Below are 115,343 nucleotides of genomic sequence, written 5' to 3' on the forward strand. Positions count from 1 at the left end.
TTCAGTGTTGATGTCGCCATTGAAGTTATGATGGTGTTCACTCTTCTTGGTGTCATTGGCGTTCACTATTTATTGCCAACACAGCGCAACTTCACCCCGTCATCAAGCAGCTTGCGCCATCAAAATCGTGCGCTTATTGGTCATTTTAAAAACCAACGCGTGTGGTTCGCAATGCTGATAGGAGGACTCAACTTTGCTTTGTTCGTCAACCTTTACTCCGTCATGGGTTTCCGTCTGGTGAGTGAACCTCACAATGTGCCCGTCGGGTTGGCCTCACTGATCTTTATTTGTTACTTGGGAGGGACTTTCTCCTCTCGTTGCGCAGGCCACTGGAGTAAACGTTATTCATCAATCCTCGGTATGTTCTTAGGCGCGATAGTGAGCATGGCGGGGATGTGGATTGCGGCGGTTGAAAGCTTGACTGCAATGCTATTTGGGTTGTTGCTGATAAGTTTTGGTGCCTTCTTTACTCATACCCTCGCCTACGGTTGGGTCGGTCAGAACGCCACTCGCGCCAAAGCCACCGCGACAGCGCTCTACTTAGTACACTACTACGTAGGCGGTAGCTTAGGAGGATTCTTACTTCTTTATTGTTGGCAACATGGTGGTTGGTCGAGTGTTCTTATGGGAGGAAGCGCAGTCTACCTAGCGATGTTTGCTGCAATTGCGTATTTGAAACACATTGCCGAAAGAAAGCATACTGACCAAACACCTGACGCTGCGAGTTTAAAGAGTAGCTAAGGTACGCTCATTTGCGTAATACCTCTCTGGTTACTTGGATAACCAACTCTGCTATGCTTGCGCTACTTTAATAAAAACCAGAAAGTCGTATGTCAACGCGTTCAACACAAAACACAGATATCGAAGCGATCACTCAACAGGTCAACCAATGGCTCAACGATGTGGTAATCGGGCTCAACCTTTGTCCGTTTGCTGCCAAGCCGCAACGTAATAAACAAATCAAAATCTTTGTTAGTGAAGCGACTCAAGAAGAAACGCTTCTTGAAGATATTTTATTGCAACTGATTGAGCTGAGTAACACAGAGCCCGAACAACTTGAGACCACGTTGGTTGTGGTTCCCAACATGCTACAAGATTTCTGGGACTACAACTTTTGCATAGATTGGGTTGAAGGATTAATTAAGCAGCAAAACTGGGAAGGTATTTTCCAAGTAGCGACTTTCCATCCTGATTACTGTTTTGGTGGCGCAAGGCCTGAAGACGACGAAAACCTGACCAATCGTTCTCCTTACCCAATCTTCCATTTGATTCGCGAAGAGAGTATGGAAAAGGTACTAAAACACTATCCTGATCCTGAATCCATTCCCGATACGAACATCGCTCGTGTTTCCGCCCTTTCAGAGGAAGAACGTAAAAAGCTGTTCCCTTACCTATTTCGTTAAGCACCACTATTCCCCAAAGGCAGATTTATCACCAGTTAGATGCAATGCCCTTGGGGTTCAAAGTGCGGTTTGGTATCATTGCCGCTTCAATCGATTCAATGGAAATTAGAATGCAACTGTCAAAGCTAACCCAAGAGATTTTTGATCACTTATACCGTGATATCACCGAGTTCCGTAGTACGTTCGACTTACCAGTCGCAGACGCTGCAAGCCTTGATACGCAAGCAGACACACTACACACCTCTTTGGCGATCGAAGAGCTAACAGAGCTAGCAGAAGCAGATTGTAAAACTGAGCAAGCAGATGCCATCGTAGACAGCGTGTATGTATTAATGGGCCGTCTCGTTCATCTTGGCCACAGCAAAGTAGAAGACAACCTGGCGATCAGCTACTTAATCGATCTTCTATTAAACGTTGCAGTAAACCGTGGTATTGAATTTATTCCTTGCTGGGATGAAGTGCACTCAAGCAACATGAGCAAAGTATGCCGTAACGAGCAAGAGTACTCAGAAACAGAGGCATTCTACGCGGAACAAGGCATCAAGTTGATGGCGGTGCAGAAAGGTGAATACATCATCGCGAAATGCGCCGAAGATTTCGTATCGGAAGGTAAAACCATTCGCAAAGGCAAAGTACTCAAATCTGTTTACTACCGCCCAGCAGATCTAAAACCGTTAACTCAATAAGCGTTGAGTTTGGCTATCTCGATTAAAAAAACGACCTCAAGTAGGTCGTTTTTTATTGTCCCTAAATACTAATCAAAGATTAAATAAGGTTGCTCATCTACAATGACCTTTTTGACTTGAGTATTGAACACTTCCCCGAGAGCTTCTTCCGTTAGCACAGTATCGGCACTTCCTGATGAGTGCAGCACACCGTTGTTAAGCAGCAATACTTTATCTGCGTGCTTTAATGTGCGATTGAGATCGTGATTAGCAACCAATACTCCAATTCCCTGCGCCGCCATAGCGTTAATCAATTGATAGAGCAGACCCTCTTGCGCAATATCTAACGGTGCTGCTGGCTCATCCAAAATTAAAAACTGCGAAAAAGGATTAATGGTACGCCACACCTGCAAACATACACCTGCTAATCGGACACGCTGCCACTCACCACCGGATAATGTTTGAATACTGCGATGAAGCTTATCTTGCAGTTGTACCAGCTCCACCACCATATTGACAGCATCACGCACTTTGATATCCGCAATCTCAGCGCCACTAGGCAGAGATAGTGCTAGATACTGAAACACATCAACATTAAACGCTGGGCGCGATTGCTGACACAAATAACCTCGAACATGAGCTTGCTCTGACAACGGTAAAGTAAGCAAGTTTTTGTTGCCAACGTACACTTCACCACTCATACCGTCTCGGTGACTTAACGTACCAGAAATCGCAGCCAATAAAGTACTCTTACCGGAACCATTAGGCCCAACGATATGTACGATTTCGCCAGCTTTGCATTCAAAAGAAAGAGGCAATAATCGACTACCAACCGACATATGTTTAACGTGCATCATGACTCTTCACCAGCATCCAGATGAAAATAGGTGCGCCAATCGATGTTGTCATGACACCTAAAGGTAACTCTGCGGAGTCCAATAACAGTCTTGCGCCGATGTCAGCAAATACAAGCAACGCAGCACCAGATATTGCAGAAAGTGGCAATAAATAACGGTTTTCAGTACCAAAAGCCAAACGCAACAAGTGCGGCACCACCAAACCAACAAAACTGATGATGCCACCCAAAGCGACTGAGCTACCCACCAAAACAGAAATGGCGAGGATCAATTTCCAACGCATTTGATGCACATCGACACCCAATTGGGTCGCATGAATCTCACCCAGCATCAATTTATCAAGCGACTTGCCTTTACAACATAACCAGATAAGCACCGGTAACATCACCAAAGTAACGGTATGTTGATACCAACTTGCACCGCCAATACTGCCCATTAACCAATACATCAGTTGGCGTAAACTGAGATCATCACTAAAGTAAAATGCCCACGTCACAATCGCGCTCGATAAAATACCCAATGCGACCCCAACCAAAAGCAATCGAGCCGTCGTCAGGTGCATTGCCCTTGCTATCGCCACCAAAACAAACGTGAATACCATCGAGCCAGCAATCGCTGCCAACATAAAAACAATCGGGGTAGGAAGAACAGGTGACGCGAACATGATTAAGACCATTGCTAAGCTTGCGCCACCAGAGATACCAAGCACGCCAGGTTCAGCCAACACGTTCCCAAGCAACACTTGTAACGTCGCGCCAGATACCGCTAACGCAGCACCAATAATTGCCGCAGACACTAACCTCGGTAAACGCAAGTCCACCAATAACTTCTGTTCAAATGCAGATAAGGATTGAAAAGGAGAAAGGAAAATTTCTCCGACCATCAAGTGAATGGCAGAGAGTACAGCGAGCACGATCGACATAACCATCAGGTTACGTTGCCAGCGTCGTTCCTTGTTCAGGATAAGTTGTTGAAAATCCATAGCGGCCGATAAAAACAAACGAGGCTTAACCTTACAGTTAAGCCTCGGTAAATTGCAATTAACTTCTCAAAGCAATGTTGGATTAATCGTAAACCAACTCACCCTCTTCAAAACGGGTTTTCACTTCACAAACCATCAGAGCTGCACGTTGACCTATTGCGACGTGGCGGTTCGGGAAGACAATCGCTTCGTTTTCATTCTTCGCCATTAATGGTTTGTCGCCATCATGACCAAACACTTCGCCGTGAACAAATGAGGTGAAGTTTTCAACATTGTCGTCGAACATAAAGTCAAAGTCTTCGTTCAAACGAACGATTGTGCGACTTACGCGATACTTAATGCATGGTTTTGGTAAGTGTTCTGGCTTCGTTTCCGCAATCAAATTACGTAAAGACAAATCAAACGCGGTCAGTTTATCGAGGTCATTTTCACCGATACGAGCCACACGGCCAAGCTCCATTGTGAGAGCCTGCGCACCAAAGTTCTCGGCACTGTACCAGCTAAACGTGCTCGATGGTGAGTTTGACAGGAGCACTGCTTCAATGTGTGCACTGTCCAAGAAATCGATCAATGCTTTGCTGCGCACAGGATGACGAGTCTTAGGACTTACTGCAAACGTATAGTGCTTCGAGCCTCTAATCGCGCAGTGTAAATCAAGGTGCCAGCGTGTTGTCGGGTCGGTATCCTGATAAAAATCTCGAACAAGCAGCTTAAGCGTATCGGCGATAACAAGCTCTTTTGTCTGTTTGTGTTCTTTTTCGTCAAACAAACGGTTGAGGTTTTCTTCAAGGAATCGCGTGTGCGCCAGAGTGGACTCTGGGTGAGCGATAATGAACAGACAACGGGTATCGACCGTCTGGAACCCAGATTCTATGTCTTGAATAATGGAATCCACCAGCTCCATCGGTGCGGTTTCATCTCCGTGAACCCCACAAGAGATGATGATGTTCTTCGTATCCTGAGTATAATTCGCAGGGATTACTTCTAATACACCACGCTGATAGAGTTTAAGTTTTACACCGTTAGAAAGCACCTGCTCCGCTGGTGCAACATCAATATGAACATCTAACGTGTCAGTTAAAAACGATTGGCGAAAGAGAGACTTCGTCATGCGTTACTCCTTAATAGCACGGCGGATATGTTAATAAATTGTACAAAGGATTTTTGTTGCTACGATCTCACTTATGAGTAGAAATCACTATTTCCCTCGAAAATCCGATGCCTTTTCGCGCCAGGCACTCAAATCAAGCATTGAGGCGTTTAATTTTCAAACAATTACAAAGTGTTAGGGCTGTGAACTTTACCACAGCCCTGATTAAGATCATTATGATTTGATCAAATTTTTGTAGCTATAAAGCAGATTATGCATCAACACTGCGAAAAACTTAGCCGCGCTGTGCGAGCAAACGCTCAAACTCATCGACTTTTTCACGCACTAGCTCAACACTCTGCTGCCAAAACGTTGGCTGGGTTAAATCCATCGACAGGTGCTTTTCGACGACATCTTCCGCCATCATGCAGCCTGTATCGCGCAGCAAATTGATGTAATCGGTGTAAAACGCTTCGCCTTTGTTTTCTCGCTGTGCATAGATACCCTTGCTAAACAAGAAACCAAATAGGTATGGGTAGTTATAAAAGCTCACGCTATCAATAGAAAAGTGCAGCTTGCTTGCCCAGAAGTACGGATCCGGTTCGCTCATTACGTCGCCATACCATTCTTTCCAAGTTTCTGACATCAACTCACAGAATTCATCTGCGGTTAACTCTCCATCCTGGCGGCGTTCATAGAACGATTTTTCAAACTCGTAGCGAACCGGAATGTTGGTCATTAAAGCTAGCGCAGATGACAACTCTTCCCACAACATCTCGAGCTTTTCATCAACGCTCTCCGCTTTCGAAATCAAATGATCACGAACGATGTTTTCTGCAAAGATAGAGGCGGTTTCTGCTAACGTCATTGGGTAGTAAGTTTGGCAAAGTGGCAAATCACGAATAACCCAGTTATGGAACGCATGGCCAAGTTCATGTGCCAGAGTCATAAGGTCTGAACGGCTGCCACTCCAAGTCATAAACACAAGTGGTGTTCGCGTTGCTGGCAGTTTGGTGCAGTATGCGCCAAGACGCTTGTTAGCATTTGGCGCGGCATCAATCCAACCATTTTGTACCATCAAACGGACAAACTCCGACATCTCAGGGTTTACTGTTTCAAATGCTTCACAAATAACATCAATCGCTTCATCAAAATCGTAAACCTTCGCTTCACCGCTCAAAGCAGGCATAGCCGCCAGATGATTCCAAGGTTTCATCTCATCCAGACCATGTACTTGCGCCATCAATAAGCCTGCTTTCTGACCAATAGCTCGACTATCTTTGGCTACGGTCATCATCGCATTTAAAGTTTCAGCTTGGATTCGGCTACCATGCAAACTCGGCTCTAGGAAGTGAACTTCACGCTTCGTAGAACGCTTTTTGTTTTCAGTTAAGCGCCATCCTGCTAACGCATTCAAAATCGCAGCGAATGATTCTTGGTGCGTTTGCATTGCATCTTGTACGCCACGCCACGCGGCTTCTTGACGCTCGAATTCAGAACCATAAAGAATGCTTGCCGCTTGAGAAAACCCAAGCTCTTCACTATTACCATCTGTGTACTCAAGCTTCACTTTCAATGAGCCAGTCAGGTTATCGTATAGGTTACCCCAAGCCGATTTGCCATCCACACTCATCGCAGCCAGTAACTGTTCTTCTGCGTTGCTAAGACGAGTATCCGCCAACTTTCTAGAATTTAAGATAGAAAAAGCTTGCCCACTGATATCAGGATTCTCATGGTCTAACACGCGCAAGATAAACTCTTCGTCGGCATGAGTTAATGTCAAATCAAAGGGACTGAACGCTTGGGAAAGCTCCGAAAAGATGCGGGTCATTTTACCAAGTAACGATTTCGCTTCGGCGTTTGTTGCATCAACAGAAGCATAACAACTCGCAAAATTTGCAACTGTGCCCGCTAAACGACTCGCAGCTTCATTGGTCAAAATCGCATTTTGCATGATCTCTACGTTGCCACAATCTGCTGATTGTTTATTCAAAAGATCAATACATTGTTCTACAAGAGCAATATCGTCTTGAATTCGTGGGTCAGAAAGGTCGTTATAAACGATGGACAAATCCCAACTCGGCGTTGTCATTTCTATATTTCCTTTTTATGTAACTGAGTCAATTTTCGCTTCCTGCACCTAGCAGATGGGCTTCCACTGACATCTTCCGTGACTATGCCCGTAAGCAATATCGTTCTGGGCATTTTAATATTTATAAATTAACGAGTTAAAAGAGGTACGCCAATCGAACGCACCGAGGCGTAAATTTGCTCATCTATGGTAATTGTTATATGCGTGACAGAAGCGTTTCCTATCGACAACGTCGAATACCACTTTGGATTACGCCAATCTAACTCCAATACATGAGCAAGAATCATACGAATGACGCCACCATGCGTGACGATAAGGAGATTGTCATTGATATCGTTGATGATTTGAGACCAAACGCGACATATGCGCTCAGAAAATGTGCTTAAGCTCTCAGCATTCGGCAACGTATGTTGTGCTGGCGATTGCCAAAAAGCATCTAGCTTTTTCCACTGCTCAGTGAGCATATCAAAAGGCATACCATCAAAATCACCAAATGCCATCTCTTGTAAAGATTCATCCGTCATTACTGGTAATAATTGCTGTTCAGCAATGATGTTTGCCAGTTCTTGACAGCGTGAAAGCGGAGAAGAAACTATTCCACCCACACCTCGTCCACTCTCAGCCCAAGCCCGAGCAATACTCTCTTGATCAGCAGGCGTAACTTTTACATCTGTTTGGCCATGGAGTCCTGGTGGAGCGTCTACTTTTCCATGACGCACAAGATAGATATTGAGTGTTTTCATTTTGTTCCATCCTACTCTTTAAGAACCAACGGCAAACCAGCAGCAACAAAGGTAACGCGATGGCAAACACTGGCTAGTTTTTGATTCATCCGTCCTGCATTATCCACAAAATAACGACTAACCGCCCCCAAAGGTACAATGCCCATTCCAACCTCGTTAGAGACGAATATTAACGTCGCATCTGAGCCACGCACCATCTTTATAAGCTTTTCAATTTCTGCTTCTAGCTTCTCATTGGAACATTCATCACCTAACTCAAATATCCAATTGTTGAGCCACAAGGTTAAACAATCGACCAATACAACATCGGTGGTAGCGAAATTTGTCAGTAACTCAGATAAATGAAGGGGGCATTCATGCTCTTGCCACTCGCCCCCGCGTTGCTTTTGATGATGCGCTATTCGCTCTCGCATTTCTTGGTCAAATGGCAGCGCGGTTGCAACATAGTGTAATGATCGATGAGAAGCGACCGATAATTGCTTAGCTGTTTTTTCTGCCAAATGCGACTTCCCAGAGCGCGCGCCACCGAGTATCAATTGCTTCATGAGGAGTGATACAACCCAATCATAGTGAGATAAATAAGCAGTTCCGACAACTGTTGCGCTGCGCCAAGGCAATCCCCCGTAAAGCCGCCAATTCTCTTGGTTAACCAACGTTTGAACATCAAACGAAATACCACGAGAACAAGCGATATCAAGATCGCATACGTGATCCCAAGCACAAGCAATGTTACACCACCAGTAAACAACAAAATGGAGACTTCTAGAGAAGACTGGCGACTTGCTAGCGGTTTACTTTTCGACGTATCACTGTCACTGACATAAGGCATGTCATAAATAAGCGTCGCTGCTAGTGCTCGGCTTGCGGTGTAAGCGACGACAATGACCAACCAAAAGTGCGGCAAGTTAGCCAGTTCACTCCAAAAAACATACTTAGCCAATAACGCCATAATGAGAGTGGCGGCACCATAAGTGCCAATACGACTGTCTTTCATAATAGAGAGGCGTCGCTCTACGGTCATGCCACCACCAATGCCATCCGCCATATCGGTCAAGCCGTCTTCGTGAAATGCCCCGGTTAACAATAAGCTAAACACCATCGTTAATACTATGGCAACCGATTCTGGGAAGAGAATTGAGGTGAGCGAAAATACCAAAGCGCAAAGCGCTCCAAGCACGAGACCAACTAACGCGAAGTAACGGCCTGCCTGATTCATGCGTTCTTCACTGTAAGGCAACGCTTGGGGCACGGGTAAGCGGCTAAAAAAACTGGTAGCTAATAGAAATAACTCCCACTGGTATCTTAACGATGACGGCATGACGTTCTCAGAATTATCAGGGACTGACACTAAACTGTAACTCCTGCACTCTCGAAGCTCGCCATTTTGTTGTAAAACTGGGCGGCAGCTTTTAACAAGGGTAAGGCAAGAGCGGCTCCTGTTCCCTCCCCTAGCCGTAAACCAAGGTCGAGCAGAGGTTCTGCTTTAAGATGTTCCAATACAAATTTATGTCCATTTTCTTCAGAGCGATGGGCAAACAACATGTATTCACGCGTTTCTTCGTCTAACAACGTCGCAATATAAGCCGCTACCGATACGATAAACCCATCCACTAAAACTGGAGTTTTAAGCCGCTTGGCTTCTAAAAAAGCGCCCACCATTTGTACGATTTCAAAGCCCCCAACCTGTGCGAGAATCGCTTTGGTATCAAGACCTCGACATCGGTTTACCCCCTGTGCTACCAGTTTATATTTGCGGCTCAACTGCTGTTGATTGATTCCGGTGCCAACGCCAACACAATAATCAATATCTAATGAGCTCAGCGCCGATAACAGTGCTGAGGCCGAACTGGTATTACCGATGCCCATCTCGCCGAACATCAAGAGGTTTGAACCATGCAAAATGGTATGCTCAGCAATCTTCGCACCATACTCTAAACCTAACGCCACTTGTTCTGGGGACATCGCGGATTGTTTAGAAAAATTAGCCGTGCCGTTACCCAACCGTTGTTCAACCAAGTTGGGATGGGATTTAAATTCTGGAACCAGCACATCAATAGGAGCCAACATGCCGCAATCTATTACTTTGAGTTGAATGCCATTAATGTCGCAAAAACAGTTGATGGCTGCGCCGCCAGCGAGAAAGTTAGCCACCATTTGCTGAGTGACTTCGCTTGGCGCAATGCTCACACCCTCCTCTGCAACGCCGTGATCTCCAGCAAATACCAGCATGCTCGGTTTGCAGATAGCGATGGAATCAACTGGCTGAGGTTTATCCTGACTTTGAATAAGAGCTAACTGCAGTGCCACCTTTTCCAATAAGCCTAAAGAACCGACGGGTTTGGTTTTGTTATCTATGCGTGCTTGTATCTCCGCAGCAAAAGAGTCATCCATTTTTTACGTTCCTTTGATGTTGTCTGGGTGAGAGATGTTCTGTTGTTCAAGAGGTCTTGTTCAGCGACAGTTTTTGCGCGCCCCACTATTGTATACACTTGCATCCAATTGGGGCAGCGCTAATCAAGTTTATCTCAGGATAGTCTGCCGAGTTCGCAGAGCGTCTCACCTTTCTTGCACGAGATTATAAGTAACTCGTTGAAATCCGCTACAATAGCTTAGACTATGTTCCCATATAGGAGAAAAGATATGGATAACAACACCTGCGCAATCATCGCCGGTGCAACTGGCTTAGTAGGCTCAAAAGTCATTGCAAACCTCATAAATCAATCAGGTGTTGGAACATTATATTATCTTTCTCGCCGCCCACTCGATGGCGTCCTAGATGTGGACAACAAGCTTATTCCTCTCATTGATGCAGACCTTTCTATCCACCAATGGGATGAGAACCAACCAACACCAACCATCGGCTTTATCTGTTTAGGTACGACCCTTAAGCAAGCTGGTAGTAAGGATAATTTGCGTAGAGTAGATGTTGATCTGGTGTGCAAAGTCGCCCAACAGATGAAAACAATCGGAGTCAAACGCCTTGCGGTTGTTTCTAGCCTCGGTGCAAATAGTAAATCGCCATCCCATTACCTAGCTTGTAAAGGACAAATGGAACAACGAATCGAAGCTATGGATTTTGAGGAAATCGTATTTGTTCGACCAGGCCCGCTTGTTGGTCAACGTCAAAACCCAAGAATGGACGAGAAGTTAGTACAAACTCTGTTTAAGGTAATTCGCCCACTTATGCTTGGCAAACTGTCCAACTTTTTACCGATTCGAGCAGAAGATGTCGCCAAAGCGATGATTTATCAACTTTTCAGTTATCAAGAAGACTCGGTGGTTTACTTACAAAGGAAAGAAATGCGTGACTTACTGCATCACTACGAATAACCATTTTGTACAATTAATGTGCTAATTCACGCTCTCACGCGACTTAGATCTCGTTTTTATATTCATTTTAGATCTAGCTAATACCCGTTTGTCATTTTTAAAGTTATATCACGAGCGTTATCTTACGCTCCATAAATAAATCCGTATAAAACCCCGTATAAAAAACAACCGCCACTTAGGTTGGTTGATAAGGTCAAATTATGAATTTTGCAGTGATAGCCTCTCTAGCCGTCTTTGTTGGAATATTGTTCTTTCTATTTAATCAACAACAAAAGAAACACACTCTTTCACGTCTCGTTTTGATCGGTCTTGTTACCGGTTCTCTTTTTGGTCTTGCTTTGCAACTCATTCACGGTGAAGGTAACAGCGCAATTGCTCAAACACTTGAATGGGTAGGCATTGTAGGCAGTGGCTACGTTGGTCTACTGAAAATGGTCATCATGCCACTGGTGTTGGTATCGATGATCTCTGCAGTTGTTAAATTGGAGAAAGGTGGATCATTAGGTAAAATTTCTGGCCTGACCATCTCTGTTCTTCTAGTAACGACTGCAATTGCTGCACTTATCGGTATTTTGGTGACAACGACATTTGGCCTGTCAGCAGAAGGGTTAACTGAAGGTGCGCGTGAAACCGCTCGTATCGCCGTTTTAGAAAGCCGTGCCGGTACAGTAAGTGACTTAACTATTCCTCAAATGCTAGTTAGCTTCATTCCAACCAACCCATTTGCTGATCTAACAGGTGCTCGCTCGACATCGATTATCGCTGTTGTGATTTTCGGCGTGTTAACTGGTATCGCCGCTCGTAAAGTGATGATAGAAAAAGCAGAGTTGGAATCACCGATTCGTACTTTCGTAGAAGCTGCTCAATCTATCGTTATGCGATTAGTGAAGATGATCATGGCCCTAACGCCATACGGCATCGCAGCACTGATGGCAAAAGTGGTAGCGACATCAAGCGCAGGCGACATCCTAAACCTACTTGGCTTTATTGTGGCGTCTTATGTTGCTATCGCACTGATGTTTGTTGTTCATGGCGTATTGGTCTCTTTTGTTGGCGTTAGCCCTGCGGAATACTTTAAGAAAATCTGGCCTGTACTGACCTTCGCGTTTACATCTCGTAGCTCAGCAGCAACAATTCCACTAAACGTAGAAGCGCAAATCACCAAGCTTAACGTACCACCAGCGATTGCAAACCTATCAGCATCGTTTGGTGCCACTATCGGCCAAAACGGCTGTGCGGGTATCTATCCTGCAATGCTGGCAGTGATGGTAGCTCCAACAATGGGCATCAACCCACTTGATCTACACTTTATCCTGTCATTGATTGCGATTATCACCATCAGCTCATTTGGTATTGCAGGTGTCGGCGGCGGTGCGACGTTTGCAGCCTTGATTGTTCTTCCTGCAATGGGCTTACCTGTGACCATCGCGGCACTGCTTATCTCTATTGAACCACTGATTGACATGGCACGTACCGCACTAAACGTTTCAGGCTCAATGACTGCGGGTACAATTGCTAGCCGAGTGCTGAAGTCACCAGAAAGTGAAGCAACATTGGAAGAAACACGAGCATAGAACTCAAATTCCTTCCAAAGCGATAAAACGTAAAATATCAAGCCGATGGTTCGCCATCGGCTTTTTTCATTTTCAAAAATTCAACTTGCATCTTTCGTTGCTAGTCAAGGCGTTGAATGGTCTAATACTGTCATCGGTTTTGTAAACGGTAAGCAGAATGCACCAAGATAATCAGCCCACTTTTTTCTTCTTTGATTATGAGACATGGGGAACCAACCCCGCGAAAGATCGCCCAAGCCAGTTTGCTGGTGTTCGTACAGATGAAAACTTTAATATCATCGGCGAGCCTTTAGTCATGTACTGTCAACCACCGGCTGATTATCTTCCGTCTCCTGAAGCTGCACTTATTACTGGTATTACTCCGCAAAAAACGGTTCAAGAAGGCCTTTCTGAGCCAGAGTTTATCGCTAAGATTCACGCTGAACTCGCGAGACCAAATACCACCAGTTTAGGCTACAACAGCATTCGCTTTGATGACGAAGTGACCCGTTATACTTGTTATCGCAACTTTATCGATCCATACGCATGGAGTTGGCAAAACGGTAACTCACGTTGGGATTTACTCGATGTACTACGCGCTTGCCATGCCCTTCGCCCAGAAGGCGTAGAATGGCCAGAAAACGAAGATGGCTTCACTAGCTTTAAATTAGAACATTTGTCCGTGGCTAACGGCATAGAACATAGTAACGCGCACGATGCCATGGCAGATGTGGTTGCGACTATCGAAATAGCAAAGAAAGTAAAAGCAGCGCAACCAAAATTGTTTGATTACTTTTTTTCTATGCGCCAAAAGCGCAAGCTCAATGATTTAGTCGACATCGTCAACATGACACCGTTGATGCACGTTTCAGGCATGCTAGGGCGCGAATGCCAGTACACTAGCTGGATTGTGCCTGTTGCTTGGCATCCAACCAATAATAACGCCGTTATCACCATCGATTTAGCGAAAGACCCTCAACCTATTCTTGAGCTATCCGCAGAAGAGCTGCACGAAAGACTCTACACGAAGCGCGAAGATCTTGGTGAATTGCTACCAGTGCCAGTTAAACTAGTTCATTTGAACAAATGCCCTATTCTCGCCCCTGCAAAAACGTTAACGGCTGAAAATGCAGAGTCTATTGGCATTGATCGCCAACAATGTCTCGCCAATCTCGCTTTGTTGCGCCAACATCCTGAAATTAGAGAAAAGCTGATTAGCCTCTTTTCAGTCGAGCGCAAATTCGATAAAAGTGATGACGTCGATACACAACTTTACGACGGGTTCTTTTCTCCAGCCGATCGCGCAGCTATGGATATCATTCGCGAAACCGATCCGAATAATCTTGCTGCATTAGACATTGAATTTGATGACAAGCGCATTAAACCTCTATTGTTCCGCTATCGTGCGCGTAACTTCCCAGGCACATTAGACGAGCAAGAACAAAGACGCTGGGCACTACACTGTCGAGAAGTGTTTGAAAGCCAAATTGAAGAGTACATGCTGAATTTAGAAAACTTAGTTCACGAACATGAAAGTGACGAAAAGAAGATTGCGATATTAAAATCCGTGTACCGTTATGTAGAGAGCTTAGCTTCCTAACTCCTCCTAATACAAGCGCACCTTATGGTGTGCTTGTTGTTTATATACTGTCAAAATGATTAAAGAACGATTCTTACAACTGATCCAACTGCTCATTTCAATCTTCCTCATCATGGGAGCACTTGGCATCGGAATTACCATTCAAAAGTTCACTGGCGTTTCCGTTCCAGGAAGTGTCATCGGTATGCTCGTACTGTTTTTCTCCATGACTCTTGGGCTTGTAAAAGTCGACTGGGTCAAACCGGGCGCCACGCTATTTATACGCTATATGATCTTATTGTTCGTTCCTATCAGCGTCGGATTAATGCAGCATTTCGATTTACTACTCGCCAATGCGCTCCCTATCATCGCTAGCGCGGTTGGCGGTTCACTCATTGTATTGGTCAGCCTCGCTTGGCTGCTGGATTACTTGCTACAGGAGAAACACTGATATGTGGTTAGTTGTTACCATTGCGGTTTTTCTTATCGCTCGCCAAATCGCAATCAAAGTGAACAATCCTCTAGCAAACCCTTTGCTGATCAGTATCGCAGTGCTCATTCCTTTGCTTACTTACTTAAATGTGCCATTTGAAAAGTATTATGCGGATAACGAAGGGATCAGTTTTTTGCTTCAACCTGCTGTAGTTGCTCTGGCTTATCCACTATATGAACAACTACCACAAATTAAAGCAAACTGGCGAATCATCACTTTCGCTTGCACAGTAGGCAGTGTGATGTCGATGATGACAACCACCTTGATCGCAGTCGCTTTCAAAGCGGATATCAGTTTAATCGCGAGTCTAGTGGGTAAATCCGTCACGACACCAATAGCGATGGAAATATCGAGTCACCTTGGTGGTGAAGCCGCCGTTGCAGCGATCTTGGTTCTGATTGTCGGTTTATTGGGCGCAATTTTGGCATACCCAATTTACAATTTGATTGGAATTAAACACCCGATTGCACGTGGTCTGACAATGGGTACAGTCTCTCATGCCTTAGGCACCGCTACTTGTGCAGAGAAACAGCCCATAGATGCCGCGTTCTCATCACTCGCATTGGTTTTATGTGGGATCATAACTTCTATTTTGGCTCCAAGTTTTTTTGCTTTGGCGGTCTGGCTATATCAATAGTTAAGCGCTCTCGGTCTGCCCTCCTTCCGGCAGGCCGTAGCCTTTCCATTTCTTACTTATCCCTTTCAAAATCCTATCTTATCTAGCAACCTCACCCAGTAATACCGTGAAGGGACTTGATCGAGATATACATTCATAGCATTAGCATTCTAGGTGCTACCACTCGCTCTAGATTACGTGGGTATAAAGTAGCATAGCGGTAAAAGTCGCGTTAGTAACATACTCCTGCTCCTTGGTCATATGAATATATACTGATATGGTTAATTGTGAGACGGAGATAACGCTTCACACCTGTGCAATCGAATACATGTGTGAGCTCACTCTAATTATGTAACAGAATTATCAATTGCATTATTTATCGTGATCTAACGCACGGAACATTTCTATCTTTCACATAGAATAACTGTCCATGCAATAACAAGGATTCAACATGAAAAGTCGCATTGAACAGGCGCTAGCAGGCGCTCCAGAAGCACTTTCCAAACAACTTGCTCCTATCATCCAAGCTGATGATTTTGATGCTACGCTTTCAGTTCAACAATTTGAGCAGTTGCTTTCAGCTACCGGTCTATCAGACAAAGAGCTTCGTGTTGCGCTACTTCCTTTTGCCGCAGCGTACTCCTATGCTCCCCTTTCTGACTTTTATGTCGGCGCTATCGTTCGTGGTCTTTCAGGTCGCCTTTACTTCGGTGCCAACATGGAATTCTTTGGTGTACAGTTGGGTCAAACGGTTCACGCAGAGCAGTCTGCGATTAGCCATGCTTGGATGAAAGGCGAACGTGGTGTTAAGGATATCACTATCAACTTCAGCCCATGTGGTCACTGCCGCCAGTTCATGAATGAGTTATCTACCGCAAACGAGCTTAAAATCCAGCTCCCAGAACGCGAAGAAAAGTCACTTCATGAATACCTGCCTGAAGCCTTTGGACCAAACGATCTCGGTATCGAGTCCGGCTTAATGGCAGAAGTTAAACACCAGTTCTCATGTGATGATGAAGGCGCACTCATCCAAAGTGCAGTTGAAGCGATGAACATGAGCCACTCACCATACACCAACAACTTGAGTGGTTTAGCATTAGAGATGACTAGCGGCCGTGTATTCCAAGGCGCTTATGCAGAAAATGCAGCGTTCAATCCTAGCTTGCCGCCGTTACAAGTTGCGCTAATCCAAGTTTTACTTGCGGGTGAAACCTTTGACAGCATCAAAGCCGCTGCATTGGTAGAGAACTCAGAAGGTAAGATCAGTCATTTAGCCGATACGCAATCAACGTTGGAAGCGTTGAATCCAGATATTCCGCTTAGTTTTGTCAACGTATAAACGACAAATTCAACAAAGAGCTCTACAACATGTAGAGCTTTTTTATTACCTAAAAACCAAAAGCAAACGTTTGCTTTGTCATAAAACTTCAGTATGATCTCCTGCAATTTCTGTCTCATCACTCTATTTTGTAAGGGAACACTATGTTTGGCACTGCAACTAGCGCAAATGCTACCCGTGTATTACTTTTAGGCTCTGGCGAACTCGGTAAAGAAGTCGCCATTGAATGCCAGAGACTTGGTTTAGAAGTGATTGCTTGTGATCGCTATGCCAATGCTCCAGCGATGCAAGTCGCTCACCGTAGTTATGTTATCGACATGTTAGATGGGAACGCCTTAGAAGAAGTTATTACGAAGGAACAACCTACTTACGTCGTACCAGAAATTGAAGCCATCGCAACCGGCAAACTGGTAGAGCTTGAAGAGAAAGGACTGAATGTTGTTCCAACCGCTAAGGCAACCAGGCTAACAATGAATCGTGAAGGTATCCGACGTTTGGCAGCAGAAGAACTGGAATTGACGACTTCACCTTATCGTTTTGCAGATAACTTTGAAGACTTCAAAGCCGCGGTTGAGCATGTGGGTATTCCGTGCGTGGTGAAGCCTGTGATGAGCTCTTCAGGTAAAGGGCAAAGTGTTATCAAGACCGAAGACGACGTTACAAAAGCATGGGATTACGCTCAGGAAGGCGGGCGTACGGGTGCAGGTCGCGTTATCGTGGAAGGTTTTATCGACTTCGATTACGAAATCACTTTATTGACCATCAGAGCCGTTGACGGTGTGCATTTCTGTGCTCCAATTGGTCATCGTCAGGAAGATGGCGACTACCGCGAATCATGGCAACCGCAAACTATGTCAGAAAACGCAGTAAAAGCAGCTGAATACACGGCTGAGAAAGTGGTAAACGCGCTCGGTGGCTACGGCATCTTTGGTGTAGAGCTATTTGTTAAAGGCGATAAAGTCATTTTCAATGAGGTCTCTCCTCGCCCTCACGATACGGGTATGGTTACAATGATTTCACAGGAAATGTCTGAGTTTGCTCTCCACGTGCGCGCGTTTACCGGAATGCCAATTAATAATATTGTGCAATATGGCCCATCTGCGTCTGCTGTTATTCTTGGACAAGGGACTTCCACAAACATTCGCTTTGAAAACCTAAGCAAAGCTTTAGCTCAACCTCAAACACAAGTTCGTCTATTCGGTAAGCCAGAAATCGATGGTCGCCGCCGTTTAGGTGTTGTCCTTACGCGACGAAAAACCACCGAAGAAGCCGTTCAAGATGCTGTTGAAAGTGCTTCAAAAGTGAATATCATTTATTAAATACGAACCACTCATACAAAAATAGCGCAGCTCAAATTGCTGCGCTATTTCGTGTTCCAAACCGAAGAGAGCCTATTCACTCTCGATTAAGTACACTTCTTCAGAGAAGCGACTTAAGCCTTTTTTCGCAATTTTAGGATGATTCTCGTCAGCTTCATCTACGTTCAAACAAGTAACTTTGTAACCTGAAAATAACTGCTCAATCTCTTCGACCGGCACGCTAAATGGAGGCCCCGCCATCTCTTCTTGAGGATAGTTGAGTGTAACAAGCAAAATACGACCGCCTGGGTTCAAAAGTTGCTTGAGACGCTCTACATACTCCTCTCGCATATCTTGCGGTAAAGCAACCAACGCGGCGCGATCATAAATGATATCGGCTTGAGATACTGGTGCAGTGAAAAAGTCCCCAGTATAAATAGAGAGCTCATCAAATTGATAAAGCTCGTGCATGCCATTAAGAGGCGTTACCGTTGGCGTGTAAAAATGTTCAGCAAAAAAGGCACGCACAGCAATATGGCTTAGCTCAACACCTTCAACCGAATCATGCTTCATCGCTAGCCAAATCAAGTCTTCTGACTTTCCACATAAAGGAACTAACACTTTATCTTCACGCTTTGGATTAGTGTGTTTCCAATATACTGGTAATAGCGGGTTTACATCTTCCAAGTGAAATCCGATCTGATTGCTGGCCCATTTGTTATGCCAAAATTCTTGGTCTCTCATTTTACTTTCTACTTGTCGGCTGTTTTCATTTTGAGAGGTAAGACTAACGTTTTTTTTCAATTTGTCTATGCCGTTCATCTTTGGTTAATACTGCGGTGATAGGATGTAATCGGTCTCATAGGAGACGCGCCTTTATCTGATAATCAGAATAAAGAAAAGAGAAATGGTGATCTAACGCACGATTCTACTTCAAGATAAAACTGAAACCTTGGAATCTTTCGTAATGGCCCCATTTATAAGTTAGTACCTGATTTGCCGAACTTAGCGACCTTTATGTTCCCTATTTTCTAAGTACAAGCAAGTTAAGGAGAGTGAATGAGCTTATTTCTTCGTACTACAGCATTGATGCTTTTGGTACTTAGCCGTGCACCGGCATTTGCCGCACTTCCAATTACCCCTGCGCCTAGTGGCGAACAAAATCGTTCAACCAGCCAAAACGAAGTTTGTTCGAAACTTTTTAAACACAGCCTTAGCGGTTTATATGGCATTCAGTCAATCGACACCACACCAACTCAGCCATATTCTGACTTCGACATTCTTTACAGCAAAGCTCACCAAGCACAATTTGAACTTGAAACTATCTGTAAGAGTACCGCACTTCTTAATGACGCTCAGCCATACTTCGCAGGCGTGAAATCCAAACAACGAGCAGAAGAAAAGATAGCTTTAGAGTTAGATGGGAAAGTTGAACGTATTACTGACCTAGCACGTGCAACGATTGTAGCTGAAGACGTCGCGAGCTTAGTCTCCATTTATGAAACGTTAGAGCGTGAAACAACGATTGTGAAAGTAAAAAATCGATTCAAAAAACCTGGCCCTTCAGGATATAGAGACTTGAACTTGCTCGTTCGTTTACCAAAAACAAACCTAGTAGCCGAAGTTCAACTGCACTTGAAAGCAATCGCAGATGTAAAAAGCGGTCCCGAACACGACCTATACGAAAAAATCCAGAAACTAGAACGTCAAGCGATGTTGGAAAAACGTGAGCTAAGCGAAATAGAGCTTGCCTCTATTCGCAACATGCGTACACAGTCTAAGAACTTGTACCAACAAGCATGGCAACCATACTTAACAACGCATCTAGAAGCGGCGTAACCGATATAATTAAGCGTCTCTCATAAACAGAAAAACCACCGCATTGCGGTGGTTTTCATTTGTATGCACACGAATTTTACGCAAAAAAAAGACCACGCCTTAGCGTGATCCATTTATTCGGCTTACTGTACTTTCTTCAGGTTTTCTACACGAACTTTTAACTTCTGACCCGGGCGAAAAGTCACTACACGTCGAGCAGTAATTGGAATATCTTCACCAGTTTTCGGGTTACGACCAGGTCGTTCATTCTTGTCACGAAGATCAAAGTTACCAAAACCTGACAGTTTTACCTGTTCGCCACTTTCCAGTGCCTTACGAATCTCTTCAAAGAACACTTCCACCGTTTCCTTGGCGTCCCGCTTACTAAATCCTAATTTATCAAACAGGTTTTCTGCCAGTTCGGCTTTTGTGAGCGCCATAAAACTTTCCTCAAAGCTATGTTAAACAATGCTACGTTAGTGTAGCGCCAGAGCAGTTTTACCCTACCAATTCAACAACATATCGGGGTTACATCAGGAAGTGTATGACAAGCTTATGATTTTCGCCAACTTTTTTCTTGGCGAACAAAAGGAATAGCACTACGTAAATTATTGTTAAACGCCAGAAATTTGATATTTTTGTTTTTGTTTCATCTTTATCAGGAAAAACATCCAGATTATAAAACTAAAATTAGTTTAAAAATCAACATTAAACACTATTTAATAAAAATATCAGATATTGGTTATTTAACAGACACTTGACATAGAACTTGTCGTAAATTCAGTGATTTGTATGTAACTCGATACGTAACAATTAGATTAAAAGGTATGACCACCTGTACTTTGCAACTGTGCTTAGAAAGCTTGATTAAACCCACGCTTCTCGCTGTTTAACGATGACGCCATATATAAAGATTGATAATGTGGAAGTTCGTGTATTTCCTCATTAGCTTCTTACACTGCTTCTAGGCGACCATGATTAATCAAATCATAAATATTCTTTTCCCTGTTTTTGCTCTTGTCGGAGTTGGCTATTTGGTCGATCGTTACATCAAGCCTGACTTTCGCCCAATAAACCGCATTAATATTGAGGTATTTACGCCAGCACTGGTATTTTCGTCACTCGTTAGCATGCCGCTCGATTCAAATCAGGGGCCGCTTCTTTTGGCGGCAATTGTCGCGGTTTTAATTCCCGCACTACTCATGATCCCGGTATGTCGATGGACGTCACTCTCGTTTAAAACCTGGGCGCCACCACATATGTTTCGCAATAGCGGAAATCTAGCTATTCCTTTGTTTACCTATACGTTTGGAGAAATTGCGCTGTCGTCAGCAGTGCTTTTATTTGTCGTGTCAGCATGCTTGCATATCAGCTTAGGCGTAATGCTGCTTAGTCATGGCAACCCTTTTAAGCAAATAGTCAAGATGCCAATCTTTTTAGCAGCGTCGTTGGCTCTGTTTCTCAACGTGTCAAATGTGGGTGCATGGGCGCCTTTATACGAAGCCACGGCTCTACTTGGGCAAGCGGCCGTACCCGTGATGCTTTTATCTCTGGGGGCACAAATGTGTCATTTAAGGTTGGACGGTTTAAAGATTGGTGTGTTGTGTACCGTGCAGTCACTGGCAACTGGTGCTGTCGCTTTTGCACTTATTTATTGGTTAATTCCCCTTCCAACGATGCAATTGCAAATGATGGTGCTCTTCACAATGCTGCCGCCAGCCGTCATGAATTACCTATTTGCGGAAAGGCTGAATATAGAACCCATGAAAGTGGCGTCAATGGTACTATTTGGCAACTTTTTCAGCATTCTTACGCTACCTCTTCTGCTTAGCTATACCCTCTCACTCGCTGCCTAACCACCAATAAGCTATCGTTAGCGTGTATTAGCTGAAAAACAATATGTTCCTAATCTCGGGTAAGGGCCATCCCTAGTTTGGTCTAGTATTTTAAAGTAATGAGGGGTGGTGCGAGCAGTAAGGAACTTGAACAACGATAAGGTAATCCTAAAAATAAAAAACCCTGCCGAGCTGGCAGGGTTTTCATTTCTTAAGAAGATGCGTTACGCGAGATTAGTCACGTAGAGACGCACCAAACTTCTCAGAAACGTGAGCAACGATAGCGTCAACCGCACCCGCGATATCTGCATCTTCAAGCGTACGCTCAAGTGACTGTAGAGTCAGAGCGATTGCTAGGCTCTTCTTACCATCTTCAACGCCTTTACCTACGTAAACGTCGAACAGTTTCGCATCTTTAAGGAACTCGCCACCTTGCTCTAGACAAGCGTTAACGATGTCGCCAGATGCAACAGCTTCATCCACTACTACCGCGATATCACGACGGTTTGAAGGGAATTTAGAAAGTGCTACCGCTTCTGGGATCACTTTGCTGTTAATTGCAGACCATTCGATTTCGAATACGATAGTACGACCATTTAGACCGAACTTACGCTCAAGCTCAGGGTGAACGGTACCGATCACGCCCACTTCTTTGCCATCTACGATGATTGCCGCAGATTGACCTGGGTGAAGTGCTGGGTTAGCTTTTTTGCTTTCAGGTGACAGTGCAGCGAAAGAGTACGCTTTTTCGTTCGCAGATAGCTCTAGAATCGCTTCTAGATCGCCCTTAAGGTCGAAGAAATCAACCGTGTTAGTTTCGATATCCCAATGTTCTTCACCGCGAGTACCAGCAATAACACCTGCAAGCATAGGCTCTTGGCGCATGCCGTTTTCTGCAGTTTCACATGGGATGAAACGTAGGCCGTATTCGAATAGACGAACGCGTGGCTGTTGACGCTTCTGGTTGTGAACAACCGTGTTCAGCAGACCTTGGATAAGACCAAGACGCATTGCTGACATGTCTGCAGAAATTGGGTTTGGAAGCACTAGAGGCTCAACACCAGGTACAACTAGCTTTTGTTGCTCAGGCTCAACGAAGCTGTATGTAATTGCTTCGTGGTAACCACGGTCAACAAGAAGATCACGAACGCGTTTCAGTGGAAGATCCGCTTCAACGTGGTTGTGCATCTTAAGTGCTGCTGCTGGGTGTTGGTTAGGAATGTTGTCATAACCGTAGATACGGCCAACTTCTTCAATCAGGTCTTGCTCGATAGCGATATCGAAACGCCATGTTGGCGCTACTGCCATCCAACCTTCTTCTGAAGCTTCAACAGTCAAACCTAGACGCTCTAGGATTTCTACTACGTCGCTATCTGCAATGTGGTGACCTAGCAGGTTGTCTAGCTTAGTACGACGTAGAGCAACTTTGTTTGGCTTAGGTAAGTCTGCTTCAGACTCTACTGCAACAACAGGTGCTACTTCACCGCCACAAATTTCAACAAGAAGCTGTGTTGCACGCTCCATTGCGCTTACTTGCAGTGCGTAATCTACACCACGCTCGAAACGCATTGAAGAGTCAGTGTGCAGACCGTAGCTGCGTGCGCGACCACGGATGTGGTCAGGTGCAAAGAATGCACACTCTAGTAGAACGTCTTTAGTCTCAGTTGTTACACCAGACTCTTCACCACCAAAGATACCTGCGATTGCAAGTGCTTTGTTGTGGTCAGCAACTACTAGTGTATCTGCGTTTAGTTCTGCTTCGTTGCCGTCAAGAAGCGTTAGCTTCTCACCTTGCTCTGCCATACGAACTACGATGCCACCTTCGATCTTCGCTAGATCGAATGCGTGCATTGGTTGGCCTTGCTCTAGAAGAACGTAGTTAGTGATGTCTACTACAGGGTCGATAGAGCGAATACCACAACGACGCAGTTTCTCTTGCATCCATAGTGGCGTTTCAGCTTGAACGTTTACGTTCTTAATAACACGACCTAGGTAACGAGGACACGCAGCTGGCGCTTTCACTTCGATAGACACTTTATCGTCGATTGAAGGAGCAACTGCTTCTACTGATGGCTCAGTCACGTCAGCACGGTTTAGTACGCCAACTTCACGAGCTAGACCACGAATGCTGAAACAGTCAGCGCGGTTTGCTGTTAGATCTACGTCTACTGTTACGTCGTCTAGACCTAGGAATTCACGGAAATCAGTACCGATTACTGCGTCTTCTGCTAGTTCCATGATGCCGTCTGACTCAACGTCGATACCTAGTTCGGTGAATGAACAAAGCATGCCGTGAGAAGGCTGGCCGCGTAGTTTCGCTTTTTTGATTTTGAAATCGCCTGGAAGAACAGCACCAACTGTTGCTACTGCTACTTTCAGACCTTGGCGACAGTTAGGTGCGCCACAAACAATGTCTAGAAGCTCTTCTTCACCCACGTCAACTTTAGTTACGCGCAGTTTGTCTGCATCTGGGTGTTGACCACATTCAACAACGTGACCGACTTTAACGCCAGTAAAAGAACCAGCAACAGGAAGAACGTCGTCTACCTCTAGACCGGCCATTGTAATTTGGTGAGTTAGCTCGTCAGTAGTAACCGCAGGGTTTACCCACTCACGAAGCCATGATTCGCTGAATTTCATGTTGATGAACCCTCTGGATTACTTGAACTGTTTTAGGAAACGAAGATCGTTCTCGAAGAACGCACGTAGGTCGTTCACGCCGTAACGAAGCATTGTTAGACGCTCAACACCCATACCGAATGCAAAACCAGAGTATTTTTCAGGATCGATACCTACGCTACGTAGCACGTTCGGGTGAACCATACCGCAGCCTAGTACTTCTAACCATTTACCGTTTTTGCCTTTCACGTCTACTTCAGCTGAAGGCTCAGTGAATGGGAAGTAAGATGGACGGAAACGTACTTCTACTTCTTCTTCGAAGAAGTTACATAGGAAATCGTGCAGGATGCCTTTCAGCTGAGCAAAGTTTACGTTCTCATCAACCAGCATGCCTTCCACTTGGTGGAACATTGGCGTGTGCGTTTGGTCGTAGTCGTTACGGTATACACGGCCTGGTGCGATGAAACGGAATGGTGGTTTACCATTTTCCATCGTACGGATCTGTACGCCTGACGTATGAGTACGAAGCATCAAGTCTGGGTTGAAGAAGAAAGTATCGTGGTCAGTACGCGCTGGGTGATCAGCTGCGATGTTTAGCGCATCGAAGTTGTGGAATGCATCTTCGATCTCTGGGCCAGCCTCGGTGTTAAAACCAAGTTCGCCAAAGAACTTCTCAATACGCTCTACAGTACGAGTTACTGGGTGTAAACCACCGTTTTCAATACGACGACCTGGTAGTGTTACGTCGATTGTTTCTGCTGCTAGTTTCGCTTCAAGCTCAGCACGTTGTAGTGCATCTTTACGAGCTGCGATAGCTTGCTGAACGACGCCTTTCGCTTTGTTGATCTCTTGACCAGCTTCACGGCGTTCTTCTGGTGGTAGTTTGCCTAGGCTTTGAAGTTGAGCAGTTAGCTCACCTTTTTTACCCAGATACTGAACACGCACTTCATCAAGTGCGACTAGCGATTCGGCAGCTTCAATTGCAGTGCTCGCGCTAGCAATGATCTCTTCTAGATGTTGCATCGTTTCCTCATCTACCTGTAGGTAGTGTCCATAAGGGAGTGATTGGTTTTTTGATAGCTGTACATAGTAGCCAAACCGGGCACCAATGCCAAATTGAATTACGAAAAGAAGAGGTTATTGAATAAAAAGAGCACAAAAACGTCAAAAATGTCATCTTTAGTTAATCTGCCGTTTAGTTGTGCCCTTTTGTTTTAGAAATAGTATTGAATAGATAGCTCGATAAAATCGTCATCTCTAGCGAAGTAGAGCAAATCATTTGGTGTTTCATTTTTAAACAACCAAGCATCAATTTGCCACTTAACGTGATTCGATATTCGGCTCGATGCTTCTAACTTAGCATTGTAAACATCATCGTTATCTAAATCCTTCGTAATTCCCGTCAATACTTCCGTTCCGTCCTCATCATTGAGCGCCCAACGAATACCTGCAAACACATCATTTTGACCGATAGTTTGTGCGTTGTTCCCACGACTGTCATAGAGGTACTCACCAATAACTCCCACATCCCAAACCGTGTCAAATGCACCGACGAAGGTATACTCAAAACCCGTCACAAGACCGACATGATTATCAGCGCTATCTCGATAAACACTTTCTAGTTTCCATAACCAATCGCCAACGATTCCTTGCACATCCAGACCGACATGACTCATCAGAGCGTAGTAAGGCTTTAATTCTCCGTACTCAAAACGAAAGTAAGGATCCCGGTTTGTTCCATATAAATAGCTCAGGCCTACGTCCCAATCGCCAAGCATTTTCGAATATCGAAAAGCCACATCTACGTGCTTCTCTTCTCTGCTTGATTCATAGATAGCATCATCAGAGACAACGGGGTCGGTTCTCAAGCGGCCATCTGTACCCGCAAACGTTCGTTCCCTAAAGTAAGGTAACAACATTGCGTGGACGGTGCCCCAGTCTTTGAAAGAGGTAAAATGTAACATCGGCTGACCGAGTTTATCTTCACCATCGACGGCTTCAATGGCATCTGTTTGGTTTACTACATCAACTAAATGGGCTGATTCAGTCACTCCCCAAAAGACCTTACTAATCCCAACTCGAAGCTCATAATCATCCCAATAAGTCAGATAAAGTGCCTCTCGTATGTCGCCATGACTTCGCTCATCGTCTAGACCATCCAGACGATAGAAAGGTGTGAAAGTAAAGTTTGCATCACCATTTTGCATCTCCCAGTAAAATTCTGGCTGCAAAACCAATGACGTTTGCGCTTTGCTCTGACCCTGAGAGCCCGTTTTAAAAAACTGACGATGCTCAATATTGACTTGTCCTGCGAGCTCGACGGCAGTCAGAGGCATCGAGTAAAAAAAGGCTGCTGCACTAAGCAACAACCCAACATTTAATCGCTTCATTTTTCCTCCACTACCTCACTCGCTTCAACACATTCTTATGAAAGTCATTGTCTTGTAATCCAGTGTTAAAACGCATTTCGCTAGTCGTTAGCTCAGTACTTTTTCCTGTTTGATGGTTTGTCATCGCCATAGTGTGCGCTCGCCAATATTGGTTGAGATATTGCTTGTAATCGGAAAAAGAAAGCGTTTTTAACAAAGAGCCTTTGCGGTCGTAAAACTCAACTTTAAGTGGACGATAATGCGCTTTATCTAACCACACCGTTTGCTTGGTATAACCTGAGTTCTTATCGGTCGGAATTTGCTCTACGACGAAAACATCTTGCCCGTTTATGCTGTCATCTTTTAGGTAGTTGAAACGGTATTTTTCAATCTCAAAGGAACTGAGATCCTCATACGCGAATTCACTGCCCATAAAAGGAGCTGATTTGTTACGCGAGGAAATACGTTTCACACGTTTCAGTGCAGGAAGGTAAAGCCATTGGTCATCGGCACCCACCGTATGAGAATGGTTAAGAAACGCCGTGCCTTTTACATCTCTCGGTTCATCAAATATCGTGAGCCCTTTGTCACCATCGCCATCAACTTCGAGTGATTGTAAGCGCATTAAACGTGTGCTGCTTTCTCCTTGCGCGTTTCGCAGAATCATTTGCATCGTAGCAACAGAATCCCCCCACCCTTCATCACGGGCTTTGCGCTCTTGGGCAATTTCTAGTCCTTTGGCTTCATCCGCCAACACCGCATGACTCATAATAAGCGAGACAGAAAGTACTGATACTTTTAAGGCATTTTTTACTAAATTCATGTTCAATCCTTTAATTCGTTATGACTGAGTAACAGTCTTGGTTTGAGAGTCAGTTGATTTAAGCTTATTTCGGCGCTCCACCTCGTCGTAAACGCCTTTGTCAAACAACATCAGTAGAGTCGGTAGGAAGATGAAATCCACAACAAGGGCAATAAAGATGACAATGGCACTCAGCTGTCCCATATCGGCATTTAAACGGAAGCTCGACATCGCCAGAACAGAGAAACCAGCAACAAGCACGACCGTCGTAATCCAAAGCGCGCGCCCCACGGTGCGAAAGGCGTAGCGAACCGCTTGCTCCGCACTGTGGCCATCTTTACGAGCGTGTTGATATTTAGAAAGAAAGTGAACGGCGTCATCGACAACAACACCAAGCGTTAATGTCACAACGACAGACAATCCCAAGTTAATCTCGCCAGAAACCAGCGCCCAAATACCAAAACCAATAAGCGCAGGAGCAATATTCGGGACAAGACTAATTAAGCCAAGCTTGAACGAACGCAAGGCAAAGATCAGTAATGCAGAGATTAAGACAAGAGTAATGGGCAAGGTTGACAGCATGCTGGCCATATTCGTTTCACCAATATGCGCAAACATCAATGAAGGACTAGAAGCAACAACATCATATTGAGGCGCGTTTTCGTTAAACCATTGGTAAATGCGATTTTCCAAATCAACAAGCTCGACGCTGCCCAAGTTCTCCACGGTGAGAACCATCTTGATCGACGACTTATCTACATTGATTTGGTTGTTCAAATCTAAACCATACGGTAGTGACATTTCATAAAGCAGCAGATATTGAGCCGCTAATTCTCTGTCTTGAGGGAGCGAGTAATAAGCCTGATCATCTCCATGCATGTTCTTGTTTAGGCGCTTATAAACATCGCTCAAGGTCGCAACATGGTCCGTTTCTAGCTGCAACCTTAGCCAGTCAGTAAATTTACCCACGGTATTGAGAAAATTAGGATCCGCAATACCCTGCGATTCGTTGGTTTTTATCGCGATACTGATGTTCGCCATGCCACTGATTCGCTCTTCCATAAAATCAGCCGCTCGGCGAAATTCATTGCTATGGCCAAAGTACTCGACGGATTCATCATTGACTTTGTTCAGTGGAATCAAGCTCGCACTCGCGACAATAACAAGCACCGACAACGGCAATAAAGCATGTCGCTTTGACACCACGAAATCTCCTAAATGATCCATAAAGTGCTTTCTTTCATCAGAAGTATCCGACTTCACCGTAACCGGAAGGATATTAAGCAAGGCGGGAAGTAACGTGATGGAAAGGAAACAAGCAACCATGACGCCAAGGGCTGATAGGTTGCCGAAATCTCTCAGGATTGGAGAATCCGACATATTCATCATTAAAAAGCCGATCGCGGTGGTAATGGAGGTAATCAAGATAGGCATGAAATTGAGCGCAATACTTCGCTCAATAGAGTGGGCTTTACTAAAGCCGTTTTGCATAGACTGACGCAGTGTCGCGATGATGTGTACACAGTCTGCGACGGCAAGCGTCATCACCAAGGTAGGCACATTAACGGTCGCCGTGCTTAAGAACATACCAGCCCATCCTGACAAGCCCATTGTAACCATAACCGAGCCGATAATAACGATGAGCGTCGCGATGACGCTAAGCAATGAGCGCAACATGATGGTCAGAAACACCAATATCACTAGTAACATAGTTGGCACTAATGTTGCGCTATCATCTTGGGCTGCGGTCATAAACGCGTAGTTCATTGCAATAATACCAGCCTTGTGGAATTCCGTGTCTGGGTACACTTGCTGATAACGCTCAATCATTCCGTTTATGTAAGCAACCACCTCTTGTACTTCAGCAGTTTTATCTATTTCAGGGAGTTGGACCGTAATGTTTACGACCGTGACATCTCCTTTTTCAGAAATCAGTGAACTTTTCAAAACCGGCTCACTCAACGCAATACTTTTGACTTTCTCTATTCGTTGAGGTGTCAATTCATATTCGCTATACAGTAAATCTTCGACAAGAAGATCATCTTCAAACGCTTCGGTATGCTGGTAGTTAGCGAGGGAATCAACGCGGGTGGAGTATGGAACTTGCCACGCCTCGTCAGTGATCTGCTGAATAAGAGATAATGTGCTAGGAGTAAAAACAGTGCCGCTCTTTGGTGCTATAACCAAAGCAAGACTGTCAGATTTTGCAAAGGTGGTTTGAATTTCATCAAACGCAAGTAACTGCTCATTTGTTCCATCAAAGAAGATGTCGTAATCTCCTCTAAAGTAAAGATTTTTTCCTCCAATAGTTGCTATGACAATCAATAAAACGGTAGCAAGCATCACCAATACACTGCAATTCGTTGGTAGCTTACCACACCCTGAACGGGCGTATTGTTGAACGTTGTGATGTGGCATCACACTCTCCTTTTGTGACGTTTCGTCAAATTTAAAAACTAAAAAAACAGCAAATGCTGTAAATAACCAGACAAACTCGACATGCAAACTTTAGATCGAATGAATTTGGCTACATAAGTTAGTTTTTAGTAACTTCCTATGCTTCTCGTGATCATTGGCTGAACGCCAACCTTCGAGATTTAATGACGATTCGTCACAATAGTGCGATAAAAAAGCCAACCATAACGTCAGATTGGCCTTTCCAGTTTATTAGCGATTCACTGACTCTAAATAAGCAAGCTCTTCACTAAATAACTCCTGCTCCACTCGACGCCAGGTTTTACGGTAGTCCCATTCTGTAGATAAAGGCGACCAACCTAAACCATCAAGTAACATATTCGCGTTGTGCAGTACTGAGAATGGGTCTTGAATTCGCTGAATACATCGACTGTTCGATGCATTTTGCGCCAAAGCGTTTGAACCGAATGCAATAGACCAGTTTGCGAATACAATAGCATCAGAACCAATTGCGGGAGAAAACTTAAGATCACCACATTCTACCGCATTGTTCACCAGCGCATCAGCACCATCTATTACTTGTTCTTCCAAGTTATTCAGTTCATTCACACGTTTAGGCGAAGCCTTCTCTAGAACCCAAGGCGTCTTTGCAACAATCGCACAAGTTGATAGTACTGGCTCCATACGAGCGTAAATACGATAACCTACATGCATCGCAATGATTTTTTCTCTGGTATTGCCATTAAATTTGGCGGTACGTTCGAAAAATATTGCTTCGCTTTTCAGCGAATGAATACAAAGCGCAAGAATCACATCTTCTTTGCTGCAAAAATGATTGTAGATCGTCCCTTTAGAGTAAGGGCTTGACGCTGTAAGCTTGTCCATCGTTAAGTTGGCAAAGCCTTGCTCTTGAACTAAAGACTTAGCCAATTGAATAAGCTCTATCTCACGATCAGCAATCGCCTGTTGCTTTTTTGTTAGCCCTGAAGACACACGACATCCGTCTTGCTTGCTATATTTTTTACAGCGAAAGTTAAACATAATCCTTTGATCCGTATACCAACACACTCCCAATAATTGTAACACGATTCTTTAATACAGGAACGCAACTAAAGTTGACGAACCGTCACAAATGACACTTCGTCATAATAGATCAAAAAACAAACATTTCAAGTATGAATTTATAATTAGAAGATAAATAGCTACCAATTATGCATACCCAAGTAGCTACAGGATGCTTGGTTCAACGAGAATGGTTTCTTTGTAGAGGAAGCGAGAGAGGCTTTGGGAGGAACAACGAAGGAAATCAGCATGTTAAAAATAACGAAAGTAGATGCTGAACAGGTATTTTTCGAAATAAGCCCAAAACACTTTAAGTCTGAATTAAGAGCAAACACCGCTGAATGCCCTACTTACAAAGTATTTGCTGTCTTAGGCTTTTTCTTTTGCAACGCCCTTTCAGAAACTCTCTTCAAAAAAGGCTCAAAATCTATATAGATAGGCTTGGCTTATCACCTGCAGATGCGATGGCATAACGAATATCATCAATAAATCGCCCCTCTGTCTCAATAATGCCGTCAGAGAATGTGACTGGCTGATGTGGCCCAGCAAGTAGAACAATATTAGTAAAATCAGAGACATTAAAGTTCTCTGCTACAACATTTTTGGAATGAAAATCGATGACGGTCTTTGCGACTTGATCTTCCAGTAACAAAAGCTGTTCTTCGGTAATTTTCATACGCGCCAAAGCAACGCGAACACACTTATCGTGGGTAGTCGTCTGCTCTTTTATGATTTCGGTATATTTGTCGTTGAGCTTGGAGTTTTCTGCATAGCTATAATATAAAGGCCCGTGCAGCGTTATATTTTTATCTTCATCAACGTAAACGAGATCCAACAACTCTAATGCTTTTAAGTAATCGGACATGCTCTGCTCAGACAAGTCATACTTTTTCTTTAAAATAGAATAGCCGTCTTTACCTCGTAACATTCTCAATTCACGATAAAAGTCGTAAAGGTGAGGGAATTGAAAGAATACTTCATCCTGTGTGCGACTAAAGTAATCCTCGTCTTCACCTTGCAATTGATTTGCGAGCTTTTGTAGTTCATCTAACGTGCAATCAACCGCTCTACAATATTCCAGCAACTTATCTAAAGCGAGATTCGTGCTTGTAAGATGTCTCTTAAAGGTAGATAGTGGCATACCCATTTTCTCAGATAGCTCTCGATATGTTAGCCCTTTTGTTTTAATCGCTTGGCGTAATGCGGCTAGCAAGTATTCGGGAGTCAGATCTCTCATCTACAATTCCTTTTGGCAATGTTACAGCTGTATAGTATTTGTAACAATTTAGAACCGCTTGGCAAGGTATAAGTTCATATTTTTATAAGAAAAACATGAATTAATATACCGAAAAGAGAATTCACACAACAAATGAAAAATTCAATATGAATTCAATTTCATTATAGATATAAAATAATATGCAAAATAAAAGTGAAGCAATTACTCTAAATCATCGTGATTAATTTTAATAGTAACGTAAAGTTGAGAATATAAACCTATTCTCTCTACAAAAATCTAGAATAATTAACCTAAAAGGAACAGAACGGTAAATGCATAATAATTCACCGCTCTCTATTAGCATTTTTGCAATGCTATTCAAGTAGACTAGTCCGCTAGTTTCACTGCAGTACCAAATGCCAAAATTTCCGAAGAACCATCTACGATTGAGCTTGTGGTAAATCGAATCCCTACTATTGCATCGGCACCTTTAGATTCAGCGTCCGCCACCATGCGCTGTATAGCAATATCACGCGCGTCGGTCATCATTTCCGTGTAACCACGAATTTCGCCGCCAACAATGCTCTTGATACCCGCCATGAGGTCACGGCCAATATGTTTTGATTGAACAACATTACCAGTTACAACCCCTCTGATTTCAGAGATCTGCTTGCCAGGAATGCTTTCGGTCGTTGTGTAGATCATTTTTAATCCCTTATAAACGTAAAAATTTATACCCAAGCTACCTTGTAACTAACATAAGATGCTAACCAATAAATTGAGAAGACTGATAGACAATACTCTAAATAGCCAAGATAAAAGTCATTTGGGTATAAATTTTAGCAATAAAAAAGGAGAGCTAATGCTCTCCTTCTCTTAATCCTAAACTGCTAATTAAAGAGCAGCTTTCGCTTTTTCAACTAGAACTGCAAATGCAGCTTTGTCGAATACTGCGATGTCCGCAAGGATCTTACGGTCGATCTCGATAGATGCTTTCTTAAGACCGTTGATGAAACGGCTGTAAGATAGACCATTTTGACGAGATGCCGCATTGATACGTGCAATCCATAGTTGACGGAATTGACGTTTCTTAGCGCGACGGTCACGGTAAGCGTATTGACCAGCTTTAGTAACTGCTTGGAAAGCTACGCGGTAAACGCGTGAACGCGCACCGTAGTAACCTTTAGCTTGTTTTAGAACTTTCTTATGACGTGCACGAGCTTGTACACCACGTTTTACGCGAGGCATTATGCTTCTCCTAAACTAAACGATTGATAACTACAAAGAATTAAGCGTATGGCAACATACGGATTACTGCAGCCACTTCACATTTTGGAAGGATTGCATTCGGACGTAGTTGACGCTTGTTCTTAGTAGTACGCTTAGTCAGGATGTGACGTTTTGTAGCGTGCTTGTACTTAATACCACCAGCAGTTTTCTTAAAACGCTTAGCAGCACCTTTGTTGGTTTTCATCTTAGGCATGATGAATAACTCCGCATTGAGTAGGTTTAATAAACAACGTAATTAGGGCGAACAAAACCCAGCCATATGCCTTTATATAAAGGAAAGCGGCTAGGTTTTAATTACTTGATGAGCCGTTAATTACTTCTTTTTAGGGGCTAGCACCATGATCATCTGGCGACCTTCAATCTTCTTAGGGAAAGATTCAACTACAGCAATTTCTGCAGTATCTTCCTTAAGACGATTTAGAACGTCAACACCGATGTCTTGGTGTGCCATCTCTCGGCCACGGAAGCGAATTGTTACTTTCACTTTGTTGCCTTCTTCAAGGAAACGCGTCAGGTTGCGTAGTTTTACCTGATAGTCTCCAATATCAGTTCCAGGACGGAATTTTACTTCCTTGATCTGGACCTGCTTTTGCTTCTTCTTCTGCTCTTTAGCAGTTTTGCTCTTCTCGAAGAGGAACTTACCATAGTCCATCACACGACAAACAGGTGGCTCGGCGTTAGGACTGATCTCAACGAGATCCATACCAGCTTCTTCAGCAGCTGCAATGGCTTCTTGAATCGATACAACACCAACTGATTCACCGTCAGCGCCTGTTAGTCGAACTTCACGAATACCACGAATTTCACCGTTGATACGGTGCGGGTTTTGTTTTACCGGCTGTTGGCCACGTCTTCCGCCTTTAATAGCTTATTCCTCCAGATTGAGCTTACGGCTAGAGATCTCGTCTTGGATGTATGCAATAAAATCATCCACTTTAAATTTACCAAGATCTTTACCTTTACGAGTACGCACTGCAATTTCGCCAGCTTCCATTTCTTGGTCACCAACAACAAGCATATACGGTACACGCTTCAAAGTATGTTCGCGGATTTTAAAGCCAATCTTCTCATTTCTCAAGTCCGCTTTAGCTCTAATTCCACTTTTTTGTAGTTTTTGTACTATTTCTTGAACATAACCTGACTGTTTATCAGTAATGTTCATAAGAACTGCTTGTTCTGGCGCCAACCAAGTTGGGAAGAAACCAGCATATTCTTCGATAAGGATACCGATGAAGCGCTCTAGTGAACCTAGAATCGCACGGTGAATCATTACCGGTACAAGACGTTCATTGTTTTCACCTACATAAGTTGCACCTAAGCGACCTGGTAGGTTGAAGTCTAGCTGGACAGTACCACACTGCCACGCACGGTCTAGACAATCGTATAGTGTGAATTCAATCTTAGGACCGTAGAACGCACCCTCGCCTTCTTGAATTTCGTATGGGATATCCATCGATTCAAGAGACTGCTTCAATGCTTCTTCAGATTGATCCCAGATTTCATCTGAACCTACACGTTTCTCTGGACGAGTAGACAGTTTCACTACGATGTTGTCGAAACCAAATGTTTGGTACGTATCGTACACCATCTTGATACAGTTTGTTACTTCTTCTTGAATTTGGCTCTCAGTACAGAAAATGTGAGCGTCATCCTGAGTAAAGCCACGTACACGCATAATACCGTGTAGTGCACCAGATGGTTCGTTACGGTGACATGAGCCAAACTCAGCCATACGTAGCGGTAAGTCGCGGTACGATTTTAGACCTTGGTTGAAGATCTGTACGTGACCTGGACAGTTCATTGGCTTAATCGCGTATTCACGGTTCTCAGAAGAAGTTGTGAACATTGCATCAGCGTATTTGTCCCAGTGCCCAGAGCGTTCCCAAAGAACACGGTCCATCATAAGTGGACCTTTCACTTCTTGGTAACCGTACTCATCTAGCTTAGCGCGGATGAATACTTCTAGATCACGGAAGATAGACCAACCATTGTGATGCCAGAACACCATACCCGGTGCTTCTTGCTGCATGTGGAATAGGTCGAGTTGCTTACCAATCTTACGGTGATCACGCTTCGCCGCTTCTTCTAGGCGAGTTAGGTGCGCTTTCAGTGCTTTCTTGTCGTGGAAAGCCGTACCGTAGATACGTTGAAGCATTTTGTTGTCGCTGTTACCACGCCAGTAAGCACCTGCAACATTCAGCAAAGTGAAGTGTTGACAGAAGCTCATGTTAGGAACGTGAGGACCACGACACATGTCGATGTATTCTTCATGGTGGTAAAGGCCTGGACGATCATCACGAGATACGTTTTCGTCTAGGATTTCCACTTTGTATGGTTCGCCACGTGATTCAAACGTATCACGCGCTTCCTGCCAGCTTACTTTTTTCTTAACCACTTCGTACTTGGTTTTCGCTAGCTCTTTCATACGCTTTTCAATCTTTTCAAGATCTTCTTGCGTTAGAGATTCGTCCAAGTCGATATCGTAGTAGAAGCCATTGTCGATGGTTGGACCGATCGCCATTTTAGCTTGAGGGTAAAGCTGCTTAAGAGCGTGACCAAGAAGGTGAGCACAAGAGTGACGAACGATTTCTAGACCGTCTACTTCATCTTTAACTGTGATGATTTCAAGGCTTGCGTCTTCTTCAATTAGATCACACGCATCAACGCGGTTACCGTTTACACGACCAGCGATAGTTGCTTTTGCAAGACCAGGACCGATCGATTGCGCAACTTCCATAGTAGAAACTGGGTTGTCAAATTGACGCTGACTGCCGTCAGGAAGAGTAATAATAGGCATGCTATGTCCTTTACAGTGGTGTTGCACACCAAGCAACACATGTTATTCAAATTAGAAGCTATTTGTTGAAAATAGTTGAGAGTCAATAAAGGCCTCTCGGTAACACGAATACCGGACCGTTATCGAAAATGGGATTGTACCTAGCTCACATTTAGAATGCAAAGCGCGATTTTGTTTTGTCATAAGAACTTAACCGCAGACCCGTCACGACAATCTGATCATGCTTTTTTAAGAGACCGCATAGCTGATGAATGGAATTGCCCCTCAATGAACTTACACAACAAATTACAATATCCCCTATTACGTGTGAACCGATACAAAGCCTAACACGCTGGGCGAGAGCTCAACGTGCGATTTAGGTATATAGTTGTTTTATAGAGTAGTTTGTATGTAGGTATTCATCATGGTCTATTTCAAATCGCGCTTTATGGTGCTTCTAAGCACCTCGATATGTTCTTTGCAAGCCTTCGCATCAAATGACTTATATGGCCCGCTGCGTTCTTACGCACAATCCCCAATGCAAGTGGTTAGTCACACCAACATACTGCGTTCAGGACATAGTCTGCCCTATGGTTTTGTCGAAGCCTATGGTTCAGGAACCGTGGCAAGTGTTTGGGCTCATACTGATGAATACGCACTGGATTATTACCACAATCAAATCGAATTAGGCAGCAAATGGCAAGTCAGCAACCGTTGGCAGTTGGAGCTCAACTATCGATGGGTCTTTGCCGCTGACAACCATTTAGATGGACTGACGAAAAGCTTCCATAAACTTTTCGGTATCGGACAAAATGGGCGGGATAAAGTAGACAGAGATCGTTTTTACATTTCAATGCCGCAATATGATGTGCTTGAAGATGATTTCGAAGGACAAACACTGGCCAATAACCTATCTACTTACTTACAGTATCAAGTGTTCCAAAATGAACATCACGGCCTATCGATTGGCGGCAGTTTGTATTTTAACGATGTGGCTCACGGCACTTTTCAAGGTAGCAGTTTCGAGCAAGGCTTCCAATTAAACTACAGCTACTTAAGTGATGCTCATGCATTTTATTCGATGATTGGCATGACTTTTCGCTCGGATGACCGTGCCTTGCTCGATCTGCCCTATCGACATAATACGATTGCCATTGCGGGTGGGTACCGTTATGCCTTAGAAGATAACCATCACCTGATGTTGGAATATCATTGGTATCAAGGGTCAACAGAAGGACCCACAGAGTTTGCTGATGCCTCTAATGAACTGGTATTGGGCTATCGATATCTAATGGAAAATTCAGCGCTTGAGTTTTTAGCCGTAGAGAACGCAAGAAACATGGATAACAGTACCGATATCGCTTTCACAATAGGATATCGGTACATATTTTCATCAAGGTGATGAGAGCTATAGATTTAGCGTTGGTGCAACTGCGGCTGCGACTTGAGCATCGGTTGCATTGATCGGCAACGTAAACGAGCGATATTGGTCACCAGCCAAGCTGAGCGAACGGTCAATCTCTGCCAAACAATGCATGACCTGCCCTTCCAGAATAAAAGAGAGCTCAATTTCTTTTGATGAGATAAAGCCGCTGTTACGGAACTCTAGCTCTTGATAAATACCAGAGCGAGAGGCAAACGAGCCACCGCGCAAAAAGCCTTTTTCAACATCGGCTTTAACCATAGTGAAGCCAGCTTGCTCGATCGCTTGAATAACCCGAGATGCTACTGGTAGTGGTTTCACTTCAATATAGTCACGGTCACGCGGATCAATTGCAAAATCAATATCTAACGTCGTCTCGACCCAAACATGACATTGATTCTTAAGTGCGCTAACCGCAGTAATTGGTGTTTCGTCATGCAGTTTTAGCTCAAACGGAACCTGCTTTTCTTCATTAGGTTGAATCACAAAAGGGTCAACTGCTTTCAATTGATCGATAGTGAAGGTTTGATAACTTACGCTATCATCCACTTCGACTTTCATTTCCGTGTTCAATTTAATCGTAATAGCATCAATTTGTTGTTCGACGTCTCCACCTTTGATATGAACCTGCCCTTTCAGCGTCGCTCCTTGAAACACGCTCATTTCGTCCAAAATGGTATCTACTTTTGCAGAGCCGATCCCCAGTGATGCTTTCAATTTTTTAAACATATTTTTCCTTTTTTAGCGACTTTTCTTCTAATAATCGTTTGTTTACACAATTGTTTTCTGCTGTGCAAGCAATAGACCACAAGAAAATGCTTGAATTCAATCATCAAGCCAAATAATGCTCAACAGCAAGAGTCATTCAGCCCTGCAATAGGATTGTTCGGTCACTAAGCGGTACATTCGTCGAGAAATGTTTGCAATTTGTACCTAAATTAAGCAGTATTTGTATAGTCAAATAAAGGAAAATGATTATGTCTGCACCACTCTACATTCAAATTAAACAATTTATCCTGGATAAAATTGAGGCTGGAGAGTGGGTAGTTGGTCATCGCATCGCCACCGAGATTGAGCTTACCGAGCAATTTGGTGTCAGTAGAATGACAGTGAACAAAGCAATTCGGGATTTAGTTAATGAGGGCCGATTACAACGTCGCCCACGCTTAGGCACGTTCGTGTGTGATCCTGGTGAAAAGTCAGAATCTCCCCTGCTAGACATTCGAAACATTGCCGAAGAAGTCAGCGATAGAGGGCGAAAGTATGGCAGTAAAGTGCTCAAACAGATTGCTATAAAAGCAGATGACAACATTGCGACAAAACTCGGCGTTATGTTAGGCACGACAGTGTTTTACAGTGAAATTATTCACTATGAAGACCAAACGCCGATTCAATTGGAGCTCCGCTGGGTGAATAGCCAATATGCCCCGAGTTATTTAAATCAAGACTTCACACAAATCACTCCAAATCAATACCTGTCAGATAATTGCCCACTCAGCGCGATAGAACATACTGTAGAGGCAATTGTGCCTGAAAGCCGTATTAAGCAAGACTTAAAAATGCAAGCCAATGAACCTTGCCTTCTCTTGAATCGCAGAACGTGGAGCCAAGATAAGTTAGTCAGTACCGCCCTACTTTATCACCCTGGTAACAAATATAAGCTGAGCTCAAAAGTGCTCATTTAAGGACAAGATTTGTCCTCTAGATCTACGTTTTGATCACATTTTAGCAACATCAATCTTGTCAGTGTTCTTATTTTGCTCTATTTATTTGTATATACATTTAATGATACAAATAAACACAGGGACACAAACATGGATTTGCTGATTGAAAACGCACGTCTAGTTACCATGCAATCGGGAGAATGCGGATACCTTCCAACGCCTCCAGCGCGCATTGGTATTAAATCTGGAAAAATCGTTGCGATCAGTACTTGTGCCATTGGTGAAGACGCACCGCAAACCGAGTCTCTGCTGTCTGCCCAACATTACGCTCAGAGTATCGACCTTCAAGGCAAGTTAGTTCTGCCAGGTTTGATCGACTGCCACACTCATCTTATTTACGCGGGCAATCGTGCCAACGAATTTGAAATGCGCTTAAACGGCGTGCCATATCAAGAAATTTCCAAACAAGGCGGTGGGATACTTTCAACGGTGCATGCGACGCGTTCAGCAACCGAAGCGCAATTAGTTGAGTTAGCGTTGCCACGTTTAGACGGGCTACTCGCGAGCGGCGTCACTTCTGTCGAAGTGAAATCAGGCTACGGATTGACACTGAATGATGAAGTAAAAATGCTCCGTGCAGCCAAAATGCTTGAACAAGAGCGCAAAGTTAAAATCACCACTACACTTCTCGCCGCTCACGCCATTCCGCCAGAGTTCCAAGGTCGTGCAGATGATTATATTGAGCACATTTGTCAGGACATAATCCCTGTTGTCGCAAAGGAAGAATTAGCTACGAGTGTCGATGTTTTTTGTGAATCGATTGGTTTCAATCTTGAACAAACAGAAAAAGTGTTTGTAGCTGCAAAACGTCACGGCTTAAAGGTTAAAGGGCATACTGAGCAGCTTTCTAATCTCGGTGGTACAGCCCTCACTGCGCAATACAACGGTCTGTCAGCGGATCACATCGAGTTTTTAGATGAGCAAGGTGTTAAAGCACTTGCTCGATCAAACACTGTCGCCACTCTATTGCCTGGCGCTTTTTATTTTCTAAGAGAAACTCAGTTACCACCGATTGAGTTGTTGAGAGAGCATAACGTGCCGATGGCAATTGCTACGGACGTCAACCCAGGTACATCACCATTTTCTGATCTCACACTCATGCTGAATATGGCGTGCACACTATTTCGCCTTACACCGCAAGAAGCAATGCGTGGTGTAACGCAACATGCAGCCAAAGCTCTGGGTTATCAAAACTCACGTGGCGAAATCAAAGTAGGGTTTGATGCGGACTTCTCTATCTGGGATATCGAAAGCCCTGCGGATTTAAGCTATCAAGTCGGAGCAAAACGTCTGGTAGGTCGTATAGTAAATGGTGAATACATTTCACACGGAGGCCAATAATATGTCTCAATTCGACCTACACTCTCCCCTATTTCATTGGCAAGGCCGTCATGATGCCGAGGACGGCAAGCTTGGTCAGCGAATTCATCACGTTGTTCAACGCCAAAAAGCAGATGAGTTGAGTGCCGTTGCGCATGGCGTCTCATTACTCGGTTTTGCTACCGACGCTGGCGTTGCGAGAAACAAAGGACGCATTGGCGCGAAAAAAGCGCCAGACTTAATCCGACGAGCACTCGCTAATTTAGCATGGCACCAAGACGCCCCACTATATGACTTAGGTACTGTGGTGTGTGAAGACGACTTACTGGAAGAGAGCCAAGCTCTATGTGCAGCAACCATTTCAAGCGCACTGCCCCATACGCCAGTCATCGTGCTAGGTGGTGGGCATGAGATTGCGTGGGCCTCGTTTTCCGGCTTAGCGGAATATTTTAAAGCGCACCATCCAGAGAAGAAGCCTAAAATCGGCATTATTAATTTCGATGCTCATTTCGATTTGCGCGCATTTGAGAGCAACCTCACCGACATAAGACCAAGCTCTGGCACCCCCTTCAACCAAATTCATCATTTTTGCCAACGCAACGATTGGGACTTTCATTACGCTTGTATTGGTGTAAGCCGCAGTAGCAACACTAAAGCGCTATTTGAAAAAGCAGATGCGTTAAATGTTTGGTATGTAGAGGACAATCAGCTCTGCTACCTAAACCACAGTTATCACTTAACTCAGCTTCAGCATTTTATTGACGACTGTGACTACCTCTATTTGACCATTGATCTGGATGTATTTCCTGCCGCAACCGCACCTGGAGTCAGCGCACCAGCAGCTCGGGGAGTGAGTTACGACACTATTGCACCCTTTTTAGATCGAATTCTTCATTACAAAAATAAGCTAATGCTGGCTGATATCGCCGAATACAACCCAAATTATGACGTCGATAGTCAAACTGCACGATTAGCTGCCCGTTTGTGTTGGGATATCGCCAACGCGATGGCGGAAAAACAGCACAAACCATAATGCATCCCAGATGCCACTGATTATTACGACCAAGCAAGTACTTGGTCATCACGAGAAACTAAAGGAGTCTGAAATGACACAGCGCCAGGGACAAGATCCACGACTTGATACAAGCAGAACAATTCGTGCACCTCACGGAGATAAACTGCGCGCAAAATCTTGGCTAACCGAAGCCCCTCTTCGTATGCTGATGAACAACCTTGATCCTGATGTTGCAGAACATCCACATTCACTGGTTGTATATGGCGGCATTGGCCGAGCAGCGCGAAACTGGGAATGTTACGACAAGATTGTTGAAGTACTTGAAAGACTCGAAGATGACCAAACGCTTTTAGTTCAATCAGGCAAGCCTGTTGGTGTTTTCCCTACTCATAAAAATGCCCCACGCGTGCTTATCGCAAACTCAAACCTTGTTCCGCATTGGGCAAACTGGGAACACTTCAACGAGCTAGATAAACAAGGCTTGATGATGTACGGCCAAATGACCGCTGGCAGCTGGATATACATTGGCTCGCAAGGTATCGTACAAGGCACATACGAAACGTTCGTATCTGTTGCAAAAAAACACTTTGACGGTGAAGCAAAGGGCCGTTGGATTCTAACAGGTGGTCTTGGTGGCATGGGTGGTGCTCAACCTCTCGCTGGTACAATGGCGGGCTTATCCATGATTGCAGTAGAGTGTGATGAATCACGTATCGATTACCGCCTGCGTACAGGCTATGTCGATAAGAAAGCGACTTCTTTAGATGAAGCGCTAGCTATCATTAAAGAGTCAGACACACCAGTATCGGTTGGTCTACTAGGTAATGCAGCAGACGTTTTCTCTGAGCTGGTAGAACGTAATATCACGCCTGATGTCGTAACAGACCAAACGTCTGCACACGACCCGCTCAATGGCTATTTACCACAAGGCTGGAGCATGTCTCACGCAGCAGAAATGCGTTTGCAAGATGAAGCAATGGTCGTAAAAGCAGCGAAAAAATCCATGGCTGTGCAAGTTCAAGCGATGTTAGAGCTGCAAAATCGCGGCGCCGCAACACTCGACTACGGTAACAACATCCGCCAGATGGCCTTGGAAGAAGGCGTAGAAAACGCATTCGATTTCCCTGGCTTCGTTCCAGCCTACATTCGTCCTCTATTCTGTGAAGGTATCGGTCCTTTCCGTTGGGCTGCTCTCTCTGGCGATCCTGAGGACATTTATAAAACCGACCAAAAAGTAAAAGAGCTAATTCCAGATAATCCGCACTTACATAACTGGCTAGATATGGCTCGCGAACGCATCCAGTTCCAAGGTTTACCTGCGCGTATTTGCTGGGTTGGTCTTAAAGATCGTGAGCGTCTTGGTCAAGCATTCAACGAAATGGTGAAAAATGGCGAACTTAAGGCGCCCGTTGTCATTGGTCGAGACCACTTAGACTCTGGCTCTGTAGCAAGCCCGAACCGTGAAACCGAAGGTATGATGGACGGTTCTGACGCCGTATCAGACTGGCCATTATTAAACGCGCTACTCAACACGGCGGGCGGCGCAACTTGGGTTTCACTGCACCACGGTGGTGGCGTAGGTATGGGTTTCTCGCAACACTCAGGTATGGTTATCTGCTGTGACGGCAGTGAAGATGCCTCACAACGTATTGCCCGCGTGCTGCATAACGACCCAGCAACAGGCGTGATGCGTCATGCTGATGCGGGATACGATATCGCTAAACAATGTGCAGCAGAGCAAGGGCTAGATTTGCCAATGCTCAACGAAGAACTGAAGAAGCTCAAGTAAGGATGAAAGAGATGTTAAATTTAACGCTAAAGCCAGGTCATATTAGCTTAAACGAACTACGCCAAGTGAGCCGTTCACCAGTCAACCTTACTTTGGATCCTGAAGCCATTCCGGCCATTGAAGAAAGCACACAGGTCGTAGACCGAGTCATCGCGGAAGATAGAACGGTTTACGGAATTAACACTGGTTTTGGGCTATTGGCTAACACACGAATAGCACCAGAAGATTTAGAAACACTGCAACGCAGTATCGTTCTTTCTCATGCGGCAGGTATCGGTGAGTTTATGTCAGATGAAACGGTTCGTCTGATGATGGTATTAAAAATCAATAGTCTGTCTCGTGGCTTTTCTGGGATTCGCCTAAAAGTCATTAATATGCTGACCGACCTAGTCAACGCACAAGTTTACCCTTGCGTACCTAAAAAGGGCTCTGTTGGCGCATCAGGTGACTTAGCTCCTCTAGCCCATATGAGCACAGTATTACTGGGAGAAGGACAAGCTCGCCACAACGGTAATATCATTTCCGGGCAAGAAGCATTAGAAATCGCAGGTCTAGAGCCTATCACTCTGGCGCCAAAAGAAGGCTTAGCGCTACTAAATGGGACTCAGGCATCCACAGCGTTCGCATTGGAAGGCCTGTTTATCGCGGAAGACCTTTTCGCGTCAGCAACCGTTTGTGGTGCAATGTCTGTTGAAGCCGCTCTAGGCAGCCGACGTCCATTCGATCCGCGCATTCACCGTGTACGTGGTCATCGCAGCCAAATGGACGCAGCACTCGCATACCGTCATTTGTTAGACACATCGAGTGAAATAGGTGATTCGCACACTAACTGTGAAAAAGTACAAGACCCGTATTCTTTGCGTTGTCAGCCTCAAGTGATGGGTGCGTGTTTACAGCAAATCCGCAATGCGGCGGAAGTATTACAAGTAGAAGCGAACTCCGTATCAGATAATCCGTTGGTGTTTGCTGAAGATGGTGACATCATCTCTGGCGGTAACTTCCACGCGGAGCCTGTTGCAATGGCAGCCGACAACCTAGCACTTGCGATTGCCGAGATCGGCAGCTTGTCTGAACGTCGTATGGCATTACTTATCGATAGCGCGCTATCAAAACTGCCACCGTTCTTAGTCGACAATGGTGGTGTGAACTCTGGTTTCATGATTGCTCAGGTTACCTCTGCTGCGTTAGCAAGTGAAAACAAAACGCTCGCTCACCCAGCGTCAGTAGACAGCTTGCCAACATCAGCAAACCAAGAAGATCACGTTTCAATGGCAACCTTCGCGGCTCGCAGATTGAAAGAAATGGGAGAAAACACTCGCGGCATTCTGGCGGTCGAATACCTCTCAGCAGCACAAGGCCTAGACTTTAGAGCACCAAACAAGTCTTCTGAGCGTATCGAGATTGCCAAACAAATGCTGCGTGACAGAGTATCGTTCTACGATAAAGATCGCTACTTTGCTCCAGACATTGAACAGGCAAACACTCTGCTTAAGCTGGCTATCCACAATACACTCATGCCAGAGAGCTTGTTACCAAGTGTTCGATAATTAAGCATAACTGGCATTTCACCGAATAACCAGATGATGACTTGAAGGCTCTACGTTCTGCGTGGAGCCTTTTTACATACGATTAAACATGTTGATGGCACTATTTATGAACGCCAGTCTACTTTGATGGCTATACTTTAAAAGATAGGCGAGCGAAAAGGTCGTTGTTTATTGTTTTCACAAATAAAAGCGTTGCTAAAGTATGCGTTTTTAACGGTTTATCCGCCGAAATAGTGTCTTATTGTTAGGATACGGTGAAGTTTTCACTGGATGGACCATTGCTACGCAGATATTCGCATATAATCCCACACAGTTTTGGTTACTACGTAAAAATTATGTTTCTAACACCTTATTTTTCAAACACTAATCACCAGTTTCAGTTCACTCGCGAACAAGCAAGCCACTTTGCAAAACGTGTCGCAGGTGACTACAACCCAATTCATGATGAAGACAACAAACGCTTTTGTGTCCCTGGGGATTTACTTTTCGCTGTGCTTCTTAGTAAAGAAGGCGTTAGCCAAAAGATGCGTTTTAACTTCTCTGGCATGGTAAACGATGGTGTAGCACTTCATATTGAAAATAAGTGTGACAAAGAAAGCGCTGTTGTTGACGAGGCAGGTAAAGAATACTTACACATGTCCCGTGAAGGTGAAACTAACCACGATCCGGCATTTATTGAGCATGTAGTGACAAATTACGTGCAATTTTCTGGTATGAACTTCCCTCACATCATGGTTCCTCTTATGGAAGAGAAGCAAATGATGATTAACTGCCAGCGTCCATTAGTTATTTATGAAAGCATGGAAGTCGAATTTTCACGCTTAGACCTTACGCATCCAGAGGTGGATTTCACTGGCGCAACATTCGACGTAGAAGGAAAACGAGGTGTAGTCACCTTAAACTTTGCGTTTAAAGAAGACGGTGAAGTCGTTGGTAAAGGTATTAAGCGCATGGTTGCAAGTGGCTTGAAGCCATATGACCAAGAAGCGGTTGACGACCTTGTACGCCGCTTTAATGAACGTAAGGACGCATTCCTAGCAAAGTTCGTTAAGGCAGCCTAGTCGACTGCCCTATCAGAAGCGCTCAAAAAACGTGTTTACTAAAAGAAAGCCCAACGTCGATCGTTGGGCTTTCTTTTTATGTCTCATCCAAACAAAACTAAACGCAATGCTTAGAGCCAACGACGAACATGATTTTTATAATCCACATACTCCTCACCAAACAATCGCTCTAGAACGCGTTCCTCAGGCTTGATTTGAAACCGATTCATATAACTGACAAATATCACGCCACAAAGCACCACACTCAAGTGCTGCCACCACAAACCAGTTGCTATGATTAGAAGCAATAATGCCGTGTACATAGGGTTGCGTGAAAAGGCAAACACACCAGTTCTTACAACAGAAGATGCCGCTTCAGGTTTTACTGGGTTTACTGTGGTTTTTACTTTGCAAAATTCATACACGCCAGCAATGCCCATGTAGCCAGACAACAAAGTTAATACACCTACTACAAATTCAACAAAGGGTACTCGAATGTTCATGCTCGGCGTCAAAACTTTAAGTCCGTACATCAAAAGTATGACCAACAAAAACACCACAACAGGTGGGACTTTGAGTTCAAGTTTTTTCAAGATTCATATCCTTTGAAAGGGTCTAAATACGGTTTCTAAAAAGCCCAGTAAAACTGGGCTTGATTTAGTCCGATTACAACAAAGTTAACAATGCCTGAACGGGATGCTTGGGCTTCGTTCCTTCAAAGCGTTTAACTTGGCTGCGGCAAGAATAGCCTGTAATCAAACATCTCTCGTTATCCAACTTATCTAAGCTTGGCTTCCAGCTTAAATTGTAAATGTCTTTCGACATCGACAACTTATCAACCTCATGACCAAACGTACCCGCCATACCACAACAACCAACAGGTACCGTATTCAAAACTGCACCAAAGTGAGCAAAAATAGCGCCCCACTCTTTTTCCGCATTTGGCATTTTGGTTTTCTCAGTACAGTGCGCAAACAGATACCAAGGTTCCTGCGCCTTATGCTCTCCGCTTTCAAACGCTTCTAGTCTTGGGTAAAGCCATTCGTGGGCTGTTAGTACATCGAAATTACCTCGCTTACTGCCAAGCACTTCAGCGTATTCATCTCGATAACACAGCACCAAAGCAGGATCGACGCCAACTAATGGGATATCCAAATCCGCTACCATCGCCAAGAACTTCGCTGTGTCGGCTGCTGTGTCCTTAAACTGACGTAAAAACCCTTTAATGTGTTGTGCTTTACCATTCGGCTTAAACGGCAGAAGCACCGGATTCATGCCCAGCTTTTTCAATAACTTAACGAAGTCTTCAACGACATCAGCGTCGTAGTAGCTAGTGAATGGGTCTTGAACAATTAAAACATGCTTGCTCTTTTCAGACGAAGACAAACCACTGAGCGCTTGCAGATCATAAGGCGTTGTCAGCGACTCTACTCGTTGTTTCAAGGTGGGTACTGATAACAACGGCGCATCGACATACCCGACCGTAGATGCCGTTAAACTTTTCACCCACGACTGCTTCAAAACACCATTTACGACACCTGGCGCTTTTGCCATCATCGGCAGCATAGTCTCAATGTTCGCAACCAGATAGTCTTTTGCAGGACGTTGATAACGAGAGTGATAGATGTTTAAAAAACGTGAGCGAAAGCTCGGAACATCGACTTTAATCGGACACTGACTCGCACACGCTTTACACGCCAAACAACCATTCATCGCTTCATACACTTCGTGAGAGAAGTCATACTCGTGACGACGATTGATAGAATGACGTACGCGGTCAATCATGGTTTTGATTGATGTTCTGTTTTCTAGTGTTTGCTTTTCTAAGTCAAGAATATCAATGCCTTGCTCAGTAAGCTGACGCAACCACTCGCGAACCAAACCCGCACGACCTTTCGGTGAATGACGACGATCGGCTGTTACTTTCATCGATGGACACATTGGCGAGCTGGTATCATAGTTAAAACACAAACCGTTACCGTTACATTCCATCGCTTGTTTAAAGCTGTCACGTACTTGAACGTCAATCTGACGGTCATAGTAACCACGTTTGGTATCGGTAACTTTGACAAGCTCTGCATCACTATCCAGCGGTGTACAGATTTTGCCCGGGTTCATTTTGTTGTGTGGATCGAATGCCGCTTTCACACGTCTCAGTTCAGTAAACAACTCGTCGCCGAAAAACTCAGGGCCATATTCTGAACGGAAACCTTTGCCGTGTTCACCCCACATCAAACCGCCGTATTTCGCCACCAGCTTGACCACTTCATCAGAAACTTCGTGCATCAATGCTTCTTGGTGCGGGTCACACAAATCCAACGCAGGACGTACGTGAAGCACCCCGGCATCGACGTGACCAAACATGCCGTAATTCAGAGATTTGCTGTCTAACAGCTCTCGAAACTCTACAATGAAGTCCGCCAGATTTTCTGGTGGCACACAGGTATCTTCAGCAAATGCGACCGGTTTAGCGCGGCCTTTTGCTGCGCCTAACAAACCCACCGCTTTTTTACGCATGTTGTAAATACGCCCGATACTCGCTACATCGTTACAGACTTGGTAACCGATGATGCCCGCTTCTTCTGTTTCCAGCATGGTATCGAGCTTGGCGGTCAGCGATGCAACCTGCGCTGCAACTTCTTCTTCGTCCTGACCTGCATATTCCACCATATTGATGCCAAGCATCTCTTTATTTGGAACATCGGTAAGCAAATCACTCACGGTGTGCCAGACGATATCTTGCTTCGCGAGATTAAGCACTTTCGAGTCAACGGTTTCTACAGACAGCGCTTTCGCTTCGACCATCAACGGTGCATTACGCAGTGCAGAATCAAAGCTGTTGTATTTAACGTTAACCAAAGTACGCGCTTTCGGAATTGGCGTCAGGTTAAGCTTCGCTTCGGTAATGAATGCCAATGAACCTTCAGCGCCGCACAGTACTCGTGTGATATCGAAACGGTCACCTTCTTCATTCAAGGCATTTTTTAAATCGTAGCCCGTTAAAAAGCGGTTAAGAGGAGGAAACTTATCTACGATCTGCTGGCGTTTTTCACGACATACGGATTCCGTTACACGTAGCGCCTTGGCAGCAAACTCGTCTTCTTTTGGGTAGCCGTTGGACAGGTCTGATTCTAAAACTGAGCCATCAGCAAACACCGCTTGTAGCGACAAAACATGATCGGATGTTTTTCCGTATTTCAGAGAACCTTGACCAGAAGCATCGGTGTTGACCATGCCGCCAATCGTTGCACGGTTACTGGTAGATAAGTCTGGAGAGAAGAAGTAGCCATAAGGGCGAACTGCGTCATTTAACTGGTCTTTCACTACACCAGTTTGTACACGAACCCAGCCTTCTTTCTCATTAATCTCAAGCACTTTGTTCATGTGGCGAGACATATCCACCACAATACCTTTGGTTAGCGACTGACCATTGGTCCCCGTGCCGCCACCACGAGGTGAAAAGGTAATTCGTTCGTACTTTTCTTTATTGCTCAGTTTCCCGAGGAGAGAAACATCTTCTGTCGTTTTGGGATGAACGACAGACTGAGGAAGTTGCTGGTAAACACTGTTGTCAGTGGCAACCGCTAGTCGACTTGAATATTGGCTTTCGATATCACCAGTGAATCCGGCGTGCTCAAGCTCTTTCAGAAAACTAAGAACAAGAGGATCGACATCAGTTTGCGAGTGTAATCTTGGTAACATTTGCTTCCTGCCCCTACGACGCTGATCCGATCAGCTGCGGGTTGTGTAATTATTTGCTCACTTCTCATACAAATTGGCGCTAAGCGAAAAAAACACCACAAAAGAGTTAGTGAAGTAATATTCTTTGAATTTCGTCACTTTACAACATTTAAAAAGACGAGCAAATCAGAATCTCGATACAATAATTAAACTTATGCTTTATTTTTTCACGCTTGATGCCTTACATTGGGGAACGAATCGCGTTTCTAGATGAGTTTTCAGAATGAAAAAAAATAAAATTGTGACCACTGAAGATATCCTTCTCAAACTTTGCCAGTCTGTTTCTGGCGTACTTACTTCGGCGACATCTTCTCAAGTAAATTATTCAGCAATGGTGCAAAAAATCCACAAGACTAGCCTCAAACCAGATTTTGGCTGTTTTGTTCTGTTTGATGGCGGATTTACCGGGCTAGTTGTGATTAATTTTACGGCAAAAGCCGCACTGGAGATCTACACCAACTACATGCGTAATATGGGCATGCCAGAAGAAGAACTGGCAATATCTCATACTTCTGACGAGGTAGGCGATGTTCTGGGTGAACTCATGAATCAACTGGTCGGAGACTTCACTAATAAAATTCGTAAAGACCTGCAAACGAACATCACACAAAACCAACCAAAAATGCTGGCGCTGAATAAGCAAGTTATCTTACAAGTTGATACCAACCTTGACCGCCCTCAAGCGCGCAGAGTGACGTTCTCCACCGAAAACAACAATATTTTCTATCTCGAGCTAGCAATGGATAAAACTGAGTTCATCCAACTGGAAGAGTTTGAAGTTGCTGAAGACGAAAACCCAGACGACATTTTAGAGGCAACACGTAAACAGTTGGCTGAGAAAGAATCTAAATCGTCGGGATCAAACGATGATGCCGATGACTTGCTCAACCAGCTCGGGTTGTAATTCTAACGAATCTTAATGAAGAATGGCTTCTTAGACACAAGTACGACTTCATACTGATTACGACGAACTAAAACGCCAGCCTCGCTTAATGCGAGGCTTCTTTTTATGTGCAGAAATTATCTTCAGTCCCACCTTGTATTTCGTTTTTATGTCAAAAAAGGTAATATGTCTGACTTCATAAATTTTCTGCTTTCGTTACTGGTTGTCGATGGATAAACAAAAAGCTCTGAAAAAAATCGCCAAGTGCTTAGAACTGGGCAATTCCGCTAATGTTAATGAGGCTGCCAATGCTATCAAAATGGCACATCGCCTCATGCTTAAATATGGTCTCGATAAAGACGATATTGAGTTCATCAGAATGGGAAAAACACAATCTTCTCATCTGCTACCAGCGAACATCAGTTCTACCATATTGCGAGTGATTCGCGGCATTAACACAAAATTCGGTGTCGAAGCAGTATTGTTGAATCACAAAGGGCTCAAACGTGTCGAATTTATCGGTGAAGCAGATCGCGCTATTTTTGCTGCATTTGCTTTCGATATTGTTTATCGCGAGATGAACGAAAGTACCGGACAATTCCGAAACAGCTTTGCTGGCACCGGCACCTCTTCTCAGGAAGTGACTCGCCGTGTGAACTCATTTGTATCTGGCTGGGTGGAAGGCGCGATTGAAAAATTGCCAATTATTTCTCCAGATGAAGAGTCGGCCAATAAAATTAATGACTATATTGATAAAGAATTCCAAAACATTGACCGCGAAACGTTCAAGAAGCAATTGAAAGAAGCGATGAAAAACCTAACTGAAGACTACGAAGTGGGCTTAAAGAAAGGTAGAAAGGTTTCAGTTAATCGTGGAGTGGGCGGCGAACAAGCACGCAAAATGTTGGGCGATTCATCGAAATAGCCAGGATAGTAAAGGATTCACATAAGCAGCAATGACTTCGATGTCGATGGGACTTACTTTGAGAGCTTTGGCAGTATTGATAGGAATTTTCTTACAGAAACTCTTATCAATCTTACTTTCTCATAACAAATATTAATGCTTGTTTATTCATAATTCGCATCCCATTATGAGGCATGGTTTCGCCTCAGTTTTATACGGAGATTTTCCCTTGAAAAAGATGCCTATTGCACTAGCTTTAGTGCTAGCTCTTACTGGCTGTCAAGCCACTCAACGCCAAAATGCAACAACGGGTGAATACGAAACTAACTCAACCACGCAAGGCGCGCTTATTGGTGCGATCGCTGGCGCAGCAATCGGCCTAGCAACGGGTGATGATGCTAAAGAACGTCGTCAGCATGCACTCATTGGTGCAGCCGCAGGCGGAGCGACTGGCGCTGGCGTTGGTTACTACTTTGACCAACAAGAAGCGGAATTACGTCGCGCTTTGCTAAACTCTGGCGTACAAGTTCAGCGTGTTGGTGAAAATCAGCTTTTACTGCGTATGGAAAACGGTATCGGCTTCTCTTCAAGCTCTTACCAACTTGATGCTAGTATCCATAACACTCTACGCGGTGTTGCTCGCATCCTAGTTGAGTACCCAGATACCAGTCTCGTTATTGATGGTTACACGGATAGCACAGGCAGTGAGTCATACAACCAAACGTTGTCAGAGCGCCGTGCAGAGTCCGTACGTCAATTCCTAGTATCTCAAAACGTTGCACCTGGTCGTGCAATTGCACGCGGCTACGGCGAACGTAACCCAATTTGCTCAAACCAAACTTCTGAAGGTCGTGCGTGCAACCGTCGTGTTGAAATCCAGATCTTGCCACTGAAGTAATTTGGTTGCACCATAACGGTAATAATAAAAAATTACCGGAGCAGGCCTAACCATTATCGTTAGGCCTGACATATTAATGTCTGTCAAAACGTCTGCCCTACTCTGCTTATTTAGCCTCAGCTTTTCTGGCTACTCACTTGCCTCTCAAGCTCCAAATGACCCCATCGAACAATACGAGTACGCACAACAATTATTGGCATCAAACGAAGCTGAAGCCTCACCAGAAACGCGCTACTGGCTAGAGCAATCCGCCAACCAAGGTTACCTCCCTGCGCAAAAACAGCTCGCGAACGACTTTGCTAAAGGGATAAATGGCGAAAAAAATGAAACACAAGCGTTATATTGGCTAACCTCTATCGCACTCAATGACCCAACCGATCGTGGCTTTCTTCTCGCCGATTTTATTCAGCGCAATCCAGATAAGGTCACAACTTCTCAATTGACTGAAGCCTTGTATCAAATGGCTTCTCAGCATAATCCAGCAGCAGAACAAGCTTATAATCAACTGTTAGAGCAGCGCTTCAACCAACTGCGAGCTAAACAAGTCTCGCAAATAAAGTCGCTCGATAAAAAGGCTGAGCAAGCACAGGAAGAGAAAAGCACAGTTGCAAACCCCAAAGTAGAACACTCGCAGTTTTTATGGCTGATCTGGCTAGCGGCGATACTCATCATCAGCGGCTTAAGTTTTCTCGTAATCAAGAAACTTAAGCAGAATAGAAAAGCGCTTGAAGCCAAAGAGGAAAGCCAAAATCAACGAATGTCGAAAAAAATAAAAGAGCTAGAGTTTACGAACAAGCAACTGAAACGCCAGCTAGAGAAAGTATTCAAAGAATTTAAGAAATCCAAAACCCAGGCAGAGAACCATAAGCTAAGCGTCGCGTGTGCTATGTTTGGCTACACACCACAACACATCCCTGATTTACAAGCAATCAAGCTACGCTATAGACAGCTATCAAAGCTTTATCATCCTGACACAAGAGGCAGTGAAGAAGAAATGAAGCGACTCAATCATGCCTTTAAGCTCGTCTCACAAAATGTTACAAAACAGTAAAAATAGGTCAGGATACTTTGGCTAGCATGCTTTTAGACCTATATAATCAAGCGCCGCAATCGATCTCCCTCTCAAACAAATTAACAGACATTTAACTTAAGTCGCGCTTTTATGCCATAATGCCCGGCGCAAAATAACACCTAACGACTCAAATTAATCTAGGTGGGGAGAAAATCAATGTTCACTGAAGAAGGCACCTGTGATTGGTGTAAAAAACCTAGCCTTGTAACTCGTCACGATTATTTAGATGGCAAGCACCACTACTCATGTAAAGCTTGTTACGACATGGCGAAAATCGACGTGCGCCTATTTAACCAAGGCGAATTACAAATGCGCGAACGCTTGCAACGAGCGAGCTAAGCAAGACGGAATCAACGGAACTGATTTTCAAAGGCGCCTCTTAAGGCGCTTTTTTGATCGGCCAAGCCCTATTTCCAATCTCTATCTCGTATTCCCTCCTATCTTACATAGCACGTCGCATCGGTTATCAGCCCTCTCCCACTGTATACAAACCATTGTCCGTGAAAAACACCTGTATATACAGTAGTAAACCCCTGTATGTCTCTCGTCCAGTTTTCTACTCACCTCACATTTTTAAATTGATGTTAGACATATCAAAAATGAAAAACAACCACATAAATTCAATTACTTAGAATCAAATCCTTTTATTTCCTTCTCAAAAAACCGCAAATAACTTTTGAGAAACTGGTTGATCAGGTCACCAAAACAAACTACTGTATACACATACAGCATGTATAAAGGAACAGTAAGATGCAGTTACAAAGTCAATCTCATACATACTCTCGTTACAACGTATTGGCACAAGCAACTAAGCCCATGGCCGTTTCGGATCAGCTTCTATCTAAGCTGGCTGTTTTATCGCAGCAGAAACAATGGATTTTGTTTACAGCAGACTGCCCTCGTCCAGACTTTGAACAACTCACTGCTTCTAATATTTGCTGTAAAAACGTTATTCAAATGAAGCCCTCTCAACAGCTTTCAGAAGTCGAGATCGTGATAAAAGCCATCCGCTCAGGCAATGCCAGTGCTGTTGTCGCATCCAATAAAATTGCACTTATGAATCAATCGATGTTGCGCGACATGGCGCAGCGCTATCAGTGTGAAGTCTTTTTCGTCGAAGGCAGAGTTAATAAGTACCACTAATAAGTTCGACGTTATCCATCCTGCATCTCGCCTCCTTTTTAAGGGGGCTTTTTTTGTATTAAAGAAAATAGGCAAACGTTTGCTTTTTCTCTGGCGAGTTAAAATAGTTCTGGTATGATGCCCACATTCGATTTATTCAGCGCCCACATTTTGCTGAATATCTTCTCTTTCTGACGTTTGATTAAGATGATAGGAATGTCGCAATGAGCCTTGCTAATCAAGTACTTGCCGTCAATGACGACCTGCCAATTCGCACCCATAAACCCGTTCATAGTGGAAAAGTTCGTTCAGTTTACTGGTTAACTGATGAAGACAGCGCCCGACTGATCAAAGAAAAAGGATACAATGTCGCGCCAGATGCGCCTTTGGCTATCATGGTGATTAGCGACCGAATCTCTGCGTTCGATTGTATTTGGCATGCTGAAGGTGGTCTTAATGGTGTCCCGGGTAAAGGGGCTGCGCTTAATGCGATTTCTAATCACTGGTTCAAACTGTTCAAAGAAAATGGCTTAGCAGATAGCCATATTCTAGACATTCCTCACCCATTTGTTTGGATTGTACAAAAAGCCAAACCGGCAAAAATCGAAGCCATCTGCCGCAAATACATCACGGGTTCGATGTGGCGCGCTTACGCAAATGGCGAGCGCGAGTTTTGTGGAATCCAACTTCCTGAAGGGTTAGAAAAAGACAAAGCACTGCCAGAGTTGCTAATGACCCCATCCACAAAAGGCATTCTAAAAGGCATTCCCGGTGTGCCAGAAGCGGATGACGTGAATATTACTCGTCAAAACATCGTAGACAACTACGAAGCATTTAACTTCTCAAGCGCTGACGATATCGCACTCTACGAAAAATTGCTGAAAGAAGGCTTTAACGTTATCAGCCAAGCGTTAGAAGAAATCGACCAAATCTTTGTCGATACCAAATTCGAATTTGGTTATGTTCATGATGCTGCTGGCAATGAAAAGCTGATTTACATGGATGAAGTGGGTACACCAGACTCGTCTCGTATATGGGATGCTAAAGAGTACCAAGCAGGTCACATCGTAGAGAACTCAAAAGAAGGTTTCCGCCAGTTCCTACTTAACCACTTCCCTGACCCAGATATCTTGCTAAATAAAGAACGTATGCCAGAGCGTGAAGCACTCGCTCGTGATAATGCTTTACCCGTCGAATCTTTGATGGCGATTTCGAGCACCTACATTGGTATTGCCGAGAAGATTACAGGCAAGCCGATTCATTTGAGTGAGAATCCGAAAGCGGAAATCATCGAAGTTCTGAGCAAAGAATACGGATTGATTGACTAGCACTGTCGCTAGATTGCTAAATGCTTTCCAATAAAAAGTCCGCACTAGCTTGCGGACTTTTTTCGTATTAGGCTCAGTTTAGCCGATATTTAACGTAGTGCCATCTGTTGTAGAGGCTGACTTGGTCGTCACCTGATATGTTTTGTCTTTAATCGTTGATACGAAATACCAGGTCGACTCTGCCTTGTCGGGCGTAAAAGTAACGCGCATAAAGCCACGCTGTTTGATGTCTGCCCACTGTAATTCTGACACTAAGTGCGGCAGCGTGTATTCCATTTGAGCGATCGCAACAGGGTCTAACGCGAGGTAGGCCTCTAACCCAGGGGAACTCACAGAGCTAGTCGCAAACTCTACCCCGATAGGATGCTTAGATACGTCTTTAAGCTCACTTGCCCATGCGTTGTGCGTATCTCCTGCCAAACAGACAAAGTTACCACTGCTGGCTTTGGCCAGTTGATAAACGTTCTCTCGCTCAACGTAGTAACCATCCCATGCATCTAGGTTATATGGCAAAGCAATGGTATCTAAACTTGGGTCAGAGAGATAACCCGTAATCGCAGAGTTTACCGCTAATAACGCCTCTGTTTTTTGTTCTTCAGTGGCAGTAAACAATTGAAACATCGCGGTCATAACCGAACTTGGCAACTCCATACGAGACATTAACACTTGTTGCCCTAGCACATTCCAAGTTGCGTCGTGCGTACTGAACGCATCCATCAGCCAAGCGAGTTGGTCAGCGCCTAACAGCTCTCGGTCTTGACTGCGCGACTGGGCAACTAAACCGCCAATAGCTTCCATCGTTGGTGAGCTGAGCGAGAAATAATCCAACGGTTTATCACGCCCCACAAGTCGCGTGTCGAGCATCATCAAATTGACTAAACTTCCAAACGAAAACTGACGGTAAATCAGCATGTTTGAGAAAGTGTTTTCACGAACGGGCAACCATTCTGTCCACGCGGCAGCCGCAGATGCACGACGATCATTAAAACTGCCTTCCTCTTCTTGATGGTTTTCCGCACCATTTTTCCAAGTATCATTTGCAAGCTCATGGTCATCCCAGACAGCAATCATTGGTAGGCTCGCATGTAACGCTTGCAGATCAGCATCTTGGCGATATTGCGCATACCGTTTTCGGTAATCATCTAAGGTAATACATTCAGTGCCTTTGCTTGGCTCTCGCCCTAGTGCCTCAGCATCTTCACTAGCGTAGCCACCAGCACCATACTCATAAATGTAATCACCGAGATGAAGCACCACATCAAACGGGTCTTGCTCATGTTGATTTAAAATCTCTCGATACACATGGAAATAGCCAGCAGGATAGTTTGCACAAGAAACAACCGCCATGGATGCCTTTTCTACACCATCCTCTGGTAATGTTTGAGTTTGCCCGACTTCGCTAGTGACATCTCCAACCATGAATCGATAGTAGTAGCGAGAATTTGCGTTGAGATTTTGAACATCGACTTTTACCGTGAAATCTCGGCTCGTGTCTGTGGCAAAAGTGCCACTTTGCACGATATCAGTAAAATTTTCGTTAGATGAAACTTGCCAGCTTACATCTGCGTAGCTTGCTGAGGTCGTAACACGAGTCCAAATGATTACTTGTGTTTGAGTAGGATCTCCACTCGCCACTCCGTGCTCAAAGGTAACCGCAACAGATTCACTAGCATCGCTACCACAGCCCACCAGTCCGGTAACAATCGCCGTTGAAGAGGCAGCTTTCATAAAGTCTCGACGAGACAAAGACATATTGACTTCCTTTCTTATTGTGTTTGTTTTTATGCCCAAATGACGTGGTGACTCAATCATCCTTGTATGCCAATAAGGGACGTTAATTCGAACTTACAGTACCAACCACTTAGTCGGTAATTTGTCCTAAAAACACAAAGTTAGAAGCTAGTTATGACAATTGCATTTCCAAACGTTACATTTTTGTTAACTTAAGTGCAAATACTCTATATTCATCACACTTCCTAAGACCTGTGACAAAAACCTCAAAATAAAAAAGCGACCTACTTTGAGGTCGCTTTTCATTGCACTATTGTTAAGTAGTACATCGATGAAGTGGAAATACTCAGCCTAAAACTTGATGTTAAGAACATCTTGTTCTGACGTGTCCACCTTCAACTGACTGCGAGATTCTATGTACTCGATTTGCTGAACATCGAGCGAATATGGCATAACGACTCGCAATTCATTGATCCCTTCATGTTTAGCTAGCTGGGTTAAGCGGACCAAATTGGATTCATCACTTTTACGAGAAGACATCGATTTTAATGCGGCATCCCACAACCGATCTTCAGGCTTGCTCAATTCCGCAATGTTCTGTTTCCACATCAAACCGAAAATAGGCGCGATGGTGGCAAATGCCTCTAAAAAGGTCCATTTTTTACTACCTGTCGCTCCTAAAAAGCTAGTGTAGTCGAATTCAATGCACGTCTTTCCTTGTTGATCCATTCTATGCCCCCGACACTCGAAAATGAGATATACCAAATATCGTTCAACTGTTTTGATATAGCAATGGGATATAAAACATTCGTCTTTTATGCCCTAATTTACATACAAAAGGAAATATTAAAACCAGCTTTGTAACAACTGATGTACAGCTTCGCCATATATAAGCATTCAATTGATTAATATTTCAATTAAGAAACTAAAAACAACACGCAAGTAACGCTATCAATATGAAATCATTATAGATTCACCAAGAAAATATCAATTCTTGTCACAACGTCATCCGCCGACCTACTTTACATCAATCACTCGACTGGCCTTTTTATACTGTATCTTCCAACCAGCCCAACGTGGCAGCTCCCAACGCTTCGGGTCCCCCTTACGGTTTCCCTCTCGATAAACGACCTGTACCAGCTTGCGAGACGCGTAATACTCAACATCCAGTTGGAGTTCTGGCAGCGAAAGTTCTAAAGGGTACTGCTCCGTGAAATCGTCGTATTCCCATTCTGGAACACCGTTAAATGTTAAGTCTTCCGGTTCAAACAACGCCATATCATCGACATTTTCAACGCCTAATGTTTCCAACTGATCCTTTAACCAGCTAGAAAATGTCAAGGAGGCCAAGTCGTTAACCTCTTCTCCTTCGACATTAAGGCCCAATGCGTTGTAGAGTTTCCAGTGTTGGATTTGTTGTTTTCTTTGAGAAGCAAATCCTGGTAACAGTGTCTCGTCTTCTATCATTTCGACAATAGACTGAACAGCAACATCACCTTTTAACGCTTGATGTTCAGTACAGATTGTTCGTCCGGCGTAGACCAAATGCATCGTTGCTCTTGGGGTCTCCTCTTCATAATTCGTCTCACCTTGTTGCCACTCCCCTAGCTCAAGTTCGCGTAATAATGTCAGCGGGATAGGCATCATAACCGATGCGAGGTTCAGTGTTTGCTTAACGCCTCGTCCTGGCACGCTATGGCTATCTAGCACGATGGCCGCTTCTTCTTTATCAGGAAAGCGGCTGTTACGCCCAACCAGCATCTCGACTACGCCATTTCCTAGAGCATCCCTTCGACGAGCTCGTCGGACAAACACAAGCTCAGGGTGCAATGAGGCGATGGAGAAAAAGAGCGCTTCACGTTTATATCGAGAGGCAACGTCAAGTTCCGGTAATTCAAATACTTCTCGCATTTGTTTCGCTAAACCTTGTGCCTCTTCGAGTGCGCTGGCATCAATGACAATGCCCGGAAGTCGCTCCCCCCGAACCAAACGGATAAGCAAAGAGGCATCACACCCGTATGGTTCCTCTTGAGATAGAAGCTCAGCGACTTCTCCACTTTGTCGCTGATAGAGTTGAGCAGGCACAGATAATGCTGCTGCCAAGTCAATCATTGCTTCCTTCTCTGGCTTCGCTTGAATTCTGGTAACGAGATCAGCAAACTGTGCATCAATAGGTAGTGGGTATACTTTTCTACCGTGCTGCGTGACATTGCCATCCTCATCAATCGCTTCCATAGATAACAATGTCGAATGAGATGCCTCTAGCGACTTTGGGGGAATTGAGTCGAGAAAATCGAGTGTTGAAAGACGGTATCCACAACAAGCCGCTGCCAGCATGGGTTCGACGAGCTCTTCTCTGTCTAATTCTGGAGGTGTCACCAACTCTAAAGGCGCGTGCTCACCATATAGACGAATACAAGCCCCTTCGGTAACGCGACCTGCTCGCCCCATTCGCTGCGCGGCACTGGCCTTAGAAATGTTGGTTAATGTCAGTGCTGTACGTCCATTTCGTTGTACAGTTCTGCGCTCTAAACCACTATCGATTACCACACGGATATTAGGAATGGTCAGAGAGGTTTCCGCGACGTTGGTTGCCAATACGACTTTCCGTTGCTTTGGTACCGTCAGCGCACGATGTCGTTCTTCATCACTGACCGAGGCATGAAGTTTAACCACCATGACATCACTGCTGCTTTGTAGCATCTGCGCGCATTGGGCGATCTCTTTACGTCCTGGGAGAAAAACAAGAATATCGCCATCTTCATCTTCCAGTGCTTCTTTTACCGCTCCGACAACCTCCTGTTCACATCCCTTTTTGTTCGGTAAATAGCGGCTGTCTGTAGAACGATGTGTCACCGTGACTGGAAAGCAACGTCCCTCCGAACTCAGGCGCTTAGCATTCAGGTAACGAGCAAGCTTTTCGCCTTCTAAGGTAGCGGAAGTGACGATCAATCGATGTTGATTTTCTTGCTTCAAAATGGCGGTTAATAGATCAATATCCCAGCGTCGCTCGTGAAATTCGTCCACTATCACGACATCAAAGTCTGCTAGCTTGTTTTCCGAAAACCAACGCAGTGCAACCCCCGGAGTCACAAATACAACTTCGGTTTTTTCATCAAAGTAGGCATGAAGCTTGACCGCGTAACCGACTTTGCGACCTATTGGCTCTCCAGATTGCTCCGCAAGAAATTCAGCCAGCGAGGTACAAGCAATTCGACGTGGTTCAATAACCAGAACGCGTCCGTGTTTTGCCGCCCACATGGGCAAGCGGGTAGATTTACCCGACCCGGTTTCGGCTTCCACCACAAGATGGTTAAGGCTTACATGATGGTCAAACTCGGCTTGCAGGCTGTCGATAGGTAGTTGAAACATAGAAATTGGATTTGATTTGATGATGCAAAACATTATACCCAAGTAAAAAAATCCTGCTTTAGGTATCTCTAAACAACCAATATTGCCGATATTTTCGTCGGTATCTGAATTTTTTTGCGACATTACATTGATGTGCATCAACGCATGTTTACAACTAAATAGTGAACCCGTTAAAATTTGGTGCGCATCCTTCAACCCTACATAAGGCACCCAATGAACAACGATAAACGCCCACTATATATTCCATATGCGGGTCCGGCTCTTTTAGCAACCCCTCTTTTGAACAAAGGCAGTGCATTCTCTGCTGAAGAACGTAGTTCATTCAACTTAGAAGGTCTGCTTCCAGAGTCGACCGAAACTATCCAAGAGCAGGTGGAACGTGCCTACCAGCAATACAAAAGTTTCGAAAGCGATATGGATAAGCACATTTATCTGCGTAACATCCAAGACACCAACGAAACATTGTATTACCGCCTAGTGCAAAATCACATTTCTGAGATGATGCCTATCATCTACACGCCGACTGTTGGCGCAGCATGTGAAAACTTCTCTAACATTTACCGTCGTGGTCGCGGTCTGTTCATTTCATACCCGAACCGTGATCGTATTGACGACTTGCTGAACAACGCAGCAAACCACAACGTTAAAGTGATTGTTGTGACAGATGGCGAACGTATCCTTGGCTTGGGTGACCAAGGTATCGGCGGCATGGGTATTCCTATCGGTAAACTGTCACTATATACCGCGTGTGGTGGTATCAGCCCTGCTTACACGCTACCAATCGTGCTTGATGTGGGTACCAATAACCCGCAACGCTTAGCTGATCCGATGTACATGGGTTGGCGTCATCCTCGTATTACGGGTGCAGAATACGATGCATTTGTAGAAGAGTTTATCCAAGCGGTACAGCGCCGTTGGCCTGATGCTTTGATCCAGTTCGAAGACTTTGCTCAGAAAAATGCGATGCCTCTTCTAGAGCGTTACAAAGACCGCGTGTGTTGCTTCAATGATGATATTCAGGGTACTGCAGCTGTTACTGTTGGCTCTCTACTTGCCGCCTGTAAAGCAGCAGGAACTCAGCTTTCTAAACAACGTATTACCTTCCTAGGCGCAGGGTCTGCTGGTTGTGGTATCGCAGAAGCGATCATCGCACAAATGGTATCGGAAGGAATTTCTGACGAGCAAGCTCGCTCACAAGTTTACATGGTTGACCGTTGGGGTCTGTTACAAGAAGGCATGCCTAACCTTCTTGATTTCCAACAACGCTTGGTGCAAAAGCATACCAATACGAAAGAGTGGGAAAATGAAGGAAATGGCTTCTCACTACTCGATGTTATGCGTAACGCCAAGCCAACGGTACTAATTGGTGTTTCTGGTGCGCCTGGCCTATTTAGCCAAGAAGTCATCGAAGAAATGCATAAACACTGTAAGCGTCCGATTGTCTTCCCTCTGTCGAACCCAACAAGCCGCGTGGAAGCGACACCGAACGACATCATTCGTTGGACAAATGGTGAAGCACTGGTTGCAACAGGTAGCCCATTTGAGCCAGTGGTTCATGAAGGTCGCACTTACCCTATTGCACAATGTAACAACAGCTACATCTTCCCAGGCATTGGCCTTGGTGTACTTGCTGTCAATGCAAAACGTGTCACTGACGAGATGCTAATGGAATCAAGTCGCGCGCTAGCAACATGTTCTCCTCTAGCAATCAACGGTCGTGGGGCACTACTTCCACCACTAGAAGAGATCCACTTAGTATCGAAAAAAATCGCATTTGCCGTTGGTAAAAAGGCAATTGAACAAGGTGTCGCATTAGAAATTACTGATGAAGCATTGAACGTGGCGATTGAACAGTCGTTCTGGCAACCTGTTTACCGCCGCTACAAACGCACTGCGTTCTAAGCTTGAGACAATTCGTTTAATAATTAGCCCCTACCATGTAGGGGCTTTTATTTTTTTATCATCCTAACCAGATTTTGGCATAAATGGGCTTCTCTCTTTTTGTTTCTATCAGATATGATGAGAACTACATTTTTAGTTAAGGATATAAAACGTTTTGTTGTTTTCTCGCATAAGATCAAAGTGGAAGCTGAAATTTTCCTGGAAGCGATTTGCTTTGATTTTGTCGATCTCTGCACTTAGTCTGCTTGTTTCTGTTGTTGCCATCGACCGATGGGTAGTTTTACAAGCCAAAGAGAGCATTTTCACTGAATACGAGCAAATCCCTCAACATGAGGTTGCCGTAGTTCTTGGTACCAGTAAGTACATCGGAAAGATCCTCAACACTTACTACACTCATCGCATTAATGCGGCGATTGAGCTTTACAACCAAGGCAAAGTAAAACAGTTTTTATTGAGTGGCGATAACGCCCACCGTTCATACAACGAACCGTGGACAATGAAACGCGATTTACTTAAAGCAGGCGTGCCTGAAGAAGTGATTCACCTTGATTATGCTGGCTTTCGTACCTTAGATTCGATTGTACGAGCGAAAAAAATTTTTGCTTCGGAGCGATTTCTGATTGTGACTCAACGCTTTCACTGCGAACGCGCACTGTTCATCGCTGATGCTTACAGCATTGATGCGCAGTGTCTCGCGGTAGCAGGGCCGACGGCCAACAAGCAAAAAACATCGATGCGTGTTCGAGAACTGCTAGCCCGTGTGAAAGCGTTTTTAGACCTGTACATTATCAATACGCAGCCTAAGTTTCTTGGCCCTCAAGAACCTATCGTCGCAGTAAAAGAGCCAAATAAAGCAGCTAACGAGCCTCTTCAAGTCCCCGTCGAATAGAGGAATAACGTGGCTCACAAGCCTAGTAACATTTCTATAAAACAAATGGGTAGTTTTCTACCCATTTCCAATTCTCAACATCACACTTTCTAATTTGCTCTACGATTCAGGCAAAACTCTTTTTCGCATTCAAAGTAACATTTCATCAATAAATAACTACAAGTCAGTTACTTTGCTATAAAAAAACCGACAAAAGGCAATGCAAAAGGAGCACTACCCATGACCGCACTCGCTGTGACATTGAAGAATTGGTTCTTCACTCGCAACAGCATGATTTTGAACGCGAATATCCTATTGTTCATTATCTTGTTTAATACCTTACCCTTTGAACCACAAGTAGTAACCGGCCTGAGCATCTTAGTTTTTGTTGCTATTTTGTGGCTAACCGAAGCGATTCACGTCAGCATTACTGCGCTGCTCATACCACTACTTGCGGTATTTTTGGGTGTGTTCAACACTCAAGCCGCACTGAATAACTTTTCCAACTCCATCATTTTTCTATTTTTGGGTGGTTTTGCACTAGCTGCGGCTCTACATAAACAAAAGTTAGATCAAGCTATTGCAGATAAAGTACTATTGCTGGCAAGAGGAAAAATGTCTGTCGCTGTATTCATGCTATTTGGTGTGAGTGCTGGCCTGTCAATGTGGATTTCAAACACCGCCACCGCCGCGATGATGTTACCGCTTGTGCTGGGTGTGATGACAAAGCTAGACGCCAAGAAAAACCACAACACCTTTTTGTTTGTTCTACTCGGTATCGCTTACAGTGCTTCAATTGGTGGTATTGCAACACTGGTTGGTAGCCCACCAAACGCAATTGCAGCAGCTGAAGTTGGCCTTAGCTTCACTGAATGGATGAAGTTTGGTGTACCTATTTCCCTAGTATTAATGCCAATCGCTATCCTCGTATTGTACACGATGACTAAGCCTGACCTTAGCCACAAGTTTGACCTTGACCATCAACCAGTCGAATGGACAAACGGCAAAATGATTACGTTGGCGATTTTCTTACTGACCGTAACTTTGTGGATATTCAGTAAGCCTATTAACGCTATGCTGGGTGGCTTCGCGAAGTTCGATACTCTTGTAGCCATTGGCGCCATCCTTCTACTTGGTGCTTCTCGCGCCGTCGAGTGGAAAGATATTGAGAAAACAACCGACTGGGGTGTGTTAATCCTATTTGGTGGTGGTATCTGTCTGAGTAACGTCCTAAAAGCAACCGGAACAAGCGTATTTTTGGCTCATAGCTTGTCAGGCTTCCTTGAGCAAGCCGGTATTCTCTTAACGATTCTTGCAGTGGTTGCTTTTGTTGTCTTCTTAACTGAGTTTGCGAGTAACACCGCCAGTGCTGCGCTACTTGTCCCTGTATTTGCGACCATTGCAGAAGCCTTAGGCATGTCTCCGGTTATTCTCTCTGCACTGATTGCCGTCGCTGCATCTTGTGCATTTATGTTACCTGTTGCAACACCTCCAAACGCGATTGTGTTCGGTACGGGTCATATCAAGCAAAAAGAAATGATGCGAATTGGTTTCGTATTAAACATTGCCTGTATTGCTGCACTAACGCTTTTCGCTTGGTTGTTCTGGTAAAAATAGCAAGTTCGATTAGCACTACACTGCTGCTCACGGTAATCGTATCGATAACCCAAACTTCCCCCCTAAGTGGTGTTCAGCAGTTTCCCTCTTGGTGGCCAGTTGGCCACCTTTTTTCTTTCCTTTCAGTGAACGGCTATCAGGCTTGCTTCTTTTCGCAAGCAAGTAAACCATAATGAGCTTCCACTCGGTTGCGGCCATTGCGCTTCGCCTGATACAACACTTCGTCAGCTCTCGCCATGGTTTCTGAGACGCGTTCATTCTGCATTTGGGCAACGCCAATACTGCAAGTTAATGATTCACCGTGCACCCACAAATGATCCTCCACATTTTTGCGAATCATTTCTGCCTTCTCTAACGCTTGTTCAATATTGGTATCAGGGCAAAATACGACAAACTCTTCGCCGCCCCAACGAACGAGTCGATCGTCTGAGTAAATAGAAGTCGCTACCACCATGACAAATTCGCGCAATATGTCATCCCCCATTTGGTGCCCAAATTTGTCGTTCACCTTTTTAAACTTATCCAAGTCCAAATAGAGAATACTGAAGGTGTTATGCCCCCAGCGAACCTGACGAGATTGTTGTTCCAGCCAGTGTTGCACAGCATATCGGTTCATCGCGCCCGTCAAAGCATCTCGATGCGCTAGCTCTGCAAACTCATAGTTTTGAGCTCGCAAAGTATCATTCACCTTTTCCAAATGACGGTGACGCTTTTGCGCTTTTTCATAAGCCACTCTATTTTTTCGTAACTCATGCAGTGAAAAAGCCAGTCCAAGCGCCATCCAAGAGAGTAATAATGCATACAACAATGTTTCTTGCGCAAGGTAAGCGCCTTCAAACTCAATTTTATCAATCACAATTCTATGTTTACCAAGTGCCGCACCAGACCCAGTTGCAATATCAATACGTGTGATGTTTGAAAATTCAGGTGCAGAGTGCTCAATCGCGACTCCGTTATCCGCTAACCACCAGGTCATCACCTGAAGATTTTTAATCGGAATTTCGACAATATCGCTCGAACCCGACGGAGAAAACTGCATGCCATTATATTTAATGGTGTACTCGTCGTCCGGCTTGGAATACTCAGAATTATAATTGCGAAGATACAAACGTAGGTCGTGGCTAGGGTTAGCCCCTATTCCTGCCTCTTCATATCGCACCTTCAATCGAATCGTATGGTAGTTGGAAAGGTCAATACCCTGTGTTGGCGTTGCTGAATCGGTATAAACCGAGATTCCGCAGTAAGGCCAAGCATACGAGCTCTGCTTTAGTTCACAGCTAAGAACTAGGCTTTGCCGATCGTATGTGATATCAGCCTCACTCACACCTCCTTCACTGGCATCTTTAGTTGCATAGATATTGAAATGCTCAGGTGTAATGGTCAGCTTTCGCGTATCGCCAAGCACACTATAAAGGGCAACCAAACTGATAGTGCAAATAGAAAGAGCAAAGATAAAGTTATGGATCCACTTCATGGGCAAGTGACCTGCTGAGATTATATGCAATACGTGAGGTTCAATAATTTCAAAAAATGAAATCAAGGTGATTTATCAAGAAATAAAATCACTTTCTCATTCAATTCTTAGTTTCGACACATAGTAACGGATTTTGAACCGTTATCACGTTTTAAAATTTCTAAAAAGTGCAGCTCAACTTCTATTTGCGAAGCATTTCACAGCCATAATTTTTAGAAAATAAAACACGATGCATAATAATTTAGTGCAAGACATTTACTTTAAAGCTCCTGTCAACCCTGCATCTCTTCTCCACTTCAGTATATACTGTGCAAAAACACAATAATGAGTAATGTCATGTCATTAATTGCAACTGGCACGCTAAACAAAATGCGTGCTTCTCTGGACGGTGCCGTCAACTACCGTCTTCCTGTCGGTGAGGAAGAAATCGACTTAACTCCGTTTCTGGGTAAAACGCTCACACTGACTCACACTGGCAATATTTTTTGTTGCTCATGTGGAAAGAAAACGAAAAAGAGTTATTCGCAAGGCCACTGTTTTGTATGCATGAAAAAGCTAGCAAGCTGCGACATGTGTATCATGAAGCCAGAGACCTGCCACTACGATCAAGGGACTTGTCGCGAACCACAATGGGGTGAAGAGAATTGCATGGTGGATCACTTTGTCTACCTGTCCAACACATCCAGCTTAAAAGTTGGTATTACTCGTCATACTCAAATCCCGACTCGTTGGATTGACCAAGGCGCGACTCAGGGCTTGCCAATTTTTAAAGTAAAAACTCGCCATATCTCCGGTTTAATTGAAGTTGAACTGGCGAAACATATCGCAGACAAGACCAATTGGCGCACACTGCTTAAAGGTGACGGTGAACCTATGGCATTGCAGGACCGTTTTGCTGAGCTATTGCCTTTAGTCGAAGAGAAAATTGCCGAGATAAAACAGCAATTCGGCGAAGATGCCATTGAAGTATTAAACGAAAGCATTACCGACCTTAGCTACCCGGTACAACAGCACCCAACGAAGATCACTTCGCATAACTTCGATAAAAACCCGGTTGTTACTGGCACTTTGCAAGGCATCAAAGGTCAATACCTCATCTTTGATACTGGCGTTATTAATGTAAGAAAATTCACTTCCTATGAAGTTGAAGTTAGTGAGTAATCGCTTGTAAAACGCGTTGATTCAAATAAAAACGAAAAAAGCTCGAGTTTGACTCGAGCTTTTGTTTTTCTATTAGGAAGAAATCGTTAGTTATGCGTCAAGGATGCTTTCTAGCACATCGAATAACATATCGACTTCTTCTATTGTGTTGTAATGCATACAACCAATTCGCACTACACCACCCGATTCTTCTAAACCAAGTTGACGAACTAAGCCCAACGCATAAAAGTGACCATTCCATACACAAATGTTATGTTCACCCAGTGTTTTCGCGATGAACTCTGGAGAATATCGGTCAAACGTTAGCGCAAAAGTTGGCGTGCGGAGTTGGCTATCTTCCTTTGCGATACCGAATAGATTGACACCATCTAATGCATTCAAACGCTGTAAGAAACGCTCACTCAAGCGCTGTTCATGTTGTTCATACAGTTGGTAGCTTTGCTCCAATCGTTGGCGAAGAGGTAAACCGACTTCACCAAATTGAGCCAGATACTCAACCGCAGAAACGACACCAGCAAGACCTTCAAAACTTTGCGTTCCTGTTTCAAATCGACCTGGGCCTATATTAGTGGCAGGCTCGACTTTGTAAGGGCGAATACTGTGGAGCCACTGATCGGCTATGTAAGCAATACCAACGTGCGGTCCGAAAAACTTGTAAGCTGAGCAAGCTAAAAAGTCACAACCTAACGCTTGAACATCAGCCAAATGATGAGGCGCATAATGGACGGCATCCACATAAACTTGTGCCCCAACATTGTGCGCCATGCTGACTACTTGCTGTACATCCACAATAGAGCCCGTCGTGTTCGATGCATAAGTCACAGCGACAAGGCGCGTTTTATCAGAAAGAAGGCGGCTTAAATGCTCCATATCCAGCGTACAATCTTCTTCGTTGATACGAACTTGATGAACCGTAACGCCTTTATCTTCTGCCGCTTGCTGCCAGCTGGATACATTTGAATAGTGATCCAAAGCGGAAACAATGATCTCATCTCCTGCTTGCCAATCTCGACTAATCGCGCGACTAAGCTGAAAGGTTAGCGAGGTCATATTGGCACCGAAGACAATATTGCCAGATGAAGGTGCATTAAGTAGAGCCTGAGCCGACTCACGCGCATTTTGCATTACGTCAACGGTCACTTGGCTAGAAAAATAATGCCCGCCTAAGTTAGCGTTGAAACGACCTAAATACCCAACCATGCTGTCTAGTACTGGTTGAGGCACTTGTGAGCCACCTGGACCATCAAAAAACGTCACGGGCTTGTCGTTGTGGTATTGAGCCAACGCCGGAAATTGCTCTCTGATCTGATTAAGATTGAAGTTCATTACGCTTATCCGTAGCAGTGAGTACAAATACATCCATATGGCCCGCTTCGTCATCAATAACAGAGCGGATTGGGCACGCGTTATGCCACAGCTTGCTATCAGCCAAGATTGCGACCTCTCCGGTTTCTAGCACTTTACGGAAAAATGGGGCTTGGTTATGGCTGCTGTACAGCATGATGTCGCCACCGATGATGTTATGGCGTCCCACACCAACCATTGCAATGTGATCAAAACCGTCTTGGTGCACACCTTCAGGTGCTACTTGGGTTTCTTCTTCCAGTGCCCTGATACGGATTTGGTGAATTTCTATTTCTTGACCGTTTGGCAGATGATTCGCATTGACAAACAATTCACACATTTCTCGAAATCCATCGCTGGTAAGAATATCCTTCTCAATTGGCTCGAATTGTCTTACAACATCACCTTGAAATCGGTTGATATCAGAGGATTGAACAAAGCTATTTTTATTTAAGTCGATGACTTTGCCGTTATCAAAACCAACCACAGAATAACGTCGTAGTCGATACTGACCATCTGCATGTTCGGTACGAGGCAGTTCTTCAAACGATGGGGAAAGCTGCTCAATTGCTGCCATGCTGAGCTGTGTTAAATGTAGAGTATTCTCACGTGAATGTAACATCATTTGCTCCTTTAATGAGGCACATTAATTAACATTTAATTTACACACTAGGTTACGCAAATATTCTGCAATTACCAGCTTTTAACGTTGATAGCTTCAACAAAACGACGAAAACAACATAACAAACCAAACCAAACCACAAAAACAGAGCCATGTTTCAGTTTTACGCTTTGACAATATTTGAAACTAGACTTCTCTACTACGAATAGAATTTTATGCTAGAAGTCAACGTTCTCAATCAATATTTAGTGGGTTCTAATCTATAACCAATTATTCGATCACAATCGTTGTTTATGCTTTTAAAGCACTAAGAATTTCCATACAATCGAGGGAAATGTTACGCCCTTTTTGGAGCCATAATGAGCGACGTAAAACACTGTAAATTATTAATTCTTGGTTCTGGTCCTGCAGGATACACAGCTGCCGTCTACGCAGCGCGTGCAAACTTAAACCCTGTGCTTGTGACGGGAATGCAACAAGGTGGTCAGCTAACCACCACAACTGAAGTTGAAAACTGGCCAGGCGATGCTGAGGGACTGACAGGTCCAGCATTGATGGATCGCATGAAAGAACACGCCGAGCGTTTTGAAACTGAAATCGTATTTGATCACATCAATGAAGTAGAGCTATCACAACGCCCATTTCGTTTAAAAGGCGACTCAGGTGAGTACACTTGTGATGCCTTAATCATATCTACCGGCGCATCAGCAAAATACCTTGGCCTTGAGTCTGAAGAAGCATTTAAAGGTCGCGGCGTTTCTGCTTGTGCAACCTGTGACGGTTTCTTCTACCGTAATCAGAAAGTTGCAGTTGTGGGCGGTGGTAACACGGCTGTTGAAGAAGCGCTATACCTATCTAACATTGCGTCAGAAGTTCACCTGATCCACCGCCGCGATTCATTCCGCGCAGAGAAGATCCTTGTGAAACGTCTGATGGATAAAGTTGAAAGCGGTAATATCGTTCTTCATACCGATCGCACTCTCGATGAAGTACTGGGTGACGATATGGGCGTAACGGGCGTCCGCATTAAAGACGTGAACAGCGGTGCGACAGAAGATATCGATGTAATGGGTGCATTCATCGCAATTGGTCACCAGCCAAACACACAAATCTTTGAAGGCCAAGTAGACATGAAAGATGGCTACATCATCGTTCAATCAGGTCTTGAAGGCAACGCAACACAAACTAGTATCGAAGGTGTATTTGCAGCTGGCGACGTAATGGACCACAACTACCGTCAAGCGATCACCTCTGCAGGTACAGGTTGTATGGCTGCATTAGATGCTGAACGTTTCTTAGACTCACTTGGTGACAAATAACTTTTCACATTTGTGTCATATCCTTAAAGCCCAGCGGTATTCCCGCTGGGTTTTCTTTTGTATACTACCGCCTCATTAAAACAATTATCATTAAGCCTTCACGATGGATAAGAAAAAGCAAAGCAGCTTGAATAAGTGGCTGAAGCAACAAAGTAAGTTAGCCAAGCGCTGGCTTATGATTGCGATAGGCCTAGGCGTACTTTCAAGCGTGTTTTTATTGGCTCAAGCAGCCCTGCTCGCCTCCATTCTGCACCAGTTAATCATTGACCAAGTCGACAAAGCCGAGCTCATTTGGCATTTTGTTGGGCTCGGTGGCACGGTTATCGGTCGAGCTGCTTGTACCTGGGGTCGAGAGCTTGCCGGTTACCGTTGCGGGGAGCAAATTCGAGTTTATATTCGCCAACTCATTTTAGATAAAGTTCATAAGCTTGGGCCAGCTTACATCAAAGGCAAACCTGCTGGCAGTTGGGCAACGCTCATCTTAGAGCAGGTAGAAGATATGCAAGATTTCTTCTCACGCTACTTGCCTCAAATGTCATTATCGGTACTAGTGCCTTTCATCATTTTGGTTGTCGTATTCCCAGTAAACTGGGCAGCAGGCTTGATCTTCCTGGTCACTGCACCACTAGTGCCTATTTTCATGGCACTGGTTGGGATGAAAGCCGCAGAAGCAAACCGTAAAAACTTTAAAGCGATGCAGCGTTTGTCGGGTCACTTTTATGACCGCTTGCAAGCAATGACAACCATTCGCTTATTCGATAGAACAAAATCTGAAACTGAGACGCTAAAGGGTGCTTCAGAAGTCTTTCGTACTCGTACCATGGACGTTCTGAAAATCGCGTTTCTGTCTTCTGCGGTGTTAGAGTTTTTCACTTCCATTTCTATCGCAATTACCGCTGTCTACTTTGGCTTTAGTTATATCGGGGAGCTGGACTTCGGCTACTACGGCACAGGTGTTACGCTCTTTGCTGGTTTGTTCATTCTGATTCTTGCTCCAGAGTTTTATCAGCCATTACGTGATTTGGGCACGTTCTATCATGCGAAACAGCAAGCGGTTGGGGCAGCAGAAAGCATTGTCGAGTTTCTGGATTTGGAAGTCGATCAAATCAAAGATGGTACCCAAGCGTTAGATAAAAACAGCCCTATCCATATTGAAGCGAACCAGTTAACCATTTTTAGTCCGGAAGGTAAGCAGCTCGCAGGTCCCCTATCCTTCTCTCTTGAAGCCAACAAAAGTACGGCTTTAGTTGGACCAAGTGGCGCAGGTAAAACAAGCTTGGTAAACACCATCCTCGGTTTCATGCCTTATCAAGGTAGCTTGAAGATTAATGGTTGTGAATTGTCGCAACTGGATCTAGCCACATGGCGAGAGGCAGTAAGCTGGATTGGTCAAAACCCGATGCTATTACACGGTAGCATTCGAGATAACATCACACTAGGTAAGCACAATGTTCAGGATGCAGACGTACATTCTGTGTTGAATGACTCTCACGCTGCTGAATTTGTTGAAATGCATGGGTTGGATTATCCGATATCTGATCGTTCTGGTGGTTTATCTGTCGGCCAAGCGCAGCGTTTAGCACTGGCTCGCGCCATGCTACAAAATGGTCGTTTTTGGTTATTAGATGAACCAACCGCAAGCTTAGATGCTCGCAGTGAAAAACTCGTGATGGAAGGCATTAACAAGTATGCGCATGCCACAACGAATTTGATGATTACTCACCAACTTGCGCCTTTACAAAACGTATCGCAAATTCTTGTTATGCAGGACGGCCAGATTGTTCAACGTGGTGATTACGCCACACTGTCGACAGAAGATGGCTTATTTAAAGACATGTTGGAAGCGAACCTCGCACAACGTGAAACAGACAAGGGGAACTTAGATGCGTGATTTACTCCCTTATCTAAAACTCTATAAGAAACACTGGTTTGGTCTTTCGCTAGGTATGCTACTGGCATTTCTGACCTTAGCGGCATCTATTGGCTTATTAACGCTATCAGGTTGGTTTATTTCAGCCGCAGCGGTGGCAGGCTTGACGGTTGCTCGTGAGACCTTCAACTACATGTTACCAGGTGCCGGGGTACGCGGCGCTGCAATGGCTCGAACCGCAGGTCGATGGGGAGAACGTGTCGTTAGCCACAATGCAACGTTCAAGCTGCTTACCGATCTACGTATCTTCTTCTTTAAGAAACTTGCACCACTGATTCCGGGTCGTGTTTCTACGATGCGTGATGCCGATCTGCTCAACCGTCTAGTAGCGGACGTAGATGCGATGGATCACGTATACCTTCGACTTATCAGCCCTGTCGTGATTGGTATTTTTGGCATATTGAGTTTAACGGCTGTCCTAGCGTTCTTTGATTGGCATCTCGCCCTACTGCTTGGCTCGATTCTTACCGTCATGTTGTTTGTATGGCCAGTGCTGTTCTATAAACTGGGTAAAAACAATGGCGAGAATCTCACTCATCATAAAGCGCAATTGCGAGTGGCGACACTGGACTGGCTTCAAGGCTACAGCGAACTGAGTATCTTTGGAGCAGAAGAACGTTATCGTAATCTCATTCTAGAGAAGCAGAAGCAGTTGCTGTCTAACCAATTTGTGAACGCGAACTTAACGGGCATGGCTTCAGGCCTGCTTATGCTGGTGAACGGCATTACACTGGTTGTGATGCTTTGGTTTGCTGCAGACGGCGTAGGTGGTCGTGCTCCTGATCCTTGGATTGCGCTGTTTGCGTTTGCAACCATGGCGAGCTTTGAGATTCTGATGCCTATCGCGGGCGCATTCCAGTATCTCGGTCAAACGTTGACCTCTGCTCGTCGTTTAAATGAAGTAATTTTGGCTGAACCTGACGTTGTCTTCCCTGAGCAGTCGAAACATAAAGACACAACGTTAGACATTGAATTCGACAACATAGATTTTACTTACCCTGACGGTCAGCAAAAGGTGCTGAAAGACTTGTCACTCTCACTACCGTTGGGCACTAAAACTGCAATTGTAGGTCAAACAGGTTCAGGTAAATCAACACTGATTCAGCTTCTTTGCCGCTACTGGGATGTTAACCAAGGTGAAGTTCGAATCGGTGGTACAAAACTGCAAGATTGGAGCGAGTCGGACCTGCGATCAGCAATGACTGTGATCAGTCAACGCGTAGATGTACTAAACGGGACACTACGTGACAACTTACTCATGGCCGCTCCGGATGCAAGTGATGAGCAACTGTCTACTATTTTACAAAAAGTCGAGCTTGGCGGACTTCTTGAAGAGCCGGGGTTAGACGCTTGGTTAGGCGACGGCGGTCGTCAGTTATCTGGCGGTGAGAAACGTCGAATCGGCATTGCTCGAGCATTGCTACGTGATGCCCCAATCCTACTCTTAGATGAACCGACTGAAGGCCTCGATAAGCGTACGGAACAAAAAGTGATGGCGCTTTTCAATGAACACTTTGCTAATAAGACAGTAGTATTCATTACACACCGACTGATAGAGTTAGAAAGTATGGATAGCATCTGTTTGATGGAACAAGGTGAGATCATCGAACAAGGCGACCATCCAACGCTACTCGCTCAAAAAGGTCGTTACTACCAGCTATTACAATCTCTATAATTCGATTTTCAGTGACGAGAAGGGCTCATCAAACGATGAGCCCTTTTGTTATTCCTGTATTAATTAGTTACCTAATTAAGCACGTATACAGTGCTGATTTACCGACCAGATTTTTTGAGATAAGCCGCCATTTCATCTTCCGGAACCATGCCCCCACCAGTTGCCCAAACAAGATGTGTTGCGTTTTTGAGTTTTTCTTCGTCAAATTTCATTTGAGACTGATAAGCATGGTTATTCGAGACGTGCACTGCCCCAATCATACCGGCTAATGCAGAAGGCTCTAGATTAATACCTTCCAGTTCACTTAACTCACCCAAGTGGTGATACATACGAGCGTCATCAATGGTGTAAAAACCATCAAGTAGCCTTTCCATCGCTCTTCCGACAAATCCCGAGGCACGCCCGACTGCCAAGCCATCAGCGGCGGTGATGTTATCGATACCCAAATCTTGTACCGAAATATCGTCATGCAAGCCTGTATGTACGCCCAACAGCATGCACGGGGAGTGCGTTGGCTCCGCGAAAATACAATGGACATGCTCGCCAAACGCTACCTTCAAGCCAAATGCCACGCCACCAGGCCCGCCGCCAACACCACAAGGAAGATAAACAAACAATGGATGATGCTCATCAACAACGATTCCCAAGTCATCAAATTGCTGCTTAAGACGCTCACCCGCAACAGAGTAACCTAGAAACAGCGTCCGTGAGTTTTCATCATCGATAAAGAAACAGTTGGGATCTTTTTCTGCCTCTTTACGACCTTGCGCGACAGCAATACCATAATCTTCTTGGTGCTCTACGACATTAACACCATGTGACCGGAGCTTATTTTTCTTCCATTCCCGCGCATCCGCAGACATGTGGACTGAAACTGAAAAACCCAGCTTCGCACTCATGATACCGATGGACATACCAAGATTGCCGGTTGAGCCAACTGCAATACTGTACTGCTTAAAAAACTGCCGAAACTCATTGCTGAACAATTTGCTGTAATCATCGCTTTCACAGAGCAAGCCGGCTTCAAACGCCAACTTTTCTGCATGAGTGAGCACTTCATAAATACCACCTCTCGCTTTGATCGAACCAGAAATTGGCAAATGACTGTCTTTTTTGAGCATTAAATGGCCCAATATTGGTGTGTCGTATTGCTGCTCCAAACGCACTTTCATATTGGGAATATCCACCACTGCGGACTCAATAACGCCACGCGACGTTTCCGTTTCGGGAAACGCTTTCATCAAATAAGGCGCAAATCGTGCTAGCCGTTCACTCGCCGCTTGAATATCTTTTTCATCTAACCCGACATGAGGTAAGCCTTCCTCCAAGGAAGTGATATGGGGGTTAAACCAACAAACCTCTTCAAGATCAATAAGTGCTGCCAAGAGTGGGAACTGCTTAGTCAGCGCTTCAATATTTGCCTTGGTCATTTTACCTTCCTGGAATGATGTGAGTTGAGATAAACAAAAGCGCCGCAATAGCGACGCTTTGGAGAACAAATATCAGTTATCAGTTTGAGCTTACGCGTAGTTTTTCTCAAACTCTTGCATGAAGTCTACTAACGCTTGAACGCCTTCAAGCGGCATTGCGTTATAAATGGATGCTCGCATACCACCAACTGCTCGGTGACCTTTTAGCGCTTTCAGCCCTTTAGAGTCTGCTAGCTCAAGGAAGGTTGCATCCAGTTCAGGCTTAGCAAGTTGAAATGGCACGTTCATCAAAGAACGGTTTGCTGAGTGCACGCCATTACGGTAGAAATCAGACTGATCGATGTAATCATACAGTAGCGCGGCTTTAGCGCGGTTCACTTGCTCAATCGCTTTTACTCCGCCCTGTGCCTTCAGCCATTTGAAAACAAGACCAGACAGGTACCATGCAAAGGTTGGTGGCGTGTTGAACATTGATTCTTTTTCTGCCAAAACAGTGTAATCCAAAATACTTGGTAGTACCTGCTTCGCCATACCTAATAAATCATCGCGCACGATAGCAATAGCAATGCCGGAAGGACCAATATTTTTCTGAGCGCCCGCGTAAATCACACCGTATTTCGACACATCAATTTCACGAGAAAGAATTGTCGAAGACATGTCAGCAACAATCGGTTTGTCGGTGATAGGAAGATCGTTAATCTCAATACCATCAATGGTCTCATTTGGACAGAAGTGAACGTAAGCCGCTTCTGGAGCAATTTTCCATTCACTTGCAGGTAGAACCGCGACTTTCCCGTTGATTTCTGTTTTTGCATCAAACACGTCTGGTTCGCAGTATTTTTTCGCTTCAGCTACCGCGCTTTCAGCCCAATAACCACCATCGATGTAAGTTGCCGTATCGGCATCACCAAGTAAGTTTAGAGGAACAGCAGCAAACTGAGCACGAGCACCACCTTGGCAGAACAGTACTTTATAGTTGTCCGGAATATTCAGAAGATCACGTAAATCCTGCTCGGCTTCTTCTGCAACTTTGATGAACTCTTTGCTTCGGTGGCTGATTTCCATGACCGAAGTACCAAGGCCTTGCCAATCGATTAGTTCCTGTTGTGCTTGCTGCATAACTGCTTTAGGCAGACCTGCTGGCCCTGCACTGAAGTTAAATACGTTGTCCGTATTTTGTTCCATGATGCTCATTGCTCCTGCTATGTAAATATTACGAAATTAATATCACGTTTTCGCAGTGATAAAAACAAGAAAAGAGGTCTTACGACCTCTTTTTAAAGACTAAGCGTTGAATTGGAACAAATTCGCAACAACACGAATTACTGTTGTTGCATCAAAGCAGGCATAAGTAGAGCCACCAATGGGAACTCATGCCCATTTTCGAACTTCAATTTGCCTTCACCAATTTCTGCTTTTAATTGATAACCGCCCTCTACTTTTTCGATCAACTCCATAATAAGGAGCTCATCAATCCCTTCTTGAATAAATGGGTAATGCGTTACTAATTCATCAGAGAAGTAAGTGCTAAGTTCACCAGTAGTGGCCGTCACCAACTTCATTGGATCTTGAGAAATATGCTCAGTACCTTCAGGGATGGATAGTTGCCACTCATTGTGGAACTTGCCGTCACCGAACGCGAGTGAAAGCTCGTTCACGGATAAATCAAAACCTTTGCTAAACAGCGTATCGACATGCGGCAATAAATTCGCAATTTCCTGTTCATCTAGCATAGGAGAGCTTTGATAGATAGACATAATTTGATCAAAAGACTGGCTATCCACATCTGCAATTGAGAAATCCAACTTAAAGTTATCGACATCCGTCCCATCAGTTAAACGTAGTTTCTTAGCATCTAGGTTTAATTGACTGTTCAGCTTATCACCAGACTCACTCATCGTAGTGTTACCACGGTAGCTCGCATTTTCAATCAAAAAGACAGGCGTCAAGTTCGCATCAACCACATCCAGCTTCTCTAGAGAAAAAGATTGCTCACCCAGCCAATAGCCTTTTGCTTGCTTTCCTTTACCTTGCCCTGTCAATGCATTCAGATGAAGCTCTTCACCGTTTTCAAAATCCACTTGAACAGAAGGAACAGAAACTTGGTAATTGAGATCACCCAATACCGTCACATCACCTGTTACTTTTGCAGGGCTTGTAGAAACAGAAACACCTTGCGCTTCGTTACGATAATGCCAACTGTCTAGGTCGAGGATAAATGCTGTATTGCCATTTAGTTGAGTCTGGCTATGCATCGTGAGAGGCAAAAAGTCATTGTCCACCAATTTTGAATCTGCTGTTAGGCTTGTTAGACCGTGGCTAACATCACTGGTTACGTCAAACGTCGTTGGCATACCATCACGCTCTAACTGCGTTTTAAGCTCAGGATCAACAACTGAATAACGAGTCAGCACGACTGAAGACAAATAGCCACGCTGATACTCGACCACTTCGCCTTTAATCATTTCATCATTCATATTGGTAATACCATCTTCAATGATGGACTGACCAATTTGTCCGACAGCCAATGGCCAACACAGTGCTAATGAGATAGCACCACCAATGGCGCCGATTTTTTTAAGATTTTGCATAACGTCACTTATTAGATATTTTCGGTCAGTCTACCCCAAACCACCTGCGGAGAAAACATTGAGACAAATCAGACTATTGATGCTTATTCTAGTCCATTAATCAGGAATCATACTTGGCTCCCACTCATCATGTCCTTTTATTGTTAAAGTTTGCGTGGCGAAGTTTTAACCGGAGCTAAAACATCTGTGAATCGTTATGCTGTGTTGTGTCTCGACAACAACCCAATCAGTGCTGAACAGTTTCGATTGGAGCTGTCTGCCTTCTCAAGTAAGTTTGATATTTTTTCTGTCGAATCGATAGAAGAGGCTCAAAGCGCTTTAGAGTATCTAGAAGAAAGAGAACAGACTGTTGCTTTAGTTATAGCGAGCCATCACGCTCATTTTAACGGCGTGGATTTTCTTATTGGTTTAGACCGGATGCCACATACCGAGCAAGCAAGAAAAATTCTTATTAGCTGCTCGTCTGATATAGAGGCAATTCTCACTGCCGTTAATGAGGGCAGGCTCGACCACTGCCTCACTAAACCTTTGCCAGATCACGTCTTATTTAACACAGTGCAAAAAGAGCTGACCCAATTTATCTTGCGAAATGGCAAAGAAGACCTGCTAAGTTACAGTCAGATATTGGATCATCACAGCTTGTTGCGAGCGCACATCAATAACCAGATGAGCCATTATCAAGCCGGATTCTTACACGACTACCACTCGATGTCTGATGCCGAGTTAGCCGAGCAAGTGATCTCCGCTCTCCAGCAATTTTTCAAAGATAATGACGAAACAAGAGCGTGCCGTACATACTCACCTGAACACTTATTAACCGTGGAAGGCGAGCCAAATTGCTTTTTGTGGTTTATCACCGAAGGTGAAGTGGCTCTGTACAAGCGCGATGAGCAAGGCATGCAGCGAGAGGTTGTACGCCATAACAAAGGGAATATTGTCGGAGGCATGTCGTTTGTTACTGGGGAATGTTCTTTCTCGACAGCTCTAACACTAACCAAAACAGAAGTTATCAAACTCGATCGCAACGTATTCAATAAAGTGATGCAAAGCGACTCAAACTTACTGCCTCTTTTTACAAACTTGCTTTTACGCCACTTCAACCGCCGATTGCAAAGAAGCATCAACACCAAACTGCAACTTCAAAAAACGCTCGAATCTTTAGAATCAGCCCACCAGCAGCTCATTGAAAGAGAAAAAATGGCGATGCTTGGCCAATTGGTTGCGGGAGTGGCACACGAACTAAACAATCCAGTAGCCGCGATATTGAGGGGCGTAGAGAATTTAACGCATACGCTAGAACGATTACTTAACGATGCGCCCAGTTCCGATATACAAAGCAAAGGCATTGAATTACTGAGCAAAGCGCAAACCTCAAAACCCGCTTCAACCGCCGAGCTCAGATCACGCGTAAAAGCGCTTAGCCATACTCTTCCAGACCGAGCATTGGCAAAAAAAGTGGTGAGCCTTGGATTAGAGTCCGATCAAGAGCTACTTACCCAACTAACGAGAAAGCAGAAAGCGTCTTATCATGCTCTCAATACACTAGAGCAATACCACAAAGCAGGTTCTACACTTCGCTCAATTAATGTCTGTGCAGCACGAATTGCTGATATGGTAAAAAGCCTGAAAGGATATGCTCGGTCAGATGATGAGACCCTGCACTATGCCGATATTCATGAGGGCATTGAAGACACCTTGGTGATTTTCGAGAACAAATTAAAAATGCACCAAGTTTCAACCGACTATGCAAACTTGCCTTCCATCCTTTGTCAACCGATCGCACTCCAACAGGTGTGGACGAACTTGGTCTCTAACGCCATTGACGCATTTCCAGAGAAAGGTGTGTTAAACATACAAACACGCCTTATAGAAAAAGAGCACACACATTATGCCGTTATCTCATTTGAAGATAATGGATGTGGCATTCCTGAATCGCAAAGAGACGCCATTTTCGAGCTGAACTTCACCACAAAAAAAGAAGGTAATTTTGGCTTAGGCATCGGGCTGTCCATCTGCCAGCAAATCGTAACAGCACACAGAGGGTGGATTGACGTCGAATCAGAGATCGGCCAGTTCACACGAATGACCGTCTGGTTACCAGTCATCGAAGAAGGAGATGAAACATGACCAAGTATCTAATTTTATGTGTCGATGACGAACGAGAAGTCTTGGATAGCGTGCTCCAAGATCTTGCTCCCTTCGAGGAGAACTTTGTCGTCGAAGGAGCGGAATCGGTGACTGAAGCTCGGCAAGTGATTGAGGAGATGGCGGAAGAAGAAGTTCAGCTTGCGCTCATTTTATGTGACCACATTATGCCGGAACAAACTGGGATCAGCTTCTTAATCGAACTCAGTCAAAATGGTGACACAAAAGCAGCGCGCAAAGTTTTACTCACAGGACAAGCTGGTTTGGAAGACACCGTAGAAGCCGTAAATAACGCGAGTCTCGATTATTACATTGCCAAACCTTGGAAAGGTGAAGCATTGAGAAAAGCAATCGTGTCTCAGCTTACCGCGTTTGTGATTGAGAATGATGATAACCTGCTATCCTGGACTCAAATCCTTGATTCTGAGGCAATCCTCAACGCCATGGCAGAAAGAAGAGCAAGCTTTGGCGAGTAATAAAGTGTTTGGTTCTAACTTGAACTCAACGATGCTCATTGCACCACCTAACCTCGCATAGTCGAATGAGGTTAGAAAAACATCATTACTTGTCCGAGTGAAATTCTCGGACACTACGTATATGGCGTAGTTTTTGCTTAAACCAAGGAACTATTAAGTTAATTGACAAAACATCGACACATTTTTGTTGGTCGTGGACCTTCCTTTTTATTATGATGTCGGACAAATCAGATTACGGTTCAAGTGGTTGCTTGAATCCATGGAAATAATGAACAAGGTTTATCGTTAGTTATGCGTAAAACACTATTAGCCGCTGCCTTACTAGTGGCATCAAGCCATGCCCTAGCTGCAAACGATCGCAATGCGCCAGCAACTATGAGCAACTTTAGCTACGACTATTTCGAAGCACGTATTGGCGCAAGTCCTGTGACATTTGGTGCTGGATTCAGCAAATCAATTCACCCGAACGCGCATGTTATTGCTCGTATTGACTCTGAGTTTGAAAGTGATTTTGACTCAGCTGCAGGCTTTGGCTTCCATTCTCCGCTAAACAACTGGGCAGATCTTACTGGTGAAATGCTAATGCGCGTTGTGCAACCTTCGAATGAGAGCAGCACAGATGTTGGTATGGAGCTTAACTTAGGTGTTCGCCAATGGTTGGGCCCTCAATTAGAAGTAGGCGGCAAAGTCGGCTACGTTTCTATCGATAACGATGACGATTGGACTGGCTCTGCCTACGCTCGATTCCACTCAACAGAGCTTTTCTCTTTGGGTGCTGAAGCACGTATCAACGATTTTTACGGTGATCAGGTAATGTTCACTACGCGTTTTAAGTTTTAAGATTTGTGCTATAAGAAAAGGGCAAATTAAAAAAACAAAAACCGAGGTCTCTGCCTCGGTTTTTTTGTCTAATTTAATGACTAACTCAATGAAGTGGTAAAAAACTTCAACGTCCTTTTTCCGCTTTTCACACTTGCCTTTACGACCCGCTAACTCCATCGAAACGAGTCAATCATTGTGCGATCAGCTTCGCTTAGTCACACAGTGCCAATAACTGTTTTTTACGCGGCTCTTGGATCAGTTTCCAATGTACGCCATCAGTTGCACCAGCAAATTTCCACAGTAGCTTTACATCAACATCATTACCGTAAGCCGTTTTAACTTTGTTGAAGACTTTTACAGGTCCAAGTTCTAAAAAGGTTTCTACGTCATCAACACCGGCTTTCTTGACCATACGTTCAAGGGTTAGTTGCATGTTGGGTAAGTCTCTTAAGCGTCTACTGGCAGAGGACTTTTGATATTTCCGTTCCTTAATTGAGTATTCAATTGATTTCTGTACCAGTTCATCAAGCCCTACATATCCGGATTCGAATAAATCGGTTACATCATAATAATTTACGGTTGCCGTCGTCTGTTTTTTGACGTGCTTATACTTCTCACAGCTCAGTTGAGTAAACACTTCATCTAGCCCATTACCACCACGTAAGTAGCAGCAATCATTGCTGACAAGCGCAAACATAGCATCATCGGTGAATAAACCAATACCACCGAACATAGAACGTTTTTGGTACTCACTGAAGGTGCGTACATATTTAAAAAAAGCTTGGTCTGTCATGTCCATTGACCTCTTTAATCTGAATAAATTACCCCGATTAGCGATGTCACCAGATAAACAGCAGCTTATAGCGAATTATAAATGTCGATTTGTTGGCGATATTTTTGTGAGTTGTGCTCACCAACTTGCTTAATCATACTTAACGTTGAAAAATAAGTTAGGACATAGGTCACATATAAAAAAGTATAAATTCTGCATACGTGATTAGTTTCACACTTATTGTTTGTGTGGTGATATTTTTTTGACGCATAGCATGCCTAAAACGCGCCATCATTATGATCTCGCTGGCAATTACGGGCACATAATACGCATTTAATTGATAAAGAATACGCTGTAAGGGTACACTGTACGAAAGATCTCAAGTACAGCGTCACAATGGAACATTTATCATTTTTTTGGCTGCCAAATAATAAAGATAAGCTTATAAACGCACTGGAATCCGAGTTTGCTCAGCTGGTAGAACAGTCCATCTCCACGGGTAAGATTTCGTTACCTCCTATTCCTGATGTCGTGCTTAAAATTCAGCAGTTATGTGTCGAAGAACACACCACGATTGCCGATGTTGCTAACTGTTTATTGGAAGATCCCGGATTAGCAGCGGTCGTTTTACGAGTCGCTAACTCGGTGATTTTCAATCGCAGAAATATCACCTGCAACGACTTAACTACAGCGGTATCTCGTCTCGGAATACTTCGTGTACGTGATATTGTTACCGCACAAGCGATTGAGCAACTTAAACACTCAGTTAATCTCACTAAAGAATGCAATGCCATCTTGGTGAAGAGTGCCGCGATATCGCGTGAGCTCGGTGCTGTCATGGTGATGTTGGTTCAATCGTTTCGTAGCCACGAGCCAGGCACTTATGGCCATCTAGAGCAAGAAAAGGCGTTATTGGTCGGTCTATTAGCCGATATTGGGTTATTTTGCCTAATTAATGAGTACCACTTGTACTTAGATAGGGGCAATTACTTAGACCCAGATATTGCATTGCAAATCTTCCAAACACGTTGTTCTGCCACAAGTAAACTAGTGCTTGAGCGTTGGGGATTTGACAACGACTTCAGAGAAGTATCCTCAAACGAAAAATACGAATTAACGCGACCAGAAGTGAGTTATCTCGACATCGCTAGAATTGCGCATCATTTATTGATGTTTCGCAATCACGATGAACGCATTGACGAACACGAAGTTGAATTCAACTTAACTGGTGCAGAAGTCTTGTATGAACTTAGTAACATGAGTGATACTGACTTCAATGATCAAATCCGTGCTGTACTCAATGCTAGCGGTTTGTAATTTATCGCTTTCTGATAATACCTTATCCGTGATAAAACGATTCGCTCAAGGCTGAGCTGTGTGTGGTGAAATATCTCTAATTTCAACCGATAGATAATTTGATTTATGCGTGTTGATGTTATCTCAAAAAGGAATCATTGAGCTTTATGTTTTCAGGGATGCTATTTATTTTCGCTCCGCTTGTGGTGGGGTATCTAATTCCTATATCTCGATCTTCGTTATTGGAGAAGATCAATCAGTCAACGTCCTACCTTATTTACGTCATTTTGTCGTTGATGGGTCTTAGTTTGGCGGCGCTCGATAATTTAAGCAGCAACTTACAAAGTATTCTCCTCTATGCGAGTACGTTTTTTTTGTGTCTAAGTGCCTGCAACCTGTTGGCTCTGCCTATTATTGATAAAATTATTCCACTCCAGACCAATCAGAATCAAAAGAAGCTACCGTTATCTTCGATGGCTTTAGAGTCAGTTAAGCTTATCGTGGTCGTTGGCGGAGGGTTAGTGGTTGGCCTGCTGTTACCCATTGATTTGAGTTGGGTAGATACAGCAAGCGAATGGATACTCTTTCTACTTCTATTTTTTATTGGTATTCAGCTGCGCAATAGTGGACTTACTCTGCGTCAAATCCTATTAAATAAACAAGGAATGGCCATTGCGGCTGTTGTCATCGCAACATGTATGCTTGGTGGCCTTCTTGCAGCGGTGCTTTTGGATCTTCCTCTTTATCAAGCACTTGCAATGGCTTCAGGTTTTGGCTGGTATTCACTCGCAGGTATTTTAATGGGTGACGCTTTTGGTCCGGTATTTGGTGGCGCGTCGTTCTTGATTGAATTGATGAGAGAGCTAGTCGCACTGGTTGCCATTCCTCTCTTTATTCGTAGCTATCCGTGCACCGCAATTGGTTACGCCGGTGCAACAGCAATGGACTTCACCCTACCCGTTATTCAAACCACCGGTGGTGTGCGTTGTGTTCCTGTTGCTATCGTTAGCGGCTTTATTTTGAGTTTATTGGTACCAGTTATGATGCTTTTCTTTGTATCACTTGCTAGCTAGATCTCAGGTTTTCGCTTTAACATCCATTACAATACGGCAAAAATTTAAATACCCAGTTAACGTCAAAGTGGTCAATATTTTTTGGCAAGACCCCTCTTTCTTTTCGTCATTCAGCCCAACGATTTGTCACGACCAAATAGAAAGAAGGGAGAAACATCAACTGATGTGCATTGCGTTAATAAAGGGATAACAACCAGAAGGAAGAAGAATGAAACGCTTTGTCGTTGCAGCGCTCCTCGCTACAAGCTCAACTTTTACGCTTGCCGCAGATCAACAATGTCTTGCTAGCAAATACGATGGCTACGTCGATGCCTCACTACAGTGGTATCAAGATCTTGTTGATTTGACGGTTACCCAATATCCAGATCTGAAAGAAGTGAGTCAATGGTTCTTGGATGGACGTAAACATCACTTTGAATTAAACCGCGAAGCGGTTCACTACTTTCTAGAGAACGACCCTAGCCGCGTTGCGACGGAACAACCAATCGAAGCATGGTTAAAACTAGAGCAACATGACGTTAAGCAGTTAGCGACCCGAAGCGATAAGTTAGGTGAAGTTGCAAAACAGACATTTAGCGACCGTCAATCAACTAACCATCCAAAAAACTACGAGCTTCGTTCAGCATTCGCTGATCTGCTTAGTCATCCCCAACAAATTGATACCGCACTTAATAAGTACAATCAGTCAATAGAAAAGATTGAAAAGCAGAAATGTGACTAAGATTGCTCGCATTAGTCGTTGATTAGCATTCGAAAACATTAGAATGTTTTAACGTACTCAATCTAGAATTTTTTAATGTGAATATCGTAACCTTCACCTAAAATTTTCATTTCTACAACTTGGGTTTCAACAATTAAAACGGGACTTTGCGCCCGTTTTAGTTTAGATTGTGCCGCTCGCATTATCAAAATAACTACAAAGATTCTTTGCTATGGTTAAGGAACAAAAAACCGCTGATGTTAGCTTTGAGAGCTTGCTAAAGATCTTCACTGTCCCAGAAGGTCCGGACTCAACGTTAACTAAAATTGACGAGAGCCTCTCGCGAAATCTAAATCAATTTCTTCGTGAACACATCGTGGCAGAAGAAAAGCCTTTACGCGAAATCGAAAAAGACTTTTCTTCTGCTCAGATTCCTGAGCAGCCAGAGTTCGTGTCAGATCATACAGAGCACTTACTCGACACTTTGGTGTCGCACTCAGTTCACACTTCTTCACCAAGCTTCATTGGTCATATGACATCGGCACTGCCTTATTTCTTGATGCCACTGTCAAAGATCATGATCGCCTTAAACCAAAACCTGGTAAAAATAGAGACTTCCAAAGCCTTTACGCCACTTGAGCGTCAAGTTTTGGGTATGCTGCATCGCTTGATATATGGTCAGAATGATACGTTTTACAATCAGTGGATGCACAGTGCAAACCACTCATTAGGCGCATTTTGTTCCGGCGGCACCATTGCCAATATCACTGCGCTTTGGGTAGCACGTAACAAAGCGTTAAGAGCCAATGGCTCATTTAAAGGCGTGGAAAAGGAAGGCCTTTTTAAAGCCATGAAGCACTATGGCTATGATGGCTTAGCGGTGCTAGTGTCTGAGCGTGGTCACTACTCCCTTAAGAAAGCAGCCGATGTATTAGGGCTAGGCCAAGAGGGTTTGGTTGCGGTTAAAACCGATGCCAACAACCGTATTATTGTCAACGACCTGAAAGCGAAAATTGTTGAGCTCGAAAAACAAAACATCAAGCCTATTGCTGTTATTGGTGTGGCTGGCACAACAGAGACAGGTAATGTTGATCCATTGCCTGAAATCGCTGAAGTCTGCCAAGCTCACGGCTGTCACTTCCATGTGGATGCCGCATGGGGTGGCGCAACACTTATGTCTAACCATCACCGTCACCTTCTTAAAGGTGTGGAAATGGCAGACTCAGTAACTATTGATGCGCACAAGCAGCTCTACATCCCGATGGGCGCTGGTATGGTTCTGTTCAAAGACCCTGACGCAATGAAATCCATAGAGCATCACGCTCAATATATATTGCGAAAAGGTTCAAAAGACCTAGGCAGCCATACATTAGAAGGTTCACGTTCGGGTATGGCGATGTTAGTCTACGCCGCAATGCACATCATAAGTCGCCCAGGTTATGAGCTTCTTATTGACCAAAGCATTGAAAAAGCTCGCTACTTTGCGGATTTAATCAAACAGCAAGATGATTTCGAATTGGTTTCTGAACCAGAGCTTTGTCTGCTCACATACCGTTATTTGTCGCCATTCATCCGTGAAGCATTAGCACAAGCAGAAGGCTCACAAAAAGAACAACTGAATGGGCTGATCAATGAGTTAACACAGTTTATTCAAAAGCGTCAGCGCGAAACGGGCAAATCGTTCGTTTCACGTACAAGACTGAACCCAGACCAATGGCAACGCATGAATACGATAGTGTTTAGAGTGGTTTTGGCAAATCCACTGACCACAAAAGAAATTTTGAGCTCAGTGCTTGATGAACAACGCGAAATCGCCAAGCAAGCACCAAATTTGATGAAAAGGATTCAACAGCTGGTTGTTGATATTCAATCGTCTTAACAGCCAGATCGAGTTACATCAATTTGAAATTTTTTTTCGTTTTGATGTAACTCAAACATCATTATCGTGCGACTAGCGCAACAAAACTTCGTTTACACATCCAATTCTGTAGTTTTTACAACATTTTGTTTGAGGCCTGTCAAATTCTCACTAAATAGTACCCGTTATTGGTTTAGACTGATTGAAGATCAGGTTTATACTGATTCCATGGAGCTGGTTGTTTTCGTTAACGCCCCACTCTACTCCGGAATCTTCGTGTTTCCTTTCGTTAGCAGAGCCAGCGAGTTGTTCTCTATACCCTCGTGAACACTATGAATACATTAGAAAAAATTCAAAAAAACCTGGAGAATTTCAGTAAATCAGAGCGCAAAGTTGCGGAAGTAATTATGGCGTCTCCACAAACTGCAATTCATTCAAGCATTGCAACGCTGGCTAAAATGGCCGACGTTAGTGAGCCCACTGTAAACCGCTTCTGTCGTCGTCTGGACACCAAGGGCTTTCCAGATTTTAAGCTTCACTTGGCACAGAGCCTAGCCAACGGCACCCCTTACGTTAACCGTAATGTGGAAGAAGACGATGGCCCAGACGCGTACACCCATAAGATTTTCGAATCGACGATGGCGTGTTTAGATGTCGCGAAAAATAGCCTAGATCCAATGCAAGTGAACCGTGCGGTCGATTTGCTAACGCAAGCGAAGCGCATTTCATTCTTTGGCCTTGGTGCATCATCTTCTGTCGCCCGAGATGCACAAAACAAGTTTATTCGCTTTAATATTCCAATTACTTGTTTTGAAGATATTGTTATGCAGCGCATGAGTTGTATCAACTGCAGTGATAATGATGTTGTGGTTCTTATTTCTCATACCGGTCGAACAAAGAGTCAGGTAGAAATAGCGAACCTTGCTCGTGAAAATGGCGCAACGGTTATTGCGATTACAGCGAAGGATTCTCCTCTAGAAAAGGCAAGCTCGCTGGCCATCACGCTCGATATTCCAGAAGATACCGACGTTTACATGCCAATGGCAAGCCGAGTTGTACAAATGACAGTGATTGATGTGCTAGCAACTGGCTTCACTCTTCGCCGTGGTACAGGTTTCCGTGAGAACCTAAAACGCGTAAAAGATGCGTTGAAAGACAGTCGCTATGACAAACTAAGCCAGTACTAAGCACTAAAGCTTAGTCAATACTTTATCTAGGGGAGCTCAAGGCTCCCCTTTTGTTTTAATGCTGCTAAGGGAGCAATCACCCTAAGTCGTTGACACTCGATAAGTCCGTTCTTGATTCCAGTACTTCAACAGAACTGACATGTTGTGCACTCTCAGCTGCGCACTCTCCGCTACAATCACAGACTTGCTGCAATATGTAAATCAAACGTTCCTGATTCAGGGGTAAAGGATTCCCTTTGATTGCCATCGATTTAAGCGCATCATTCGCCACTTGCTCAAAAGAGGTTTGGCATACTCCAAATTGAGCCAGTAGCGGTAACGCTAACTTATCTAGCACCATATTTACCCAAAGAATTCCATCGTGTTCGTTCGCGTTTACTCGCTCAGTGACTAATTGGGCCAGCTTGCGATAACGACTTATCACATCATTCCTACCCGCGAGTTTAGCGGCGTTAATGTTCTCCTGCATCACGTGCGGAGCTAGGCGAGCCGTAATAACGCTATGGGGGGCGTCTAACTTGCCTCCTAACGCCGATGCTAACCCATGAGCGGCACCTAATTTGGCATTAGTAATCGCCATACCACCAAGCAATGCAGCGAACGATAAATCAGAGCGCGCCTTATGATTATCTTGCTTACAAGCGGCAATCACTGAACGGCTTAAACGGCGTAGCCCCTCTTCGCAGACCATATCAGTAAGAGGGTTTGGCTCACCACACACATACGCTTCCATTAAATGAGTGAACGCATCCATTGCGCCACGTCCAGATGTGTATTGGTCGGTCCCGTAAGTAAGTGTCGGGTCTACAATGGCAACGTCTGCGAGCATATCAGGGCTTCGAAGACTCACTTTCACTTTATCTTGTCCAGATTTCAGCACAGCATTTCTGGTCACTTCTGAACCGGTGCTTGCTGTCGTAGGAATTGCAATAAAATGAAGAGGCTTTGCTTTTAAAGGGACGCTTCTTCCTACCACTTCTACGTAATCGTAAACATTGCCTTGATTGGGAATAATGGCAGCTAAGGCTTTGCCCATATCGATGACGCTGCCACCACCTATCGCAACCACCATATCAGGTTGGAATTTTCTACCGAGCACTGCGGTCTCTTCTACCATCGTGATGTATGGTTCACCAACGATAGCTACGTGCTGGTAACGCATATTTTGAGCTTTAAGATATTGGATAATGGGGGCGGCTCGTTGGGTATCCTGCCCAGTAACCAGCAAAACACTGTAGCCAAATTGGTTAATAACGGATAATGAAGATTGAAGTGCACCTTCACCAAATATAATCCTTGTTGCAGTCATAAACTGAAACATACACACCCTCCCAAAAGAATATACCCAAATAACCTCTCGCCCTCTGATTTAACACTTATGTAAGAGTTGAAGTTATTTGCGTATAGCCAAAATAGATTGCTATTTTTTTAAACAAAAAAAATTGACCAATTCCACCTTGCCATCATTAACCCTTTAGAATGTATGTTTTTTATGCGTCACTTCACATACTTCAGAGTCGTAAAATAAGCACGTGCGTTTAGTTTTTATTCGATAGATTTCACCTATAGAACCAAGAGGTAATTGCCGCTTTATTTCCGTATCTGGATCGGGCATAGTTACTCCAACAAAAGAAAGCGCACTCAGCCGCTATGTTTTGTACGCTTTCAAAAAAGAATAGATTTAGGAGAAATAAGATTATGTTCGTTGTTATCTTTGGTCGCCCTGCATGTCCTTTCTGTGTTCGTGCAAAAGAGCACGCAGAAACGCTAAAAGCAAAACGTGATGACTTCAACTACCGTTACGTTGATATTCACGCTGAAGGTATTTCTAAAGCAGATCTTGAGAAAACAGTTGGTAAACCAGTTGAAACCGTTCCTCAGATCTTTATCGACCAAGAGCACATCGGTGGCTGCGACGAGTTCGAAGCATACGCGAAAGAGCACCTAGGTCTATTTGACGAGTAATAAAGACTGTTTTCAAAAAAGCCGCTTCATGCGGCTTTTTTATTATTTTTCAGCTGGTTATTACGTTAAGTCAACTAATGGTAAAACCTAAAAAAATTCACTTATCTTTTTGCTATATTTAGTTACAATTCACAGTTCTTAATCTTTTTTGGCACACACTCTACCGAGCCACACAGTGAACATAGACGTCGTATACCTTCTCGAGCAAAACCCTATCCTTCTAATCTTCGTCGTATTAGCCATTGGCCTTGCCATCGGAAAAATTCGATTTGGCAAATTACAATTAGGCAACTCTATTGGCGTTCTTATTACCTCTTTGGTAATGGGCCACCTTGGTTTCTCATTTAATGCAGAAGCTTTAACCATTGGCTTTATGCTGTTTATCTACTGCGTTGGCATTGAAGCTGGACCAAACTTTTTTGGTATATTCTTCAGAGATGGTAAGCATTATTTTATTTTAAGCATGACTGTTCTCGTGTCTGCGGTCAGCTTAACGTATGGCTTGAGTCACTATTTCGGCCTCGATTTTGGCTTATCCGCCGGTATGATGGCAGGCGCATTGACCGCAACGCCAGTACTGGTTGGTGCACAAGATGCTCTTAACTCTGGCCTTGCGACTATACCGCGGAATATGGAATTTTCTCTGGTATTAGAAAATCTATCCGTAGGCTACGCGATGGCTTATCTGGTCGGCTTAATTAGCATGATCATGTTTGCTAAATTGTTGCCAAAACTGCAAAAACAAAACCTTTCTGATTCCGCGCAGCAAATCGCACAAGAGCGTGGCCTTGGAAATTCAAGCCAGAGAAAAGTGTATTTACCCATTATTCGAGCTTACCGAGTGGGCCCAGAGCTAATTGACTGGACTGATGGTAAAAACTTACGAGAACTGGGTATTTATCGTCAAACTGGCTGTTACATTGAACGAATCCGCCGAAATGGTATTCTCGCCCACCCAGATGGTGATGCTATCTTGCAAGAGGGAGATGAAATTGCACTGGTTGGCTTCCCTGACAGCCATGCTCGCTTAGACCCTAGCTTCCGTAATGGTAAAGAAGTATTCGACCGTAACTTGCTTGATTTACGCATCGTTGAAGAAGAAATCGTCGTAAAAAGTGACGCAATCGCTGGTAAGCGTTTATCGGATTTGAATTTGTCTGAGTTTGGCTGTTTCTTAAACCGCGTAGTTCGCGCTCAGATTGAAATGCCTATGGACTTAGACATTGTGCTCGCTAAAGGGGACGTCCTTCAAGTGAGCGGCGAGAAAAGCCGAGTACATGGACTGGCGGAAAAAATCGGTTTCATCTCGATCCACAGTCAAATGGCCGATTTGCTCGCTTTTTGTAGCTTCTTTATTTTGGGTATTCTGTTTGGCCTCATCACAATGACGTTCGGTCAGGTGTCTTTCAGTTTGGGTAATGCGGTGGGTCTTCTGTTGTCCGGTATTACGCTTGGTTTCTTACGAGCAAATCACCCTACTTTCGGTTATGTCCCACAAGGGGCGCTGAATATGGTCAAAGATCTAGGGTTAATGTTCTTTATGGTCGGAATTGGTCTAAGTGCAGGTGGAAAGATGTTCGAGCACCTAACGCAAGTAGGACCAAAAGTCATTGGTTTGGCATTTATTGTCAGTGTTGTGCCTGTAGTTCTGGCTTACTTAGTTGGCGCACACGTACTCAAGATGAACCGTGCCCTGCTCTTCGGTGCCATTATTGGCGCCCGTACTTGCGCTCCGGCTATGGATGTCGTTAACGACTACGCTAAGTCCACCATCCCAGCCCTTGGTTATGCGGGTACCTATGCGATTGCGAATATTTTAATGACGCTAGCTGGTACGATTCTGATAATACTAAGTTAATACTCACTTTGACTATGAAATACAAAAAGGCGCTCAATGAGCGCCTTTTGTTTATTGGTTATCTAGTCTGTGATTCGATTAGATTTGAATGAAGTCTGCTTCAACTGCTGGATTCACATCCGCTTCGTAATCTACGCCTTCAACGCCGAAACCAAATAGTTTCAAGAACTCTTCTTTGTACTCAACGTAGTCAGTCAGCTCTTTTAGGTTCTCAGTCGTAATTTGAGGCCATAGCTCACGACAGTGCTGCTGAATGTCGTCACGAAGTTCCCAGTCATCCAGACGTAGGCGGTTCATCTCATCAACTTCTGCCGCGCTACCGTCTTCTTTGTATAGACGTTGGCTGAACATACGGTAGATTTGTTCCATACAACCTTCGTGTACACCTTCTTCGCGCATTTTCTTGAATACCATTGCGATGTACAGTGGCATAACAGGAATTGCAGAACTCGCCTGAGTTACAACAGATTTAAGTACCGCAACATTGGCACTACCACCTGTTACTGCTAACTTGTCGTTTAGCGCTTTCGCTGCACGGTCTAGGTCCATTTTTGCTTTACCTAGTGCACCATCCCAATAAATTGGCCAAGTTAGCTCAGTACCAATGTAGCTATACGCGACGGTCTTACAACCTTCAGCAAGAACACCAGCATCAGACAACGCATTGATCCAAAGTTCCCAATCTTCACCGCCCATTACAGTGACAGTGTCTTTGATTTCTTCTTCTGTTGCAGGCTCAACGCTAGCTTCGATGATCACATCTTTGTTGGTATCAACAGCCGTTGATGTGTAAGTTTCACCGATAGGTTTAAGAGATGAACGAACTAATTCACCAGTTTCTGGCATTTTACGTACTGGAGATGCCAGTGAGTAAACCACCATATCGATTTGACCTAAGTCTTCTTTGATGAGCTCGATAGTTTTCTGTTTCGCTTCATTTGAGAAAGCGTCGCCGTTTAAGCTTTTTGCGTACAGACCTTCTTCACGCGCTAGCTTTTCAAAAGCAGCGGCATTGTAAAAACCTGCTGTACCTGGTTTCTTCTCAGTACCTTCTTTTTCGAAGAAAACACCGATAGTTGATGCACCGCCACCAAATGCCGCAGCGATACGAGAAGATAGACCGTAGCCACTTGATGCACCAACAACAAGAACACGCTTAGGTGCGTTTTTGATTGGACCTTGCGCTTTGGTGTACGCAATTTGTTCTTTTACGTTAGCTTCACAACCAACAGGGTGCGTTGTAGTACAGATAAATCCACGAATTCTAGGTTTGATGATCATATTCAACTTCCTTTAAAAAACCTTGTTAGGATAAAAGTTTCGTTGGGATTTCGCATCTAATTTCTGTAAAAATGCTCTTAAAAGGCAAGTGGTTGGAGCACTATCCCACCATCCACTCCCCAAGAATACAAAAAAGCACCTCATTGAGGTGCTTTTCTTAACATTAGTTGTCTATTATGCCGCCGGATTCAACTGCGACTTTTTTGGGCTATGAGTTCGCACTTCAGAAAAGTCATGACTAAAGTGGTCAACTTGAATCGCCTTGTAGCGCAATTTATCTGCAGCCATGATTTGATCAATTTCTTGCTCAGTTAACACGCCTGCTTCAAATGCTTGCTGCAAACGGTCATGCAGCAGACCTTTACGAGCCACTTTACCATCCTTCGCAGCCTTCATAAGTTTACGCTCCAAAGGTTTAATGTCGTACATTGCAAGGAATGCATTCTCCATTAAGCCTACGCTGTCATCCTCTGATTTTCCGATGTAGCACAGATGCGTGAGGCGATCACGTTGCGCGCCTGGTGTCATCATCGCTTCAGCCAAATTCACACACAGCTCATCACTTGGCTTATTGAAATGATTACCAAGCGGGAACAATAGCCCCTTAAGCACACCGCCAACGTATTTCACAGGGAAGTTGGTGTAAGCCTCATTTAATGACTTAGAAGCGTTATACAAACAGTGTTGAACAGCGTAATGAACGAAGTCTAGATCGCCTTGTTGACGGCCTTCATCTTCATACTTTTTCAAGGCAGCAGATGCCATGTATAGATAGCTTAATCCATCACCCAAACGTGCTGAGATCATTTCTTTACGCTTCAAGTCTCCACCTAAGGTTAACATCGCAAAGTCTGCACTTACTGCAAGTGCACGACTGAGACGAGTAATGTCTTTGTAGTATTGCTGCGTTGGGCCACTCATGTGCGCGTTAACAAATCGAGAACCAGTTAGTGCTGCACCAAATGCACCGAATGTATTACCGAGAGCGTGCTTGATGTGTTTAAAGAGTAAGTTGTCAAATTCTTTCGCACCTTGTTCAGAATCTGGATTCGCCGCAGCTTCCATTTCTTTTAGAACATATGGGTGACATCGAGTCGCACCTTGACCAAAAATCATCAGGTTACGAGTCAGAATATTCGCGCCTTCAACAGTGATAGCAACCGGGATACCAAGGTAATGTTTAGCAAGATAGTTCATTGGACCATCTTGAATCGCACGACCCGCATGGATATCAAACGAATCATTTAGAATGGTACGCGCGATTTCCGTCATGTGGTACTTGGCAATCGCGGTTACAATCCCAGGTTTTTCTTTCATATCGAGAGAAGTCGTCGTTAGCGTACGCGTCGCTTCTAGTAGGTAAGTAAGACCACCAATGCGCCCCATTGCTTCTGCAACACCTTCAAACTTACCGATCGACATTCCAAACTGTTTACGCACGTAAGCATAAGCACCTGTTGTACGTGTAGTAAGGTGACCAATCGCTGTGCCAAGCGCTGGGAGAGAGATACCGCGACCAGCAGAAAGACACTCAACCAGCATACGCCAACCTTTACCTGCATAATCAGCGCCACCGATCAACCAGTCCATAGGGATGAAGACATCTTCACCACGAGTAGGACCATTCATAAACGCAGACCCCAGAGGATCATGGCGTTCGCCTATCTCGACACCTTCATGGTCAGCGGGAATCAACGCACATGTAATGCCAACCTCTTTCTTGTCACCAAGTAGCCCTTCAGGATCCTGCAGTTTAAATGCTAACCCGAGCACTGTCGCAACTGGCGCAAGCGTGATGTAGCGTTTATTCCAACTAACTCGCACGCCAAGCACTTCTTTGCCTTCATGGGTGCCGTAACAAACCACGCCTTGATCAGGTATGCCACCCGCATCAGAACCCGCTTCAGGGCCAGTTAGGGCGAAACAAGGGATGTCTGTACCATCAGCTAAACGAGGCAACCAGTAATCTTTTTGCTCTTGCGTACCATAGTGCGATAGCAGCTCACCAGGACCAAGAGAGTTCGGTACCATTACCGAAACCGCGGTACTGATACTTCGAGTCGCAATACGAGAAACAATGGTTGAGTTCGCCAAAGCGGAAAATTCACGACCACCATATGCTTTCGAGATGATCAAAGAGAAAAATCGCTCTTTACGTAGGTACTCCCATACTTCAGGCGGTAAATCCCTGTCTTCTTTGACAATCTTCTGGTCATCAAGCATTTTTAGCAGAGTTTCAAGCTCATTATCCATAAATGACTGCTCTTCTGCCGTCAGTGTAGGCGTTGGATAATGATGCAATGTTGTGAAGTTTGGCTTGCCTGAGAATAGTTCGGCATCCCACCATACACTACCCGCTTCCATCGCCTCTTTCTCTGTGCTAGACAGAGGTGGCAATACTTTTTTGAACACTTTAAAAGCCGGGTCACTAATCCATTTTCTTCGTAGAGAGCTCATAGTTCAGATCCTTTTGTTCACGTAACCGCTCGGGGTATAATCTTATTATTGGTTTAACTTTCTTATTTGTCTTATGCCAACTGCTTTGCTGACATTCCTGCTGACAAATATGGAATCAGTAAATCTACGACAGATTTCACATCGACTTCCTTTTCAAACTTACTTTCTGCCAGCTCCGAAAGAGCTTGGCTTGAAGCCATCGTAAATACACAGGTTCCTAACGTGAAGTGCAGTCGCCAAAACAACTGTTCTTCACATAGTTCCGGGTTCGCCTTCATTATCGAGAAAGTGAAAAGGTTCAGTACCTCTTCGTATCTGGTGGTAATGAACCAGCGTAGATGACCTTGAACGTCTGTATAACCGCGGCCAATTAACAACATAAATAGCGCAGTACCATTTGGGCGTACATCGTTTAATGTACGTAAAGGTAATCGCAATGACTCAAAGACATCGTCCATGTTGTAGCTATCGCGCGTGTTTAACTCAATTAATGAAGTCTTAATGCTCGGCATTAGTGCTTCTAAATACCTATCTAAAACCGCTCTAACCAGCGTTTTTTTATCGCCAAAGTGATAGTTTACCGATGCTAAGTTAACGTTAGCTTTACCTGTTATCGTTCTTAGCGAAGTATCATTAAAGCCATGTTCAGCAAAGAGTCCTTCTGCGACATCGAGTATTTTTTCTTTTGTTGATGTTCTCGGGGCCATTTTAATCACTCGTATTAAACAACTGTTTGAAAATATACTCCCGAAACTTAAGATTAACAAATGATTAACATCACACTTTAACCAATTGGTCTGACCAGACAGTAAAAGGTGTGATCTAATCTTTTGAAATTCAATCGAATACTCCAGTGAAGCTTGTCAGAAGAAAACGATCAAATTTCTCAGACCATCGCAATTGAAACGCTAACAATAGCCTTGACGGCTCGGAGTAAGCGACGAGAGTATGAAATACATCTTCGGTTCTAGGGGATATAAAATGAGAAACACCGAAGTTAGTCACTTCACCAAGTTGGTAATCCATCTCGATTTTTCTATTACTTTCGGGTGTGTAAGAAGCTAGAAAGCATTAAGTAGAAATTTTTTGAAAAAAAATGGAACTGTTTGGAAAAGGCTCGGTCTGAATATACGTAACAGTTAGGGCATTTGAAGTTTCACTGGCCGTCAAACTTGTTTCCATCTAATTGTTACGTTGCTGCTTTTTTCTTATTAACTCCTATGTTTGTATCCGCCCAGTCAAATTTTCGGCTGGGCTTTTTTTCGCCTATAGATTTGCCAAGCGCCTCTTTCGATGATTTGCCCCAACTCCATAAGCTAGACCTTAGCTGGTCACAAAAGTAACCAGCCTGAAGTGGTTGATGTGCCGATCTGCAGACATAAAAAAGCCTCCCGAATGGGAGGCTTTACTAAACAGTGTGTATCTTACGCTTGCGCTTTCTTAGGCAAAGAAAAGTGCAGTAACGCGTAGCCAAGTAACGCGGCTGTCGTCGAGCCCATTAAGATACCTAGTCGAGCATAGGTATCAAACTCAGGGCTTACATTTCCAAACGCTAAAGAGGAAATGAATATAGACATTGTAAAACCGATACCACACAACACAGATACCGCAAAGATATGCTTGAAGTTAATGCCTTCCGGTAGCTTAGCTACACCCATTTTTACAGCAGCCCAACTAAAGGTGAAGATACCTAGAGGCTTACCAACCAGTAGCCCCAAAGCAATACCTAATGGCAGCATTGAAGTTAGGCCTGACATCGATACGCCTTCTAGCGAAATCCCCGCATTTGCAAATGCGAATAGAGGTAAGATACCAAATGCCACGTATGGATGAAGTGCATGCTCCATGTGCTTAAGTGGGGAATGTTCGCCCTGTTTACCCTTAAGAGGAATAGCAAAGCCGATCACTACGCCTGCAAGTGTTGCGTGAACACCAGATTTAAGTACCGCAAACCATAAGATCGCGCCGACTATCATGTATGGCGTCAGTTTCGTCACTTCCTTCGCATTCAACATGAACAGGACACCAGTCATGATGAAGCCAACAAGCAGCGCCATGCTAGAAAGATCACCTGTGTAAAACAGTGCAATAATAACAACCACGCCTAAATCGTCGATGATAGCGAGAGCTAACAAAAATACTTTAAGGCTTACTGGTACACGCTTACCTAGTAGCGCCATGATACCTAGAGCAAATGCAATATCCGTCGCAGCTGGAATGGCCCAGCCAGAAACCGCCTCTGGGTCGTTAGCATTAAACGCAACGTAAATAAGAGCAGGGGCTAACATACCACCAACCGCTGCAATCGCAGGGAAAATTGCGGTTTCTTTTGATTTTAGCGCTCCTTCAAGTAGCTCTCGCTTCACTTCAAGGCCAATAAGTAAGAAGAAAACAGCCATTAGGCCGTCATTAATCCAGTGAGAAACTGACATACCGAATACATAAGTATGCAGTACAGATTGATAAGTTTCGCCCAGCGGTGAGTTAGCAATGGTCATCGCAATTGCCGCTGCAATTACGAGAAGAATACCACCTGCTGATTCCATTTTGAAAAAGTCACGAATGACATCGTTCATGGTTTCGTCCTTATATTTATTATCTTAATAAACGATTAACAAAGAGTGATAAGAGTGTATAGCTGTCGAAAACTTTAGAATAATCGCTTCTTCAGAGTATAAACTTCGGTTTTTTCGATGTTAAGTTTACTATACATCGTATTTTCCAACATGACACTCAATTTTGATCGGAGATCGTATTTGTACTTGTCGCACCAAATATTTATCAAGATGATGAGAAAATCAGCATAACACGGCTTGTACCATCATGATAACCCCGTACTTTTGAGAAAAAGCTAGGAAGCTTCGCGCACCAAAAAACCACCCGTAGGGGGTGGTTTTCTTCACAACTCAATAGCCTGTCAGCTGCATAAAGCCCCAAGCCTCATTGGAGCCGGAAGCTAAAGTAGGCCCTTCCCAGTAAGGTATTACAAAGGGTAGCCACATATCTGACTTGATAATGCGGGTAGTCAAATTAATTTGATGCTTCGGAATATTGATAATCCACTGCAAAGGTAACCTTCTTCCATTGGATAAACTGGTCACTTGCATTGGTTTAATACTGATATCATCGTCTGAGAGGTTGATGACTTTACCTGAGCGTGTCGACAACGTGCCAAATACGTGCGGTGTTTGCCCATGATGACGATAACGGCTAACAGTTAATGCTCGACCATCATCTAAATTGAAAACAAACCAATCCCAGCCTTGTTGCCCCTCACCAATTAAGCCGCTGCCCCATTCTTTTTGCGCCCATGCAGAACCCGTCACTGAGAATCGCTTACCATTTAAGCTTAAGCTGCCTTTTACTTTTAAAAATGGAGCACTGAAGCTAAAAGAAGCAACAGATTGCAACGCATGTTTAACTTGGAAGCCTTTGTCTCCATTCACCACAAAGGGGCCGCTTGTCATGGTATTGAGCTCAAGTCCAAACGTATCAGTATTCACATTCAAGTTGCCCGGGAAAGGCGTCGCACCGAGTGATCGCCAAGTCCAATTATCAATCCATAACCTGAAAGGACGATTGATCATACCAGCTTGGCCTATCCCACCTCTAGCTACCCGTTGCTCTTTCCATACATGCGAGCCATGACTGACGACAACATGTGAAATGTACAATTGAGGGTTCTGCCAACCGCTGGTTTCTCGCTCGTCCGTCGCAACCCTGAAATAGCTCCATTGAACATTGTAGATCTTGCCTTGCTCATCTTTTAGCTTCGCAAAGTAGTGCCACCATTCATGCTGATACTCGGGATGAAAGCGAAAGTCTGAGGGTAAAGAGACATGCTCATTAGGTAGTACAGGCTCGAAAATCGTTTGATTTTCACGCGTTAAGATAGAATCAAGTTCGCTTTCTCGTGTTGCTGTCGCCTCTAACCAAAAAGTTGAGTAAAAAGCAGCCCCAGTCAGAAAAGCGAACGTAACAACAATGAGCGTTGAAACCAACAAGCGTTTTTTAGAGCCCATTTTTTTCATTACAACGCGTCCCTTAATGACTTCATCGGTGTACTTTTGATCATTCTAATAACTGGCAATGCGCCAGCAACCATGATGGCAAGCATCGCCCAAGCAATGGTTTGAGCATACTCCCATGGAATCGTTTGAAGCTCTAGAGACCAGCCAAATGATTGCTTAATGATAATATCAACGATCAAATGTGCGAGCGCCAAGCCGAGCGGCACTGCAATAATCGCAGAAATGGCTCCGAAGACGAATAGCTGCAAACCACCTAATACGACAAGTTCTTTTCCGGACACACCCATGCACCTTAATAAGGAAAAATGCCGCTGCCGTGAAAGTTCTCCTGCCAACGTCGCAAAGAATAAACCAAACACTGCAATAATCAGCGTGATATTGCCCAAGGTTCCTGCTATCGCAAAGGTATGATCAAACACTCTCATTGCTTGGCTATAAATATTACCGTTATCAAACACACGATCTTGCGGGAGACGGAATACATTCTCTAAGCGATTTTTCAGCCCTTCTCCATTGACGTTATCTTTTAATACTACGCCAAGACCAACATTACCCGTACCTGCAAATGCATACAGCCAATTCCGGTGCGACATCATCACCTGGTTATATGGGTTTCCATAATCGTAGTAAACGCCTACGACTTGCCAGTCACCACCAAGCGGTTCTTGCAAGTTAATGAAATCGCCAGGGCGGATATCCAGCTTCAAGGCCATCGACTCACTGACCATTAAGCTCTTGGTAGCGTGCAGTTGATACCAGTAATTTGGGACACCTAACTTGACGGTAAGTGAGTCTAACTCACCTTCAGAAGAGCCCGTACTCACAACTTGCAGAGCACCATGCTCGGTCGGCATATCTTTTTCCCAGCGCCACCAAACCGAGTTCACCTCTGGCTGATTCTGGAGCCATGCGCTCATCCTAGCGGCTGAATTGTTGGTCGGATAGATGTACACATCAGCCGCTAATCGCTGATTTAGCCACTTATCGGTTGTATCTCGAAAGCTTCCGACCATCGTTTCTACACCAATGTTTGCCGCCAGCGCTAACATAAACGCCATCGTAGCCACACCGCGATAGCTCATGCTCGCTGCTGCATCAGCAAAAAACCAACGGACACGAACCCATCGCATGGTATAAGAAAAACTTTGGAACATATGCCACATAATAAATGGCATAAACAACGCCACACTAACCAACATCAGCGCAATAATAGCAAAGCCGGTTTCTTGTGTTTTCGGCGCCTGATATACCGCTATTGCAGCGACACAAAACGCACATGCCGCAAGCGCCTGCCAAGAGAACTCTCTTCCAGCAAATCGCATTAGCGACAGTCGAGAAGAAAGGCGGATTGGTTGTGACTTCAACAAACGGATTAATGGCCACAGACACGATATCAACGCACCCATCGCTGCCATGATTAGACTGTATAAGCTAGATTGCCATGACCATCCTATGGTTAAGCCTACGTTGGCATCATACAAATCACTCAGGCTCGAAGACACTGCTGGGATAAGTTCATTTGCTAAGATCAAGCCAAAAAAGTTACCACACGCCCACGCAATAAAGACGAGCAAAGACAACTCTAGCAATAAGGCTTGCGCTAACTGTGTTCCGTTAACACCAGTCTGTCTCAAAATACCTACCAAACGTTGTCGCTGGATGAAAGACAGAGACATCGCTTGATAAAAAATAAACAACCCAACCAAAAACGAGAGCATTCCCATCGCGGTGAGATTCATATGGAATGCGTTAGTTAGCGACTCAAGCTCAGTACGCGTATTCCTAACAAGCGTCATTCCGTTTGGCAACATGTTTTTCAGTGCTATCAGCTTTTCCTCTGGCATTTCGCCACAAGAAATCGCAGACAAACCTGAGCTCCGCTTGAGCATACGCAACAACGATATATCAGTAACCAACCGAGTACCCGAAAGCATCTTGTCCTTATCTACTTGAATAGGCCCAAGACGGCTTCCGTCATTCATCTCAATGAAGTCCCCATCCTGCCAACTCATGTAAGCGGCTAAATCTTGACTAACGAGAATAGGATAAGGAGGCTTCATTAGAGATAAAACAGGCATCTCACCTAGCGATTTTCCTTGTTGTAGTGGGATCATCGCGACAGGATCAATCCCCACCAACATCAGGCTCATATCGGTCTTGGCATCTAGATGAAGCACGTCAAACGGTGCACATTGGTTAAACCCAGCTCGACGTAACTGAATATAGAAACCTTGAGGAATTTTATTGGCAGAGTGCTTCGTTCGGATTCGGTACGGCAAAGGATTGGAGAAAAGCTTTTCACCAGTGGCATAACTTTGTTTTGCATGCTGGTTGATAGAAGTAACACCAACAAGGAGGGACACGCCTAAAGTTAACCCCAGCCAGACAAGAATAATTTGTAGAGGGTAACGACGGTAATGACCGAGTAGTGCCTTAACTACGGGCCATAACATGTAGCTGCCCTCCTTGAAGTCGAATCTTTCCTTCCATATGGGCGGCCACTTTTTCACTGTGCGTCACTAACAGCAAAGTACACTCCAGTTGGCGAGCGAGGCTCGTTAGTAAGCGCATTACTGCTTCTGCGTTTCGCTCGTCTAGGCTACCAGTTGGCTCATCAGCAAGCAGGATTTTTGGCTCCATATAGAGTGCACGAGCAATCGCCGCACGTTGTTGCTGACCACCAGACGCCTCTTCCGGATAACGTCCTAGCAATGGCATTAAGTCCAAAGCAGAAAGAATTTGACGCCACAACTCTTTATCTTCCGGCAGACCTTTTAACTGACGACAAAAACGAATATTGTCGGCAATATTAAGTGTAGGAAGCAGGTTGAATTGTTGGAAGATATTCCCAATATTGTTACGGCGATAAAGGGTTCTTAAATGCTCCGGTGCTTCATGCATAGCAAAATTTGGAAACTGCACTTCACCAGAGTCGGCAGTATCTAATCCGGCGATTAAATTCAGCAGAGTACTTTTACCCGAACCACTTTCTCCCATCAGAGCAACTTGGTCGCCTTGCTGCAATGTTAATTCTGCCCCTTGTAATACAGGGTGAAACTCTCCCCCGTCTACATAGCCTTTACATAGGTCTGACAGTTTTAACATTGATTATGCCGCTCGGATGGTGTTTAAAAATTGGGATCAGAATCTACACTAAAATCCTGTTAGTAGAAAGTATTTTGAATGCTTGATCACACTATGGAAGTACAAATGCAACTCGATTCACTTTCTGTTGCTAATTTTGTTGACGTTTTGAGCAGATTTTTGCAGCCAAAATAAACTCTGTTCCTCCTTACTGGCCAATCAGGTTTTTCATCCATTTTCGGCTAACCATTCTTGGCAAGCAAATCACCCACTTCACAACTTCTTCTGTCAAAAAGAGTAAGTAAACCCATTGTGGGTCCCAATTGAGATAAATCGCTGCAAATGCTGCGAGTGGAATCCCGATCACCCACTGCGCCAAGATGTCTTGATACAAACAAAACTTAACATCACCGCCCGCACGTAATACACCAACAATAGCCATCATCGGCACCGAGCGTAGCACGACACCCAACGCTAGAATCACCATAAACTGTTCAGCTAGCTCGCGAGTGTCCGTTGTCAGTGCACTAAACGCATTAAGGATCCATTGATTTGACACTATCAACAAGACGGCGACCACAAATGCGATAAGCACATTCAAAATGACCGTAGCCCATGCTTGATAATAAACGGGTTCAAAATTACGAGCGCCGAGCTGGTTCCCGACTAGAACTGCAGCCGCATTCGATAAACCAATCATCATCGCCAATGCGATCGACTCAACAGGTGTCATTACGGAAAGTGCCGCCAAACCTTGTACACCTGCTTGCCCCATGATGGCGTGATAAGCAAACAGCCCACCAGCCCACGCCAAGAAGTTAAATGTGGTGGGCAAAGAGAGGCTCAAGAAACGCGTAATTTTATCTAAGACCAATCCTGCGCGTATATCATCCCAACCAAATGCGATTATGTGCTTTTTCAACCATAGATAACCAAACAAGCAACCTACTTCGATCGCGCCACTGATTACCGTTGCGATCGCTGCTCCCGTAATACCCAGAGCAGGAAAGCCTAATTGACCAAAAATTAAAACCCAGTTAAGAAACACATTAGATAAAATGCCTATACCACTAAAAAAAGTGCTTAGGCCTGGTTGGTGCATCGCCCTTAGGCCCACCGACATACTGGCCACACATGCAACAGCAAACATGCTAACCGACGAAATAATGAGATAGCTGGCCCCTAGCTCAATCACTTCTTGTGAATCGGTAGTCAAGCTCATGATGAGTTGTGGAAAAACAACAAACAAAGCAACAGCAATCGCAGCAAACATCATTGCGATCATCCATGTTAAAGCGGTACTGCGACGCACCCCAACTTTATCGCCAGCCCCCCAATATTGAGCGGTTAACAACGCACCGCCCGTTGTCACCCCAACTAACATGATGGTGGTGACGAAAGTCGCGCGCGCAGCAACTCCAACAGCGGCAATTTCAGCTTCACCAAGTTGACCAAGCATAAGAACATCGACGAGGCTTCTGCTAGAAAACATCATGCTTTGCAGTGTAATTGGTAACGCGATTGCAAATAAACGACGTAAGAATGCTTTATCTGCGTGTATTGAGAGTTGAGAAAGAAAAGTCACAAGCGCTCCAACGACAACTTATTGATAGAATGGGGAAAGTGTCTCATGATTATACTCTGTGGTGTTTATTCCACCAACGATAAAAGGACAGATAATGAAAAAGGTGTTGGTGCTAGGCGCCTCGGGTTACATTGGCTCTCAACTTCTTCCGTTACTTTTAGATAAAGGTTACGCCGTCACAGCAGCGGCGCGACATATTGATTATTTAGAGTCAAGAACTCAGCCTCACCCTAATTTAACGTTAAGGTATCTCGACTTGGCTGACGCAGAGACCACGAAGGCTGTAGTGAACGATTTTGATTTAGTCTTTTTTCTCGTGCACGGGATGGCTCAAGGTGATGACTTTGTTGAGTACGAACTAAACCTTGCTTTGAACTTCAAATATGCGTTGGAACAAAGCTCCGTCGAGCATGTTATCTATTTGAGCGCTATTCAACCTCAAACCGGAAACTCTCGCCATTTAGCCGCTCGTAAAGCCACGGGAAAAATAATTCGACAGTCTGGTATTCCAGTAACTGAATTGCGTGCAGGCGTTATCATCGGCCCCGGCTCTGCTGCTTTCGAAATCATGCGTGACTTTGTCTACAACTTACCTATTTTGATCGCGCCTAAATGGGTCGACTCAAAAGCGAACCCTATTGCCTTGCCCAATCTCAACCACTATTTGTTGAAGTTAGCAGAAGCCCCCTCTCCAGAAGAAAGTCAAATTTATGAAGTTGGTGGGCCAGATACACTTAGCTACCGCGAACAGTTCAAAGTCATTTGCCGAATCACGAACAAGCCGTATCGACTGTGGTCGACCCCGCTACTTACTCCGAAAATGGCATCGTACTGGCTAGGTTTAGTTACCTCAGTGCCAACTAGTATCGGTAAAGCATTACTTGCGGGCTTAGAGCACGACTACATTGCAAACTCCAAAGCGATTGAAGAACGATTTCCTCAAACGCTGATCAGCTACGAGCAAGCGGTAACTGATACCATTCAAGATGAAGGCACATTTGTACGCAGTAATGTCTGGGGGTTTGAACCCGCAGCGCTTCGTCGATGGCAACCAGGATATGGCTATTACCCAAAACAAGCTGGAGCGAGCATTAAAACTCATGCCTCCGCTGCGGCATTATGGAAAGTGGCGCAAAAGATCGGGAGTCGCGAAAAAGGCTATTACTTTGCCAACATCTTGTGGCGTACACGTGAATGGCTCGATATCTTTTTTGGTGGCGGAAAACCGATTCGCGTTTCTCCTCCTGGACCAGAGCTTAAAGTCGGTGATTTTATTGACTCTTGGAAAGTGATTCGCTGCGATAATAATCAGTTTCTTTCACTGTTTTTTGGTATGAAAGGCCCAGGCCTTGGGCGTTTAGAAATTACCATCAAAGATCTCGGTGACGAACGAGAGCTGGATATTACCGCCTGGTGGCACCCGCAAGGGTTTCTTGGGCTGCTTTATTGGTTTGCAATGATGCCAGCCCATCTTTTCATATTTAAAGGCATGGTCAAAGCCATCGCGAAAGAAGCAAACCGTTTAGAAAACAAAAAGCCCCAATAACAGGGGCTTCTAAACACTCAAAATGTCACTTTAGTCAGCTTTGAACGAGAGTGGAATTTCGGCTAACTGGTTGCCTTCGTTTGCTGGAAAAATAAGGTACTCGCCATGGTATTTCACCATCGATTTGTAGTCTGTTACCTTATGAACCATAAAGCCCGCTTGCGCTGCTTTCTCAACAAACTCAGCATGATTGCCACGCACAAACCAACTCATTGGCTTTACGAGCAACTCGCCATCAAAACAGCTTTCGCATTGGTCTGCACATAACGCTAAAGAGTTTTGACCTTCAGTGAAGATTTGTACTTTGCCGCACCCAATCAGTTGCTCAGATGTTGAGACTTCCCAGCCTGCTTGCTCCATCAAATCAAGAAAAGACTCAATATCTGAATCTTTGAACACTTTGGAGTCTTCACCTTCAGGGAAGAATTGCGCATAAAAAGAAGAAATACGTTTAAAGATAAACAACAAACCAGCATCGTTCCCCTTTGAGCGACCTGCTTTTTGCCAACGCGTTAAGTCATCGCCTACCGTACGTCCGAAACGTTGTGATTTTAGCGCCTTTGTTACCCAACGCACTAAATAATGGTTATTCGCAACAGGGGCATTGGCTAACTTACCTGAGCGATGCTCTTGATCTAACTCTTCAAGTGCTGAGTTAACCAAGTTTTGAATTTCTTTGGTGTAATTCGACATTACGCCTTTCTTCCTAAAGTCCAATAAAACAGTGCTGAAAGCACAGAACAAGCAAACATTACGATGATCATCGGCCAAGCAACATTCCCGGGCAGTGATGCCACCAGCGCACCAACCAATGAACCGATACCGAATCTTAATGTCCCCGCTAGAGACGACGCCGTACCCGCCATTGATGGGTAACCACTTAAAAGCAGCGCCATCGCGTTACTACCTATCGTCGACAATGTACCGATAAACAGCACAACAAAAGGTACAATGCCCCATAATCCGAAGTCCATTAACCAACTTACGAATAAACCAATCCCCGCCAAAAGTTGCACGAACAACCCAAAACGAAGCATGGCATGGGAACCAACTTTCTTCACCAAGCGACCATTAATACTGGTCATGATGATCATCGCCACAATGTTCAAACCAAATAGGTAACCAAAGTGGTCTGGTCGAACACCATATAAATCAATATAAACAAAAGAACCCGCCGTCAAAAATGCAAACATTCCGGAAAATGAAAACGCACCTGAGAGCATCAAACCGATCGCTTCAGGATTGGAGCATAATCTGGCGTAGTTTCTCAGCGTCGTGCGGAAACGAAGAGGCTGACGATTTTCAGGCTGTAACGTTTCAGGGATTTTCCAAAGTACGAGAAAAATCACAACTACAGCGAAAATAGCTAGTACCCAAAAAATGGAACGCCAACCAAACCAAATCGCGAGATGGCCACCGATCATCGGTGCCACCAACGGCGCAATAGTAATGACCAGAGTAACGAAGGACATTGCGCGTGCAAAGTCTTCACGGTCAAACATGTCACGCACGACAGCTTGGATAATGACCGCCGCTGCCGCGCCAGCAAAACCTTGTGCCGTACGTACATAGGTCAGCGCATCAATGCCATTTGTTGTCGCACTCACAACAGCAGCCAAGCCGAAGAAAAGTACGCCTAAAATCAACACAGGTCTGCGACCAAAGCTATCGGCAAGCGGCCCGTGAATTAACTGGCCGATCGCAAAACCCGCGGTATAAGCCGTCAACGTAATCTGAACCGCGCCAGGCGCGACCCCCAAATCTTTCGCAATTGTTGGCATCGCAGGCAAATACATATCGATCGCCAAAGGCGTCAAAGCACCAATCGCTCCTAGTACCAGAAACAATAGAAAACTGATTTGGGATTGCGGAGCACTTTGAGCTTTTTCTGTCATTCTTTTACCTCTTGTTGGAGCCCTACCGTCAATACTTGCAGAACAAAGTGAAAATAACGGAAGTTCTCATATCGCTGAATGTAGAAGCCAAAAACCTGTTCTATCCAACGTTCGAGAATCATAAGGGCAAATATGTACCAAGGTGTGACCTTGACGAACTCGACATAGAAAAGCATGTGAAAGCGAAATGTGTTTATGGGAAACAAACACAATGCAGTAAAAATGATGGCGTTGACACCATCATTCCATTCACCGTAGCCGAAGGCTTTGCAATAAGAGTATGCATGCATCAGCTAAATGCAAAGGCATATCACTGAGATGAGTAAGCACACCGGAATTGTCTAGGCACTAATTTTGGTAGGAAAATTTATTTTGAGCCAATTCCTACCAAAAGACTAGTTCCTATTAGGAACTAAAGAATTTCCCATGCCGACAATTAATTCCAAATAGAATCAATTTCTTCTTGCGTGAGGTGGCGATAATCACCTGGTTCTAGTGCCTCATCAAGTTCGATAGAACCAATACGCTCACGATGTAAGTACTCAACTTTATTTCCTAACGCCGCGAACATACGTTTCACTTGGTGATACTTACCTTCCACGATAGTTAACAATACTTCATTCTCGGCCTCGTTCACGATTTCCAAACGAGCGGGCAATGTTGCTTCTGATTCATTGCGCAAAATGATGCCTTGTTCGAGCTTTTCCGCGTAATCTGGCTGAATAGCATCGACGAGCCAAACACGGTACGTTTTCTCACACTTATGCTTAGGTGAGGTAATACGGTGAGACCACTTACCATCATCCGTAATCAACACTAAACCAGTTGTGTCGACATCTAATCGGCCCGCAAAGTGAAGGTTTTCAATTTTAGGCTCATCAAGCAATGCGAATGCAGTTTGGTTGTAGCCATCTTCATGTGAACAAACAAAGTCAGCAGGCTTATACAACATAATGTAACGAGGACCAGGAGCACCAATAACACGGTCTTCCCACATCACTTCCGCACCTTCAGGTACTTTAAATGCACCACTTTTTTGAACCTCACTGTCTACGGTGATGTCTCCACTTTTGATGATCTTTGTTGCCTGTTTGCGTGTTGCACCCAGAGCGTCACACAAATATTTATCTAAACGCATGAATACCTCATTGAATTATACCCAAGTGATCTCTAAATCTTGGTTTAAAGGTCACTTGGGTATAAAAGTCAGGTATTATAGCGTTCCTCGTTCGAATAGTTGAGCAATTTCACATATTTTCATGTACACACTTCGTCCTTATCAAGCCGACTCGGTTAAAGCCGTTATTCATTACTTTCGTAAACACTCGACACCAGCAGTGATCGTGCTGCCAACCGGTGCAGGAAAAAGCTTGGTGATCGCAGAACTTGCTCGCCTTGCGAAAGGACGAGTGTTAGTCCTCGCCCACGTAAAAGAACTGGTCGAGCAAAACCACGCAAAGTATGAAGGTTATGGTTTAAAAGGTTCCATCTTCTCAGCAGGATTGGGACGAAAAGAAACTGACCAGCAAGTCGTGTTTGCTTCGGTTCAATCGGTCGTACGTAACTTAGATTCGTTCAAAAACCAGTTTTCTCTGCTCGTTATTGATGAGTGCCATCGTGTGCCAGATGACAAAAACAGCAGCTACCAAAAAGTTATTACTCACTTACGAGAACTGAACCCTGGCATTAAGGTGCTAGGACTAACTGCAACGCCCTATCGTTTAGGAATGGGCTGGATTTATCAGTATCACACCCGAGGTCAAGTGCGAACCGAAGAGCCTCGATTCTTCCGCGATTGTATTTTCGAACTGCCGATCCGTTACTTGCTCGACGAAAACTTCCTCACTCCAGCCCGCATGATGGATGCGCCCGTTTTGTCTTACGACTTCTCTCAGCTGAAGCCCGCTAACACCGGACGCTACAAAGAAGCAGAAATGGACATGGTGATCGATAAAGCCAAACGTGCGACTCCACAAATTGTTGAGCAAATCATGCAATATGCGAAAGAGCGTCAAGGTGTCATGATCTTCGCTGCAACTGTTCGACACGCACAGGAGATACACAGTTTATTGCCAGAAGGCGAAACTGAAATCGTCATTGGTGATACACCTACGCCGGAGCGCGATGCGATCATCCAAGCGTTCAAGAATCGTCAAATAAAATACTTAGTCAATGTTTCGGTACTGACAACCGGGTTTGATGCGCCGCATGTCGATTTAATCGCGATTTTGCGACCAACAGAGTCAGTCAGTCTGTACCAACAGATAGTAGGACGAGGATTACGCTTATCAGACGGAAAATCAGAATGTTTAGTGCTTGATTACGCAGGCAACAGCTACGATTTATACCAACCTGAAGTCGGTGATCCCAAACCAGACTCTGACAGTGAAATTATCACGATTCCTTGCCCGGCTTGCGGATTCAATAACAACTTCTGGGGTAAGTTGGATAGTAACGGTTTCTTGGTTGAACATTTTGGCAGACGTTGCCAAGGTTACTTTGAAGATGAAGACACAGGCGAACGTGAACACTGTGGCTACCGTTTTCGTGCCAAATACTGCGGTGAATGTGGTGCGGACAACGATATCGCTGCACGAATTTGTCATGAGTGTGATGCGACGCTCGTAGACCCAGATAAAAAGCTAAAAGAAGCCCTTAATCTCAAAGATGCATTAATCTTTGAATGCACAGAAATGGACCTATCTGTATTTAAGTCCAGTGATGGTAAATCTCAGCTAAAGGTGACGTATTCTGGTGAACCATACCAAGGCGAAGGCAATGCGTTAGTTCATGAGTTTTGGTCATTGAGTACCAAAAAACAAAAACAAACGTTTAAAGATCAGTTCGTACGCCCCCACTTAGCAGACAAGCATCGCCCTTTTGAAGAGGCTTCACCGACACGCGTTGTCGCTAATCAACATCGTTTCCGTTTGCCTCAGTTTGTTATTGCTAGAAAATCTGGTCGCTTTTGGAAGCTGCGAGATAAAATTTTTGAAGATGAGTTGAAATAACATCCACAACACATGGCAAAACTTAATTAGCTGATTCACTCTCTGTTCATCTATATCCGATATACTGCGGCTAACGCTCCAGAAAAGGTTTGACTATGTATAAAGCAACGACTTCTCTACATTCTGCGTTACTTTTCGGCCTTATTGCGACATTCATGTGTGCACCAAGTTTTGCCAAGCATGACAACGAGTACACATCACAAAATGGCCACGCCATCGTGCAAGATGTCGAAAAGCCAGGAACACGCATCGAATTCGATGAAGATCAAGATGAGGTCTATCGCGCGGTTCAACAAGGATATATACGACCATTTTCGGAACTTTACGCCGCAGTAGAAAACGACTTATACGGCCGCATCATCAAGGTCGAGCTTGAAGAAGATGATGATGCTTGGGTGTATGAATTGAAAATTCTGTACAACAATAGCGTCCTGAAAGTTGAGTACGACGCCGCCACGCTGGAAATGCTTGAGATCAAAGGTCGCAGCTTTAACAAAGCGTTAAAGCCGCAAAACAACTAAACTTGTCTAATGCGTAATCCAGACACGATGCGTAACTTACTTCGATAAAAATCCAAACATAATAAGAATCATCAATATGAAAATACTTGTTGTTGAAGATGATCCTCGTTTAGGCGAGCAAATCATCGAAACATTAGAAAGTACCGGCTGGGTACCAGAATTGTCCCAAGATGGCATAGACGCTCTGTATCGCGCGACTTCGGAAGAATGGGACGCCATTGTTCTTGACCTCGGCTTGCCAAAACTGGATGGTCTTACCGTCCTAAAAGGCATCCGAGATGAAAACATTAATACTCCTGTCGTGATTTTAAGCGCTCGCGACACCCTAACGCAGCGAGTTGAAGGCTTAAACGCAGGTGCAGACGATTACCTAACTAAACCATTTGAAATGGTTGAGCTTATCGCTCGTATTCGTGCACAGCTTCGAAGAGCCTCTGGTAATGCCTCTCCTGTGATGCAAATTGGCGACTTGAGCTTGGATACACGCACTTCTAAAGTCATGTGGCAAGGGCAAGCGGTAAGCTTGACGGCGCTAGAGTATAAAGTGGTCGCTTACTTTATGCATAACCCGGAAAAAGTGATTTCTCGAACCGAACTCGTCGAGCACATTTACAAACAAGACTTTGATCGTGACTCCAACACAATCGAAGTTTTTATCGGCCGAATTCGCAAAAAAATCGCACCAAAGATCATCAAAACTGTCCGAGGGTTGGGATACCAATTAAATGCCGAATAGAAACAGGCTACCGTTGAACGCAATAAAACGACTGAGTATCAAAAGTCGCCTCGTTTTAGCGGCGATCGTTTGGTTAACGGCAATGATCCTCGCCGCTGGTGTGACGATACCGACGCAGGTCTACAACTATATGGTTGATGACACTCGCTCACAGCTCAGCATTTTTATGGATGAAGTCGCAGCACAGTTAGAAGTCGATAACACCGGGCATCTTTCACTCGCAGCTCAGCTATCAGACCCTCGATTTAACCGACCTTACAGTGGTTTGTATTGGAGTGCCTCTACAGAGGCAAGCCTCGAACGTTCTCGTTCGTTGTGGGACAAAAAAATCGAATACAAAGGTTTGGATAAAGATGCGTATGGAGCAAGAGGCGAAAAACTAATTACGCTAGAAAAAGCACTGTATCTTCCTGATTACGATGGTCCTATTCACATTATTATTGGTATTGACGAAGAGCCCATTAAAAATACCCTTCAAACGTTAATCGGCCAACTTTGGCTTATTTTGGGTTTATTATTCGCGGGCGTACTTACCGTCATTTTACTGCAAATTGCTTGGTCATTGAGTCCGCTTACAAAGCTACAAAAAGAATTAGCCGAGCTGAAGTCTGGTAATAAAAAGAGTCTAGAAGAAACCTACCCAAAAGAGATTTCTCCTCTAATCTTCGACCTCAACGCTCTGCTGTTCCATTACCAAGAATTACTAGAGAGAGCTCGCAATCATGCAGGTAACCTATCTCATGCACTTAAAACGCCACTTTCTGTTCTAAAAAATGAAGTTCAGACGTTAGAACCTGAGGCACAATCCCGTCTCAGAGCTCCAATCAATCAAATACAAGACCATATCGATTACCATTTGGGTCGTGCCCGTATGGCCGGATCGATGAACATATTATCAGTGAAGTCGAACCCAGCAGATCGTGTGGATGCTATCTCAATGGCGTTTGATAAAGTGTATGCGAGCCGAAGCATTACCTTAATTAATGAACTTGATTCAGAGCTGAATGTAGCAGTAGAGCAGACCGATCTCGATGAAATGCTAGGTAACTTGCTAGAAAATGGCTATAAGTGGGCCAACAGCATGATTCGTGTGCACTCCTCTCAGGATAAGGAAAATATACACATCATTATTGAAGATGATGGGCCAGGCATCCCTAAAGAGAAACTGAGTCAAGTAATCAAGAGAGGAGTTAGATTGGATGAAACAACCCCTGGCTCAGGTCTTGGTCTAAACATAGTCAGTGAAATGGCACACAGTTACCGAGGTCAGTTAACATTGGATACAAGCGCTTTAGGTGGATTAAAAGCATCTTTAGTCTTACATCTCAGCCGAACATAAAGCATATAACACATAAACTTTGTTTTTCGGACCATGATCAGTAAACCGATGAAAATGAAGTCGATGTGAACAAAATCCAAGCAAAGCGTTAAAAGGGATAGCCTTCCACCCCGCTAAATCATACCTTTTTGTTGATTTGGATACGATTTGGGTTGCCCATTTATAATTGGAATGATAGTATCCGCGCTCGCTTGAACAGTTCCTGTTTCAAGCTTTACCACGAACAACAAGGTCGCATTGTTGATTGTGAACATTTGATTTTTACTAATTTGAGAGTAAATACTATGAAATTCGAAGCAGTAGTACGTACTGAACTAGGTAAAGGTGCGAGCCGCCGCCTACGTCACGCTGGCAAATTCCCTGCAGTTGTATACGGCGGTGAAGAAGCAGCAGTAGCTATCGTTCTTAACCACGACGACATCGTAAACCAAATGGACAAGCCTGAATTCTACGAAGGCATCGTTCTAGTTATCGATGGCAAAGAAGTTAAAGTTAAGCCACAAGACGTTCAACGTCACGCGTTCAAGCCAAAAGTTGAACACATGGACTTCATCCGCATCTAATTCCCTACCAAGGAATTAATCGGATTAAATCCAAACCTTTTGCATAAAAGATAATCGG

General features: G+C 44.3%; 97 protein-coding genes (1 of these 97 only partly in view). 50 read left to right on the forward strand and 47 right to left on the reverse strand.

What is annotated here, in order from left to right; all coding sequences use genetic code 11:
- The 3 genes from R7Z41_RS00305 to R7Z41_RS00315 form a co-directional block, all read left to right on the forward strand.
- Nucleotides 1-741: the 3' portion of an MFS transporter gene (locus tag R7Z41_RS00305; RefSeq protein ID WP_047100700.1), read on the forward strand. 483 nt of this gene lie to the left of the window's left edge; only the last 741 of its 1,224 coding nucleotides appear in the window; the start codon falls outside the window, past its left edge; the stop codon is at nt 739-741.
- A gap of 89 nt (nt 742-830) precedes the next feature.
- Nucleotides 831-1,403: a DUF1415 domain-containing protein gene (locus R7Z41_RS00310; protein ID WP_206969989.1), complete on the forward strand. Its 573-nt coding sequence runs from the start codon at nt 831-833 to the stop codon at nt 1,401-1,403.
- Nucleotides 1,404-1,513: 110 nt separating this feature from the next.
- Nucleotides 1,514-2,089, forward strand: coding sequence for a nucleoside triphosphate pyrophosphohydrolase family protein (locus R7Z41_RS00315; RefSeq protein ID WP_005377875.1), 576 nt, complete (start codon nt 1,514-1,516; stop codon nt 2,087-2,089).
- A 68-nt stretch (nt 2,090-2,157) separates the two neighbouring features.
- Here R7Z41_RS00315 and btuD read toward each other — a convergent pair whose 3' ends face one another.
- From btuD to cobT, 8 genes are all read right to left on the reverse strand, one after another.
- Entirely contained in the window at nt 2,158-2,925 is a 768-nt protein-coding gene (gene btuD, locus R7Z41_RS00320) for a vitamin B12 ABC transporter ATP-binding protein BtuD (RefSeq protein WP_017820884.1), read from the reverse strand.
- Complete coding sequence (gene btuC, locus R7Z41_RS00325; protein ID WP_042521936.1) at nt 2,912-3,907, reverse strand: vitamin B12 ABC transporter permease BtuC; 996 nt, start codon at nt 3,905-3,907, stop codon at nt 2,912-2,914. The genes btuD and btuC overlap by 14 nt, the downstream gene beginning before the upstream one ends.
- Before the next feature lie 82 nt (nt 3,908-3,989).
- Nucleotides 3,990-5,018 carry a succinylglutamate desuccinylase gene (locus R7Z41_RS00330; protein ID WP_005377878.1) on the reverse strand — a complete coding sequence of 343 codons (1,029 nt, stop codon included), beginning with the start codon at nt 5,016-5,018 and terminating at the stop codon, nt 3,990-3,992.
- A gap of 274 nt (nt 5,019-5,292) precedes the next feature.
- Nucleotides 5,293-7,089: a M3 family oligoendopeptidase gene (locus R7Z41_RS00335; protein ID WP_206969981.1), complete on the reverse strand. Its 1,797-nt coding sequence runs from the start codon at nt 7,087-7,089 to the stop codon at nt 5,293-5,295.
- A gap of 128 nt (nt 7,090-7,217) precedes the next feature.
- Nucleotides 7,218-7,832, reverse strand: a complete 615-nt coding sequence (cobC, locus tag R7Z41_RS00340; RefSeq protein WP_206969979.1) for an alpha-ribazole phosphatase — start codon at nt 7,830-7,832, stop codon at nt 7,218-7,220.
- A gap of 11 nt (nt 7,833-7,843) precedes the next feature.
- Nucleotides 7,844-8,377: a bifunctional adenosylcobinamide kinase/adenosylcobinamide-phosphate guanylyltransferase gene (cobU, locus tag R7Z41_RS00345; protein ID WP_171342706.1), complete on the reverse strand. Its 534-nt coding sequence runs from the start codon at nt 8,375-8,377 to the stop codon at nt 7,844-7,846.
- The gene (locus tag R7Z41_RS00350) at nt 8,374-9,150 is read right to left on the reverse strand and encodes an adenosylcobinamide-GDP ribazoletransferase (RefSeq protein ID WP_206970134.1); all 777 of its coding nucleotides are present in this window, start codon (nt 9,148-9,150) and stop codon (nt 8,374-8,376) included. The genes cobU and R7Z41_RS00350 overlap by 4 nt, the downstream gene beginning before the upstream one ends.
- A 29-nt stretch (nt 9,151-9,179) precedes the next feature.
- The gene (cobT, locus tag R7Z41_RS00355) at nt 9,180-10,223 is read right to left on the reverse strand and encodes a nicotinate-nucleotide--dimethylbenzimidazole phosphoribosyltransferase (protein WP_085569560.1); all 1,044 of its coding nucleotides are present in this window, start codon (nt 10,221-10,223) and stop codon (nt 9,180-9,182) included.
- Nucleotides 10,224-10,472: 249 nt separating this feature from the next.
- Between cobT and R7Z41_RS00360 the strand changes: the two genes are divergently transcribed.
- The 7 genes from R7Z41_RS00360 (at nt 10,473) to purT (ending at nt 18,061) form a co-directional block, all read left to right on the forward strand.
- Nucleotides 10,473-11,162 carry an NAD(P)H-binding protein gene (locus R7Z41_RS00360; RefSeq protein ID WP_053350419.1) on the forward strand — a complete coding sequence of 230 codons (690 nt, stop codon included), beginning with the start codon at nt 10,473-10,475 and terminating at the stop codon, nt 11,160-11,162.
- Nucleotides 11,163-11,362: 200 nt separating this feature from the next.
- A complete protein-coding gene (locus tag R7Z41_RS00365) occupies nt 11,363-12,736 on the forward strand; it encodes an L-cystine transporter (RefSeq protein ID WP_025766775.1) in 1,374 nt (457 codons plus the stop codon).
- 157 nt (nt 12,737-12,893) lie between these two features.
- Nucleotides 12,894-14,315, forward strand: a complete 1,422-nt coding sequence (sbcB, locus tag R7Z41_RS00370) for an exodeoxyribonuclease I (RefSeq protein WP_225477408.1) — start codon at nt 12,894-12,896, stop codon at nt 14,313-14,315.
- A 55-nt stretch (nt 14,316-14,370) separates the two neighbouring features.
- Nucleotides 14,371-14,745, forward strand: coding sequence for a CidA/LrgA family protein (locus R7Z41_RS00375; RefSeq protein WP_005377887.1), 375 nt, complete (start codon nt 14,371-14,373; stop codon nt 14,743-14,745).
- Between the two features lies 1 nt (nt 14,746).
- A complete protein-coding gene (locus R7Z41_RS00380; protein WP_171344747.1) occupies nt 14,747-15,424 on the forward strand; it encodes an LrgB family protein in 678 nt (225 codons plus the stop codon).
- A gap of 430 nt (nt 15,425-15,854) precedes the next feature.
- Nucleotides 15,855-16,742 carry a cytidine deaminase gene (gene cdd / locus R7Z41_RS00385; RefSeq protein ID WP_017633940.1) on the forward strand — a complete coding sequence of 296 codons (888 nt, stop codon included), beginning with the start codon at nt 15,855-15,857 and terminating at the stop codon, nt 16,740-16,742.
- A 143-nt stretch (nt 16,743-16,885) separates the two neighbouring features.
- The gene (gene purT, locus R7Z41_RS00390) at nt 16,886-18,061 is read left to right on the forward strand and encodes a formate-dependent phosphoribosylglycinamide formyltransferase (protein WP_017633939.1); all 1,176 of its coding nucleotides are present in this window, start codon (nt 16,886-16,888) and stop codon (nt 18,059-18,061) included.
- A 72-nt stretch (nt 18,062-18,133) separates the two neighbouring features.
- Here the strand turns inward: purT and R7Z41_RS00395 are convergent, their stop codons facing one another.
- The gene (locus R7Z41_RS00395; RefSeq protein ID WP_021707633.1) at nt 18,134-18,784 is read right to left on the reverse strand and encodes a thiopurine S-methyltransferase; all 651 of its coding nucleotides are present in this window, start codon (nt 18,782-18,784) and stop codon (nt 18,134-18,136) included.
- Nucleotides 18,785-19,099: 315 nt separating this feature from the next.
- Between R7Z41_RS00395 and R7Z41_RS00400 the strand changes: the two genes are divergently transcribed.
- Complete coding sequence (locus R7Z41_RS00400) at nt 19,100-19,879, forward strand: phosphoribosylglycinamide formyltransferase (RefSeq protein ID WP_025766820.1); 780 nt, start codon at nt 19,100-19,102, stop codon at nt 19,877-19,879.
- A 122-nt stretch (nt 19,880-20,001) separates the two neighbouring features.
- Here R7Z41_RS00400 and ihfA read toward each other — a convergent pair whose 3' ends face one another.
- Nucleotides 20,002-20,298: an integration host factor subunit alpha gene (gene ihfA, locus R7Z41_RS00405; protein WP_064376411.1), complete on the reverse strand. Its 297-nt coding sequence runs from the start codon at nt 20,296-20,298 to the stop codon at nt 20,002-20,004.
- Between the two features lie 534 nt (nt 20,299-20,832).
- Here ihfA and R7Z41_RS00410 point away from each other — a divergent pair.
- Nucleotides 20,833-21,714: an AEC family transporter gene (locus tag R7Z41_RS00410; protein WP_206969854.1), complete on the forward strand. Its 882-nt coding sequence runs from the start codon at nt 20,833-20,835 to the stop codon at nt 21,712-21,714.
- 213 nt (nt 21,715-21,927) lie between these two features.
- Here the strand turns inward: R7Z41_RS00410 and pheT are convergent, their stop codons facing one another.
- From pheT to R7Z41_RS00440, 6 genes are all read right to left on the reverse strand, one after another.
- A complete protein-coding gene (gene pheT, locus R7Z41_RS00415; RefSeq protein WP_149191888.1) occupies nt 21,928-24,333 on the reverse strand; it encodes a phenylalanine--tRNA ligase subunit beta in 2,406 nt (801 codons plus the stop codon).
- Between the two features lie 18 nt (nt 24,334-24,351).
- Entirely contained in the window at nt 24,352-25,335 is a 984-nt protein-coding gene (gene pheS / locus R7Z41_RS00420; RefSeq protein ID WP_005385470.1) for a phenylalanine--tRNA ligase subunit alpha, read from the reverse strand.
- Nucleotides 25,336-25,526: 191 nt separating this feature from the next.
- Nucleotides 25,527-26,702: a hypothetical protein gene (locus R7Z41_RS00425; protein ID WP_206969851.1), complete on the reverse strand. Its 1,176-nt coding sequence runs from the start codon at nt 26,700-26,702 to the stop codon at nt 25,527-25,529.
- A 10-nt stretch (nt 26,703-26,712) separates the two neighbouring features.
- Complete coding sequence (locus tag R7Z41_RS00430) at nt 26,713-27,504, reverse strand: outer membrane lipoprotein-sorting protein (protein WP_225477406.1); 792 nt, start codon at nt 27,502-27,504, stop codon at nt 26,713-26,715.
- An 18-nt stretch (nt 27,505-27,522) separates the two neighbouring features.
- Nucleotides 27,523-29,901, reverse strand: coding sequence for an efflux RND transporter permease subunit (locus R7Z41_RS00435; RefSeq protein WP_262678692.1), 2,379 nt, complete (start codon nt 29,899-29,901; stop codon nt 27,523-27,525).
- Nucleotides 29,902-30,150: 249 nt separating this feature from the next.
- Nucleotides 30,151-30,939 carry a TetR/AcrR family transcriptional regulator gene (locus R7Z41_RS00440; protein WP_005377913.1) on the reverse strand — a complete coding sequence of 263 codons (789 nt, stop codon included), beginning with the start codon at nt 30,937-30,939 and terminating at the stop codon, nt 30,151-30,153.
- Nucleotides 30,940-31,209: 270 nt separating this feature from the next.
- Here R7Z41_RS00440 and R7Z41_RS00445 point away from each other — a divergent pair, with 270 nt between their 5' ends.
- Nucleotides 31,210-31,395: a hypothetical protein gene (locus R7Z41_RS00445; RefSeq protein WP_206969840.1), complete on the forward strand. Its 186-nt coding sequence runs from the start codon at nt 31,210-31,212 to the stop codon at nt 31,393-31,395.
- Here the strand turns inward: R7Z41_RS00445 and R7Z41_RS00450 are convergent.
- From R7Z41_RS00450 to thrS, 6 genes are all read right to left on the reverse strand, one after another.
- Nucleotides 31,388-32,197 carry a helix-turn-helix domain-containing protein gene (locus R7Z41_RS00450; protein ID WP_005377917.1) on the reverse strand — a complete coding sequence of 270 codons (810 nt, stop codon included), beginning with the start codon at nt 32,195-32,197 and terminating at the stop codon, nt 31,388-31,390. The two genes, R7Z41_RS00445 and R7Z41_RS00450, sit on opposite strands and share 8 nt — an antisense overlap.
- A gap of 366 nt (nt 32,198-32,563) precedes the next feature.
- Complete coding sequence (locus tag R7Z41_RS00455) at nt 32,564-32,881, reverse strand: heavy metal-binding domain-containing protein (protein ID WP_005377919.1); 318 nt, start codon at nt 32,879-32,881, stop codon at nt 32,564-32,566.
- A gap of 189 nt (nt 32,882-33,070) precedes the next feature.
- Nucleotides 33,071-33,424 (reverse strand): 50S ribosomal protein L20, encoded by a 354-nt coding sequence (rplT, locus tag R7Z41_RS00460; RefSeq protein WP_004727974.1) that lies wholly within the window; start codon nt 33,422-33,424, stop codon nt 33,071-33,073.
- A 40-nt stretch (nt 33,425-33,464) separates the two neighbouring features.
- Nucleotides 33,465-33,659: a 50S ribosomal protein L35 gene (gene rpmI, locus R7Z41_RS00465; protein ID WP_005377932.1), complete on the reverse strand. Its 195-nt coding sequence runs from the start codon at nt 33,657-33,659 to the stop codon at nt 33,465-33,467.
- 120 nt (nt 33,660-33,779) lie between these two features.
- A complete protein-coding gene (infC, locus tag R7Z41_RS00470) occupies nt 33,780-34,331 on the reverse strand; it encodes a translation initiation factor IF-3 (RefSeq protein ID WP_080276913.1) in 552 nt (183 codons plus the stop codon).
- Between the two features lie 3 nt (nt 34,332-34,334).
- Complete coding sequence (thrS, locus tag R7Z41_RS00475) at nt 34,335-36,263, reverse strand: threonine--tRNA ligase (protein WP_005395892.1); 1,929 nt, start codon at nt 36,261-36,263, stop codon at nt 34,335-34,337.
- 403 nt (nt 36,264-36,666) lie between these two features.
- Between thrS and R7Z41_RS00480 the strand changes: the two genes are divergently transcribed.
- On the forward strand, nt 36,667-37,644 hold the full coding sequence (locus tag R7Z41_RS00480) for a DUF3187 family protein (protein ID WP_053303168.1): 978 nt from the start codon (nt 36,667-36,669) through the stop codon (nt 37,642-37,644).
- Nucleotides 37,645-37,650: 6 nt separating this feature from the next.
- Here the strand turns inward: R7Z41_RS00480 and R7Z41_RS00485 are convergent, their stop codons facing one another.
- On the reverse strand, nt 37,651-38,394 hold the full coding sequence (locus R7Z41_RS00485) for a sporulation protein (RefSeq protein ID WP_158173818.1): 744 nt from the start codon (nt 38,392-38,394) through the stop codon (nt 37,651-37,653).
- A gap of 248 nt (nt 38,395-38,642) precedes the next feature.
- On the opposite strand from R7Z41_RS00485, the gene hutC reads away from it, so the two are divergent.
- From hutC to R7Z41_RS00515, 6 genes are all read left to right on the forward strand, one after another.
- A complete protein-coding gene (gene hutC / locus R7Z41_RS00490) occupies nt 38,643-39,350 on the forward strand; it encodes a histidine utilization repressor (protein ID WP_017634851.1) in 708 nt (235 codons plus the stop codon).
- 129 nt (nt 39,351-39,479) lie between these two features.
- On the forward strand, nt 39,480-40,730 hold the full coding sequence (gene hutI, locus R7Z41_RS00495; RefSeq protein WP_213905906.1) for an imidazolonepropionase: 1,251 nt from the start codon (nt 39,480-39,482) through the stop codon (nt 40,728-40,730).
- Nucleotide 40,731: 1 nt separating this feature from the next.
- The gene (gene hutG / locus R7Z41_RS00500; protein WP_053350426.1) at nt 40,732-41,742 is read left to right on the forward strand and encodes a formimidoylglutamase; all 1,011 of its coding nucleotides are present in this window, start codon (nt 40,732-40,734) and stop codon (nt 41,740-41,742) included.
- Between the two features lie 73 nt (nt 41,743-41,815).
- Complete coding sequence (gene hutU, locus R7Z41_RS00505; protein ID WP_206969818.1) at nt 41,816-43,513, forward strand: urocanate hydratase; 1,698 nt, start codon at nt 41,816-41,818, stop codon at nt 43,511-43,513.
- Nucleotides 43,514-43,524: 11 nt separating this feature from the next.
- Nucleotides 43,525-45,060: a histidine ammonia-lyase gene (gene hutH / locus R7Z41_RS00510; RefSeq protein WP_206969815.1), complete on the forward strand. Its 1,536-nt coding sequence runs from the start codon at nt 43,525-43,527 to the stop codon at nt 45,058-45,060.
- A 335-nt stretch (nt 45,061-45,395) separates the two neighbouring features.
- Complete coding sequence (locus R7Z41_RS00515; RefSeq protein ID WP_017821813.1) at nt 45,396-46,121, forward strand: DUF3581 domain-containing protein; 726 nt, start codon at nt 45,396-45,398, stop codon at nt 46,119-46,121.
- Between the two features lie 110 nt (nt 46,122-46,231).
- Here the strand turns inward: R7Z41_RS00515 and R7Z41_RS00520 are convergent, their stop codons facing one another.
- Complete coding sequence (locus tag R7Z41_RS00520) at nt 46,232-46,693, reverse strand: methyltransferase family protein (protein ID WP_225477402.1); 462 nt, start codon at nt 46,691-46,693, stop codon at nt 46,232-46,234.
- A gap of 73 nt (nt 46,694-46,766) precedes the next feature.
- Complete coding sequence (locus R7Z41_RS00525; protein WP_206969812.1) at nt 46,767-49,802, reverse strand: FAD-binding and (Fe-S)-binding domain-containing protein; 3,036 nt, start codon at nt 49,800-49,802, stop codon at nt 46,767-46,769.
- Nucleotides 49,803-50,064: 262 nt separating this feature from the next.
- Between R7Z41_RS00525 and R7Z41_RS00530 the strand changes: the two genes are divergently transcribed.
- From R7Z41_RS00530 to R7Z41_RS00560, 7 genes are all read left to right on the forward strand, one after another.
- On the forward strand, nt 50,065-50,745 hold the full coding sequence (locus R7Z41_RS00530; RefSeq protein ID WP_005388843.1) for a DUF3334 family protein: 681 nt from the start codon (nt 50,065-50,067) through the stop codon (nt 50,743-50,745).
- A gap of 208 nt (nt 50,746-50,953) precedes the next feature.
- Nucleotides 50,954-51,649, forward strand: coding sequence for a DUF2786 domain-containing protein (locus R7Z41_RS00535; protein ID WP_005377954.1), 696 nt, complete (start codon nt 50,954-50,956; stop codon nt 51,647-51,649).
- Nucleotides 51,650-51,866: 217 nt separating this feature from the next.
- Nucleotides 51,867-52,526, forward strand: a complete 660-nt coding sequence (locus R7Z41_RS00540) for an OmpA family protein (RefSeq protein ID WP_005377956.1) — start codon at nt 51,867-51,869, stop codon at nt 52,524-52,526.
- A 76-nt stretch (nt 52,527-52,602) separates the two neighbouring features.
- Entirely contained in the window at nt 52,603-53,577 is a 975-nt protein-coding gene (locus R7Z41_RS00545) for a J domain-containing protein (protein WP_206969808.1), read from the forward strand.
- A 177-nt stretch (nt 53,578-53,754) separates the two neighbouring features.
- Nucleotides 53,755-53,937, forward strand: a complete 183-nt coding sequence (locus R7Z41_RS00550; protein ID WP_005377960.1) for a hypothetical protein — start codon at nt 53,755-53,757, stop codon at nt 53,935-53,937.
- Between the two features lie 411 nt (nt 53,938-54,348).
- A complete protein-coding gene (locus R7Z41_RS00555) occupies nt 54,349-54,741 on the forward strand; it encodes a SulA-like leucine-rich domain-containing protein (RefSeq protein WP_005377962.1) in 393 nt (130 codons plus the stop codon).
- 203 nt (nt 54,742-54,944) lie between these two features.
- Nucleotides 54,945-56,048 (forward strand): phosphoribosylaminoimidazolesuccinocarboxamide synthase, encoded by a 1,104-nt coding sequence (locus R7Z41_RS00560; protein ID WP_025766834.1) that lies wholly within the window; start codon nt 54,945-54,947, stop codon nt 56,046-56,048.
- 78 nt (nt 56,049-56,126) lie between these two features.
- On the opposite strand, the gene R7Z41_RS00565 is transcribed toward R7Z41_RS00560, so the two are convergent.
- The 3 genes from R7Z41_RS00565 to R7Z41_RS00575 all read right to left on the reverse strand — a co-directional run bounded on the left by R7Z41_RS00565 (nt 56,127) and on the right by R7Z41_RS00575 (nt 61,151).
- Nucleotides 56,127-57,800: an alkaline phosphatase D family protein gene (locus tag R7Z41_RS00565; protein WP_158173811.1), complete on the reverse strand. Its 1,674-nt coding sequence runs from the start codon at nt 57,798-57,800 to the stop codon at nt 56,127-56,129.
- 330 nt (nt 57,801-58,130) lie between these two features.
- Nucleotides 58,131-58,508, reverse strand: a complete 378-nt coding sequence (locus R7Z41_RS00570; RefSeq protein WP_005377965.1) for a hypothetical protein — start codon at nt 58,506-58,508, stop codon at nt 58,131-58,133.
- A gap of 288 nt (nt 58,509-58,796) precedes the next feature.
- A complete protein-coding gene (locus tag R7Z41_RS00575) occupies nt 58,797-61,151 on the reverse strand; it encodes a helicase-related protein (RefSeq protein ID WP_318136297.1) in 2,355 nt (784 codons plus the stop codon).
- 213 nt (nt 61,152-61,364) lie between these two features.
- Here R7Z41_RS00575 and R7Z41_RS00580 point away from each other — a divergent pair, with 213 nt between their 5' ends.
- The 3 genes from R7Z41_RS00580 to R7Z41_RS00590 all read left to right on the forward strand — a co-directional run bounded on the left by R7Z41_RS00580 (nt 61,365) and on the right by R7Z41_RS00590 (nt 65,532).
- Nucleotides 61,365-63,053 (forward strand): NAD-dependent malic enzyme, encoded by a 1,689-nt coding sequence (locus R7Z41_RS00580; protein ID WP_005377977.1) that lies wholly within the window; start codon nt 61,365-61,367, stop codon nt 63,051-63,053.
- 154 nt (nt 63,054-63,207) lie between these two features.
- Nucleotides 63,208-63,942, forward strand: a complete 735-nt coding sequence (locus R7Z41_RS00585; RefSeq protein ID WP_149191894.1) for a vancomycin high temperature exclusion protein — start codon at nt 63,208-63,210, stop codon at nt 63,940-63,942.
- A gap of 219 nt (nt 63,943-64,161) precedes the next feature.
- Complete coding sequence (locus tag R7Z41_RS00590; protein WP_017634863.1) at nt 64,162-65,532, forward strand: SLC13 family permease; 1,371 nt, start codon at nt 64,162-64,164, stop codon at nt 65,530-65,532.
- A 142-nt stretch (nt 65,533-65,674) separates the two neighbouring features.
- Here R7Z41_RS00590 and R7Z41_RS00595 read toward each other — a convergent pair whose 3' ends face one another.
- Complete coding sequence (locus R7Z41_RS00595; RefSeq protein WP_031781257.1) at nt 65,675-67,012, reverse strand: GGDEF domain-containing protein; 1,338 nt, start codon at nt 67,010-67,012, stop codon at nt 65,675-65,677.
- A 336-nt stretch (nt 67,013-67,348) separates the two neighbouring features.
- Here R7Z41_RS00595 and R7Z41_RS00600 point away from each other — a divergent pair, with 336 nt between their 5' ends.
- Nucleotides 67,349-68,173 carry a DUF2797 domain-containing protein gene (locus tag R7Z41_RS00600; protein ID WP_005377984.1) on the forward strand — a complete coding sequence of 275 codons (825 nt, stop codon included), beginning with the start codon at nt 67,349-67,351 and terminating at the stop codon, nt 68,171-68,173.
- A 90-nt stretch (nt 68,174-68,263) separates the two neighbouring features.
- On the opposite strand, the gene R7Z41_RS00605 is transcribed toward R7Z41_RS00600, so the two are convergent.
- Nucleotides 68,264-69,499 carry a cysteine desulfurase-like protein gene (locus tag R7Z41_RS00605; protein WP_318136292.1) on the reverse strand — a complete coding sequence of 412 codons (1,236 nt, stop codon included), beginning with the start codon at nt 69,497-69,499 and terminating at the stop codon, nt 68,264-68,266.
- Nucleotides 69,483-70,139, reverse strand: coding sequence for a 2OG-Fe dioxygenase family protein (locus tag R7Z41_RS00610; protein WP_005377989.1), 657 nt, complete (start codon nt 70,137-70,139; stop codon nt 69,483-69,485). Before R7Z41_RS00610 ends, R7Z41_RS00605 begins: the two co-directional genes overlap by 17 nt.
- Nucleotides 70,140-70,498: 359 nt before the next feature.
- Here R7Z41_RS00610 and trxB point away from each other — a divergent pair, with 359 nt between their 5' ends.
- The 3 genes from trxB to cydC all read left to right on the forward strand — a co-directional run bounded on the left by trxB (nt 70,499) and on the right by cydC (nt 75,063).
- Nucleotides 70,499-71,458, forward strand: a complete 960-nt coding sequence (trxB, locus tag R7Z41_RS00615; RefSeq protein WP_005377991.1) for a thioredoxin-disulfide reductase — start codon at nt 70,499-70,501, stop codon at nt 71,456-71,458.
- Between the two features lie 103 nt (nt 71,459-71,561).
- A complete protein-coding gene (cydD, locus tag R7Z41_RS00620) occupies nt 71,562-73,349 on the forward strand; it encodes a heme ABC transporter permease/ATP-binding protein CydD (protein WP_042521981.1) in 1,788 nt (595 codons plus the stop codon).
- Entirely contained in the window at nt 73,342-75,063 is a 1,722-nt protein-coding gene (cydC, locus tag R7Z41_RS00625) for a heme ABC transporter ATP-binding protein/permease CydC (RefSeq protein WP_054574046.1), read from the forward strand. Before cydD ends, cydC begins: the two co-directional genes overlap by 8 nt.
- A 98-nt stretch (nt 75,064-75,161) precedes the next feature.
- On the opposite strand, the gene R7Z41_RS00630 is transcribed toward cydC, so the two are convergent.
- From R7Z41_RS00630 to R7Z41_RS00640, 3 genes are all read right to left on the reverse strand, one after another.
- Nucleotides 75,162-76,493: a D-serine ammonia-lyase gene (locus tag R7Z41_RS00630; RefSeq protein ID WP_064353825.1), complete on the reverse strand. Its 1,332-nt coding sequence runs from the start codon at nt 76,491-76,493 to the stop codon at nt 75,162-75,164.
- 90 nt (nt 76,494-76,583) lie between these two features.
- Complete coding sequence (serC, locus tag R7Z41_RS00635) at nt 76,584-77,678, reverse strand: 3-phosphoserine/phosphohydroxythreonine transaminase (protein WP_005378000.1); 1,095 nt, start codon at nt 77,676-77,678, stop codon at nt 76,584-76,586.
- Nucleotides 77,679-77,815: 137 nt separating this feature from the next.
- Nucleotides 77,816-79,084, reverse strand: a complete 1,269-nt coding sequence (locus R7Z41_RS00640) for a DUF945 family protein (RefSeq protein ID WP_005378002.1) — start codon at nt 79,082-79,084, stop codon at nt 77,816-77,818.
- Between the two features lie 186 nt (nt 79,085-79,270).
- On the opposite strand from R7Z41_RS00640, the gene R7Z41_RS00645 reads away from it, so the two are divergent.
- The 3 genes from R7Z41_RS00645 to R7Z41_RS00655 all read left to right on the forward strand — a co-directional run bounded on the left by R7Z41_RS00645 (nt 79,271) and on the right by R7Z41_RS00655 (nt 82,545).
- Nucleotides 79,271-81,211, forward strand: a complete 1,941-nt coding sequence (locus R7Z41_RS00645; RefSeq protein ID WP_053349539.1) for an ATP-binding protein — start codon at nt 79,271-79,273, stop codon at nt 81,209-81,211.
- Nucleotides 81,208-81,705 (forward strand): response regulator, encoded by a 498-nt coding sequence (locus R7Z41_RS00650; protein ID WP_005378005.1) that lies wholly within the window; start codon nt 81,208-81,210, stop codon nt 81,703-81,705. The genes R7Z41_RS00645 and R7Z41_RS00650 overlap by 4 nt, the downstream gene beginning before the upstream one ends.
- 291 nt (nt 81,706-81,996) lie before the next feature.
- On the forward strand, nt 81,997-82,545 hold the full coding sequence (locus R7Z41_RS00655) for a hypothetical protein (RefSeq protein ID WP_005378006.1): 549 nt from the start codon (nt 81,997-81,999) through the stop codon (nt 82,543-82,545).
- Nucleotides 82,546-82,738: 193 nt separating this feature from the next.
- On the opposite strand, the gene R7Z41_RS00660 is transcribed toward R7Z41_RS00655, so the two are convergent.
- On the reverse strand, nt 82,739-83,326 hold the full coding sequence (locus tag R7Z41_RS00660; RefSeq protein ID WP_005378007.1) for a TfoX/Sxy family DNA transformation protein: 588 nt from the start codon (nt 83,324-83,326) through the stop codon (nt 82,739-82,741).
- Nucleotides 83,327-83,695: 369 nt separating this feature from the next.
- On the opposite strand from R7Z41_RS00660, the gene R7Z41_RS00665 reads away from it, so the two are divergent.
- The 5 genes from R7Z41_RS00665 to R7Z41_RS00685 all read left to right on the forward strand — a co-directional run bounded on the left by R7Z41_RS00665 (nt 83,696) and on the right by R7Z41_RS00685 (nt 89,413).
- Nucleotides 83,696-84,616: an HDOD domain-containing protein gene (locus R7Z41_RS00665; protein WP_025766846.1), complete on the forward strand. Its 921-nt coding sequence runs from the start codon at nt 83,696-83,698 to the stop codon at nt 84,614-84,616.
- 146 nt (nt 84,617-84,762) lie between these two features.
- Nucleotides 84,763-85,668 carry a lysine exporter LysO family protein gene (locus tag R7Z41_RS00670; protein WP_053303185.1) on the forward strand — a complete coding sequence of 302 codons (906 nt, stop codon included), beginning with the start codon at nt 84,763-84,765 and terminating at the stop codon, nt 85,666-85,668.
- Nucleotides 85,669-85,876: 208 nt separating this feature from the next.
- Entirely contained in the window at nt 85,877-86,389 is a 513-nt protein-coding gene (locus R7Z41_RS00675) for a hypothetical protein (RefSeq protein WP_017634875.1), read from the forward strand.
- A 211-nt stretch (nt 86,390-86,600) separates the two neighbouring features.
- Nucleotides 86,601-88,247, forward strand: a complete 1,647-nt coding sequence (gene panP / locus R7Z41_RS00680; RefSeq protein WP_318136293.1) for a pyridoxal-dependent aspartate 1-decarboxylase PanP — start codon at nt 86,601-86,603, stop codon at nt 88,245-88,247.
- Between the two features lie 311 nt (nt 88,248-88,558).
- Nucleotides 88,559-89,413, forward strand: a complete 855-nt coding sequence (locus R7Z41_RS00685; protein ID WP_005378021.1) for a MurR/RpiR family transcriptional regulator — start codon at nt 88,559-88,561, stop codon at nt 89,411-89,413.
- Nucleotides 89,414-89,489: 76 nt separating this feature from the next.
- On the opposite strand, the gene R7Z41_RS00690 is transcribed toward R7Z41_RS00685, so the two are convergent.
- A complete protein-coding gene (locus tag R7Z41_RS00690; protein WP_005388646.1) occupies nt 89,490-90,734 on the reverse strand; it encodes an iron-containing alcohol dehydrogenase in 1,245 nt (414 codons plus the stop codon).
- Between the two features lie 377 nt (nt 90,735-91,111).
- Here R7Z41_RS00690 and R7Z41_RS00695 point away from each other — a divergent pair, with 377 nt between their 5' ends.
- Entirely contained in the window at nt 91,112-91,378 is a 267-nt protein-coding gene (locus R7Z41_RS00695) for a GrxA family glutaredoxin (protein WP_005378026.1), read from the forward strand.
- 175 nt (nt 91,379-91,553) lie between these two features.
- Nucleotides 91,554-93,236 carry an aspartate:alanine antiporter gene (locus tag R7Z41_RS00700; protein WP_005378028.1) on the forward strand — a complete coding sequence of 561 codons (1,683 nt, stop codon included), beginning with the start codon at nt 91,554-91,556 and terminating at the stop codon, nt 93,234-93,236.
- 78 nt (nt 93,237-93,314) lie between these two features.
- On the opposite strand, the gene fabV is transcribed toward R7Z41_RS00700, so the two are convergent.
- The 8 genes from fabV to R7Z41_RS00740 form a co-directional block, all read right to left on the reverse strand.
- Nucleotides 93,315-94,517 (reverse strand): enoyl-ACP reductase FabV, encoded by a 1,203-nt coding sequence (gene fabV / locus R7Z41_RS00705; protein WP_005378029.1) that lies wholly within the window; start codon nt 94,515-94,517, stop codon nt 93,315-93,317.
- A gap of 174 nt (nt 94,518-94,691) precedes the next feature.
- Nucleotides 94,692-96,974, reverse strand: coding sequence for an acyl-CoA dehydrogenase (locus R7Z41_RS00710; RefSeq protein WP_065274396.1), 2,283 nt, complete (start codon nt 96,972-96,974; stop codon nt 94,692-94,694).
- Nucleotides 96,975-97,045: 71 nt separating this feature from the next.
- A complete protein-coding gene (locus R7Z41_RS00715; protein WP_005378033.1) occupies nt 97,046-97,681 on the reverse strand; it encodes a TetR/AcrR family transcriptional regulator in 636 nt (211 codons plus the stop codon).
- A gap of 717 nt (nt 97,682-98,398) precedes the next feature.
- Nucleotides 98,399-99,550 carry a Na+/H+ antiporter NhaA gene (gene nhaA / locus R7Z41_RS00720; RefSeq protein WP_005378034.1) on the reverse strand — a complete coding sequence of 384 codons (1,152 nt, stop codon included), beginning with the start codon at nt 99,548-99,550 and terminating at the stop codon, nt 98,399-98,401.
- Nucleotides 99,551-99,880: 330 nt separating this feature from the next.
- Nucleotides 99,881-101,005 carry a lipocalin-like domain-containing protein gene (locus R7Z41_RS00725; RefSeq protein WP_042521997.1) on the reverse strand — a complete coding sequence of 375 codons (1,125 nt, stop codon included), beginning with the start codon at nt 101,003-101,005 and terminating at the stop codon, nt 99,881-99,883.
- Nucleotides 101,005-103,458 carry an ABC transporter permease gene (locus R7Z41_RS00730; RefSeq protein WP_005378038.1) on the reverse strand — a complete coding sequence of 818 codons (2,454 nt, stop codon included), beginning with the start codon at nt 103,456-103,458 and terminating at the stop codon, nt 101,005-101,007. The genes R7Z41_RS00725 and R7Z41_RS00730 overlap by 1 nt, the downstream gene beginning before the upstream one ends.
- Nucleotides 103,439-104,110 carry an ABC transporter ATP-binding protein gene (locus R7Z41_RS00735; protein ID WP_005378040.1) on the reverse strand — a complete coding sequence of 224 codons (672 nt, stop codon included), beginning with the start codon at nt 104,108-104,110 and terminating at the stop codon, nt 103,439-103,441. Before R7Z41_RS00735 ends, R7Z41_RS00730 begins: the two co-directional genes overlap by 20 nt.
- Nucleotides 104,111-104,297: 187 nt before the next feature.
- Entirely contained in the window at nt 104,298-105,674 is a 1,377-nt protein-coding gene (locus R7Z41_RS00740; protein ID WP_172563313.1) for an MATE family efflux transporter, read from the reverse strand.
- Between the two features lie 94 nt (nt 105,675-105,768).
- Between R7Z41_RS00740 and R7Z41_RS00745 the strand changes: the two genes are divergently transcribed.
- Entirely contained in the window at nt 105,769-107,220 is a 1,452-nt protein-coding gene (locus tag R7Z41_RS00745; RefSeq protein ID WP_065274393.1) for a DUF2867 domain-containing protein, read from the forward strand.
- 30 nt (nt 107,221-107,250) lie between these two features.
- Here the strand turns inward: R7Z41_RS00745 and R7Z41_RS00750 are convergent, their stop codons facing one another.
- The 3 genes from R7Z41_RS00750 to rsuA form a co-directional block, all read right to left on the reverse strand.
- Complete coding sequence (locus tag R7Z41_RS00750) at nt 107,251-107,913, reverse strand: DUF2913 family protein (protein WP_017820847.1); 663 nt, start codon at nt 107,911-107,913, stop codon at nt 107,251-107,253.
- Nucleotides 107,913-109,115: a Bcr/CflA family multidrug efflux MFS transporter gene (locus tag R7Z41_RS00755; protein ID WP_017820848.1), complete on the reverse strand. Its 1,203-nt coding sequence runs from the start codon at nt 109,113-109,115 to the stop codon at nt 107,913-107,915. Before R7Z41_RS00755 ends, R7Z41_RS00750 begins: the two co-directional genes overlap by 1 nt.
- Nucleotides 109,116-109,551: 436 nt before the next feature.
- A complete protein-coding gene (gene rsuA / locus R7Z41_RS00760) occupies nt 109,552-110,253 on the reverse strand; it encodes a 16S rRNA pseudouridine(516) synthase RsuA (protein WP_206969800.1) in 702 nt (233 codons plus the stop codon).
- A 121-nt stretch (nt 110,254-110,374) separates the two neighbouring features.
- Here rsuA and R7Z41_RS00765 point away from each other — a divergent pair, with 121 nt between their 5' ends.
- The 5 genes from R7Z41_RS00765 to rplY all read left to right on the forward strand — a co-directional run bounded on the left by R7Z41_RS00765 (nt 110,375) and on the right by rplY (nt 115,285).
- Nucleotides 110,375-112,126 (forward strand): DEAD/DEAH box helicase, encoded by a 1,752-nt coding sequence (locus tag R7Z41_RS00765; protein WP_021707635.1) that lies wholly within the window; start codon nt 110,375-110,377, stop codon nt 112,124-112,126.
- A gap of 155 nt (nt 112,127-112,281) precedes the next feature.
- Nucleotides 112,282-112,647: a PepSY domain-containing protein gene (locus R7Z41_RS00770; RefSeq protein WP_372036143.1), complete on the forward strand. Its 366-nt coding sequence runs from the start codon at nt 112,282-112,284 to the stop codon at nt 112,645-112,647.
- A gap of 76 nt (nt 112,648-112,723) precedes the next feature.
- Nucleotides 112,724-113,383, forward strand: coding sequence for a response regulator transcription factor (locus tag R7Z41_RS00775; RefSeq protein WP_005378073.1), 660 nt, complete (start codon nt 112,724-112,726; stop codon nt 113,381-113,383).
- Entirely contained in the window at nt 113,373-114,722 is a 1,350-nt protein-coding gene (locus R7Z41_RS00780) for an ATP-binding protein (RefSeq protein WP_005378071.1), read from the forward strand. Before R7Z41_RS00775 ends, R7Z41_RS00780 begins: the two co-directional genes overlap by 11 nt.
- Nucleotides 114,723-115,006: 284 nt before the next feature.
- Nucleotides 115,007-115,285, forward strand: coding sequence for a 50S ribosomal protein L25 (gene rplY / locus R7Z41_RS00785; protein WP_005378066.1), 279 nt, complete (start codon nt 115,007-115,009; stop codon nt 115,283-115,285).
- Nucleotides 115,286-115,343 lie beyond the last annotated feature (58 nt).

It is taken from the genome of Vibrio sp. 1457 (assembly GCF_033340195.1).
Lineage (GTDB): Bacteria > Pseudomonadota > Gammaproteobacteria > Enterobacterales > Vibrionaceae > Vibrio > Vibrio alginolyticus.

Bases quoted from the DNA above. Each gene is read 5' to 3' on its own strand.
- R7Z41_RS00310 (WP_206969989.1), top strand. From the start codon at position 831: ATGTCAACGCGTTCAACACAAAACACAGATATCGAAGCGATCACTCAA.
- R7Z41_RS00315 (WP_005377875.1), top strand. From the start codon at position 1,514: ATGCAACTGTCAAAGCTAACCCAAGAGATTTTTGATCACTTATACCGT.
- btuD (WP_017820884.1), bottom strand. From the start codon at position 2,925: ATGATGCACGTTAAACATATGTCGGTTGGTAGTCGATTATTGCCTCTT.
- btuC (WP_042521936.1), bottom strand. From the start codon at position 3,907: ATGGATTTTCAACAACTTATCCTGAACAAGGAACGACGCTGGCAACGT.
- R7Z41_RS00330 (WP_005377878.1), bottom strand. From the start codon at position 5,018: ATGACGAAGTCTCTCTTTCGCCAATCGTTTTTAACTGACACGTTAGAT.
- R7Z41_RS00335 (WP_206969981.1), bottom strand. From the start codon at position 7,089: ATGACAACGCCGAGTTGGGATTTGTCCATCGTTTATAACGACCTTTCT.
- cobC (WP_206969979.1), bottom strand. From the start codon at position 7,832: ATGAAAACACTCAATATCTATCTTGTGCGTCATGGAAAAGTAGACGCT.
- cobU (WP_171342706.1), bottom strand. From the start codon at position 8,377: ATGAAGCAATTGATACTCGGTGGCGCGCGCTCTGGGAAGTCGCATTTG.
- R7Z41_RS00350 (WP_206970134.1), bottom strand. From the start codon at position 9,150: ATGCCGTCATCGTTAAGATACCAGTGGGAGTTATTTCTATTAGCTACC.
- cobT (WP_085569560.1), bottom strand. From the start codon at position 10,223: ATGGATGACTCTTTTGCTGCGGAGATACAAGCACGCATAGATAACAAA.
- R7Z41_RS00360 (WP_053350419.1), top strand. From the start codon at position 10,473: ATGGATAACAACACCTGCGCAATCATCGCCGGTGCAACTGGCTTAGTA.
- R7Z41_RS00365 (WP_025766775.1), top strand. From the start codon at position 11,363: ATGAATTTTGCAGTGATAGCCTCTCTAGCCGTCTTTGTTGGAATATTG.
- sbcB (WP_225477408.1), top strand. From the start codon at position 12,894: ATGCACCAAGATAATCAGCCCACTTTTTTCTTCTTTGATTATGAGACA.
- R7Z41_RS00375 (WP_005377887.1), top strand. From the start codon at position 14,371: ATGATTAAAGAACGATTCTTACAACTGATCCAACTGCTCATTTCAATC.
- R7Z41_RS00380 (WP_171344747.1), top strand. From the start codon at position 14,747: ATGTGGTTAGTTGTTACCATTGCGGTTTTTCTTATCGCTCGCCAAATC.
- cdd (WP_017633940.1), top strand. From the start codon at position 15,855: ATGAAAAGTCGCATTGAACAGGCGCTAGCAGGCGCTCCAGAAGCACTT.
- purT (WP_017633939.1), top strand. From the start codon at position 16,886: ATGTTTGGCACTGCAACTAGCGCAAATGCTACCCGTGTATTACTTTTA.
- R7Z41_RS00395 (WP_021707633.1), bottom strand. From the start codon at position 18,784: ATGAGAGACCAAGAATTTTGGCATAACAAATGGGCCAGCAATCAGATC.
- R7Z41_RS00400 (WP_025766820.1), top strand. From the start codon at position 19,100: ATGAGCTTATTTCTTCGTACTACAGCATTGATGCTTTTGGTACTTAGC.
- ihfA (WP_064376411.1), bottom strand. From the start codon at position 20,298: ATGGCGCTCACAAAAGCCGAACTGGCAGAAAACCTGTTTGATAAATTA.
- R7Z41_RS00410 (WP_206969854.1), top strand. From the start codon at position 20,833: ATGATTAATCAAATCATAAATATTCTTTTCCCTGTTTTTGCTCTTGTC.
- pheT (WP_149191888.1), bottom strand. From the start codon at position 24,333: ATGAAATTCAGCGAATCATGGCTTCGTGAGTGGGTAAACCCTGCGGTT.
- pheS (WP_005385470.1), bottom strand. From the start codon at position 25,335: ATGCAACATCTAGAAGAGATCATTGCTAGCGCGAGCACTGCAATTGAA.
- R7Z41_RS00425 (WP_206969851.1), bottom strand. From the start codon at position 26,702: ATGAAGCGATTAAATGTTGGGTTGTTGCTTAGTGCAGCAGCCTTTTTT.
- R7Z41_RS00430 (WP_225477406.1), bottom strand. From the start codon at position 27,504: ATGAATTTAGTAAAAAATGCCTTAAAAGTATCAGTACTTTCTGTCTCG.
- R7Z41_RS00435 (WP_262678692.1), bottom strand. From the start codon at position 29,901: ATGCCACATCACAACGTTCAACAATACGCCCGTTCAGGGTGTGGTAAG.
- R7Z41_RS00440 (WP_005377913.1), bottom strand. From the start codon at position 30,939: ATGTTTAACTTTCGCTGTAAAAAATATAGCAAGCAAGACGGATGTCGT.
- R7Z41_RS00445 (WP_206969840.1), top strand. From the start codon at position 31,210: ATGTTAAAAATAACGAAAGTAGATGCTGAACAGGTATTTTTCGAAATA.
- R7Z41_RS00450 (WP_005377917.1), bottom strand. From the start codon at position 32,197: ATGAGAGATCTGACTCCCGAATACTTGCTAGCCGCATTACGCCAAGCG.
- R7Z41_RS00455 (WP_005377919.1), bottom strand. From the start codon at position 32,881: ATGATCTACACAACGACCGAAAGCATTCCTGGCAAGCAGATCTCTGAA.
- rplT (WP_004727974.1), bottom strand. From the start codon at position 33,424: ATGCCTCGCGTAAAACGTGGTGTACAAGCTCGTGCACGTCATAAGAAA.
- rpmI (WP_005377932.1), bottom strand. From the start codon at position 33,659: ATGCCTAAGATGAAAACCAACAAAGGTGCTGCTAAGCGTTTTAAGAAA.
- thrS (WP_005395892.1), bottom strand. From the start codon at position 36,263: ATGCCTATTATTACTCTTCCTGACGGCAGTCAGCGTCAATTTGACAAC.
- R7Z41_RS00480 (WP_053303168.1), top strand. From the start codon at position 36,667: ATGGTCTATTTCAAATCGCGCTTTATGGTGCTTCTAAGCACCTCGATA.
- R7Z41_RS00485 (WP_158173818.1), bottom strand. From the start codon at position 38,394: ATGTTTAAAAAATTGAAAGCATCACTGGGGATCGGCTCTGCAAAAGTA.
- hutC (WP_017634851.1), top strand. From the start codon at position 38,643: ATGTCTGCACCACTCTACATTCAAATTAAACAATTTATCCTGGATAAA.
- hutI (WP_213905906.1), top strand. From the start codon at position 39,480: ATGGATTTGCTGATTGAAAACGCACGTCTAGTTACCATGCAATCGGGA.
- hutG (WP_053350426.1), top strand. From the start codon at position 40,732: ATGTCTCAATTCGACCTACACTCTCCCCTATTTCATTGGCAAGGCCGT.
- hutU (WP_206969818.1), top strand. From the start codon at position 41,816: ATGACACAGCGCCAGGGACAAGATCCACGACTTGATACAAGCAGAACA.
- hutH (WP_206969815.1), top strand. From the start codon at position 43,525: ATGTTAAATTTAACGCTAAAGCCAGGTCATATTAGCTTAAACGAACTA.
- R7Z41_RS00515 (WP_017821813.1), top strand. From the start codon at position 45,396: ATGTTTCTAACACCTTATTTTTCAAACACTAATCACCAGTTTCAGTTC.
- R7Z41_RS00525 (WP_206969812.1), bottom strand. From the start codon at position 49,802: ATGTTACCAAGATTACACTCGCAAACTGATGTCGATCCTCTTGTTCTT.
- R7Z41_RS00530 (WP_005388843.1), top strand. From the start codon at position 50,065: ATGAAAAAAAATAAAATTGTGACCACTGAAGATATCCTTCTCAAACTT.
- R7Z41_RS00535 (WP_005377954.1), top strand. From the start codon at position 50,954: ATGGATAAACAAAAAGCTCTGAAAAAAATCGCCAAGTGCTTAGAACTG.
- R7Z41_RS00540 (WP_005377956.1), top strand. From the start codon at position 51,867: ATGCCTATTGCACTAGCTTTAGTGCTAGCTCTTACTGGCTGTCAAGCC.
- R7Z41_RS00545 (WP_206969808.1), top strand. From the start codon at position 52,603: ATGTCTGTCAAAACGTCTGCCCTACTCTGCTTATTTAGCCTCAGCTTT.
- R7Z41_RS00550 (WP_005377960.1), top strand. From the start codon at position 53,755: ATGTTCACTGAAGAAGGCACCTGTGATTGGTGTAAAAAACCTAGCCTT.
- R7Z41_RS00555 (WP_005377962.1), top strand. From the start codon at position 54,349: ATGCAGTTACAAAGTCAATCTCATACATACTCTCGTTACAACGTATTG.
- R7Z41_RS00560 (WP_025766834.1), top strand. From the start codon at position 54,945: ATGAGCCTTGCTAATCAAGTACTTGCCGTCAATGACGACCTGCCAATT.
- R7Z41_RS00565 (WP_158173811.1), bottom strand. From the start codon at position 57,800: ATGTCTTTGTCTCGTCGAGACTTTATGAAAGCTGCCTCTTCAACGGCG.
- R7Z41_RS00570 (WP_005377965.1), bottom strand. From the start codon at position 58,508: ATGGATCAACAAGGAAAGACGTGCATTGAATTCGACTACACTAGCTTT.
- R7Z41_RS00575 (WP_318136297.1), bottom strand. From the start codon at position 61,151: ATGTTTCAACTACCTATCGACAGCCTGCAAGCCGAGTTTGACCATCAT.
- R7Z41_RS00580 (WP_005377977.1), top strand. From the start codon at position 61,365: ATGAACAACGATAAACGCCCACTATATATTCCATATGCGGGTCCGGCT.
- R7Z41_RS00590 (WP_017634863.1), top strand. From the start codon at position 64,162: ATGACCGCACTCGCTGTGACATTGAAGAATTGGTTCTTCACTCGCAAC.
- R7Z41_RS00595 (WP_031781257.1), bottom strand. From the start codon at position 67,012: ATGAAGTGGATCCATAACTTTATCTTTGCTCTTTCTATTTGCACTATC.
- R7Z41_RS00600 (WP_005377984.1), top strand. From the start codon at position 67,349: ATGTCATTAATTGCAACTGGCACGCTAAACAAAATGCGTGCTTCTCTG.
- R7Z41_RS00605 (WP_318136292.1), bottom strand. From the start codon at position 69,499: ATGAACTTCAATCTTAATCAGATCAGAGAGCAATTTCCGGCGTTGGCT.
- R7Z41_RS00610 (WP_005377989.1), bottom strand. From the start codon at position 70,139: ATGTTACATTCACGTGAGAATACTCTACATTTAACACAGCTCAGCATG.
- trxB (WP_005377991.1), top strand. From the start codon at position 70,499: ATGAGCGACGTAAAACACTGTAAATTATTAATTCTTGGTTCTGGTCCT.
- cydD (WP_042521981.1), top strand. From the start codon at position 71,562: ATGGATAAGAAAAAGCAAAGCAGCTTGAATAAGTGGCTGAAGCAACAA.
- cydC (WP_054574046.1), top strand. From the start codon at position 73,342: ATGCGTGATTTACTCCCTTATCTAAAACTCTATAAGAAACACTGGTTT.
- R7Z41_RS00630 (WP_064353825.1), bottom strand. From the start codon at position 76,493: ATGACCAAGGCAAATATTGAAGCGCTGACTAAGCAGTTCCCACTCTTG.
- serC (WP_005378000.1), bottom strand. From the start codon at position 77,678: ATGGAACAAAATACGGACAACGTATTTAACTTCAGTGCAGGGCCAGCA.
- R7Z41_RS00640 (WP_005378002.1), bottom strand. From the start codon at position 79,084: ATGCAAAATCTTAAAAAAATCGGCGCCATTGGTGGTGCTATCTCATTA.
- R7Z41_RS00650 (WP_005378005.1), top strand. From the start codon at position 81,208: ATGACCAAGTATCTAATTTTATGTGTCGATGACGAACGAGAAGTCTTG.
- R7Z41_RS00655 (WP_005378006.1), top strand. From the start codon at position 81,997: ATGCGTAAAACACTATTAGCCGCTGCCTTACTAGTGGCATCAAGCCAT.
- R7Z41_RS00660 (WP_005378007.1), bottom strand. From the start codon at position 83,326: ATGGACATGACAGACCAAGCTTTTTTTAAATATGTACGCACCTTCAGT.
- R7Z41_RS00665 (WP_025766846.1), top strand. From the start codon at position 83,696: ATGGAACATTTATCATTTTTTTGGCTGCCAAATAATAAAGATAAGCTT.
- R7Z41_RS00670 (WP_053303185.1), top strand. From the start codon at position 84,763: ATGTTTTCAGGGATGCTATTTATTTTCGCTCCGCTTGTGGTGGGGTAT.
- R7Z41_RS00675 (WP_017634875.1), top strand. From the start codon at position 85,877: ATGAAACGCTTTGTCGTTGCAGCGCTCCTCGCTACAAGCTCAACTTTT.
- panP (WP_318136293.1), top strand. From the start codon at position 86,601: ATGGTTAAGGAACAAAAAACCGCTGATGTTAGCTTTGAGAGCTTGCTA.
- R7Z41_RS00685 (WP_005378021.1), top strand. From the start codon at position 88,559: ATGAATACATTAGAAAAAATTCAAAAAAACCTGGAGAATTTCAGTAAA.
- R7Z41_RS00690 (WP_005388646.1), bottom strand. From the start codon at position 90,734: ATGTTTCAGTTTATGACTGCAACAAGGATTATATTTGGTGAAGGTGCA.
- R7Z41_RS00695 (WP_005378026.1), top strand. From the start codon at position 91,112: ATGTTCGTTGTTATCTTTGGTCGCCCTGCATGTCCTTTCTGTGTTCGT.
- fabV (WP_005378029.1), bottom strand. From the start codon at position 94,517: ATGATCATCAAACCTAGAATTCGTGGATTTATCTGTACTACAACGCAC.
- R7Z41_RS00710 (WP_065274396.1), bottom strand. From the start codon at position 96,974: ATGAGCTCTCTACGAAGAAAATGGATTAGTGACCCGGCTTTTAAAGTG.
- R7Z41_RS00715 (WP_005378033.1), bottom strand. From the start codon at position 97,681: ATGGCCCCGAGAACATCAACAAAAGAAAAAATACTCGATGTCGCAGAA.
- nhaA (WP_005378034.1), bottom strand. From the start codon at position 99,550: ATGAACGATGTCATTCGTGACTTTTTCAAAATGGAATCAGCAGGTGGT.
- R7Z41_RS00725 (WP_042521997.1), bottom strand. From the start codon at position 101,005: ATGAAAAAAATGGGCTCTAAAAAACGCTTGTTGGTTTCAACGCTCATT.
- R7Z41_RS00730 (WP_005378038.1), bottom strand. From the start codon at position 103,458: ATGTTATGGCCCGTAGTTAAGGCACTACTCGGTCATTACCGTCGTTAC.
- R7Z41_RS00735 (WP_005378040.1), bottom strand. From the start codon at position 104,110: ATGTTAAAACTGTCAGACCTATGTAAAGGCTATGTAGACGGGGGAGAG.
- R7Z41_RS00745 (WP_065274393.1), top strand. From the start codon at position 105,769: ATGAAAAAGGTGTTGGTGCTAGGCGCCTCGGGTTACATTGGCTCTCAA.
- R7Z41_RS00750 (WP_017820847.1), bottom strand. From the start codon at position 107,913: ATGTCGAATTACACCAAAGAAATTCAAAACTTGGTTAACTCAGCACTT.
- R7Z41_RS00755 (WP_017820848.1), bottom strand. From the start codon at position 109,115: ATGACAGAAAAAGCTCAAAGTGCTCCGCAATCCCAAATCAGTTTTCTA.
- rsuA (WP_206969800.1), bottom strand. From the start codon at position 110,253: ATGCGTTTAGATAAATATTTGTGTGACGCTCTGGGTGCAACACGCAAA.
- R7Z41_RS00765 (WP_021707635.1), top strand. From the start codon at position 110,375: ATGTACACACTTCGTCCTTATCAAGCCGACTCGGTTAAAGCCGTTATT.
- R7Z41_RS00770 (WP_372036143.1), top strand. From the start codon at position 112,282: ATGTGTGCACCAAGTTTTGCCAAGCATGACAACGAGTACACATCACAA.
- R7Z41_RS00775 (WP_005378073.1), top strand. From the start codon at position 112,724: ATGAAAATACTTGTTGTTGAAGATGATCCTCGTTTAGGCGAGCAAATC.
- R7Z41_RS00780 (WP_005378071.1), top strand. From the start codon at position 113,373: ATGCCGAATAGAAACAGGCTACCGTTGAACGCAATAAAACGACTGAGT.
- rplY (WP_005378066.1), top strand. From the start codon at position 115,007: ATGAAATTCGAAGCAGTAGTACGTACTGAACTAGGTAAAGGTGCGAGC.